Raw genomic sequence first — 115343 nt, 5'->3', positions numbered from 1 at the left:
CTGCCCAGTGCGGAGGCTCTTCGTCTATCCGGGGGAATTCGACCGGTATCCGGACCCTCTGGTGCCTCTATATACAACTGAGGCCCGGATTGCTCCGGGCCTCAGTGGTTTTCAGTGGATCAGAACGCCGCTTCATCCAGCTCCATGATGTCGTTGTCGAGGTTCGACAGCACGGTGCGGACCGAGGTCAGCTCCGGAAGGACATTGCGGGCGAAGAACTGCGCGGTGGCGACCTTGCCGGTGTAGAACGGCTCGGTGGAGCCGTTGTCGAGGGCCTTGATGGCGACCTCGGCCTGCACCAGCAGCTGCCAGCCGATGAGCAGGTCGCCGACGGCGAGCAGGAAGCGCACCGAGCCCAGGCCGACCTTGTAGAGCTCCTTCGGGTCCTGCTGGGCGCCCATCAGGTGGCCGGTCAGGGTGGCGGCCATGGCCTGCACATCCTCGAGGGCGGTGGCGAGCAGCTTGCGCTCGGCCTTGAGGCGACCGTTGCCGCCCTCGCGCTCGATGAAGGACTGCACCTGTCCGGCCACGTGGGCCAGCGCCACACCGCGGTCGCGGGCGATCTTGCGGAAGAAGAAGTCCTGCGCCTGGATGGCGGTGGTGCCCTCGTACAGCGAGTCGATCTTGGCGTCGCGGATGTACTGCTCGATCGGGTAGTCCTGCAGGAAGCCGGAGCCACCGAAGGTCTGCAGCGATTCGGTCAGGTACTGGTAGGCGCGCTCGGAGCCGACGCCCTTGACGATCGGCAGCAGCAGATCGTTCACGCGGAAGGCGACATCCTTGTCCCGCACCCGAGACGAGGTTCGCGATGTCCTCGTTCTGGTGCGCGGCGGTGTACAGGTAGATGGCGCGCAGGCCCTCGGCGTAGGCCTTCTGCATGGCCAGCGAGCGGCGCACGTCCGGGTGGTGGGTGATGGTCACGCGCGGCGCGGCCTTGTCGGTCATCTGGGTCAGGTCGGCGCCCTGCACGCGGGTCTTGGCGTACTCCAGCGCGTTCAGGTAACCGGTCGACAGGGTGGCGATGGCCTTGGTGCCCACCATCATTCGAGCGTTCTCGATGACGTCGAACATCTGCGCGATGCCGTTGTGGACCTCGCCGACCAGCCAGCCCTTGGCAGGCACGCCGTGGCCGCCGAAGGTGACCTCACAGGTGGCCGAGACCTTGATGCCCATCTTGTGCTCGACATTGGTGACGAATACGCCGTTGCGATCGCCCAGGGTCTGGGTGTCGAAGTCGAAGTGGAACTTCGGCACGTAGAACAGCGACAGGCCCTTGGTGCCCGGTCCGGCGCCCTCGGGGCGGGCCAGCACCAGGTGCATGATGTTCTCGAACAGGTCGTCGGAGTCGCCCGAGGTGATGAAGCGCTTGACGCCCTCGATGTGCCAGGAGCCGTCCTCCTGCTGAACCGCCTTGGTGCGGCCCGCGCCGACGTCCGAACCGGCGTCCGGCTCGGTCAGCACCATGGTGGCGCCCCAGTTGCGGTCGGCGATGATCTGAGCCCACTTCTTCTGCTCATCGGTGCCGTTGTTGTAGAAGACCTGCGCGAAACCGGCGCCCGCGGCGTACATCTGGGCCGGGGGGTTGGCGCCCAGGATCATCTCGCCCAGGGCCCAGCCGACGACGGAGAGAGCGCCGAGGCCGCCCAGCTCCTCGCGCACGGGCACCTTGGACCAACCGGCATCCTCGAGCGCCTTGTAGGACTTCTTGAAGGACTCGGGCAGGGTCACGGTGCGAGTAGCCGGGTCGAAGGTCGGCGGGTTGCGGTCGCCGTCGACGAAGGAGTCGGCCAGGGGGCCCTCGGCCAGGCGGCGGACCTCGTTCAGCATTTCCTTGACGGTGTAGGCGTCCAGGTCGCCGTAGGCGCCCGCGTCGCCGTAGGCGCCCGCGTCGAGCAGCTGCTGGATGCCGAGGACCTCGAAGAGGTTGAACTCGAGGTCGCGGACGTTTGCCTTGTAGTGACCCATGGTCGTACTCACTCTCCATTGAGATGGGTGCGGTTCGGTTGGTGCCGTTCCCGCCCGTTAGGTCTCCACCGGGTAGACACCGTAAAGCATCTCTACTGGCGGGTAACTTATGCGCCATGTTACCGACGGGTAAAACCGCCGCCAAGGTCAGCACGGGCGATTGTGACGGGAAGCACGCGCGTTGCTGGGCGCCGGGTTTGCCTTGAGCCCGAGGGGATCCCGGAATCGCAGGTGAGGCGAGTTCTCGCCGCCCCGCGCGCGCCGGTGTTAGGTCCTCGACAGGCCCGGTTACGGTGCGGTATGCGCATCGAGACGAGTGCCGGACCGGCGGAGGTGGAGATCGACCGGCCCGCGGGCGGGAAACCGGCGTTCCTGTTGCTGCTCACGCATGGTTCCGGGGGTGGGAACGATGCGAAAGACATTCTGGCCGTGCGGGATTCGGCGGTGGCGCAAGGCGGCGCGGTGGCCCTGGTGACACAGCCGTATCGGGTGGCGGGACGGCGTGCGCCGGGCAATGCCGAGGTGCAGGACGCGGCCTGGCTGGAGATCATCGCGGCGCTGCGCAAGAAGACGGTGCTGAAGACCAAGCTCGCCACCCTGCCCTTGATTCAGGGCGGGCGCAGCAATGGCGCGCGGGTGGCCTGCCGCACCGCGCGGGCGGCCGGGGCGCGCGGCGTGGTCGCGCTCTCCTTCCCACTGCATCCGCCGGGCAAACCGGAGAAGTCGCGGCGGGAGGAACTGCTGGCGCCCGGGGATATCGAGGTGGTCGTGGTCAACGGGGCGCGCGATCCGTTCGGGATACCGGACGCCGCCGATGCCGCCGAGGTGCGGGTGATTCCGGGCCAGGCCCATTCCTATCGCGCCGGATTCGAGGAGATCGCCGCGACCGTCGCGGTCTGGTTGGAGCGCTGGGCGCGTTAGCCCTCCAGCGCCGGGGGCGTCTCGGATTCCGTGGGCGGTTCGGGCACCGGTTTGGTGGCGACGATCAGGGCGTCGATGGCATCCCGATCCTCGGTGGGCCGGGCGATGCGGTCGGCGACGCGAATGCGGATATCGTCCCCGGCCGGATCCAGCTCGGCGACGATATCGTTCGGCGTGAACAGCCGATCGGGATCCTGTTCGCCGCCATAGCCTTCGGTGCGGTTGAGGGTGTCGTTGCCCAGGACGAGCAGCGTGCCCCCGGGGGACAGCATCGCCACCGCGCGCAGCAGCAGGGCGCGGCGATCGGCTCTCGGGAGTTGCAGGAAGGCCATGAGAACGAGCTCGTAGGGTCCGGTCAGATCGGTGCCGTCGAGCCGGGTGACATCGGCGCAGTGCCAGCTGATGCGGCCGCGGACCGAGCGGGACAGGCGCGAGGCGACGGTGCGGCCCTTGTCGATGCCGGTCTGGGAGAAGTCGACGGCGTCGACCTGACAGCCGTGCGTGGCCAGCCACAGCGTATTGCGGCCCTCACCGCAGCCGAGGTCCAGGACGCGGGGGTATTCGGGGCGGGGCTCGCCGACCGCGAAGGGGCCCGTCGGCAATCGGCGCTCCAGGCCGAAGACCTGCTCCACAACGGTGTCGTTGGGCGGTGCGCCCCAGACCAATTCGGTTCGGGCGTAATGCTCGTCCCATGCGGCGGCGTCCATGAGTCGAGTCTATGGGTTGGTCCACCATGCGAATCTCCCCCGAACACGTCTTGCGCGTTCGGGGGAGATCTCCTGAAACCGTTCGAATTCAGAGCGTGGTGCGCATGAGGATGACGTTGTACTGGCTGTGCACGGTGGTGAGGAAGTACAGGTCACGCCCGGTTTGATACGGGAAGATCGACGGCGCGTACGCGGAGGGCAGTTCGCGGGTGTCGATCAGCACCTCCGGACCGCCCCACGGACCTTCCGGATGCGGTGCGCGGTACATGACCACCGAATTCCACGGATCGGTGGTGAGCATGATGTATTCGCCGAGATAGTCGTTCCACATGACCGACATCTCGGAGACGCCGCCGATCACGGGCGCGGCCGCGTTCACATCGTCCTTCACCCATTTGTCGCCGTTCCAGTATTCGTAGGCGGGGAGATCGCCGATGGCGGCCTCCGGAACGCGCGCCACGAATGCCGGATTATTGCGGCCGGAGGCGGTGCCGTACTCGTAGACGAAGCCGTCGGACTTGAGGAAGGCGTTCATCTGGAAGTTGCTGTTGCCGCCGTCGTCCGGACGCCGGGTGGCGGGCAGTTCGACCCAGTTCTCGCCATTGTCGCCGGAGACGGCGAGGCCGGAGAAGTTGGTGGTCCACTCGCCGACGTCGTCCCAGGTCTTCACCGACATGAGGCTCATGTACTGGACGCCGCCCACCGAAATGCCCGCAGTGGGAATGCGGCTGATCTCCAGCCATGGAATCTTGGGGCTGGGGATGAGATCGCGCGCCTGGCCGAAGATATCGCGCACCACGCTGTCGAAGTAGATGCCGTTGGCCGGGTTCTGGGTGTGCGAGCGCACCAGGATATTGGAGCGCCAGGCCCAGGTGCTGCCGACCAGCAGATTGGGGAAGCCGAGACCGGCGGTGTCACCGAAGGCGGTGAGCATTTCGCCGTGCCCGTTGTCCCACATGATGCCCAGGTCGGTGCCGAGCACGTTGTAGTTCTGGGTGTTGTAGGGGCTGGCCATGCCGGTGGCCTGGAAGACGGCCTTGGTGCGCCCGGGCAGATTGGGCAGGCCGTTGGTGCCGTTGAGCACCGGGATCGGATTGATGGCATTGGGGTTGGCTGCGGCCGGGGTGGTCACGGAAAGGAGCAAGGCCGTGGCACCTGCTATGGCGGTCAGCAGCAGGGGGGCGGTCTTGGTCAATGCGGTGGATCCTCCGGTTCTGCCGAATTATTTGCGGACCACACGGTATGTGACGGGTCACACAAGAGGTTCGACTCGCTGGCAAAGTGTGAAAATGCTAACAGCGATACCCCGAGAGGTGGTGTTCCAAACCGGATTGTTTGCAGTGAGTTCGCTTACGTTTGCGAAATCGCGTCCTGCTCAGTGCGAATTCGATCCTCGGTTCAGGGCCTGCCGGACGATCAGCGGCAGCTGCGTCGCACGTTCGACCGACAGCGTACGGCGAACCGATGCGTTCCACGTGCGATCGAAAAGCTTCTTGGCGGCGGCCACCGCGGGCGCCGGGCGCGCGGCAATACGGTCGGCGAGCTTCTCGGCGGCGGCCAGCGGATCCGCGGAAACCTCGGTGACCAGGCCGATTCGCTCCGCATGGGCTGCATCCACGCAGTCCGCGGTCATGGTCAGCAGCAGCGCCTGATCGATGCCGATCAACCGCGACAGCGTCGCGGCGCCGGTCATATCCGGAATGAGACCGTGCTTGGCCTCCATGACCGAGAATTCCGAATCCGGTGTGACGAACCGGAAATCGGCGGCCAGCGCCAGCTGCAGGCCGCCGCCGTAGCAACGTCCGTGCACCACCGCGATGACCGGCTGCGGCAGTCGCCGCCACGCCCAGCACGCCTCCTGGAAGACATTGGTGCCGCGCCACGGCAGCGGCACGAAGGCGCGCAGCACATCGAGCGGATTGCCCATGGCCTTGGCGATATCCAGGCCGGAGGAGAAACTGGGCCCGTTGCCGGACAGGATGACCACGCGAATATCGCTGCGCCGCTCGATGACTCCGGCGACCCGCACCAGCTCGCGCAGCATGTCGACGGTCAGGCCGTTGTGCTTGTCCGGCCGGTCCAGGGCGACGTGGGCGCGATTGCCGTCGAAGGTGAGGGAGACATTGTTGCTCACGGTCGTTCCTTCAGGTCAGAGCTGGTCCAGCAGGAGCCGGGCGCAGCCGGGCGGGTCGTCGTAGAACGGCGTGTGACCGCTGCCGGGCAGCGTGACATGCCGTGCCTCGGGCAGCACCTCGCGGGCGCGCCGGGCCTGGGTGGCGTACGTGAGCAGAATGTCACGATTGCCCCAGGCAATGGTCACCGGGACAGCGGCGACGGCGCTGCGATCGGGCAATCGGAAATCGGTGAAAGAGGCCAGGGCGGGCGGGAAGCCCTCGCTGGCGAGCAGGGCGTCGATGGTGTCCGCGGCGACCTGCGGATCGACCGCCCACGGCTTGCCGAGCACCAGGCCCATGAGCGTCGTCCGCCCCGCGATATTTCCGGCCAGGCCCGGGACGGCCGGGTGCAGCACCTTGCTGAGATCCTTCGCCCGGCCCAGCGCCTGCTGGCACCAGATGCGACCGGCCCTGTCCCAGAACCCGATGGGCGAGTACGCGGTGACGGACCGGGCCAGCCCGCGCGCCGCCAGATCCAGGGCGATGCCGCCGCCCATGGAATTGCCGCCCAGATGCGGTCTTTCGATGCCTTCCGCGGCGAGGAATTCGACCAGAGCGTCGGCGAGCGTGGACACCGTGGTGGTCGGCAGCGGTCGGCTCCCGCCGAAACCCGGCAGATCGACGGCGATGACATCGAACGATTCGGCGAGCAGGCCGACAATGGGCTCCCAGACCTGCCAGCGGCTCCCGACGCCGTGCACGAGTACGAGCGGCTCCCCGCTGCCCGCGCGGAAATGGTTCAGCTTGGTCATCGTCGACTCCCCGGAATGGTCCCTGCGGATCGACCCTAACAGCGGCCCACCGGCCGCCAATCGAGATTTTCGGCCGGTAACGGCAAGCGTGGCAAGAGCCCTCCGGCGGTACGATAAAAGGTATGGCAACCCGGAAAGTGACCTTGTCGCTGGACGCGGCGGCCTGGTCGTATGCGGAACAGGCGGCGGCCCGCGCGGGCATGTCACCCTCGGCGTGGATATCGCGCGCGGCGCGGCGCGAAGCCGTGCGCACCGGTTGCCTGCCCGCACCCGACCCGGTCGATATGGCGGAGGCCGACGAGCGCGAACGCGCCGCGGCGGAGAAGGAGCTGCGTGCGCAGGGGTGAACTCTGGGTCTATCACCCACACGGCACCCGCAAGACACGCAACATCATTCTCATCAGCAGTGACGGCATCAACGAGTCACCGCGACCCTGGCTGATCGCCGCCGAGGTGGAGGCCGAGGATCCGCGCGACATTCTGGCCGTGCCCATTCCGGGTCACGGCTGGGTGCATGCCGGGAATCTGGGCCGCATCTATCGCGGCTGGCTGGCGCGGCGCATCGATGCCGTGGACGCCGAGACCGCGGATCGGATCGACACAGCGCTGCGCGCGGCCATGGATCTGTGAGATCGTCTCTGCGGCATATCCAGTTCCGTGAGAAACGAGGAACCAGTGCGTATTTCCCTGCTCGCCGCCGCGCTCGTCGCATTGCCGCTGCTGGCCGCATGCGGCAGTGACGACAAGGCTCCCGCCGTCACCCAGGCGGAGGTGTCCAAGGCGCTGCAGGACGGTGGCCTCAAGGATGCGGCGCTGGCCGACTGCGCCGCGCGCATCTATGTGGAACAGGGGATTTCGCAGGACGGGCTGCGGCTGATGATCAAGAACGATCAGAAGGCCGCCTCCGCCACCAATATGGAGGAGCTCGGCATGACCGGCGAGGACGCGAACAAGGCGCGCGAGGCCACCAACAAGATTGTCGGTGAATGCCTGAAGAAGTGAGCTGCCTGCGGTTTTAAGGCATTCCACCACCTGATCGCAAGCGGTCCGGCCCATTCTCTGGAGTGACGTGACGACCTGTCACCCAAGAGATCTGAGGACTGCGATGAAGAAATCCGTTGTCGTCGTGGCATTGCTGGCGCTGCCGGTGCTGGCCGCCTGCAGTAGCAAGGAGTCGACCCAGCCCGCGCCGCTCGCCGCGCCCACGACCTCCGCGGCCGTGGTGACCTCCGCCCCGGTCACCACGACCTCGGGCGCGCCGACCACGTCCTCGACCCTCACCACACCGGGCGGCACGACGACCACGTCGGGCGGGGCCGTCGCCTCCGGCGGGCTGACCACCGAGCAGATCTCGCAGTCCCTGCAGGACAAGGCGAAGCTGAACGAGCAGACCGCCGACTGCATTGCCAATATCTATGTCGCGGAAGGCATCTCGCAGAGCGGTATCGGGAAGATCATCGACGAGGGCTACAAGTCGGGTTCGATCACCATCAACCCCGCCACCCTGGGTTTGTCCAGCGACGACTTCCGCAAGCTCGGCAAGGGCAGCAGTCGCGTCGTCGCGGAATGCGGCTGAGCCGCCGTCAGTCTCGCCGCCACGGCAGCCGCACCGGTTCGCCCGGAACGTCCCCGGCCAGCAGCCGTTCCAGCAGTTCGGCCAGACCCAATGGGAAGACGTGATCGGACGTGCCGCGCAACTCCGGCAGCGCCCACCAGCGATGGCCGGACAGCGCAGTGCGTTCGATCTCCTCATGACCGGACACGTCCACCTCGAAGGCCGCCGCCCGCACGAAGAAGTAGGAATCGGTGGCGCCGTACACCGTGCCGTCGTCACTCTACCACTGCCCGGCACTGACCGCCACCACCGGGCTCAACTGCGCCCGATCGATGCGATATCCGGTCTCCTCGAACACTTCCCGGACCGCACCGTCCTCGAAACTCTCGCCGGGATCGAGCCCGCCACCCGGCGTGAGCCAGCCCGGATCGGGGTCGAAGGGCGGCGGCGGCCGGAAGCGGAAGAGCAGAACGCGATCGTCCGGATCGACCAGGATCACCCGAGCCGTAGCGCGCTGGATTCCCATGCGAACGATCTTATGGCGCACGCGATCCGCCCGCTGGCCAGATATTGACGAATATAGTCTTCCGGGCCACTCGAACGCGGCCGTTCCCACTGACACAGTCGTCCCATGGTGGAAAACCCTTGGCCTGTAGTCGAATTGCGGCAGTACACCCTGCGACCGGGCACGCGCGACATCATGATCGACCTGTTCGACCGCGAACTCGTGGAAACCCAGGAAGCGGTCGGCATGCGAATCGCCGGACAGTTCCGCGACGAGTCGAATCCGGACCGTTTCGTATGGATGCGAGCGTTCCCGGATATCCCCGCCCGCACGGCGTCCCTCACCGCGTTCTACATCGACGGCCCGGTCTGGCGCGAGCACGCCCCGGCCGCCCGAGCAACGATGGTGGACACCGACAACGCGTTGCTCCTGCGCCCTGCGACCGCTGACTCCGCCTTCGACCTGTCCGGGCAACGCCCACCGGCCAGAGCCGTCGAGTCGCCGCAATCCCGTGCTCTGGCGACGATCTACTATCCGGCGGGCGATCCGCGGGAGTTCGCCGAGTTCTTCGACGACCGGGTTCGCCCGGCCCTGGGCATGAGCCCGATCGGCTGCTATCGCACCGATCCGACGCCGAACGATTTCACCCGGCTGCCGGTGCGGACGGAGACGGTATTCGCCTGGTTCGCACTGTTTCCCGATGCGGACGCGCGCACCGCGGCGCTCGACGCGCTCGCAGCGTCACGGGACTGGACCGAGCGGGTCCTGCCGGAGCTGGGCGCCCGGTCGTGCGCCCCGGCCGAGCAACTACTCCTCGCGCCGACCTCGCGCTCACTGCTGCGCTGAGACCGTACCTATTCCGGTTCGGCGCCCGCCAGGATCACGGCATTGCCGCCCAGTCGTTTTGCCCGGTACATCGCCGAATCCGCCGCTCGCAGAAGCTGATCCGGGGTCGGGTGCGGCAGGGCGCCGTCGTCGACCGCGATGCCGATGCTGGCGGTGATGGCGGTGCGGGCGCCCGCGGCGGTCGCTATGGAGCGGCGGATGCGCTCGGCGGCGATGATGGCGGCGGCGCGGTCCAGGTGGGTGATGACCACGAATTCCTCACCGCCGCTGCGGGCTACGAGGGCGCCCGGGTCGACGGCAGCGCGCATGCAGCGAGCCGCGCGCACCAGGACCTCGTCACCGGCGGAGTGGCCGTAGGTGTCGTTGACGGCCTTGAATCGGTCCAGGTCGATGATCATCACGCCAATGGCGTCGTCCACGGCGGAATCGAACCATTGGGACAGGTAGTAATCCAGGCCGCGGCGGTTGAGCAGCATGGTGAGCGGGTCGGACAGGGCGTCGGTGCGCAGCAGCCAGTACAGGAATTGCAGGGCGGGCAGGACCAGGACGGTGGCCGCCGCCATGATCAGGATGATGGACAGGGCCAAGGCCAGGTCACCGGTATCGGTGATGACCATGAGCGTGCTGAGCGTGAGCACCGACAGCAGTGACCAGATGGTGTGCGCGGCCAGCACCCGCGGGCCGTGGAAGAAGGTCAGGTAGCCACCGGTCACCACCAGCAGGATGGCGCCGAGGGAGCCGTACACCCGATTGCGGTCCATCAGGCAGGCCGCCGTGACCAGCACATCGGCACCGCCCAGCAACAGCAGCGAGGTATTCGCGCTCGGCCAGGGCGCGATCCACCAGTACAGCGTCCACAGCCCCGCCCCGGCGGCCACGAACCCGAACACCACCTGACCCGTGAGACCGGACGGCCCGGCGGGCGACACCCAGGTCAGCAGGGCGATCACGAACATGACCGCGCCGCCCGCCGCTACCACGATCTTGAAGCTGCCCAGTGCGCCGCGGGCCTCGAGCCGATGCACCAGCCAGGTGTAGTCGACCGGATCTCGCCACCAGGTTCGCACCATGGCGCACCTGTCCGCCCGCGAGAGTCGCACCGCCGACAACATCAACCCCTTCCCCTGCTCCCGTCCCCCGGGCTACTCACATTTGACGACCGGTATCGGGTCGTATTTCACCGTGCGCGTGGTGCGGGACAGCTCCTTGCCCGTCTTAGCGTCCTTGATCACCCGGGTGTCGGACGTGGTGAAACCGGGCGCGCCCTCGGTGGCGATGCAGTCCTTCCCCTTGGGCAGGGTAATGGTCTGCGGCTCAGTCGGTTTGGTGCGGTCCCCCGTAATCGATTCGACCTCAACGAGTTTGGTGCTCCACAGCCGGACCGTTACCTCGGAATCGGTGGTGGCGGCCTCGATGAAGACACCGAAGGGGGTGTTGTTCTTGAACTTCAGATCGATGGCGCCGTCGAAGACGGTGGCCTCGCGGGCGGCCGGATAGCGCGAGATGTAATAGCTGTGCTCGGTGTGGCCAGCATCCTCCATACCCGCGAAATACGCGGCGTTGTAGAGGGTGGTGGCGAACTGGCTGATACCGCCGCCCACCGCGGTGCTGGGGCGGCCCTTGTCGATGATGCCGGATTCCACATAGCCCTGCTCGACCCCGCGCGGACCGGTGAAATCGTTGAGCGAGAAGGTGTCTCCGGGTTTCACCACGGCGCCGTTGACCTGGCGCGCGACCACCTTGATGTTCACGCCGGAGGGCCCGCTGAAGCCGCTGGTGGTGAAGGTGCCGATCATCTGCACCACGCCGAGCTTCTCGGCGTCCTCGGTGGCGAGCTTGGGCTTCACGTGCTCGTAGACGACGGTCCGGGACCGATCCCCCGCCGAAATCACCAGGGTGTCGAAGGATTCCAGCGTCTTGTCCCACTGGATGGTGTCGCCCACGACGGCGGGGATCACGATGGGGCGGCCGCCGCTGAGGTTGAACGTGGCGTCCTTGGGCTCCACCTCGGTGGGCTTCAACTGCGGCTCCAGCGCGGCGATCAGGGCCTCGGAGTTGTACGAAAGCTTCAGTCCGCCTTCGCCGTTCGGGTGGAAGGACAGCGCACCGGCGATCTGCGCGGGCGCCAGGACGGCATTGCCGCCCTTACCGGTGAAGGTGATGGGCGCGGCGACCGCGGGCGCGGCCTGCTCGCGCAGGGCGCGGTCCACCGCCTCGGCGCGGACCGTCGCGAGGGTTTCGACGGCGGGCAGCTCCAGCACCGGTCCGTCGGCCCAATGTTCCGCCAGCGCAACGCGGGCCGCGGGCGCGTCGAGCACTCGACCGGGCACCGGTTGCACCGGCACGGGTCTGGCGTCCTCGAAGACGACGCCGCCCTCGACCGGTTGCCGGTCGTGTGCCCGTAGCGTTTCCAGCTGCGTGGCCATGGCGGCATCGTCGACGGTGACGGCGGGCTCCACTTTTCGCGTGGTGAAGAAGGAAGTCAGGCGGGTGAAGGGGTTCATGGGCTGGCCGCCGATGCGGTCCCAGGTGCCGTCCCAGTCCACCGACAGACCGGCGTCGCGCGGCACCAATTCGGTTCGCACATCACCGATTTGCACCGTGAGCGGCTGCGCGGCGCGCTGATTCAGCACGTTCTCCAGCCGGGACTGCGCCAGCGACCGGTCCATACCGCCGATATCGATGCCCGCGACCTGCACGCCACGCGGCACCTCGCCGGACGATAGCGACCAATCCACTGCGAAGGCCAAACCGCCTGCCGCCATCAGCACACCCGCCGCGATTCCGGCGCGGCGTGCGGCCGCGGAGTTCAGGATCTGCCGTCCGGACGCCGAATCCTCGGCGGCGCTGCGCGCACGCGTATGCCGCCTGGGACTACCGCTGGTCACGAACTATCCTCCCAATGGTTGAATGCCGACTCACACAGCGCGAGTTCACCGCCCACCATAGTGGGCAACCCCGACAACGTGCAGCTCCACACCAAGCAGAGCAAACCAACAGCAAACCAATACTCGGGTGTGCGAAGGCGACAACTGATTTCGTGAGGCCCGGGTATCTCCCCGGGTACGCCCACAATCGGTGCGGATCCCAACCGCCGGCACGCGTGCTCGACGGTCCACGGCTCTCGGCCGTGCGCTGAATATCCGGGGAGACGGTACAGAGCTCCGTGCGGTTGCCGGGTCGGGGGTCTGGCAACAGCACGGAGCCACCCCGTCTATCGACTCCTGCTCGGGGGCGTTACACACGCGTTCGCGGCGACCGGAAAATTCGCGCGCCGGGCCACCCTGGGACAATCGGACAAGTAGCTAGAACCGGGCAGAGAAACCGACACGAGGAGATGAGTATGCAGCTCGGAATGATCGGGCTCGGCCGGATGGGCGCCAATATCGTGCGGCGCATCGTCGAGGACGGGCACACCGCGGTCGGCTACGAACGCCACCGCCCGCATATCGACGAACTCTCCGCCGAACTGGGTCACAGCTTCTCCGGTAGCACCGATCTGGCCAAGTTCGTGGCCATGCTCGAGACGCCCCGGGTGGTCTGGGTCATGATCCCGGCCGGTGCCACCGGTGCGGTCATCGACGAACTGTCCGGTCTCCTCGAACCCGGCGATATCATCATCGACGGCGGCAACAGCCGCTACCACGAGGACATCAAGCGCTCGAAGGCGCTGACTCCCAAGGGCATTCACTATGTCGACATCGGCACCTCCGGCGGCGTGTTCGGCCGCACCCGCGGCTACTGCCTGATGATCGGCGGCGAGGACGCCACCGTCGAATACCTCGAACCGCTGCTGAAATCCATCGCACCAGGGGTCGACGCCGCACCGCGCACCCCCGGCCGCACCGGTGCGCCCAGCCCGGCCGAACAGGGCTATCTGCACTGCGGCCCGGCGGGCGCGGGTCACTTCGTGAAGATGGTGCACAACGGCATCGAATACGGCGCCATGGCCGCCTACGCCGAGGGCATGAACATCCTGCACAACGCCAATGTGGGCAAGCAGCAGGACGCGGAGCACTCCGCCGAGGTGACGCCGCTGGAGAATCCGGAGTACTACCAGTACGACATCGATCTGCCCGAGGTCACCGAGGTGTGGCGGCGCGGTTCGGTGGTCGCCTCCTGGCTGCTCGACCTCACCGCGGCCGAGCTGTACGCCGATCCCAACCTGGATTCCTTCGGCGGGCGCGTCTCCGACTCCGGCGAGGGCCGGTGGACCGTGGACGCCGCCATCGACGAGGGCGTGCCCGCGCCCGTGTTGTCGGCGGCACTGTTCCAGCGGTTCTCCTCGCGCGGCAATGCCCTGTACGCCGACAAGGTGCTCTCCGCCATGCGCCAGGCATTCGGCGGACACCACGAGCTACCGAAGCAGTAGCGAAACCCGCGCGCCACAGCCCGATTCCACGGATCATCCGGCCCGTCGACCCGGTGTCGCCGTCGGCGGGCGGCGCACGGGCAGCTACCGTCGGGGGCATGCGCATCGTTCCGGGGATCGTCCTGGCAATGACCGCGGTCGTGCTGACCGCCTGTTCGGGCGGCGGCTCCGCCCCTTCCACCGAATCGGCGACCGGCAGTTCCGAATCCGGCAGCAGCACCGCGCCCACGACCACGCCCGGGCAGCAGGATTGTGCGGCCGGGTATCTCGCGCAGTTCACCGTGCGGCAGAAGCTGGCGCAGTTGCTCACCGTCGGCGTGACCGGGGCCGCGGATGCGGCGAACGTGGTCCGGACCGAGCAGGTGGGCGGCATCTTCGTGGGCGGCTGGACCGATAAGTCCATGCTCACCGACGGGCAGCTGGACCAGGTGCAGGCCGCCGCGCGCACCCCGCTCATGGTGACCATCGACGAGGAGGGCGGCCGGGTCTCGCGGGTCAAGGACCTGATCGGCCCGGCGCCGTCCGCGCGTGTCGTCGCGCAGACCATGTCGGCCGACGAGTTCTATCAGTTCAGCCTGGATCGCGGGCGCAAGCTGAAGGCACTCGGCATCACCGTCGATTTCGCGCCCGATGTGGATGTCAGCAGCCAGCCCGACGATTCGGTGATCGGCGATCGCTCCTTCTCCGACGATCCGGCGGTGGTGGTCGAGTACGCGAGCGCCTACATTCGCGCCATGACCGAGGCCGGGGTCGGCACGGTCATGAAGCATTTCCCGGGTCACGGCTCCGGCTCCGGCGATTCGCACACCGGCGCCGTGCGCACGCCGCCGCTGGCCCAGCTGCAGGACAAGGATCTGGTGCCCTATCGCGACCTCGTCGGCTCGGGCGCGGCCGTCATGGTCGGACATCTGGATGTGCCGGGCCTGACCGAGCCGAATATTCCGGCCAGCATCAGCCCCGAGGTGATGGCGCTGCTGCGGCAGGGCACGGGATACGGCGCGGCGCCCTTCGACGGTGTGATCTTCACCGATGACCTGAGCGGCATGGCCGCCATCACCGATCGCATGGGAATCGCCGATGCGGTGGAGGCCGCCCTGGTCGCGGGGGCCGACAATGCCCTGTGGATCACCACGGACGCGGTGTCGAGCGTGCTCGATCAGCTGGAACAGGCGGTCGCGGCGGGCCGTTTGCCGGGACACCGAGTGGATGCTTCGGTGCTGCGCATGGCAAAGTTCAAAGGCACCGCCCCGCAGTGCTGAGGGCTCAGTCGGCGAATCACCGGCAATTCACACTCACAGAACTTACCTTGGAGTAAGATAGGGGCTTCGACCACTCACTGAGTGGGCACGGTCTAGGAGAGTGAATGGCAGGCGGAACGAAACGGCTTCCTCGCGCGGTGCGCGAGCAGCAGATGCTCGATGCCGCCGTGGAGGTCTTCTCGCGCAAGGGGTATCACGACACCTCCATGGACGCGATCGCCGCCGAGGCGAAGATCTCCAAGCCCATGCTCTACCTGTACTACGGCTCCAAGGACGAACTCTTCCGGGCCTGTATCCACCGGGAGAGCATGCGCTTCATCGAGGCCGTCGCGGTCGCGGGCAATCCCAAACTCACCCCGCACGAACAACTCCGCGCCGGTCTCGAGGCATTCCTGTCCTATGTCGACGAGAACCGGCTGTCCTGGCAGGTGCTCTACCGCCAGGCCCTGGGCCAGCAGCCCTTCGCCTCCGAGATCCTCAACAGCCGCGACCGCATTATCGAACTGACCTCCAAACTGCTCAAGTCCAGCGCCAAATACGCCGAACCCGGCACCAACTTCGAAGTGGTGGCGGTCGCGGTCATCGGCGCGGGTGAAGCCATTGCCGACCGGGTCGCCGCCGGACAGGTCGATATGGCCGAGGCCGTGGACCTCATCGACAATCTCGCCTGGCGCGGCCTGGCGGGCAAGAAGAAGGACGTATAGCTTTCCCGACAGGACGGCCGGAACATTCGGCCGGGACTGGGATACGTTGTTCGGATTACTGCGGCCGTGCGCGCACCGCGCCACCGATTACGGCCTGGAGACCGCCACCTGGCAGACCCAGATGTGCGGGCTCTGCCTGGGTTTGCGAGACGGGCACGGCCAGTTGGCCCGCGCCGCGACCAATACCGATGCCATTGTGCTGGGCGTGCTCACCGAAGCACAGCAGGACCGGCCCGCGGACCGCACCACCTCGGGGCCTTGCCCATTGCGCGGTATGCGACGGGCCAGCGTCGTGCCCGCGGACTCACCCGGGATTCAACTCGCCGCGACCGCGTCACTGCTGTTGGGCGCGGCCAAGATCCGGGATCACATCGACGACGGGGATACCGGCCGCATGTCCGCGCGGCCGCTCACGCGGGTCTCCGACCACTGGCGCGCCCAGGCCCACGCGGCCGCGGCTCCGATCGGCCTCGATATCGGTCCGCTCATTGCCGCGATCGAATCCCAGGCCCAACTGGAGAACTCCGTCGGCAGCGCACTCGCCGAGTTGACCGCACCGACTCAACTGTGCGCCGCGGCGTTGTTCGCACACACCGCCGTTCTGGCCGGACGACCCGAGAACGCCGAGGCGCTACGCGAAGCCGGATGGCATTTCGGGCGTATCGCGCACCTCGCCGATGCCCTCGAGGATCAGGACGCGGACCGCGAACGCGGCCGGTTCAATCCCCTCACGGCCACCGGGACCAGCACCGAGGAAGCCAATGCGCTACTGCGCGAATCCGATTCATTGCTCCGGGCAGCCCTGACGCGAGCCGGACTGGAACGAACGGCCACCGTTCGCTGGATGCTGCTGGATCCGCTCAACGGCGTGCTCCGGAGACTGGGCCGGATCTCCGGTGTGGTGCACATGTGCGCGACCGCTCGCCGCGCCGACCCCTTCGAGAAGAAGCTCGCGCGTAAGGAAAAGAAGCGGCAGAAGAGGAAGCAGAAAAAGGACAAGCCCGGGGCCGCGGGCCACAAAAGCTCGAGCTCCTGGTGTGACGGTTGTGAGTGCTGCAACTGTTGCGAGTGCTGCGGCTGCGATTGCTGAAACGTCAGAGCCGCGCGCCGATTCGCGGTCCGGATGTCGAAACCCCTGCGTGGCGACATACGGTTGCGATTCGGAGCGCGACTCTTGTCCCGCCCTGAGGGGCCGACGAGGTCGGCTGCCCGACCCTACCCGGGGTGGACCGGTGGTGTCTGGGTTAGTCGACCACTCGTCCCTAGTCGGCCCCGGCTCTGGTGCGCGAGTGGCGCACTTGCGCCACTCGCGTCGCTGTGTAGTTGTTCGGCTCAGCGCATGGTGGCGGTGAGGTGCGGGTAGCCCTTCTTCGGGTGCTTGAGCGCGAGATCCCAGCCGTCGGCGACCTTGTCGGCATACACGTTGACCGTGGACGGCAGGAAGATCGGCTTACCGAATTTCACGGCGTAGGTGGCCTTTTCGGGAATCCGGCCCTCGAGGGAGCCGAGAATGGCCGCGGCCGACCACATGCCGTGCGCGATGGGCTTGGGGAAGCCGAGCGCCTTGGCGCCGAGCGCGGACATGTGGATCGGGTTGCGGTCACCGGAGGCGGCCGCGTAGCGGTGGATCATGCCCTGGTCGACGCGCAGCTGACGCAGCGGGCGCGGCGGCTCCTCGTCCGGCTTGGGTTCCGGCCGCGGACCACCCGACAGCGAGGTCTTCTGCTGGTGCAGGAAGGTGGTGACCTGCCGCCACACCAGTTCGCGGCCCACGCTGACCTCGCTGACGGCATCCACCAGCAGGCCCTTGGGGTGCTCGCGCAGGTTCTCGACGTGGGTCTTGATATCGAGCGGTTCGGAGACCGAGATCTCGCGGGTGCGTTCGATCAGGTTCTCCGCGTGCACCGCGCCGACCGCCACGAACGGGAAGTCGCGCTGCACCACCAGCGCCATGGCCAGCGGGAAGGTGAGCACGAACGGGTAGGTCAGCGGCAGCGAATCGCCGAAGCGCAGCCCGGTGGCGTGGCAGTAGGCGGCCAGATGATCCGGATCGACCCGGAAGCCCTCGAGGGTGAGCGACCGGTCCGGAATCTCCGGCTTGCGCTGGGACAGACCCGGTACGGGCAGCGCGCCCAGCGCCGCCTTCAGGTAGAGGCCGCCCGCCTTGGGCACCTCGGTGAGCGTGTGGTGCTGGCTCATCATGCTCCGATCAGGCTCTGCCCGCAGACGCGAACGATATTGCCGCTCACCGCGTTCGAGGCCGGGGAGGCGAAGTAGGCGATGGTCTCGGCGACGTCGATGGTCTGACCGCCCTGCAGCAGCGAGGACATGAGCCGCCCGGCCTCGCGGGTGGCGAGCGGAATGGCGGCGGTCATGGCCGTCTCGATGAAGCCCGGCGCGACGGCATTGATGGTGATGCCCTTCTCCGCCAGCTTGGGAGCCTCGGCATTGACCATGCCGATGACACCGGCCTTGGAGGCGCCGTAGTTGGTCTGCCCGCGGTTGCCCGCGATACCGGCGATGGAGGACACGTCGATGACGCGGCCACCGGCCTTCAGCGCGCCCGCGGCCACCAGGCCCTCGGTAATGCGGTGCGGCGCGGCCAGATTCACATTGATGACCGAGTTCCAGCGGCCCTCGTCCATGTTCGCGAGCAGCTTGTCGCGGGTGATGCCCGCATTGTGCACGACGATGTCGATGCCGCCGAAGCGCTCGGTGGCGAAGGCGGCCAGCTTCTCGGCGGCGTCGGCGGCGGTGACGTCGAGGGCGAGCGCGGTGGCGCCGACCTTGTTGGCGGTGGCCGAGAGCGCCTCACCGGCGGCCGGGATATCGGCCACGATGACGGTCGCACCGTCGCGGGCGAAGACCTCGGCAATGGTGGCGCCGATGCCGCGGGCGGCGCCGGTGACCACGGCGACCTTGCCCGCGAGGGGCTTGTCCCAGCTGGCCGGGGCGGTCGCGTCGTCCTTGCCGACCCGGAAGACCTGGCCGTCGACGAAGGCCGACTTGCCGGAAAGCAGGAAGCGCAGGGTGGATTCGAGGCCGGTGGCCGCGGCGGCGGCTTCGGGGTGCAGGTAGACCAGGTTGGCGGTGGCGCCCTTGAGCAGTTCCTTGGCGACCGAGCGGCTGAAGCCCTCGAGGGCGCGCTGGGCGATCTGCTCGTCCACGGATGCGGTCAGTTCGGGGGTGCTGCCGACGACGACGATGCGACCGGAGGCGGCAAGGCTGCGCATGGCGGGCTGGAAGAAGTCGAACAGCTGCTGCAGCTCCTCCACCGTGCGGATGCCGGTGGCGTCGAAGACCAGCCCGCCGACCTTCACGCCGGGGGTGACGGAGTCCACGAAGGTGTAGTCCGACAGCAGGTTTCGCACGGCGTCGGCGACGCGGCCCTTACCGCCCACCAGCACCGGACCCGGCAGTGCGGGCTGACCGGCGACATAGCGGCGCAGGTTCTCCGGCTGCGGCAGGCCCAGCTTGCTCGCCAGGAACGCGCCCGGAGCGGAGTGGATGAAGGATCCGTACAGGTTGGGAGCGCCCTTGCTCTTGCTGGCAGCCACTTTTCCTACCTTCTCTGTCTCGGTTTCGGGGTACCCGGTGTCGACAAATGAACTTACTCCAGAGTAAGTTCAATGTAAACCGACCGACGCCGGTCCCGCGGGATCGGCCGTGACGGACATCCCCGACGAGATCTTGAGACTCGAGTGACCACCAAAGCCCGTTCGGCGAAGACCGCGGCCAAGAACAGCAAGCAGGCCCGCCCCGTTGCGATCCTGGGCGGCAACCGGATTCCGTTCGCCCGCTCCGACGGCAAGTACGCGCACGCCTCCAACCAGGACATGTTCACCGCCGCGCTGAACGGTCTGGTCAGCCGCTTCGGCCTGCAGGGCGAGCGGCTGGGCATGGTCGTCGGCGGCGCCGTCCTCAAGCGCGTCGGTGAGCACGGCATGATCCGCGAGAGCGTCCTCGGCTCCACCATGTCCCCGTACACCCCCGCCCACGACCTGCAGCTGGCCTGCGGCACCGGCCTGCAGTCCATCGTGACCGTGGCCGACGGCATTGCCCTGGGCCGGGTGGAGAACGGCATCGGCGGCGGCACCGACACCACCTCGGACGCGCCGATCGGCGTCAGCGAGTCCATGCGCGAATGGATGCTGGACGCCAACCGCGCCAAGAACAACAAGGACTACGCCAAGCTGGTCGGCCGACTGCGCCCGTCCATGGTCGGCATCGAGATCCCGCGCAATGCCGAACCCCGCACCGGGCTGTCGATGGGCGAGCACGCCGCCATCACCGCCAAGGAATTCGGCATTGCCCGCGAGGCCCAGGACGAGCTGGCCTACCTGTCGCACAAGAACATGGCGGCCGCCTACGACCGCGGGTTCATGGACGACCTCATCACCCCGTTCCTGGGCCTGACCCGCGACGACAATCTGCGTCCCGGCTCCACCCTGGAGAAGCTGGCCACCCTCAAGCCGGTCTTCGGCACCAAGCTGGGCGATGCCACCATGACCGCGGGCAACTCCACCCCGCTCACCGACGGCGCCTCCGCGGTGCTGCTCGGCAGCGAGGAGTGGGCGGCCTCGCGCAATCTGTCGCCGCTGGCCTACCTGGTCGACTCCGAGGTCGCCGCCGTCGATTACATCCACGGCCCGGACGGCCTGCTCATGGCCCCGACCTACGCGGTGCCGCGCCTGCTGGCCCGCAATGGCCTGACCCTGCAGGACTTCGACTACTACGAGATCCACGAGGCCTTCGCCTCCGTGGTGCTGGCCCCCCTGCAGGGCTGGGAGTCCGACGAGTACTGCAAGGGCCGCCTGGGCCTGGACGGCGCCCTCGGCCCGATCGACCGCAGCAAGCTGAATGTGAACGGCTCCTCGCTCGCCGCGGGTCACCCGTTCGCCGCCACCGGCGGCCGCATCATCGCCCAGACCGCCAAGCAACTGGCCGAAAAGGGCGGCGGTCGCGCCCTGGTTTCCATTTGTGCCGCCGGCGGACAGGGTGTTGTCGCTATTGTTGAGCGCTGACGGACAAGCGCTTTCGCGTCGGTAGGTAGGCGCGGGGGATAGCGGGCGGCACCGGGTCCACGGACGACGAACCCGGTGCCGCCCGCACCGTCTTCGCACCGTCGCGGCCGTCAGCCGACCAGATCCAGTGTGCGGGTGGCGAGTTCGGAGATGCGACTGCCGTCGTATCCGGCCACGGCGCTGCGCAGCCGGTCGTGCAACGGGTCCGTCCAGTGCGCCGGGATGGCGGCGGCCCCGGTGAGGATGCCCGCGACCGATCCGGCGGTGGCGGTATTGGAGTCGGTATCCCAGCCGCCCTGCACGGTGCGCGCGATGGTCGTCGTGAAATCGCCCTCGCCCCAGAGCAGCCCGGCCGCGATGACACAGGCGTTGCCGATGGCGTGCACCCAGTTGTAGCGGGAGTGCCGGGCGCGGATCTGGGCGATCGCCTCCTCCCAGGTGCGGCCGTCACCGTGGTCGAGCACGACCTCGGTGAGCGCCATGCCGAGGCGGGACCGGGGTGGAATCACCGCGTGGGCGGCCAGCAGCGCCTGTTCGGGAGTGGCGGCGGTGAAGAAGGCGGCCGAGACGAGGGCCGCCGCCCACATGGCCGCCCACAGGCCATTGCCCACATGCGATACCGAGGCGTCACGGGCCGCGAGGGCCGCGGCGCGGGCGGGATTGCCCGGATTGGCGTAGCCGTGGATATCGGCGCGGATGAGGGCGCCGATCCACTCGCGGTAGGGATTTCGGTAGGTGGCGGTATCGGGCGGGGCGTAGCCGTCGATGAGATTGCGATAGGCGACGCGCTCGGCGGTGTAGGTCTGCAGGAACGGCAGGCGCTCCAGCCACAGGGCAGCGACCTGGTCGGCGGTGAAGTCCGGGCCGTGCTGTTCGAGCAGGTGCAGTCCGAGCACGGTGTAGTCGATATCGTCGTCGCGCGGGCAGCCGTCGATATTGCCCCGCGTGGATTCCGGCCAGGTCCAATGCAATTCGATGTCCGGCGGCATGGGGTCGCGCACCGGGACGTAATCGCGCAACGGGTAGGCCCCGACGGGCTCGAGATAGCCGCGAATGCGGCCCGGCGTCCAGACGAACCCGTTCTCCAGCGGCTTGCCCAGCGTGCAGCCCACGCAGCGCCCCAGCCAACCGCCCAGGATGCGATCCGGCAGCTGCTCCGAATGCCGTAGCGCGGCAGCGGGACTCGCCACCGGTCCGGTTCCGGAAGCGACGGGCGGGTCGAAGCCCTCGGGATCGCCCCACTCGGTGTACGGCCAGTCCCCCAGCCGCGGCGCCGACTCGATACGGTCCAGCAGCCGCCAGCAGGCCGCCTCCGGCGGCACGGCGGTATTGGTGAGCTCGCGCACCTCCTCCGCGAAATCGGCGACCGCATAACCGGATTCGTGGCGCTGGCACCATTCGTAATACAGCAGCGCCCGCGGATCGGCCTCGTGATGACCGAAGAACGCCGACTCCACCGTGTTCGACGTCGGGTCCACCCTGATCACAGCACCGCTCGAGCGGCGGCGACCACCTCGGACAGCAGGGGCAGGGATTCGTCGCGCTGGGGTGCGCGCGCCCACCACCTGCCCTCGTGGGTGTGCCGGCCGAAACCGGTGGGCAGGATGACATTGCTGCGATGTGGTCCGATGTCCACGCTGTTCCGCTCCAGTTGTTCGAGACATTCCTCCGAGGGGTATCCATCGAACACCGCGAGAAACGTTCGGCGCGGCGGTTTTTCCCGAACCAATACGGGGCCGGGCGTGCCACGTGCGACCAGTTCGTCGAGTATCAAGGCGCCCAACGGTTCCGGCGTATTGAGGGCCGCGATGGTGTCCGCCAGCGGCAGCACCACGAAACCGGGTGTAGTCACGTGCACATTGGGTAATCCGAACAGCGAGCGGTACACCCGCGCCCACTCCTGCGGTGTCGTCAGCTCGTCCAACCGCACAATCCACCCCTCGTTCGGGCCCTGCTCCAACGACGGCGATGTCGATCGTCGGCACGAGAAAGCCGACACATTCCAGTGAAAACCGGACCGAGCGCGCACACCACGTATTTGGGTGAATCGTTCGCAAACTGTCGAGAGAATGTGGTGCTTTCGTTCGGAGTCGCTACCAGTCCGGAGGTGACCTGCCGCGTGTCGCCAGGTCCGTACATCGCCACCTTTCCGGAGTAGGCTCGACACGGAGACATGCGTTCCCATCAGGAGGTTCGTCATGCCGTGCGATTTGATGCTCATCGCCTACGACGGGTCCGAGAATGCGCGCCGCGCCGTCGAGTACGCGGGTCGCTTCCTGTCCGCGAACAGAGCGGTCGTGCTCACGGCCTGGGAGCCGATGGTGCGCCAGGCCGCGCGACTGTCCGGGCTGTCCGGGGTGATGCAGCCGGAATGGGTGCCCGACGACGAGATCGAGGACGTCGCCTTCGTGGACGCCAAGAACATCAACTCCGAAGGGGTGCGGCTGGCCAAACTGGCCGGGCTGAACGCCGAGGCTCGGACCGTGGAGTGCACCACGACCATCTGGACCACCATTGTCGAGGTGGCCGACGAGCTGGATGTGGACATCATCGTGGCGGGCACCCGCGGGGCAACCGGAATCCGGGCGCTGTTGCACTCCAGCGTCGCCGACGCGGTGGTCAAGCACAGTCACCGGCCGGTGCTCATGGTGCCGCCCGGTAAGGAACCCGCGCCGAAACACTGATTCCCCCAACCGCACTGGGACACGGCGGCATGAGCTGTATCTCTCCGCGGTTTCACCGGCGCGCGATCGGACTATCGTCGAGAACATCATGGACGGATTCCTGCTCGCGACGCCCGACGGCGTGGTACGCACCAGCGGCGTCGGCACCGCGTTCGACAGCGCGGCGGCGGCCGCGGCGGCATTGCGTATCGGATCCGCGGATCTGATCGTCGGCGCGCTGCCCTTCGATCCGAGTCGTCCCGCCGCCCTCTGCGCGCCCGCCGAAGCCGCGCACACCGTGGGCCCGTGGCGGCCCGCCGCGCTGCCGGAGCTGCCGCCGGTGCGGGTGGTATCCGAAATGCCCAGTGCCGCAGAGCACGTGGCGCGCGTGACGAAGCTCGTCGAACAGCTCGGGGATCCGGGGCAGCCGCTGCGCAAAGTGGTCGCCGCCCGCTCCCTGCTCGCGGAGTCGGACGCCCCGCTGGAACCCGAGGTCATCGCGGCCCACCTGGTCACCCGGCATCCCCGCGCCAATGTGTACGCCGTGGACCTCACCCCTGCAGGACGGCCCGGCGAGACACTGCTCGGCGCGACGCCCGAGGTCCTGGTCGCCCGGCACGGCCGCACCGTCACCCTGCGCCCGCTGGCGGGCACGCTGCCCCGCCTGGCCGATCCCGCCGCGGACGCCGCCCAGGCCCGGGAACTGCTGGCCAGCACCAAGAATCGGGACGAGCACGCCTTCGTCGTGGCGTGGATCCGGGAGCAGCTCGCCCCGGTCTGCGTCGAGCTCACCGTTCCCGACGGACCCGAACTCCTGAGCACCCCCGAGGTCTGGCATCTGGCCACCCCCATTAGCGGCCGCCTGCGCGACCCGGAGATCACCGCCCTCGATCTGGCGGTCCTGCTGCACCCCACCCCGGCTGTCTGCGGCACCCCCACCGACCTGGCCCTGGACGCCATTCGCGACCTGGAGGGCGACCGCGGTTTCTACGGCGGTGCGGTGGGCTGGTGCGACGACCGCGGCGACGGCGAATGGGTCGTCGCCATCCGCTGCGCCGAGCTCGCCGCCGACGGCCGCTCGCTGCGCGCATTCGGCGGCGGCGGCATTGTCGCGGCCTCGGATCCCCAGGTCGAACTGGTGGAGACCACCGCGAAACTGCGCACCTTCCTCGGCGGCCTACGCTGCGCCGTCCCCGACTAAATGCCAGACGGTACGGACCTCGCTGCTTACCAGAGATCAACCTGCTAGGTTTGCTCGAGTTACGCATGCGTCGATGTATGGGAGTACCGCGATGAAGTTTGCCGTTCCTGGTGTAGCGAGCGCTGCCGGCGGAGCCCTCCTCGGCCTGGCCGCGGTGCTGGTCATCACGATGGCTGCGTCGCAGGACAAGCGTCCCGATGTCGACCGCAGTGGCGACGCGTCCTCGTCGCTGCTCAACAACGTTGAGTACGGCGCCCGCTGACAACCGGCTGACCTCCGTTCCACCCGCGCCGACCGGTCCGGCCGAGGACCGGTCGCCGTCTACCGCACCGCTGGGCCGCCGCTGGCTGCTCGGCACCGTTGTCGCCGCCTTCCTGCTGACCTTTCTGCAGGCGCCCGGCCGCACTGTCGCCGATACCAAATACGATCTGGCGCAGAATCCGCTCGGCTTCCTCGAGCGCGCCTCCCATCTGTGGAGCAGTCAGGCACCCATGGGCCAGGTGCAGAACCAGGCGTACGGGTACTTCTTTCCGCACGGGGCGTTCTTCTCCCTGGGTAACCTCCTCGGACTGCCCGCCTGGGTGACCCAGCGCATCTGGTGGGTATTGCTGCTGCTCGCCGGATTCTGGGGGATCGTCCGGCTGGCCGAGACACTGGGGATCGGCAGCCGCGGATCGCGGGTCATCGCCGCGGTCGCCTTCGCCCTGTCCCCCCGCGTGCTCACCACGCTCGGCTCCATCTCCTCCGAAACCCTGCCGATGATGCTCGCGCCGTGGGTGCTGCTCGCTCCCGCCGCGCTCGGAACGACGCTGCGGAAACGCCGTATGGGCGCCGCGACCCCGGCGGGCAGTGCGCTGGCGCTGGCGCTCATGGGATCGGTGAACGCGGTCGCGACTGCCGCCGCATTCCTGCCCGCCGCATTGTTCTGGATGTCCTATCGCCCGAATCGACGCTGGTGGCGATTCACCCGGGCCTGGATTCCGCTGCTGGTGCTGGCCACGTTCTGGTGGGTCGTGCCATTGCTGTTGCTGGGCAAGGTGAGTCCGCCGTTCCTGGATTTCATCGAATCGTCGGGGGTGACCACGCAGTGGGCCTCGCTCGGGGAGGTGCTGCGCGGCACCGACAGCTGGACACCGTTCGTCTCGCCGGAGCGGATCGCGGGCGCGGTGCTGGTGACCCAGCCCGCCGCCGTACTGGCTACCGGCATGCTGGCGGCGGCCGGTATGGCCGGGCTGGCCATGCGATCCATGCCGAGCCGGGGGCGGCTCACGCTGGTGCTGTGCGTCGGGCTGGTCGGGATCTGCGCCGGGTATGTCGGCGAACTGGGCGGACCGTTCGCGGAGCAGGTGCGGGTATTCCTCGACTCGGGGGGCGCACCGCTGCGGAATGTGCACAAGCTCGAGCCGCTCATCCGGTTGCCGCTGGTGCTGGGGCTGGCGCAGCTGCTCGGCCGGGTGCCGCTGCCAGCGTCGGTGTCGATGCCGGAGTGGCGCAGGGCGTTCGCGCATCCGGAGCGGGATCGCATGGTGGCGGTCGGCGCGCTGATTCTGACGGCGCTGGCGCTGTCCACCTCGCTGGCCTGGACCGGGAAGCTCGCGCCGCGCGGGGATTACGACAAGGTGCCCGACTACTGGCATCGGACCGCGCAATGGCTGGCGGACAACGCATCCGATACGCGCGCGCTGATCGTGCCGGGCGCGCCGTTCGGCAGTCAGGTGTGGGGATTGACGCGCGACGAGCCGATACAGGCGCTGGCCACGACGCCGTGGGCGGTGCGGGATGCGGTGCCGCTCAATCCGCCCGGGGCGATCCGGGCCATGGATTCGGTACAGCGGCTCATAGCCGACGGGCGGCCGTCGGCCGGGCTGGCGGCGACGCTGGCCGATCAGGGCATCGGAATCCTGGTGCTGCGCAATGATCTCGACCCGGAGACCTCGCGGTCCACGCGGCCCATGCTGGCGCATCGCGCCATCGAGGGCTCGCCCGGACTGACCAAGGTGACCGAATTCGGGGATCCGGTCGAGAGCGGGCGGGTCGAGGGGCTGACCGCCGACGAGGATCTGCGGCCCGCCTATCCGGCCATCGAGATCTACCGGGTGGATACCCGGACTCCCGGGATGCCCGCCGAAGTGCGCAGCGGAACCGGTGCGCCCGGCTCGTTCCCCGGGGCGTACACGGTGCCGCTCGACGGCGTGCCGGTGGTGCAGGGCGGTCCGGAAGTGCTGGAACGGCTGCGGCGCGATCCGGCGACGCCCGGTGGTCCCGCCCTGCTCGCCACCGATGCCGCGGCGACCGGACTGCCGATCGAGGGGCTCACGGTCACGGATACGCCCATGGATCGGGAATCCGACTTCGGGCGGGTGGACAACCACAGTTCGGCCCTGCGCGCTCCCGGGGAGGCGCGGCGCACCCACAATCTGGTGCCCGACTATCCGGTGCCCGGCGCACCGCTGGTCGAAGGCGAATGGTCGGGAGCCACGCTCAGCGTTTCCAGCGCCGCCGGGGACGCCACCCAGCTGGGCGGGGCCGCGCCGAGCAGTTCCACCGCCGCGGTCGTGGACGGCGATCCGGCCACGGCGTGGATCAGCAATGGCACCGAATACGCGGTGGGGCAATGGCTTCGGCTCGATCTCGACAAACCGGCGAGTTCCGCGGCGCTGCGGCTGACCACCAGCGCCGCCGCCATCGGCTCACCGGTGAAGTGGCTGGAGATCGAGACGGCCAAGGGGACCGTGGCCTCGCGGGTCACCGAACCCGTTGCGCCGGTGTCGATCTCGCTGCCGCCGGGCGCCACGGACTGGATCAAGATCACCGCCAAGCGCACCGAGAACGGCAGTCGCGGCGGGCAATTCGGCATCAGCGAATTGAGTCTGTTCGACTACGCCGACCGCGACAACCCAGTGCGGGTGGACATTCGCCATCGCACCGTGCTGCCGCCCACCCCGGCCGGAGCGCAGGTGAACGGCTGGGCGCTCGGACAGGAATTCCCCGGCCGCAGCGCCTGTTTCGACTCCCCGGACCGGGTGCGATGCAGTAAAGCCCTCGCACTCGCCGCCGAGGAGCCCGGGCTGTTCGAACGCACCCTCCAGGTGCCCCGGCCCATCACGGTCACACCGGATCTCCTCATGCGCGCCCGGCCCGGACCGGCGCTGGAACAGTTGCTCGCCGATCGGGACCGCCCCGTCGCCGTGGGACAGGCCGATGTGGCCGATCCGCGCGGCTCGGCGCTGGCCGCCACCGACGGCGATCCGCGCACCACCTGGACCGCACCCGAGACCACGGTTCGCAATCCGGCCGGGGCCAAACCCACCCTGACCATCGAACTGCCCGAACCGGCGCTGGTGACCGGCCTCGAACTCACGCCCTCGCTGGGTGACCTGCCCGCCCACCCGACGTCGTACTCGATCAATCTGGGCGACGGACCGCAGGTGCGCGAGGCCGATCCGGCCGCGGGCGTCGCGACCCGCATCGAACTGCACCCCCGCGTCACCGACCGCATCGAGCTCAGCATTCAGACCTGGGACGGCGTACTCGACCGCACCGCACTGGGTTTCGCCCAGGAACAGCCGCCCGGCATTGCCGAGGTCCAGGTCCTCGGCCCGGACTACCCCGCGCCCGCCCCCGCCGACCGGCTCATCACCATCGACTGCGCGAACGGACCCACCATCGCGGCGGCGGGAAAGATCCTGCACACCACGATCACCGCGACGGCAGCCGAATTGCGTTCCGGCGCACCGCTCCCCGCGCGGGTCTGCGCGGTGGACGATGCCACCGAGCCCACCGTGAACGGCGCGGGTACGACCGGCGACGAATCCAGCGCGAGTACGACCGGCGACGGTTCCGGTGCGATCGGCGACAGCCCGGGTACGACCGACGGCGGTGCCGCGGCTGTCGACCTGCCGACGGGTCGTGTCGACGTGACCGTCGCGCCCGGTGAGCTTTTCACCGTCGACGAGCTCCGGCTGAACGACGCAGCGGCCTCGTCGGCGGCTCCGGCGAATTCCGGGCCATCCGCCCCGGGCGTGCGCGCCGCCCCCGGCACGCAGTTGCTGGTGGTGCCGCTGAGCACCAATGTCGGGTGGGAAGCGCAGACCTCGGACGGCCGGACCCTCGAACCCGTGGTGATCGACGGCTGGCAGCAGGCGTGGGTCCTGCCGCCCGGTACCGAAGGTCCGGTCACGGTCTCGTTCCCGGCGGACCGCTGGTACCGGCTGGCCATCTTCGGCGGCTTGCTGCTGCTGATTCCCCTTGCGGTGCTGGCCTTCCGGGGTGCGCGCGCACCGGTGCGCGACGAGGGCCCCGCGCCGCGCACGTGGCATAGCCGAACGGCGGGCGCGGCCGGGCTGGCGGCCGCGGCCGGGTTGATCGCCGGTCCGGTCGGAATCGGGCTCACCGCACTGGGACTCGTCGCCGACCGATTCCGGCCGCGGGGCTGGTCACGCATCCTGGTCGGGATCGCCGGTGCGGGAACGGCGATGTCGATGGCCGCACTCTCCACCGGACCGTGGCGCTCACCCGAGGGGTATATGGGCGGTTCGCTCTGGGTGCAGGTCCCGGCGCTGGCGGCCATCGTCGCCGTAGGACTCGCGTCCCTGCCGTCGAAACGGGATTGATTCTCGTTCAGCCGAAGCGGCGACGGGTCCAGACCCGCACCGGCTCCTCGATGAGCGCGTAACTGGCGGCCGCCAGCGGCAGCGTGAAGATCACGGTCAGGACGTAGACCAGCACGAAATTGCCCCGGAACGGGATGATGCCGAAGACCGGGAACACGATGGACAGCACCGCCAGGTGCCAGATGAAGATGCCGTAGGACCACCGGCCGAGCGCCGCCATGACGCGGCTCTCCAGCCAGCGGTGCGAGACCCCCGGGCGCAGCACCAGCGGAGCCAGCAGGCCGAAACCGATGAGCACGCCGAGCGCCATCTTGCCGACGTACTGCCAGGGCTGCCCGTGCGTCAGCCCGGGCGGCCCGGCCAGATCGGTGGTGGCCAGCAACATGGCCGTCAACGCCAGGGGCCACATGATCCAGCGATTGCCCGCGATCCGCCGCCAGTGCGGTGCATCCTGATCCGCGAGTTCGGCCAGCAGCATGCCGCCCGCGAACCACGGCAGATAGCCGGGCAGCCAATTGTCGGCATTGGTGCCCTCCGGCGTCGGCACCGGCAGCAGGTTCCAGCCCAGGCACAGCAATCCCAGCGCCAGCACCGCGGGCACCCGCCAGCGCGCGCGGTCCCCGCGCAGCCACACCAGTCCGAAGGCCAGCAGCGGAAGCACCAGATAGAAGGGGACTTCCACCGACAGGCTCCACATCTGGGTGAGCCCATCGGTCAGCGTGTACGGCACGAACACCTGCAGCAGACCGAGATTCGCCAGCCACACCCGCAGCCCGGCCGTGTGCGCGGCATTCGGCAACAGAATCAGCACCGCGAACACCACCGCCCAGTAGGCGGGCAGGATGCGCGCCGCGCGATGCAGCAGATACCGCCCGGCCTTCGGCGCGGTCCCGAGTCCGCGCGCGGCCTTGGCGTGCGGCCGCCACAACAGGAAGCCCGACAGCGCGAAGAACACCGCGACCGCCATATCGAATCGCTCCCACACCCGGCCCAGCACCGGATGCGCGGTCGCGCCGGTCTGGAAGGCGACGTGGGTGAGCACGACACCGAGTGCGGCCAGCGCGCGCATGCCCTCCAACGCCGGGACGAAGCTGCCCAGGCGGCGCACCGGGGCCCGGGTGGGCACGGTCGCATCGGGGTGCGGCGTCGAAGTCATAGGGGTTCAGTTTGCCTTGTGGCCTCCGCTTGTGAGCACCCTGTGTTTGACTTAGGCGCGTTTCGCCAGGTTTTCCTGCCTCGGGGAGACGCATACCACGCCCGGGCTGTTAGTGTCGGGGCTCACGAGCGCTGCGCGGCGACCGCGGCGCTCACAAGAACGACCTGTTCGGATGACGAGGAGAAACTGCATGGCACTGAGTGCCGGCACCAGAAGGACGGTGGCCTGCCTGCTCGTGGGGCTGGGTGCGATGCTGCTCGTCGCCGCGATCATGATCCCCACCTATACGGTGAGCCGTCTCGCGAAGACCCCACTGGACCTGGAGATCACGACCGTCGCGACCAACGCCCCCGGGAGCGCCAGCGAAGTGCTGGACTCCAAGTCCCTGACTTCGGTGGAGGGTTCGGCGAAGGTGGACACCAATGTCCCCTTGGTCTCGCAGCGCTTCGTCACCGTCGAAGACCCGGCGAATGCTCAGGAGCTGACCATCCAGGCCGGTCAGACCCTGCGCCGCACCGATAAGCAGGGCGATACCGGCCTGCTCACCGCCACCATCGACCGCGTCACCGTGGACCGCAAGACCGGCGAGCCGGTCGACGAGGTCGACGGCGGCCCCAATGGCGCCATTGCCGTGACCGTGGACAAGCAGGGCCAGTCGGTCATGGATCCGGTCCAGCACGTCGGCCTGCAGTACCGCTTCCCCATCGGCACCGAGAAGAAGACCTACCCCTACTTCGATCTCAACGCCCGCAAGACCTTCGACATCAACTTCGTCGAAGAGACCGAGATCAACAGCATGAAGGTCTACCACTTCCAGCAGACCATCCCGGTCACCGATCTCTCCACCGTCGCCAACGCACCCACCAACAAGATCAGCGGCCTCACCGCCGCCAAGTGGGGCGTGGAAGGCGGGGACACCCCCATCACCATGACCCGGTTCTACACCAACACCCGCGACCTGTGGGTGGAGCCGGAGACCGGCACCGTGATCAAGGGCGGCGAGCAGCTGCACCTGTACTACGCCCGCAATGGTGAGAAGCCCGAGGTGACCGCGCTCAAGGGCACCATCGTCTTCGACGAGAACACCATCGAGTCGCAGATCGCCGTGGCCAAGGAGAACATCGACAAGCTGTCGCTCTACGGCCGCACCATGCCGATCGTGCTCGGCATTCTCGGCGCCATCGCGCTGATCGCCGGTGCCGTCCTGGGCTTCCTGGGCGGCTCCGGAAATGGACCGGCCCCGGTCCGTCGCGTGGCTCCCGCGGGCGGTCCCGCCCCGGCGCGCGGCAACTTCGCCGACGCACCCACCGAGCAGATCGACATCAGCAAGACCCAGCAGATCAATACGGACAAGAAACCCTGATCCGCTGACCTGACCGAGCGGCCCCGCACTCGACCGGTGCGGGGCCGTTCTTCGTTTCCGGACTTCTTTTCCGGAGGCGGCCCTTCTCGACGTCATGCCGCTACCAGGTGGGAGCATTGCACCGTGTCCGTTGTACGCCGTCTGCCCGTAGTCGCGGACCTGACCTTGGTGACGGCAGGCGCGATGACGGCGAATATCGCGGGCTACCTGCTGCAACTGCTGGCCAGCCGCTGGCTGGGCGTCACCGGATACAGCCCCTTCGCCAGCCTGCTGGCCGTCCAACTGCTGTGCGCGGTCCCCGCCCTGGCCCTCCAGAACGTCGTGGCGCGCGAGATAGTGCGCGGCGCGCCCATTGCCGCCGCCCGCGGCCTGGCGCTGCGCTGCGCCGGACTGGTCGCGATCCTCGCGCTGGTGCTGGTTCCGGTCGTGAGCGCGGTCCTGAACGTCGGTCTCGCCGCATCGGCCGCCGCACTCTGCGCCGCGCCGGTGCTGGTCCTGCTCTCGGGTGAACAAGGTGTCCTCCAGGGCCGCAGCCGCTTCCGCGAACTGGCCATGGTCCTCGGCGGGGCCGGGATCGCGCGCGTCACCCCCGCGCTGATCGTGCTGGCAGCGGGCGGTGGCACCGCTGCCGCGCTCTGGGCGGCGGCGGCCGGTATCGCGATCGCCGCCGCGGCCGCCCGCCGTGCGGCGGATACGACATCCGCGCGAGGCGATTCCCGCGCCGCCGGTACGGTTTCCGAGCCCCCACTCGATTCCACCAGCGCCGATCTCACCGGAACAGTGGGCGGCGTGCAACCGGATCCGCGAAGCGCGGACGAGAAATCCACGCCCACCCTGTCAGCCGAGGCAGCCGCGAATGTGAGCGTGCTGCCGGTATTCCGGGCGGCGCAGGTGCAGGCGGCATTGATGGCGCTGTCATCCGCGGATCTGCTGGTATCGCGCATCGTGCTGAGCGAGGACGAAGCCGGGCGATACGCGCTCGGGGCCATTGCGGCCAAGATCGCGTTCTGGCTGCCGCAGGCGGTCGGGGTGGTGCTCTATCCGAAGATGGCCCAGCCCCAGCACTCCGCGCGCGCCATGCGTTCAGCCCTGGCCGTACTGGTCGGCGTCGGAGCCCTCGGCGTCCTCGGCGCGGCCGTGGCGGCCCCGCTCGCACCACTTTTCGCCGACCAGGACTACGCCCCCGTGCAGGGCTACCTGTGGCTCTTCGCTCTGCAGGGCGCCCTGCTCGCAGTGCTCCAAGGAGCCCTCCTCTCCGCGATCGCCGCCGACCGCACCGCCCCCGCCGCCATCACCTGGATCGGCCTGGCCGTGGGCGTCACCGTCATGCTGACCTGCGCCCACTCCGTCCTGAGCCTCATCACCATCGCCACGGCCACCGCCGCCGTCACCACCCTCGTCATCTCGACCATCGCCCTGCGCACCGCCCGCCCCGGCACCACACCCGATTCGCCCGTCCCCGGCCTCGGCCCGAACGGCACGTAGGGTGCCCCTGTGAGCGACCAGCCCAAGCCGGTGCGAAGCCGCCTGCTGCCCACCGGAACCGGCTGGATACCGGCGGCCTACAGTCTGCTGCTCGCCCTCCTGGTGCTCGGCCCGCTCTTGGGCTCGGGCTACCTGCTGCTCCGCGATGCCGTGAGCACTCCGCGTTCCTACCTGACGGACTCGGCGCTCGGCCTGGGAGACGCCGCTCCGCGCGCTGTCCCGCAGGACGCCATGATCGCCGTCCTGTCCACGGTTGTCGATGGCGGCCTGATCGTGAAAGCGATCCTGCTGGCGGCCATCTGGCTGTCCGGCTGGGGTGCGGCCGTCCTGGCCCGCGAACTGCTGCACGCCACCCTGGCACCGCAACTGGTGGCCGCCACCGTCGCCATCTGGAACCCCTACGTCGCCGAACGTTTGCTCCAAGGCCACTGGAGCCTGCTCACCGGCTACGCCGCCCTACCGTGGATCGCCGTACTCGCGACGCGGCTTCGGGGCGCCACCCGCTCCGACCGGACGGAGAGCCGCACCCGCGCGACCCCTCCGGGTGGCGAGAGATCCTCGAGCAAGGGCAGATTCGCCTCCTCGACTACTGCTCCGCGGGCGCTGACCTGGGTGGCGCTCGGCGGCTGTCTGGCGGCGGCGGGGCTGACGCCGACCGGCTCCCTGCTGGCGGCCTGCGTGGCGCTGCTCCTGGTCGGTCGCCGGAATCTGATTGGCACGCTGGCGCTCTGGATTGTCGCGTCCGCGCCATGGCTGGTGGCGACGGCGCTCTCGGGGGGCGGGGCCGCACCCTCGGACCCGGCGGGTGTGGCAGCCTTCGCGGCGCGCGCCGAACCGTGGCTCGGCACCCTCGGCAGCCTGGCCGGATTGGGCGGCATCTGGAACAGCACGGCGGTACCCGATTCGCGCACAACGTTTTTCGCGTTCGTCGGCACCGTAGTCCTGCTTGGCCTGGTCGCCACCGGCGTGCGTGCCGTTGCCGGAAGCACGGGCGGCGCTGTCCGGCCGGGCGGCAATGGAATCGAGCGGTCGGCGCGGCGCAGGTTGTTGTCGCTCGCTGGGGTGACGATCGCGCTGCCCGCCCTCGGGGCAACGGAGTGGGGGCTGGCCATGGGCGAGTTCCTGGTGCAATCCGTGCCGGGGGCGGGGCTGCTGCGGGATACACAGAAGTTCGTGGCGTTGGCCGTGCCCGCGTATGCGTTGTGCGCGGCGGCGGGGTGTCTGGCGGTGGCGCAGTGGATCGCGGCGGCACGGGCACGCAATGCCGCGGCCGCGGAGGTGGATTCACCTGAGCACGGTGCTGGGTCGGGCGCTGCCGGATCTGGTCGGGCTCGAATTGGCGGGGTGGCGGCGGGTTTCATTGTGCTGGTGCTGGTTGCGCTGCCGGATATGGCGTGGGGCGTGGGTGGGGCGTTGCGGCCGGTGCATTATCCGGCGGGGTGGGAGCGGGTGGCGGGGAGGGTGGATGGGCCCGGGGATGTGGCGGTGTTGCCGGGTGGGATGTTCCGGAAGTTCTCGTGGGCGGGGGCCGCGCCGGTGTTGGATCCGGCGCCGCGGATGTTGCCGCGGGATGTATTGCAGACCGGGGAGTTGCCAGTGCGCGGGGCCACGGTGTCCGGGGAGGGGACGCGGGCGCGGGAGGTGGAGCGGGTGCTGCTGCGCGGTGGGTCCGGCGCGGAGCTCGGGGAACTCGGGGTGGGGTGGGTGCTGGTGGAGGGTGGTACGCCCGGGCCGATGGGGGAATCGAAAGCCACACTGGCGCAGTTGACTTCGGTGTATTCCGACCCGGATGTGCAGTTGTATCGGGTGCGGAGCGACTACTTCGCGGCGGACGGATTTCCGGGGGCACGCCGAATTTCCGGTGCGGCGCATCTGCTCTGGGCCGCGCTGCTGATCGCCGGAATGCTCGCGGCGGTGCGGTCAGTCTTCGGGGAAGCCGAGCCAGAATCCGATGGCGATCACGATGGCGCTCACCACGGCGATCACCGGAATGATCCACATGATTAGGGACTACGTAGCGTAGTAGGGCTCCGCCGCGTTTTCGGGCGGTTACGAAAGTTGTTCCGCCGGAACGCCGGTCACCAATCCCGCCACGCGGCCGCCGCGGGCGACGGCGGACAGCACCTGGTGCACGCCGTTTCCGGTTTGCTCCCAGGAGAATTCGCGGGCCCGCGAGCGCGCCTTCTCACCCAGCACGGTGCGGGCCTCGTAGTCGCCGAGGAGATCGCCCACGGCCGTGGCGAGTTGGTCGGCGTCGTCGACGAGCAGGCCCGTCACGCCGTCGACAATGGAATCGGTGAGGCCCCGCGAGCTGCGGTAGCCGACGGTGGGCACCCCGTGCTGCGCCGCCTCGATGACGGCCAGTCCCCAGCCCTCCTTGCGGGAGGGGAGCACGTGCACCCATGCGCGGGACAGCAATTCGTGCTTGCGGTCCTCGTCCACATGGCCGTGGAAGGTGACCGCGCCCGCGATGCCGAGATCGGCGGCGTGCGCGCGCAGGTTGTCGGCCCACCAGCCGTCGCCGATGACATCCAGGTGCAGGTCCGGAATGCGATCGCGCAGGCCCGCCACCGCCGCCATGGCGTCCTCGATCTGCTTGTGCGGCACCAGGCGCGAGAGCACCACGATGCTGGGGTGCGCGGTGCGGGTGGCGTCGTCACCGGCGGGCAGGTGCGCGGGCACGGGTTCCGCGCCATTGCGGACCACGGCAATGCGCGCGGCTTCGACGCCGAGCCCGGTCAGTTCCTCGGCAGAGGGCAGCGAGACCGTCAGATACTGATTGCCGCGATGCACCCGCGGCGACAGCGCGGATTCGATCCACCAGCCGATCCGGCCGATCAGCCGACCTGCGACCGGCCACTGTTCCCGATGCCCGTGATGCACCAGCACCACGGTGGGCGCGGGCGTCGCGGCCCGGGCGAAGAAGGGGATCCCGTTCTGGGTGTCGATCACCGCGTCCGGCCGGATTCCGGCCAGCGGCCCGACGCCGAGGCGGCCCAGGGCAATGGCGGCCAGCGCCCGCGGGTACACCGTGTACCGTCCGCCCCCGCGGCTGATGTCGATCCCGTCGACCCGTTCCCGCTTGGCGGCTCCGGGATACCGTGCGGTCCGCAGCGTGACCTTCACACCCCGCGCCGCCAGCTGCGCCCCCACCTGCTCCAGATACCGCTCACTGCCCCCGCCCTGCGGATGCCCGGTGTCGCGCCAGCACAGCAGCAGCACTTCACGCACGGGTTGATCTCCAGGGTCACTGACAGGAATTGCGGACAATGGGCTACACCCTATCGCCCGATGTCAATATCCGACCCCTCAGTGGTCAATTGACCTGTTGCGACCGGCCGAACCCGGGGCGGCCGGGAATCCGGGCGGGAGATGTCGCCGGGCGGTCGCTGTGCGAGACTGGCCGCCATGCTTCGCGCCGAAGACACCCGATCACACCGTGCGGTACGACGCCCGCGTTTCGCCCGCCGGGCGACGCTGCGCCGGTCGCTACGGTTGCTCGGCAGCTTCCGGTTCGAGCAGACCGATCCGGCCCTGTTCTACGGCGGCGTGGCGACCGATACCGCCGATCTGGTCGGCGACTTCTTCCGGGACCTGACCGGGCATTCGCTGCGCGGCACCATCGTGCTGGACGTGGGCGGCGGGCCCGGGTACTTCGCGGACGAATTCGGGAAGTCGGGGGCGCGGTATCTGCCGGTCGAACCGGATCCCTCGGAAATGCACGCGGCGGGGCTGCGGGTGGCGGGAGCCGTGCGCGGCTCGGGCATGGCGCTGCCGTTCCGCGACAATGCCGTGGATGTCTGCATTTCGTCGAATGTGGCCGAGCATGCGCCGCAGCCGTGGGTCATGGCCGAGGAAATGCTGCGGGTCACCAAACCGGGCGGGCTGATGGTGTTCTCGTACACCGTGTGGCTGGGCCCGTTCGGCGGGCACGAAACCGGGCCGTGGCATTACCTGGGCGGGGAGTACGCGGCGCGCCGCTATCGGCGCAAGCATGGCCGGGAACCGAAGAATCGCTTCGGGAAATCCTTGTTCGCGGTGCGGGCCGCCGAGGGTCTGCGCTGGGCGCGCGAAACCCCGGACGATATCGAGGTACTGGCGGTATTTCCGCGCTATCACCCGCACTGGGCGTGGTGGATGGTGCATGTGCCCGGATTGCGCGAGTTGCTGGTCAGCAATCTCGTGGTGGTCGCCACCAAGAAGGCGGCAGCAAACATCACGTCGAATGGGGTGAATCCGGTCGGGGGCGAACGGGATTCAGCGCTCCAGCCTTCCGCGGCGCCAGAATCGGCGTAGTCCGCCATCGCAATCGGGTTCGCCCCAGGGTGCCTCCTGGGTTGCGAGCCCGACGGTTTCCATGGCGGTGAGCCCGACCTGGATGGCCAGCGCGTTCACGGTGACAACCGCTTCGGCCGCTTGCAGTGCGGCGGTCGCCTGTTCGGTGGTGAGGGTTCGCCCCGGCAGAAATGACACCACCCAGCCGCCGGCGCCAACGCTTTTCGCCTGATGCGGGGTGAGATCACTGGTCATCAGCGACCGACCGACCACTTGCACCGCCATGACTCGGACTCCCTGTGCGGTAACGGTTCATGTATCGAGCGAGCTATCCACGGTAGCTATAAAGCATGCTCGCTACGGGTGCCGAATGCAATAGTGCGTTCAGCGAAAAGCGAACCAGCAGGTCGGGTTTCGTCCATTTTGCGATGCTCGGAGTTAACCACCGGATTGCGGAACTGCTTGTCCACCCGCGACTTCCAATGACGCTCACATATCCGGCACAACCAAGCGCAGTACCGGCTGACCGTTCCGCGGCAACCGCGGCGTGGCCTCGACGACCTCCACCCGCCAACCCGGCGGCAATACCTTCTGCAACTGGCTCGCAGCCCGGTGCATGGGCGTGCTGGCAGGTAGCGCGGCGGGACCGGTTAACTCCGGGAGAACGAAATCGTCGATGTTCACATCGGTCATGCCATTCGCCTACCTTTCGCGCATCAAACCAGCAGATATCAACAGCTAATTTGAAGCAACCGGCCAGAACGGCGGTAGAACCAGAATCACGCCGAGCATAAGTCACCAAAGGGCAAACCGAATTACGATCCGTGATTCGAGTACGCGTGTCCGCGTATCGCGGGTACAAACCGAGAAGTCCAATTTCATGACAATCCCAGTGAGCGGGACGGAATCAGAGCCGATGCGAGGACGGCGAAAAGGCCAAAACTGTAACGTGTTCTCATGGAGTACCAGAGTCTGTTCATCGGCGGCCGCTGGACCGCGCCCGCCAGCACCGAGACCCTCGCAGTCGTCTCACCGGCCACCCTCGAAACCGTCGGCAGCGTCCCCGTCGTGACCCGCGCGGACGTCGACGCCGCGGTCGCCGCCGCCCGGCAGGCTTTCGACCACGGACCCTGGCCGACCACCCCGCCCGAGGAGCGCGCCGAACTGCTGGCCCGGGTCTCCCAGCTGGTCGATCAGAAGGCCGGGAACCTCACCGCCGCCCTGTCCGCCGAGATGGGCGCGCCCGCCCTGGCCGCCACCACCCTCAACTACGTGCCCGCCAAGGCCACCCTCGACTTCTTCACCGGCCTCGGAAAGTCCTTCCCCTGGACCGAAACCCGCACCGGAATGTTCGGCACCACCCGCGTCTCCCGCGAACCGGTCGGCGTCGTGGCGGCGGTCATCGCCTGGAATGTCCCGATCTTCCTCGCCGTCAACAAGCTCGCCCCCGCCCTGCTCGCAGGCTGCACCGTGGTCCTCAAGCCCGCGCCGCTGACACCGCTGGCCGCCAACCTGCTGGCCGATATCTTCGCCGAAGCCGATCTCCCCGAAGGCGTGCTGTCGGTGCTGCCCGCCGATGCCGAGGTCTCCGAATACCTGGTCTCCCACCCGGCCGTCGACAAGGTCACCTTCACCGGCAGCACCGCCGTCGGCCGCAAGATCGCCGCCCTGGCCGGTAGCCAGCTGAAACGCTGTTCGCTCGAACTGGGCGGCAAATCGGCCGCGATCCTATTGCCCGATATGGACATTGCGGATATGCCGAAGCTCGCCTTCGCGGGCCTGATGAACAGCGGCCAGGCCTGCGTGGCCCAAACCCGCATCCTCGCCCCGCGTTCCCGCTACGACGAAATCCTCGAGGCCCTCACCGAATCCACCAAGGCCTTCCCCCTCGGCCTCCCCACCGATCCGGCCGCCCAGCTCGGCCCGCTCATCTCCGCCACCCAGCGCGAACGCGTCGAGGGCTATATCGCCAAGGGCAAATCCGAAGGGGCGCGCCTCGTCCAGGGCGGCAACCGCCCCGCAGACCTCCCCGGCTACTACGTCGAGCCCACGGTCTTCGCAGATGTCGCAAACACCATGACCATCGCCCGCGAGGAAATCTTCGGCCCGGTCCTCTCGGTACTCCCCTACGACACCGAAGCCGAGGCGATCTCGATCGCCAACGACAGCGACTACGGCCTCGCCGGCTCGGCCTGGACCACCGATATCGAGCACGGCGCCGAAGTCGCCGCCCGGATCCGCACCGGCACCTACGCCATCAACTGGTACGCCTTCGACCCCTGCGCACCCTTCGGCGGCTACAAGACCTCCGGCATCGGCCGCGAGAACGGCCCCGAGGGCCTGGACGCCTACTGCGAGCAGAAGTCCCTGCTCATGCCCTTGGGCTCCTGACGCGGCGGGAGATGGCGACGCCGATCAGGCAGACCGCTCCGCCGAGCAGCCCCAGGGCGGTGGGTATCTCGCCCAGCAGGATCCACGACAGCAGGATCGAGATCGCCGGCACCGCATAGGTGCTGGCGGTCAGCCGCCCGGCGTCGGTGCGGCGCAGGGCGTACGACCACGCCGTGAAACCCAGTGCGGTGGGGAACAATCCGAGGTAGACGCCGTCGGCGACGACCCGGGCGGGCGCCGCGCCGAGCTCGGTGATCAGCTGCGGCGCCCACGGCAGCAGCACCACCGTGCCGATCACACAGCCGAGCCAGATGGCGGTGAGCGGATCCACATGGCGCAGTGCGGGTTTCTGCACCAGCACCCCGGCCGCGTAGAGCACGGCCGCGACTATGCACAGCAGCACGCCCAGGCCATCGCGCTCCCCGCCGCCACCGGCCACGGCAATGATGCCGACGCCGGACAGCGAGACCGCCGCGCCGATCAGCAAGGCCCGGGTCAGCCGCTCCCCGAACAGCGTCGCCGCGCCGAAGGCGACCAGCAGCGGTGCGAGATTCACCAGCAGCGCCGCGGTTCCGGCATCGACATGCAGTTCGGTGGTATTTGAGCGCGACCGTGTACCCGGCGAGCCACAGGATCGCGTAGGTCGCCACCAGCGCCAGCACCCGCGGTGAGCGCGGAATGCGGCGCAGCATATTGCCGCTCGCCAGCACCGGAACGGTGAGCGCCACCGCGGCGACGGCGAGTCGCAGCAGGGCCATGGGCGCGGGCGCGATATGCGGTCCGGCATCGCGAATGGCGACGAAGGCCGAGGCCCACAGCACGACCGCGATGAGCGCGGCCACCGCGCTGCGGGTATCCGCCCTCGCGAGTAGCGAGGTGCGGCGCACCGGTTCGAGGCGAGCGGAATTCGGATCGGCTACCGGTTCGGGCGCCGCGGGTGCGGCCGTGGGGTCTGCATGCGTCACGCAGTTATCGTCAGCGCGATCAACGGACAGCACAAGCGAACAATCATGCACATCCGTTAAGCACAGCTGTACTATTCGGAGATGCTCGACCTCACCCGGCTCCAGCTGTTGCGCACCGTGATCGCCACCGGTTCCCTGCGGGCGAGCGCCTCCGCCCTCGGCTACACGCCCTCGGCGGCGAGTCAGCAATTGGCCGCCCTGCAACGCCAGACCGGCCTGCAATTGGTCGAACGGGCGGGCCGCGGCCTCACGCCCACCGCCGCGGGTCGCGCCCTCGCCGCCGAATCGGCCCGCCTCTTCGACGAACTGTGCCGCCTCGACGGCGTCGTCGCCGATCTGCGCGCGGGCCGGGTCGGCAGCCTGTCGATCGGCTATGTGGCCTCCGTCGGCGGCACCTGGCTACCGCCCATCGTGGAGGCCCTGCGCACCGAATTCCCGGATCTCCGACTGGAATTGCGCCTCACCGAGTTCGACACCGGACCGCACGACGTCGAGATCTTCATCGAGAACCGCGACTCCGCACCGCCGCCCGGCATCCGGACCCAGCGCCTGGCGGCCGATCCCTATGTGGCGGCCGTCCGATCCGACGATCCGCTCGCCGAACGCTCCGGCATTCGCGTCGCCGAGCTGGCCGACCGGGCCTGGATCGACAATGAACCGACCGACGGCCCGTGCCGCCGCATCCTGCTCGACGCCTGCACCCAGGCGGGCTTCACGCCCCGCTTCCAAGTCCAGACCCCGGACTACCGCACCGCGCTGCCCATGGTGGCCACCGGCATTGGAATCACGGTGGTACCCCGGCTCGCGGCGGTGGATCTGCCCGCCGGAGTCGTGACCCGTCCCCTCACCGATCCGACTCCCATCCGCTTCGTCGGCATCGCCGTCCGCGCGGCCCTGGCCCGCAATCCGGCCGCCCGCCGCACCGTCGAGCTGTTCACCGCCGTCGCCGCGCACCCCGAAGCCGAACCGCCGGAGGGTGATTGACAACGGCGAGGGCCGCCCACCCGCAGGTGGACGGCCCTCGCCCGTAGTGCCGCTGTGATCAGCCCAGACGCTGCTTGAGCGCCTCGAACTCGTCGCGGAGCCCGGAGGGCAGCTTGTCGCCGATGAACTCGAACCACTCCTCGATGGAGGGGATCTCGCGCTGCCATTCCTCGACATTGACCGCGAGCGCCTCGTCGACGTCGGCGGCGTTCACGTCCAGGCCCTCGAGGTCGAGGTCGGCGGCGTGCGGGACATGGCCGATCGGGGTGGCCTCGGCGTTCGCGGTGCCCTCGATGCGGTTCACGATCCACTCCAGCACGCGGGAGTTCTCGCCGAATCCGGGCCACAGGAAGCGGCCGTCGCCGCCGCGGCGGAACCAGTTGACGTAGAAGATCTTCGGCAGCGCCTGGGCGTCGGCGTTCTTGCCGAGGGTGATCCAGTGGTTCAGGTAGTCACCGACGTGGTAGCCCATGAACGGCAGCATGGCCATCGGGTCGCGGCGCACGGTGCCGACCTTGCCCTCGGCGGCGGCGGTCTGCTCGGAGCCGACGGTGGCGCCCATGAACACGCCGTGCTGCCAGTCGAAGGACTCGGTCACCAGCGGGATGGTGGTCTTGCGGCGGCCGCCGAAGAGGATGGCCGAGATCGGCACGCCCTGCGGGTCGTCCCATTCCGGAGCCAGGGTCGGGCACTGCGATATCGGCGTGCAGTAGCGCGAGTTCGGGTGCGCGGCGAGGGTTTCCGACTCGCGCTCGAACCAGTCGTTGCCCTTCCAGTCGATGAGGTGGTCGGGGGTGCCTTCCAGGCCCTCCCACCACACATCGTTGTCGTCGGTGAGCGCGACATTGGTGTAGACGGTGTTGCCGACCTCCATGGTGGCCATGGCATTCGGGTTCGAGCTGTGGTTGGTGCCCGGCGCGACGCCGAAGAAGCCGAATTCCGGGTTGACCGCGTACAGGCGGCCGTCGGCGCCGAAGCGCATCCACGCGATGTCGTCGCCGAGGGTCTCGGCGCGCCAGCCCGGAATGGTCGGCTGGATCATGGCGAGGTTGGTCTTACCGCAGGCCGACGGGAATGCGGCGGCGATGTAGTACCCCTTGTTCTCCGGCGAGATGAGCTTGAGGATGAGCATGTGCTCGGCCAGCCAGCCCTCGTCGTGGGCCATGGCCGAGGCGATGCGCAGCGAGTAGCACTTCTTGCCCAGCAGCGCGTTGCCGCCGTAACCCGAGCCGTAGGACCAGATCTCGCGGTCCTCGGGGAAGTGGGTGATGTATTTGGTGTCGTTGCACGGCCACGGCACGTCGGCCTGGCCCTCGGCCAGCGGCGCGCCCACGGAGTGCAGCGCCTTCACGAACGGCTTGTCGGTGCCCAGCTTCTCCAGCGCGGCCGCGCCCATGCGGGTCATGACGCGCATGGAGACGACGACGTACTCGGAGTCGGTGATCTCCACGCCGAGCTTGGGGTCGGCGGCGCCGAGCGGGCCCATGCAGAAGGGCACCACGTACATGGTGCGGCCCTTCATGGAGACGCGGTACAGCTCGGTCATGGTGGCGCGCATCTCGGTCGGATCGACCCAGTTGTTGGTCGGACCGGCGTCGGCCTCGGACTTGGAGCAGATGTAGGTGCGAGATTCGACGCGCGCGACGTCGGAGGGATCGGAGAGTGCCAGGTAGGAGTTGGGCTTCTTGGCCTCGTTCAGCTTCTTGAAGGTGCCCGCGGCGACCAGCTGCTCGGATAGGCGCTCGGCCTCCGCCTCGGACCCGTCCGCCCAGACCACGCGGTCGGGCTGGGTGAGTTCTGCGACCTCCTGTACCCAGGCAAGCAGTTCCTTGTGCTCGGTGGGCGCGGTGCCATCGTGAAGACCAGGAATGGTCGCTGAGGTCATGAAACAACTCTCCTGAGATGGGGGGCGCTCGGCGCTCGCGACACCGGGTGCCACCAAATGCGGCAAGGCACCCACCTGGCTTGCAGGATGCACGTCCTGGCTGGACGGCGTGTACAAGGACCAAGCGGACGCCCAGGTTCCTGCCATAGAGGTTAACGCCATATATCCCGTCGGATGGAATCGGGTTGTCCAGTCGGTACCTGGTCGAAACCTCGGACCTGCAACTATCCGAATTCGAGCGCGGCAAGGTCACGTTCGCATGCCGAGGTGAGGCCCGGTCTCCGGTGCGCCGCCTGCCGCAATTGCGCCTCCAATTCCCCGACCCGCAAGTCCGTTTCGACCATATGCGCGGTGGCCGCCCCGACCACCTGCTCGGTCAGCCGCTCCTCCGCCGCGACCAGCGCCGCGGTCACCCGCTGCTCCAGCTGCGCCTTCACGTTCACCAGCCCCTCGGAGACCCATTGCTGCAGGTGAGCGCGTTCCGCGAGCTGCCGCCGCGCCCGCACCACCCACCCCGCGACCGTGACACCGAAGATCAAACTGACCGGGATGATCGCGTAGTCCAGCGCCTCCCACCACGTCAGCGGCGCCACCACGAACCGCCCGAAACCGAATCCGGCCGAGGCCCCGAACGCAATGAGCAGATGGTCCTCGACACCCCGCCAGCGCGGCTGCGGATCGGGCCCGATACGCGGTGTCGGCGGCTGTTCCCCGCCCCCGATTTCCCACTCCGAATCACCCAGCGCCTGCTCGATTTGCCGCGCCAATTCCTGGATTCTCCGGCGAATCAGGCGGTCGATCTCATATGTGAGTTTTTCCACTGTTTGCTGCGCGCGCCGCGGGAAACTCTTATGCCCCCCGCGCGCCAACCGCTCGACCTCACTCCGCAGCCCCGCATTGGCCGCCCGTATTCGCGCACCCACCTCGTGCACCAAATCCACCCGCGCCAAATGCGACCGATTCCGCACCATGGCCAGCGCGGTCCCCCGCCCGCCATCCCCCACCGCCAGCATCCGCGCCCGCTCCTCCCGCAGCGCCGCCACATCCCCGCCAGCATGCAACTTCTCCAACTGCTGCTCGATCCGCCGCCGCGTCTCCGCGACCACCCGCGCCCGCACGATGGCCGCCTGATCCGCCACGGCCCCCGCCCCCGCAGCGGCCACCAGTCGCGCATGCAACAACCCCACCCCCGACCGATCCAGCAGCGCCCCATCACCATTGGCCCGCGCGACGCCCGCCAGGCGCGCCGACACCGGGATCACCTCGACCTCGCCGATCGACTCGAACTCCGCCCCCAGCAGCGCGATATCCCGCGCCCGCACCGCCTCCCATTCAGCGTGTGCGTGAATCCCGTCCAGCGCGAACACGATCCGCGTGCCATCCGCCCGCAGCCCCCGCACTACCCGCAGCAGGTCCGCGCCGACCGGGGTTCCCCCGTCGAGCACGATCAGCGCGACCGGCGCCAGCTCCGCAATCGCCGTGATCGGCAGGATCGGCAGGATCGGCTCAGCCATCTGGTCCGGCGGCGCGCCGAGATCGCTCTCGGCAACCACGTGGACCGCGACCCGCGGCGTGAACCGCGCCAGTTCCGTGCGCAGCAGTAGCGCGTTGACATCGTCCCCGCCGATCAGCCCAACCGATCCGGCGGTACCCGTCCGACCGGAACACAGCGCCCGCAGCAACGCGAGCCCATGCGGATTCCAACGCGCCACCACCACCTCGGCCCGCGGGTCGAGGCCCGCCGCCCGCAATGTCGCCGACTCCGCACCCCGCCTCGGCCGCACGGCTTCCCGTTCATCCGAGCTCGCACCCGCCTCCGGGGCGGGCACAGCGCCGCCCGAATCAGTAGGCCGTCCATCACTTTCCGGCCGCGGCGAGGCGGCCTCCGGCGGAATCGACTCGACCGGCGGCAACGACAGCGAGGCGAACGACGGCGATACCGCGGACCGGGACGCCTCGACCGCGGACACGGACCGCTCGGGCACCGGAAGCGACAACCCGGCCGGAAATCGTTCCCCCGCATCCGAATGACAGTCCGGCTCAGCCGCCCTCCCCCGCACTGAATCACCGGGCACCACAGTCGGCCCGGGCAATGCCGTGGGCTCGGGCGGATGCGTGTGGTGGGCTGATGCCGGGTCGAGGTCCAACACCGGTAATTCGTTCCAGCCCCGGAAACGGCTTGCCCGCACGGCAGCCTGATCCGGTCACTCGACAAGCGGCGAAGCGATTCGCGCAAGGGGAATTTCGGGAGCGTGGGGTATCGATATCGGCTCGTAGCGGCGGTGGAGTTCCTCGTGGACGGGGTCTATTCCGCTGGCGCAGTGCAGAACGTGCAGGAGGGTGCGCGGGGGCAGGGTCGGGTCGTGACGGAGGGCCGTGAGGGCGCAGGCGACGCCGTAGAGCTCCCAGCGGGTCAGGAGGAGTTGCCGGTTGGCGGTGTCGATGCCGAGGTCCGGCGCGTTGAAGAGGCCCGGGGCGAGGGTGAAGGCCGGGTCGGTGCGGGTGCGGTGACGGTGCAGGGTTTGCATATCGGCGGTGGTGAGAGTGCCCGCGCGGGTGTGGGCGGCCAGGGTGGCGACCACCGGGAAGACGGGCAGGCCGAGGGTGGCGCTGTGGGATTCGGCGGCGGTCGCGGCGTCGGACCAGCGGGTGCCGATGGTGTCGGCCTTGTTGAGGATGACAAGGACGCGGTCGCGGGGGATGGCGGTGAGGGCGCGACGGTCGGCGGGCTGGAGTGATCCGGCGAGGATGTAGAGGATCAGGTCGGCGTCGAGAGTCGGATCCGGTTGCCCGGGTTCGTCGATCGGGGTCGTTTCCTCGGCGGAGCGCAGCGACAAGGCATTACATACTGTAGTCTTTCCGGCGCGGGCACGGCCGGTGACCTGGATGCGCGGGAGTCGCCCGGGCGGCACGCGGGCAGCCTAGTTCAGCGGGGTTGCGCGCGTGGGAGGTTCGGCCAGGTCGGTGCGGGATTGTCCGCTCACCGGGACACGTCCCGGCGTGTGAATCGGGTCTACCTGTGCGGCAGCACAATTCGGTGCGACGGCTCTTCACAGACACCCCCGCGTCACCTAATGTTGCCCTTTCGTCGGCTGTTACGCAGATCACGGCTTCGGCGATATTCCTCTCGCGTCCGGCAGCCGGGACACGAGGAGGAGGTTGCGATGACGCTCACCGCCGAGGCGGTCGGGGGGACCGATAACGCCGATAGACCCGCGGCTGGTCGGCCGCTGCCGCCCAGCCGCGATCCCTTCTTCCGAGCGCCCAGGGGCTTCAATCTGCAAGCCCCGGGCACGATCCTGCGCAGCAGGCCGGTGGAGCTGGCGCTGCTCGGCGTGGTTCCGCAGCAGGTGACGGCATGGCAGCTGCTCTACCGCAGCAGCGACCTGCACGGCCGCCCCGAGGTCGCGGTCACCACCGTGCTGCTGCCCAAAGGCGCTGCACCGGATGCGGATCGGCCGCTGCTGGCCTTCCAGTCGGCCCAGGATGCCGTCACCGATCGGTGCGCGCCCTCCTATGCCTTGCAACTCGGGGCGCTCGCGCCCGGCTCCATCACCCAGCTGGAATGGATGCTGGTCGCCGGTGCGCTGCGCCGCGGCTGGGCGGTGAGCATTGCCGATCACGAGGGCCCGGACGGTAATTTCGGCGCGGCCCGCGAGCCCGGTTACCGCGCGCTCGACGGTGTGCGCGCCGCCTTGCGGTTCGCGCCGCTGGGCCTGCGGCCGGAGACCAAGATCGCGGTCTGGGGCTATTCGGGCGGCGGCATGGCCAGTTCCTGGGCGATCGAAATGGCCCCGGAGTACGCGCCCGAACTGAATATTGTGGGCGCGGTGCTGGGCGCGCCGGTCGGCGATCCCCGGAATGTGTTCCTGCGATTGAACGGCAGCATGTACGCCGGATTCCCGGCCATTGTCATTGCCGCCTTGCACCGGGTGTATCCGGCGCTGGCCGAGGTGGTGGCCAAGGATTTCACGCCGGAGGGCCGCCGGATTCTGGAGCGCGCGCAGAGCCTGGGCCCGATCGCGGCTCTGCCGCTGCTCATCGGCCGCCGCATGGACGACTACCTGCACCGTCCTCTCGACGAGGTGCTCCCGGACCTGGAGCCCATGTTCGACGACATGCGCCTGGGCAATACCGCGCCCGCCTGCCCGGTGCTGGTGGTGCAACCCATGAACGACCAGATCATTCAAGTGACCGGAATCGACGGTCAGGTACAGCGCTACCGCGAGGGCGGTGCGGCGGTCTGGTACGTGCGCGACCGTCTCAGTGAGCATTTCTCGCTGCTGCCGCTGTCGACGCCCCTGAGCTTGGACTGGCTGGCCGATCGCATTGCGGACGTGCCGCTGCAAGCCCCCACGACAAGAACCGTCTGGTCAGTTGCCCTGGCCCCGTCCCGCTGGCGCGGCATGCTGGAAATGGCCACTACCTCAATGCGTGTCACGTTCGGCCTGGCCCTGACCCGGGAACCGGCGCCGTCCACCGCCGAGGTGTCGGGCCTGGCAGCCTGCTTGAGGGCACATGCCCGAACTCGTGGTCGATTGCTGCGCTAATTAGCCAACACTGGACAATGGGGCCCGTGAACGACGCCGCGAACCATACTGCCGAGTCAGTCCCCGGGCCGCGGTCCGCCGAGCAGGCCGGTGATGCCGATCACCCCAAGGGCAATCGGCTCTACCCCCGGGTCACCAGTTTCCGCGCCCGCCGCGGCGCGATCTCGCCGTCGCAGGAAGCGGCCTGGGAGCGCATGTGGCCGGTGATCGGCCGGGACGTCTCCGATGATCCGCTCGACGCCGACGCCTGGTTCGGCCGCAGCGCACCGCTCATCATCGAGATCGGCTGCGGCACCGGCACGGCCACCTCGGCCATGGCGCAGGCCGAACCGGAGTTCAATCTGATCGGCATCGAGGTGTACCGGCCGGGCCTGGCGCAGCTGGTGCAGCGGGTGGAACGCGAAAACATCGGCAATATCCGGTTGTTGCGCGGAGATGCGGTCGACGTTCTGGAACACATGATTGCTCCGGAGTCGCTGACGGGCGTTCGGGTGTTCTTCCCGGACCCGTGGCCCAAGGCGCGCCATCACAAGCGACGGCTGCTCCAGCCCGAGACCGTGACACTCATCGCGAATCGCCTGCGCCCCGGCGGCGTGTTGCATGTCGCCACGGACCACGCCGATTACGCAGAGTGGATTGCCGCGGTCGGAGCGGGAGAATCCCAGCTCATCGGCATGAATGAGACCACCGGTGGGGATCCGGAGGCGTATCGTGAAAAGGCACCAATCGGTTTTGAACGCCCGATTACCAAGTTCGAAAGCAAAGGACTCCGCGCGGGTAGCGCCATCAGCGAGTTCATCTGGGGGAAGATCGAATCATGAGCGTCAGTGAGATGGCCCCGGAGGTCGCGGATGTTGCCGAAATAATGCACGGCACTGCCTCGGGGGAGCTAACGGGCGGCCCGGCCATTCCGGGCGGCCCCGCGGATGTGCGCCGCGTGCTGCTCGTCTGGGACGCACCGAACCTCGATATGGGTCTCGGCGCGATTCTCGGCGGCCGCCCGACAGCCGCCTATCGCCCCCGCTTCGATGCGCTCGGCCGCTGGCTGCTGGCGCGCACCGCGGAACTATCCGTGGGCAGCGTGACCCGCGTCGAACCCGAGGCGACGGTCTTCACCAATATCGCCCCCGGCACCGCCGATGTGGTGCGGCCGTGGGTGGAGGCGCTGCGCAATGTCGGCTATGCCGTCTTCGCCAAGCCCAAGATCGACGAAGATTCCGATGTCGACTCCGACATGCTGGCCCATATCGAACTACGCCGTCGCGGTGCGGGTTTGGCCGATATCATGGTGGCCTCCGCCGATGGCCAGGCCTTCCGCGCACCGCTCGAGGAGATCGCCGCCACCGGCGTGCCGGTTCAGGTGCTGGGATTCCGCGAGCACGCGAGTTGGGCGGTCACGTCGGATATTCTCGAGTTCATCGATCTCGAGGACATCCCGGGCGTGTTCCGTGAACCGCTGCCCCGGGTCAGCCTCGATTCGCTGCCCGACGAGGGAGCCTGGCTGCAGCCGTTCCGGCCGCTGTCGGCGCTGCTCACCTCCCGTCCCGCACGAGGAGTCGCTTAGTGTTCACCCGCTGGGGCGACCTGGTCTACAAGCTGCGCTTCACCGTTCTGGGCGTAGCCGTCGCCGGATTCCTCGCGCTCGGCGTGTTCGGGCTCGGACTCGGAGACCATCTCAGCTCCAGCGGGTGGTTCGATCCGCATTCTCAGTCGGTCAAGGCCGCTGAGCTGAAGGACGAGGTCTACGGGCGCGATCACAGCGCCGACATCCTGCTGCTGTTCACCGCGCCCGACGGCGAGAACATCGACAGCGAGGACTTCAGCAAGAAGGTCGTCGACAAGCTCAACAGCCTGCCCCAGGAATACCCGCTGATCACGAAGGTCAACGGCGCCTACTGGAAAACCGATACCGGCGAGTGGATTCCGAACGTCGCGGGCAGCAAGGACAAGAAGTACGCCTTCGCGTCCCTGGCCCTCGAGGGCAATAACGACACCGAGATGCTGCGGAACTACAACAAGGTGAAGGACGCCTTCGCGATTCCCGGCATCAAGGTCGAGGTCGCGGGTCTGCAGCCGATCGCCTTCACGCTCAACGACACCATTGCCAGCGATGTGAAACGCATGGAGCTGCTGGCGCTTCCGGCCGTCGCGGTGCTGCTGTTCTTCATCTTCGGCGGTGTGGTGGCCGCGGCGCTGCCGCTCATCATCGGCGGCCTGACCATTCTGGCCTCCAATGGCATCATCATGGCGCTGACCAAGTTCACCGAGGTGAACTCGTTCGTCTCCGCCGTGGTGTCCATGATCGGCCTGGGCCTGGCCATCGACTACGGCCTGTTCATCGTGAGCCGGTTCCGCGAGGAACTGGCCGAGGGTTATGACACCAAGGCGGCGGTGCGGCGTTCGGTCATGACGGCCGGACGCACCGTCACGTCCTCGGCGACCATGATCATCGCCGCCAGCGCGGGCATGCTGCTGTTCCCGCAGGGCTTCCTCAAGTCCGTCGCCTACGGCACCATCGCCGCGGTGCTGCTGGCCATGGTCTCCGCGCTGACCGTGCTGCCCGCGCTGCTGAGCGTTCTCGGCCCGCGCGTGGACATGCTGGGACTCAAGTGGATTCGCAAGACCAAGACCGCCGACGAGGTGGAGAACAGCTTCTGGGGATGGCAGACCGCGTGGGTCATGAAGCACCCGCTCAAGGTGGCCATCCCGCTGACCATCGTGCTGCTGCTGCTCATCATCCCGGTGAAGAACCTGCAGTTCGGCGGCATCTCGGAAACCTATCTGCCGCCGGACAATCCGACGCGTCTGGAGCAGGAGCACTTCGACGAGGTCTTTCCGCTGCGCAAGTCCGATCCGGTGCAGCTGATCATCGTCACCGACGATTCGCGCAATATCGGGTCGATTCTCACCCAGGCCAACCAAGCGCCCGGACTGGTGAAGAACTCCCAGTTCCAGGCCCCGAAGAAGCCGCCGAACGATTCGAACGTGTGGGTCACCGAGGCCACGGTCGTGGACAGTGCCCATCCGGAAGAGACCGTCGACTTCCTGCGCGCCATGGAAATCCCCGAGGGCGCGCAGGTCATGGTCACCGGTCAGCCGGTCATGATGATGGACTCCATCAACTCGCTGCTCGATCTCATGCCGTTGATGATCGCGCTGGTGCTGCTGGTCACCACCATCCTCATGTTCCTCACCTTCGGCTCGCTGGTGCTGCCGCTCAAGGCGGCGCTCATGAGCGCGCTCGGCCTCGGCTCCACGCTGGGCATCCTGACCTGGATCTTCATCGACGGTCACGGCGCGAGCCTGCTCAACTTCACGCCGCAGCCGATCATGTCGCCGGTGCTGGTGCTGATCATCGCCATCATCTACGGCCTATCCGTGGACTACGAGGTATTCCTCCTGTCCCGCATGGTCGAAGCGCGCACCCAGGGCGCGAGCACCACCGAGGCGGTCCGCATCGGCACCGCGCAGACCGGCCGCATCATTACCGCGGCGGCACTAATTCTGCTGGTGGTGACGGGCGCGTTCGCCTTCTCCGAACTGGTCATGATGCAGTACATCGCCTACGGCATGGTGGCGGCGCTGTTCATCGACGCCACCGTACTGCGCATGCTGCTGGTGCCCGCAACCATGAAGCTGCTCGGCGACGACTGCTGGTGGGCCCCGGCCTGGATGAAGAAGATCCAGCAGAAGATCGGCCTGGGCGAGCCCATTCTCGACGATGAGCGCCCCGGCGGCGGCGAGGTCATCGACCTGGTCAAGACCACCCCGGTCACCGACCCGGTCACCATGCAGATGCCCGCCCTCACCCCGAGCGGCGCCATGCCCCGCATCGGCCGCTTCAAGCCGAAGCCCCGCACCGTGGACGTCGACAGCGAAGCGCCCACCCAGAAACTGGGCGACGCCGCCCCGACCACCCCCGTCGCCAAACAGCCCCCCGCCCAAGGCATTCCACCCAAGTCCGGCAGCGGTATAACCGAGCGGTCCGGCAACGGCGCCCAACCCGGCGGCAACGCTCAGCCCGGCAACGGCCCGCAGTTCAACGGCGGCGCGCAGCGCGATGGCGGTGCGCCGACCGGCATCGACCCCATGTCGGGCGGCGCCCGTCGACCCGACCGCGATCCGGATGTCGCCTTCACACTGCCCGGTTCCGGTGTGCCCACGGCGGATCCCGGTTCCCCGGGGGTCCCCAGGCTCGCCGCTGACCAGCCAGCTTCGCGCGGCCAGGACGGTTCCTTCGCCCAGCAGCCCGGCGCACAGTCCCCGGCTCCCCAGCCGGTCATGCCGTCGATCTCGCAGCCGACTCCGCCCGCACCGCAGCCGATTCAGCCCGCCCCGCAACCGATTCAGCCTGTCCGCCAGCCGGAATCGCCGTCGGCGGAGCCGACCGCCGGAGCGGATCGGGTACTGCCGCCCCCCGGCGTGCCGAAGCTGCCCCCGCATCCGGCCACGCGCGCCCAGCTGTACCAGCCGCACGAGCCCGAGACGGCGCAGCCCGCGGATTCGGCTGCCGAACAGCATCATCCGACCCACCACGCGGCCGAGGATCAGCCCCAGGCGGGCGGCGGTCGCAGCAGCATCGAGCAGTGGATGTCGGACCTGCGCTCCGCTAAGCGCCGTCCCGCCAAGGACGAAGACGAAGGCAAGCATCGCGGCGGCGAAGGCCGCACGGTGAGCGTCAACGAACTGCTCCGCCGCCAGAACCGCGACTGATCACAATCGAAACGCCCGGCCGGACAACAAGTCCGGCCGGGCGTTTCGTATTGGCGCCTAGTGCGAGGGCGCTCCGTTGTTCCCCGCTTCGGCGAAGGCCCGTGCGTATCGGGTGCCCGCCAGCAGGAACAGGACGCCGACCACCAGGAAGGCCGCAGCCCGGACCAGGCCGTCCAGTGTGGCCAGATCGAACAGGAACAGCTTGGCCAAGGCCGCCGCCGTGACCAGCAGACCCGCTCCCAGTGCGACTTTCGCCTGTTGCGGCGTCCGGGCCAGACGGCGCAGCCCGAACAGCAGCGCTCCGGTCGCGGCGGCCATCCAGACGACGGTGGCAATGCCGTGACCGGCAAGGAAACCGTCGGGGCTGCCGGTGGCGACGCCGAGCGAGACCGCCGAGGCGGTGACGGCGTACAAGCCCGCGACGCCGCCGACCACCGCGAGCGCCGTACCCTCGGATTCATTGGCCGCCACGCCGAGTCGGCGGACGCACCAGAATCCGGCGGCCAGGACGGCCAGTGCCGCCACGGCGGTCAGCGCCGTGGAAAAGCCCAGGTGGTCAATGGCATTGCGCTGCTCGGCGAGCGTCTCCGGGGTGGCGTAGGAGAGGAACTTCAGGGTGCCGAGCACCGCGAAGACCGCACCGATCCCCGCCGCCACCCGGGAGCGCTGCTGCCCGGCGACCGCCAGGAAGCCGAGCGCGACCAGGTACTGGGAGATCGCGAACGTGCGCTCACCCGTCGCACTGAGGCACGCCTCCAGCACGGCGCAGGCGCCGGTCACCGCGGCGACCGCTGCCAGGTGACCGGGGATCCGCACCCGGTCGGCGATCTTCGGCAACCACGGCAGCACCGCGACCAGCAGCAGCACCGCCGCGAACACCGCGGAAACGAGTATGGCGGTGCGCCGTTCGAACATGGTGGGCGCGGCCAGCAGCGGCACCGTGGCCGCGGCGAAGGTCAGGCTCGCGGCGATATCCCCGGCGCGACGGCGCACCACCAGCACCGAACCTGCCAGCCCCACCGCCGCGATGACGACAGCGGCGGCGAGCACCTGGTAGCGGTGCCCGCGCGATTCGTCGCCGAGACCCGCCATGGCGACGGTGGTCAGGGTCGCCAGCACGGCGGACATGATGCGCACGATGTGCAAGAACGGCCAGTCCCGCACCAATTGCACAGGCAGAGCCGCGATTTGCAGCACGATGAGGAAGGCGAGCAGCGCCAGTTCGGTGGTCACCGCCGGGGACAGCAGCGCCGCGCCCAGCACCACGAGCACCGCCAGCGCCTGCGAGTTCCATCGCAGCGCGAGCGCCACGCCGCCCGCCGCGATACCCAGTGCGACCGCGTATCCGACGACCGGGTGCACCCACCCGTACATGGCGGTCACCGCCACGACATCCAGATATCCCCCGGCGATACCCGTAGCCGCCATCGCAATGGCACCCACCTGCCCCCGGCCCGCCCGTACACCCGCATCCCGACCGCCACCAGCGCAGCCGAGAACGCCGCCCCCGCAACGACTCTCGGCACCGGCCCGAAGAACCCGGCCTGCGCCGCCAGCACCAGCAGCATCACCACGCCGATCAGCGTGACCCCCACACCCGCCACCGCGAGCACCCGGCTGATCACCCCCTCCCGCTGCCACCACGGCGTCCGCGGCTCCCGCGCGGGTAGTCGCCGCGGCGGCTGCGCGGGCGGATATGCCTGATACATCCCGCCACCCATCCAGCCCCCGCGCACCCCACCGGGCACAGCACCCACCTGCGGGCCGGGCATAGGCTGACCGCCCCGGGCCATAGCCCCCGCCGTATACGACGTCGGCACAGGTTGAACCGGCGCGCCGGGAACCGGGCTCGGGGCGGCATACGGGTTCGGCGGCCGACCGGGTGTGGGGGGTGCGAGAGGGCGGCTCGGGGTTTCCGGATCGCCCGTCGGTGCCGACCGCATCCACTCGCCGGGCTCATGCCCGGGGCCGACGGGCATGGCGCCGCCCGCTGTCTGTGTGGCAGCGGGCGGTGCGATGGTTTCCTTGCCGGAATCGGTGGTCTGGCGCTCGTGTTCGGCGATGACCTGGCGGTGCAGTGCCTCGAGGTCGCGGCCGAGCACTCCCATATGGGTGCTGAGCGAGGTGAATTCGGTCGACAACCGGGCGATCAGGCGCGGATCGATGGCGGTGTTCATGCCAGCAATGCTGTCGACCAGGGCGTTTGCACGCATGAGTAGAAACACCCGGCGGCGCGGCGATTACTACCCGATCACCTGGGAGTTGGGTTACGCCGATTGCGAGGCGGCCTTCGCGCGGGCTGTGGTGGCGCGGATCTCGGCGGTGACGGCGTCCGGATCCTCGAGCATGGGGACGTGGCCGACGCCGGGCAGGGCGCGCACGGTGAGGGTCGGGGTGTCGGCGAGGGGCGCGTAGACATGCGGGGGCAGGACGCGGTCGTGTTCGGGCAGCAGGACGGTGGTGGGGGTGTCGAGGGTGTCCAAGCCGGTGAAACCTAAAGGCAGAGCGGGGTCTTCGGCCAGATCCGTGAGGATGGAACAGTTGGCGGGGGCGGCGGCCATGGCCTTGGCGAGCCGGTTGGGGACGGCGGCGGGGCGGTGGGCCAGTAGCGGAACGAGGAGGCTGCGGATCATCGACGGCATGGCGGGGGGCCGGTCGGTGTCGAGGCCGATGAGCGGACCGAGGGCGCGATACCGACGCAGCAGCGAGGCCGCGGCGTCGGGACCGGCCCAGAGTCCGGCCGGTGCGATGGCGGTGACCGAGCGGGCGCGGCCACGCGCGGCCAGTTCGAGGGCCAGCCAGCCGCCCACCGAGTTGCCCGCGATATGGGTGGTGGCCCAGCCCGCCTCGTCGAGCAGGAGTTCCATGGCGTCGGCGAGACCGGAGAAGGTGGCGGGGCGGGCGGGGGCGGGGCCGCCCCAGTGGCCGGGCAGGGTGGGAGCCAGGATGTCGTAACCGGCACGACCGGCGGAACCGGCGAGGTCGTCGATGACCGGAGTCCAGGACTGCCAGGTGAGGACCAGCCCGTGCAGCAGGAGCAGGGGTTCGCCGCGGCCGATGCGGATGAAGGGTTCCGGAACCGAGTCTGTCACGCCGCCTTCCACCATGTGCGTGACGATACCCGCCGTAAATTGTTGCCGCCCGGTCTGTTTCGCTGGATGGATTACCCCGCCGTGAAGAAGCGCTTCCACTGGGCGGCGAACGGATGCTTGGCGGTGACCGAGCCGAGCCGGAGCCTGCCGTGCACCACCAGGTGCAGCGGACCCATGGGCGGACCGGTACGCACCTTGTTGTTGATGCTGCCGCCGATGATGTCGAGACCGTTCAGATCGACGGTGGCCTCGGACGGGACGATCAGCTCGATGGAGGTCATGACGTCGTCCACCTGGATCTCCACCACCTGGGTGGACATGACCGCCTGGGTGAAGTCGAGGGTCACGCTGCCCATGAAGTCGTTGAGCACCAGCACCGGCGGGACCTGCCAGGTCCCCTTGCGGGTCAGCCCGGTCAGCCGGGCGCGGATCACATGCCCGGTGGCGGATTGTTGCGTCCCGCCGGGCAGCGCGCCGAAACGCTGCTGGACGTGCGCGAATCGCTGCTGTGCGTGCGCCATCCGGGCCTGGGCGTGTGCGAAGCGCGCCTGGGCGGGACCGAAGGGCGGGCGGCCGGACGGATAGGGCTGGGCCGCGGGCGCGGGTTGCCCGGCCAGCCGGATACCGGGCAGATCGACCAGCACGGCATTCAGCTCGCCGCGCGTCTTGGCGGCCAGGGCCGTATCCATGCGCTCGGTGAATTCCCCCAGCGAGAGCATGCCGAGCCCGACCGCGCGCTGCAGCAGTCGCTCGACATGTTCGCGTTCGACATCCGATACCCGCAGATCCCGGTCGCCGACCGCGGTGGCGTCGGCGCCGGAAACAGATTCAGGACCACCCATGCTTCGAGGCTAGCGATCCGGCGACCGGCCGCGCATCAGGGCAATCCCTGAATCCGCCCTACTCGAGGCCCTGTTCGATGGCGTAGCGGGTGAGCTCGACCCGATTGCCCAACTGCAGTTTGCGCAGCGTGGATTGCACATGGTTCTCCACCGTGCGATGGCTGAGGCTGAGCCGCGTGGCGATCTGCTTGGCGGACAGTCCCTTGGCGACCATGCGCAGCACCTCGGTCTCCCGATCGGTGAGGGCGGGCCGGTGCGGTTCGTCGCGATCGGGCGGGGTATTGGCAATGCGCCGGTATTCGCCGAGCACCAGCCCGGCCAGGCCGGGGGTGAAGACGGCCTGCCCGGCGGCGGTGGCGCGCACGGCGTCCTCGAGTTCAGTGGCGGAGGCGCTCTTCACCAGGTAGCCGATGGCCCCGGCCTTGATGGCGTCGAGGACGTCGTCGCGTTCGGCCGAGGCCGACAGCACCAGCACCCGGGTGCGCGGCGAGACGCGCAGCACCTCGGCGGTGGCGTCGGCGCCATTGCCGTCGGGGAGTTGCATATCCATGAGGACCACGTCGGGGGTGACCGCCGCCGCGCGCCGACCGGCGGCGCCGACGCCGTCCGCGGTGGCGACCACCTCGAATCCGGCCTCGGCGAGGTCGCGGGCGACCCCGTCCCGCCAGATCGGGTGGTCGTCGACCACCATGACCGAGATCCGCTGTCCGGTCGCATCCGGTGCCATGTCCGCCTCCCGATTTTCATCCTGCCCTGGGTACCCGGAATTCCCACTCCGCTCCATCGTCCTCGCCCGCGGCTTCGAAGAGCAGTTGCGCCGTCCCGCCGATGGCGGCGATCCGGCCGATGATCGATCGCGAAACACCCATGCGCCCTTGCCCTTCGGCCTCGGCGAGGCGGCCGGACGGAATGCCGGGCCCGTCGTCGCGCACGCTCACGATGAGTTCGCCGCCGGTATCCTCCAGCAGCACATAGGCTTTCGCGCCCGCACCGGCGTGCTGGACGACATTGGCGAGCGCGGCGGCCACGGCGGCGGCGATCTCGCGGGCCTCCCAGCGGCCGATCGGGACCGGATCGCCGGGGGTGGACACGAAGACCGACGGCGTGGCCTGGGCGGTCAGCAGCGGGCGCAGATCCTCCTCGGCGGATCCGGCATCGGCGCGTTCGCCCTGTTCGGAGATGAGCACCCGCAGCGCCACCTCCTGCTCGCCCGCGCGCTGCGCCAGATCCGCGGTGGGACCGCCGATTTCGGCGCCGCGCCGCTTGATGTAGCTGAGCACCTGCAGCACCCCGTCGTGCACCTCGCGGGCCAGTCGATCGCGTTCCTGCGCGGCCGCGGTGAGCCGCACGGCGCGCTGCAGCTGCTGCTGGGCCCGGCGCGCGGTATTGGCGGCCAGCCCGATGGCCAGGCCCACCGAGACCAGCACCGGCAGCGTCGCATCGCGCCAGACATCCAGTTCCCATTGGGATCTGGCGGTAATGATGGCCCCCGAGATGAGCAGGCCGGAGCCGACGCCACCGAGCGGTCCCCACAGAATGGCCGAGGACATGACGGCATTGGCCGTCCACAGCGTGGTGGGCAGGGTCTAGTGGTTGTGATACCAGTCGTAGTCGGCCACGAACCGGGTGGCGAAGATGAGCGCGATAATCACCAGGTGGTCGCCGATGACGACCGCGGTCCTGGACCGCTTCAGATTCCGGAAGTGTGTCTGCGACAACAACACCGCCGAAACCCCGGACCAGACCGCCATGGCGGCGATGAGCACCCAGCTCAGGCGCTGATTGGTGTAATGCGGTACCGAGGCGATCTGCTGGCCCACCGCGTAGAGCAGGGTGACCAGCCGGAAGGCCTGCGCCGCCCGCCACAGCGGACCGGTGGCGGCGTCATTGGGATCGGGTTCAGTCCTTGCCGTCACCGCTGGAACTCTCGGCGGGCGGGTCCGCATCGGACTTGCCGTCGGTGGCGGGCACCGGCAGCTTGTAGCGGTTCGGATCCGGCTTGTCCGGTTCGGCGGCGTACATGCGCTGATGCGGATCGGCGGTCGTCAGCTCCTGGTACAGCTCCTCCGGCGAATCCGCCAGCAGTGACCGGATGGCGGTATTGAGAAGCGCCACCAGCGGCACCGCGAGCAGACCTCCCGCGATACCGGCCAGCACCACGCCCGCGGCAATGGCGAGCACCACGGCCAGCGGGTGGATACGCACCGCGCGGCCCATCAGCAATGGTTGCAGCACATGGCCTTCCAGCTGCATGACCGCGATGGTGATGCCCAGCACGATCAGCGCGGTGACCAGGCCCTTGGTCATGAGCGCGATGAACACGGCCACCGCACCGGCCATGAAGGAACCGATGATCGGGATGAACGCGCCGATGAACACCAGCGAGGCCAGCGGCAGCGCCAGCGGCACGCTCAGAATGGCCAGCCCGGCACCGATGCCGATGGCGTCGACCAGCGCCACCAGCACGGTGGCCCGCACGAACCCGGTCAGCGTCCCGAATCCGAGCCGCCCCGCGGTGCGCACCCGCTCCCGGTTCCGCTTGGGAATGACCCGCGTGCAGAACTCCCAGATCTGATCCCCGCCGTAGAGGAAGAAGATGAGGATGAACAGCGTCAGGAACGTCCCGGTGAACAGATGCCCGATCACCGTCGCCGTGGTCAGCGCCCCGCTGGTCAGCGTGTCCTGATTGGATTCGATCGTATTCACGATGGTGTTGCCCGCATTGCGAATCTGATCGTCGCTCATGTGCAGCGGACCGTTGATGAGCCAGTCCTGAATCTGTTTGACGCTGTTCTTGAACTCGTCCGACAGCTGCGGCACACCGGTGACGAACTGTTCGATGACGAAGGTCATGATCCCGGCCAGCAGCCCGAGCGCCCCCACCAGCACCACGAACACACCCACCGACCGCGGCACCCCGTACCGCTGCATCATGTCCACCAGCGGCGACATGAGCGCCGCCGCCAGCAGCGCGATGGCCAGCGGAATCGTCACCGTCGACAAGCGCTGCGCGATCCACGCCACGGTCAGCACGGCGGTGAAGATGAGCAGCAGCCGCCACGACCATTCCGCGGCCTGCCGCACGATGGGATGGACGGCCTCGGCGTCCCGGCGACGGGCCGATTTCGATTTGCCGGAATCCTGGCCGGAATCCAGGGACCCTGCCTGTGCCTCGCTCACGTCAGCGAGCCTATAGGCCGTAACCGTCCACAGGCATGCGCACATGATCGGTGGCGCTAGATTGGTTCCCGTGTCAGCGCCCTTGGAAGCGGTCAAACAGACCATGCGAACCCGCTGGCCGCTGTACCTCACGTCGATGCTCGCGGCCAATGCGTTCGGTGCTGTCCTGGTGTGGGCGTTCATTCAGTACGGGTTGCCGGTGCCGGAGGGCGGGACGAGTGCGACCCGGGAGACCGGGCTGCTGATTCCGGGGCTGATCTTCGTGATCGGCGGGATGCTGAGCTTGACGGCGTCGGCGCTCATGTTGCGGCCGGTCATGCGGTGGCAGATGCGCGGCGGGCCGCCGAGCCGCCAGGAGCAGATGGCCACGCTGCACGCGCCGTTGCGGCAGTCCATCCTGCACCTGGTGCTGTGGCTGATCGGCGGCGCGATCATGGCCTCCTTGATCATCGTGCGCGCACCGGAGCTGGCCGCGGCGGTGATCGTGACCGAATGTATGGCCGCCACCATTGTTTTCGGCTTCACCTACATGCTGGGCGAGCGGATTCTGCGGCCGGTGGCGTCCGAGGCGCTGACGGTGGGCGCGTTCGATCACACGCTGACCCCGGGTGTCGGCACCCGGATGGCCATGACCTGGGGCATGGGCACCTTCGCGCCGGTGATCGCCATCGTGCTGCTGTGCATCACGCAGATTTCTTCTCGCGTTCAGTTTTCCGCGCAGTCGCTGGCGGTCTCCATTCTGTTGCTGTGCGGTGTGGTGATCATGCAGGCGCTGGCGCTTTCCATGCTCACCGCGTCGAGTATTTCCGATCCGATCCGGCAGCTCAGCCAGGCAATTGATCGCGTACAAGAAGGTGCGCGGGATGTGCAGGTGGAAGTTTTCGACGGTTCGGAAATCGGGCTGCTGCAAGTTGGCTTCAACCGAATGATGGATGAAGCGGCCAAACGCCGCGAACTTCAGGAATTGTTCGGTCAGCACGTCGGCGAGGATGTGGCGCGGCGCGCCCTCGAGTACGGCACCGAACTCGGCGGCGAAACCCGATTCGTGGCGGTGCTGTTCGTGGATATGGTCGGTTCCACCGCGACGGCCGCCGAACGCCCGCCCACCGAAGTGGTCAGCCTGCTCAACGAGTTCTTCCGCATCGTGGTCGATGTGATCGACCGCCATCACGGCTTGATCAACAAATTCGTCGGCGATGCGGCCCTGGCCGCCGCCCGTGAGCTGCGCGAAGCACTGCGCGAGGTGCCCGGATTGGATATCGGAATCGGCGTCTCGGCGGGCCTGGCGGTGGCCGGGAATATCGGCGCGGCAAATCGATTCGAGTACACGGTGATCGGCGATCCGGTCAATGAAGCGGCCCGGCTCACCGAACTGGCGAAGGAACGCCCGGAACGAGTCCTGACCTCACGCAGCGCACTCTATTTCGCGAAGGAGAACGAACAGCGGCTGTGGCATACCGGGGAGGAGGTGCAGCTGCGCGGACGCCGCCGGAAAACCCGGCTGGCCTGGCCCGCGGAAAGCGGCGACCAGGCGGATGCAGACGTGGCCGCGGCCCGTTCGTTAGGCTGACGACGTGACGGCCCATGGTGACTTGGCCGGCGAACCAGCGCCGCCCGCGGAGAACTCACGCCGCGGCAGGTTCTGGTGGGCCAAATGGATTGTCGGGGCCGGACTGCTCGCGCTGCTGATTTCCGAAGGCGTTTATCTATATCCCCGCCTGACCGATTCCTGGAAGAACCTCACCGAAATCCATTGGGGCTGGGTCGCGCTCTGTATCTGGATGCAGGCGATTTCCATGGCCGGTTACGGGCGCATCCAGAAACAGCTCCTGCACGCGGGCGGCGTGGAGGTGAGCCAGCGGAAATCGGTGTCGGTGGTGTACGGCTCCACCGGTATGGCCCTGACGCTGCCCGCCGGGCAGGTGTTCTCCACGGCCTTCACCTATCGGCAGACCCGGCGCTGGGGGGCCAGCCCGATCGTGGCGTCCTGGCAGCTGGTGATCTCCGGCGTGGTGGCGGCCGCGGGACTGACGCTGCTGGGCGTGTTCGGCGCGCTGCTGGTCGGCAATCGGATCGGCCCGGGCAAGGTGATCCTGTCCCTCGGCGCGGTGGCGCTGCTGGTGTGGGGGTTCAACCACGTCTCCGCGCATCCCGGCACACTGGAATCTTCGCTGCGCCGAATCCTGCACCTGGTCAACCGGATTCGACGCAAGCCCGCCGACGAGGGCATGGACAAGGTCGGCGAGATCCTGGACCAGCTGGAGCTGGTCGACCTCGGCAAGCGCGACGGCGCGCTGGTGACGTTCTGGGCTATCGTGCACCGGCTCGCGGATGTGGCCTGCCTGGGCGCGGCCTGCTACGCGGTCGGTGCGGACCCCCGACTGGTGGGGCTGCTACTGGCCTTCGCGGCCGGAAAGGCCGTCGGCACCATTCCGTTCGCGCCCGGCGGCATCGTCTACGTGGACGCCACCCTCATCTACTCGCTCACCGTGGCCGCGAGCCTGCCCGCCTCCCAGGCGGTGGCCGCGGCCTTCCTGTATCGCCTGATCAGCTTCATCCTGGTGGCGATCGTCGGCTGGATCGTCTTCCTGTTCCTGTTCCGCAAGCCGCAGGCCGGGGATGCCGAGTACGAGCAGGAGTTCGAGCATCACCGCGCGGGCGGGCCGCTGGTCGCCGACCGCCGCCGCCCCAACCCGCCGCCCGCCCAGGAGAATCCGAGCGCCTGAGTGGCCCGGCCCGTACCGGAGTGTGTCCCTGCAAAGCCCGCCCGGCGCCGCCCGTTAACCTGTGGCCCGTGAAGAAACTGGTGCCCTTCGCCGTCGATGCAGTGCTCGTCCTCGTGTTCTGCGCGCTCGGCCGCAGCAGTCACGACGAGGCGGTGCTCACCGGCCTGCCGCGCACCGCCTGGCCCTTCCTGACCGGCCTATTACTCGGCTGGGTCATGCCGTCGCGGTGGCCTCCGGACGCGAAGGCGCGAGCGCCGCAAAGCGTTTCGACGGCGGCGCGGTGTGGCCGACCGGCGTCATCGTCTGGCTCAGCACCCTCATCGGCGGCATGCTGCTGCGCGCCGTCAGCGGTCAGGGCACCGCCTTCAGCTTCATCCTGGTCGCGACGACCGCGCTCGCGCTGTTCCTGCTGGGCTGGCGTGCGGCCATGAAGGCGTTGCGCTAGTCGTCCGGATTCGCGAGGGCTTGGAGCAGTCGGGCCGCCATGCGGGCGGGGGCGTCGCCGCTGTCCACATCGTCGATGTGGATGGCGAAGGCCAGGTCGCCCATGGTGGCGATGAGCCAGCCGCCGGATCCCGCTGTGGCGCTGATGGCCTGGACCCCGGCGTAGCGGCCCAGACTCACGTTCTCCGGGGCGCCGGTGCCCTCGTTCAGCATGGCGCGCACGCGATCGGTGACAGCGGCGGGCAGGGGCTGGATATCGGCTTCGGTGGCGGCCGGGCTGCCGATGGCGATCATGGGCCGCGGCAGCTGGCCATTGGCGATGGCGGCCGCCGCGATGGCCATGCCCCAGGGGCTGGCCAGCAGGGAATCGGCGGCGCCGCCGCGGCTCACGGTCTCCGCGCCCTTGCCGGTGGGTAGCCGCCCGGTGGTCTCGTCCAGGCCGGGCACCTGGAAGTCCAGGCCGACGCCGAGCATTGTGGCGGCCTCGGCCGCATCGCTCACCGAGACGTCCTGCGGCGCTTTGTTCTTGGCCACCGCGGCCACATTCTTGAAGACCTCGATCAGCCCGCCGACCGGGTACAGGCCGGTGAACGCCACCGAACCGTGCGCGCTGGCGTAACTGTTCTGGGCCGCCGCGACCACCGCCCCGGAGGACCGCTGGATGGCCACGATGGAGGCGGGCGTGCCCGCGCTCACCACGGCGTCCTCGGTGGCGCGCTGCAGGCGCTGATCCATGGTGGCCGGGATATCCGGCAACGGCGGGCCGGGCGCACCGGCCAGCTTGGTGACGAAGGCGCCGTCCGGTTCGAACAGCTGCACGCCCCAGCCCGCGGTCCGGTCGCGCTCGTCCTGCCAAACCTTGCGCAGCGAGTCCAGCAGCGGCGACCACACGCGCCGGTCCTCGGAGATGAGTTTGGGCTGCTTCTCCAGCACCACACCGGGAATCACGGCCATGCGCGGTTCCAGAATGGCGAAGTCGCCGTCGCGCAGGTTCACCGCCACAATGGGCTTGCCCTGCGAGGCGGCCAGCTGTTGCATCAGGCTGTCGCCGGTAATGAGCGGCGCCACCGGTTCGATGGCGGCGGCCAGCGCATTGGAGGTGCCGAGCGGATCGCCGGTCCTGGCCGGATCGATCTTCACCACATTGATGGTCTGCTCGCTCATGAGCGGCGCGCCGACGATATCGTTCACCCGCGGTGCGGGCACGGCGTAGGTGCTGACCAGTTTGACGGTCCGCTTGCTGTCCAGCTGCGGCATGATGAGCGCCGGATCCCACGAGATGCGCCAGCCGACACTGAGTTTGCGGACCTGACCCTGTAGGTCGTAGTTCCAGTCCTTGTGCTCGCCGAAGTTCCAGGCGCCGGTCATGGAGAACATGCCGGTATTGCCGTCCAGGCCGATGTACTGGGTGAGTTCGTAGTCGGGCTTACCCGGTTCCAGGCCGCTGAAGACCTGTTTCAGGGTGGTGGACGCGCCATTGGGGTAGGATGTCAGCCGTGCCGCGCCCTCGTAGTCCTTCTCGTCGAGCAGGGTGGCGAACCGTTCGACGACGGCCTCCGGGCCCATTGCCCGTTGTTCCCGAAAAGCACATGACCCCATCGCAATCGCGAGGGCAGCCACCCCCGCGAGCGCGATTGCGCCCCGTATACGGAAGCGGCGGGATCCCCACACATCCATATCGCCCACTCTTCACTCTTGCCACATCAGCAACAGGACCACGGTACCTCGAACTCTGTGTTCGAAGTTCCACCTTTCCACCAGGCGTACACCTACTACGGACCACCATAGTGCCGTTTTCGGTCGGGAGGGACCAGATACATGATCACCGGTCGGTTACAGACCCTGGCGTAATGGAGACGTCGCGGACCGCGCGGTTCGCACAGGTGACACGCGGTTCCCGATCTTCGGCGACCCTCCTCCGAACCCCGTTCTCCCAGAGCGCAATCCATGGTCCGGGAAAGCACGTAATGTTGTAATCAGCATTACAACTCCATCCAGTAAGTGAGTGTGACCGCCATGAGACACGGACATCGCGGACGCGAATTCGGCCGTCCCGGGGGCTGGCAGCAGGCCGACCTCCCCGACGCCGCCGACGCCGAAGACTGGTTCGCTGGAAGATTGCCAGCCGACTGGTTCGCCGGTCCGGTGACCCTTGAAATCGACCGCGACGAGATCGTCGTGATCGGTGAACTCCCCCTCCCCGCACCCGAGAACAATGCGGCCCAGGACGCGCCCGCCGCGGACGCCCCGGTCGACGTTTCCAAGCCCGAGGCTCCGGCCGCCGTCGCCAAGGCGACGATCGAGGGCCTGATCTCCCGCTTCCGGGAGTCCACCCGCCCCGCCCGCATGCAGATCGCGCAGGAAGCCCAGCACCGCTACCACCGCAGCGTGGCCTCGGGCATTACGGTCGGCGGCGAGCGAATCATGTTCACCCACCTGTCCGTTCCGGTCATGACCCGGCTGCGCCAGCCCGAACGCAAGGTCCTCGACACCCTCGTCGACACCGGTGTCGCCCGCTCCCGCTCCGACGCCCTGGCCTGGACGGTGAAACTGGCGGGCAAGCACGCCGAGCAGTGGCTCGAGGAACTCCGCACCGCCATGCGGCAGGTCGACGACCTGCGCGCGGAGGGTCCGCAGGGCCTCTAATAGAGTCGGTCGCATGGCTGACTCCGGTCCGATCCTCGTGCTCAACGGTCCGAACCTGAATATGCTCGGCACCCGCCAGCCCGAGGTGTACGGCGCCGACACCCTCGACGACGTGGTCGAACTGTGCCGCCGCACCGCGGCACGGTTCCAGCGGGAGATCGTCGCCTTCCAGTCCAATCACGAAGGCGCGCTGATCGACCGCATCCACGCGGCGCGCGGCGTGGAATCCGCCATCGTCATCAACCCCGGCGGCCTCACCCACACCTCGGTCGCCCTCCGCGACGCCCTGGTGATCCCGGAGGTCCCCATCGTCGAGGTGCACATCAGCAATGTGCATGCCCGCGAGCAGTTCCGGCACCACTCCTACGTGTCCCCCATCGCCACGGCCGTCGTGGCGGGCATGGGCATCCAGGGCTATGCCGCGGCCGTCGAGTTCCTCTGCACGCGCTGACGCGGACAAAAGCAAAAGCAAGAAGCCCCGCGACCTAACGGTCGCGGGGCTGTTTTTATAGCTTGTGATCGTTGAAATGTAGTATGTATGCTACATATCATCCGGTACTCACTACGGAGGGGTGGACGGCCATGACCGTCGGCGAAGGCGTCGTGATCGACGTCAGAGAACTACGAATGCGATACGGCGCTCGGGATGTGTTGCAGGACGTCACATTTCAGGCGCGCAGAGGCGAGGTTCTGGTCCTGCTGGGACCGAACGGCGCGGGTAAGACGACAACTATCGAGATCCTCGAGGGCTTCCGGATGCGTTCTGCGGGCCGGGTCGAGGTGATGGGCATCGATCCCGCACATGGCGACGAAGCCTGGCGGGCGCGGCTCGGCGTGGTGCTCCAGTCCTGGCGCGATCACGGCAAGTGGCGGGTGCGGGAACTGCTCGACTACCTGGGCATGTTCTACGGCCCCTACTCCACCGGCGACATCGTAAAGCCCTGGGACACCGAGGAACTCATTGCCGCCGTCGGCCTCACCGAACGCGCCGACGCGAAGATCCTGACCCTCTCCGGCGGCCAGCGCCGCCGCCTGGACGTGGCCATCGGCATTGTGGGCCGCCCGGAACTGCTGTTCCTGGACGAGCCGACCGCGGGTTTCGATCCGCAGGCCCGGCGCGAATTCCACGACCTGGTGCACCGGCTGGCCGATGACGAGAACACCACCATCCTGCTCACCACCCACGACCTCGACGAGGCGGAGAAGCTGGCCGACCGGATTCTCATTCTGGCCGGGGGCCGCATCATCGCCGACGGCTCGGCCGATCAGCTCTCCCGCCGCATTGCCGGTGAGGCCGAGGTGAAGTGGACCCGCGACGGTCAGCGCTTCGTGCACACCACCACCGAGTCCACCAAGTTCGTCTACGAGCTGTTCCAGCAGTACGGCGAGGACATCGGCGAGTTGGAGGTGCGGCGCGCCTCGCTGGAGGACACGTACATGACCCTGGTGCAGCGATTCGAGTCCGGACAGGGCGAGACCGATCTGCACAGCCTGGAGGAGGTGCACCGATGAACCCGATGACGGTGGCCGTCAAGGCCGGATTCCGCCGCGGCGCTATCGAACTGCGGCAGTCGTTCAGCAATGGCATGGAGCTGTTCACCCAGTTCTTCTGGCCGCTGCTGACCCTGGTGGCCCTGTTCTTCATGCGCAACGGCACATTCGAGGCCAGCGGCCTGAACCTGGGCGCGCTGGCCCTGCCTGGCGTGCTCGGCATGCTGGTCGCGTTCACCGGCATGTTCGGCATCGCGCAGTATCTGACGCTGGATCGCGAGGATGGCACGCTGTTGCGCGCCAAGGCGACGCCCAATAGCATGGTCGGCTATCTGCTCGGCAAGATCGTGACCACCTCCGGGCTGGCGCTGTCCCAGGTGGTGATCGTGCTGACGTTCGGCATGATCGTGGTCGGCGGGGTGGAGCTGAACAGCCTCGGCCGCTGGCTCACCCTGATCTGGGTGCTGGCGCTGGGCCTGCTGGCCACGCTGCCGCTGGGCGCGATCATCGGCTCGGTGTTCGAGAGCCCGCGCGCGATGGGTTTCGTCTCGTTCCCGATCATGGGTCTCGTGGCGATCTCCGGTGTCTTCTATCCGATCACCTCCCTGCCCGGCTGGCTGCAGGGCGTGGGTCAGGTGTTCCCCATCTACTGGCTCAGGCTGGGCATGCGCTCGGCCATGCTGCCCGGTGACGCGGTGGCGGTGGAGCTCGGCGGCTCGTGGCGGCATCTGGAGACGGCGGGGGTGCTGGGCGCCTGGGCGGTGGCCGGTCTGCTGATCGCGCCGATCGTGTTGCGCCGCATGGCGCGCCGGGAGTCCGGCGCGAACTTGGCGGTCCGCCGCGAGAAGGCTTTGCAGCGTGCCTACTGAGGTCATCTACAACCGGATCGCCATGTTGCGCGCCGAGCGCGGTATCTCGCGCCGGGAGCTGGCCGAGGCGCTCGGCGTGCACTATCAGACGATCGGGTATCTGGAGCGCGGCGAGTACAGCCCCAGTCTGCATCTGGCCCTGCAGATCTCGCAGTATTTCGAGGTGCCGGTGGAGGTGGTCTTCTCGACCACCCCCTTCCCGCGACTCGGCTCCGAAACCGCCTGACCCGCAGGGGATCAGCCGCTGACGGGCGCGCCCCGCAGGATGGCGTAGGTCGAAGCCCGCTGATCCCCTTGCTCATTGGCGCGCAGCGCCTTGCTCCCGAAGACCCGGGCCGCGTGCACCAGGGTGGCGTCGACGCCCAGGGCTTCGCTGGTCTCCACCACGTGCCGGGCGCCCGCGTCCATCATGCGCAGGTGCGCCGGATCGGTGAAGCCCCCGGCGGCGGCCAGGGCCGCGACCCCGGCGTAGAACGGGGCCGTATCGCCCATGGCGCGCTGGGCGAAGGGCACGAACCGGTCGATCGGCTCACCGGCGCGATCGGTCATGGCCAGCGCCTGCTCGTAGGCCAGCAGATTGGGCAGGAACATGGTGTAGACCGCCTGGTAGTACAGCTGCGCGAGACCGTCTTCCGCACCGAGGTATTCGGCCGCGGACAGCCGGGCGAGCGTGTCCGCGTATGCGTCGAAGACCTGTTGCGGGCCGCTGTAGAAGATGAACGCGGACGGCTGTCCGAGGCCGTCGGGCTGCGACATGACGCCACCGGTCAGGAACTGCCCGCCATGGGCGCGAACCCACTTCGCGCCCCGGCGAGTGTTGTCCGGCGTGTCCGAGGACAGGTTCACGATCACCCGTCCGGACAGGCGGTGCGGAGCCTGGCCCAGGACGTCGTACATCGCCCCGTACTGGGTCAGGCTCAGCACCACCAGTTCATTGGCGTCCAGCGCCGCGGCCACGGTATCGGCCCGCCGGGCCCCGAGTTCGACCATCTCCTCGGCCTTGTCGGGACTGCGGTTCCAGACCGTCACCTCGAGTCCGGCCGCCAGGAACCGGCGCACCATGGCCTGTCCCATCAGGCCCAGCCCGATCACGGTGACGGCCCCGCGGGATGCACTGCGCTCGAACGACATCAGACGGTCTCGCCGCGCAGGATGCGGAAGACGGGCACGGCGTGCCCGGCCGCCTCGGAGATCTCGATCGCCCTGCGCCACAGCCCTTGCGAGACATGGGAGATGGTGGCGTCGACGCCGACCTCCTCGCTGGCGTCGATGATGTGCTGGGCCCCGGCGTCCATCATCCGGTAGGCCGACAGGTCACCCCAGCCGCCCTGCTGGGCGGTACCGGCGTATTCCTCCATGAAGAAGGGGTAGGCCCCGGCCGCGCGGACCGCGTACGGCAGGAACTTGGCGATGTCGTGGCCGGAGCGGTCGATCATGGCCAGCGCCTGATCGTAGGCAAGCATCCAGGGATGGAAGACGGTCAGCAGGGCCTGGTAGAAGACCTGGGCCAGACCGTCATCGGTGTCCAGGTACTCCTGCGGGCTCAGCGGCAGCAGCAGCTCGGAGACCTTGTCGAAGGTTTCGCGCGGACCGCTGTAGAAGATGTACGAGGCCGGATGCTCGATATTGTCACCGGCCGACATGACGCCGCCGGAGACGAATTCCGCACCGTGCGAACGAACCCAGGCCGCGCCCTTCCGCGCCTTCTCCGGGGAATCCGAGGACAGGTTGGCGATCACCTTGCCGGGCAAGTGATCCACGGCCTGGCCGAGCACATCGTACATGGCGGCGTAGTGGGTGAGGCTGAGCACCGACACCGCATTGGCGTCGAGCGCCTCGGCGACGGTGGCGGCGCGCTTGGCGCCGAGTTCGACCATGGCCTCGACCTTCTCGGGGCTACGGTTCCAGACGGTGACGTCGACGCCCGCCTTCAGGAGGGCCTTGACCATCGCCTGGCCCATCGGGCCAAGGCCGATGACGGAGATGGAGTGGGGCTGGTCAGACATGGTGTGTCCTGTTCGTATTTCGCGGTGATCGTGTCGGCGCCGGAATCGATACTGCGCGGAATCGGTAACCTCGGGAAGACCGCACGTTCGAGTGGGGTTGCTTACCTGAAGGTTCGAAATACGGTCAGGAGTAGCGCGGTGAGCCAATACGGTGACGCGGATCACGGTGTGTGCGGTATGTCCCTCGCCATCGATGTGGTCGGCGGAAAGTGGAAGCTGCACCTGATGTGGGTGCTCGGGGAGGGGCCGCAGCGGTTCGGGCAGATTCGCCGCATGCTGACGGGCGTGAGCGAGAAGGTGCTCGCGGAGAACCTGCGGCAGCTGGAGACCGGGGGCGTGGTGCACCGCGAGATCTACCCGGAAATCCCGCCGCGCGTGGAGTATTCGCTGACGCCGCTGGGCGAGGAGCTGAATATCGCGCTGAAGCCCCTGGAGCAGTGGGGCGATCGTAATCGCGACCGCATCCTCCAGGAGCTCGGCACCGCCGTCTAGTTCCGGCGCGCGGGCGGCGTCAGCGCGCCAGCCGCTCGCCGATCCGTTCCAGCAGGGCGGCCGCGTCGGCCATGGATCGGGCCGGATCGGGTTCCAGGTCCGAGAGTGCGTACGCGGCGCTGAATCCGGCGGATCGCACCTGGTCCGGGGTGAGCTGGACGCGGCCCGCCACGGCGATCACCGGGATACCGGCGTGCAGTGCCGCACCGGCGACGCCGATGGGCGCCTTACCGTGCAGGCTCTGGGCGTCCAGGGAGCCCTCACCGGTCACGACCAGATCGGCTCCGGCGAGCTGGGTGTCGAAGTCCACCAGGCCGAGCACCACGTCGATGCCCGGCCGTGCGACCGCGCCGAGCATCGCGATGGCCCCGAATCCGGTGCCGCCCGCCGCGCCCGCGCCCGGCTTGCCCGCGTAGTCGGTGCCGATCAGTTCGGCCCAATGCGTCAGCGCCACTTCCAGTACCGCGACCTCATCGGGTCCGGCGCCCTTCTGCGGTCCGTAGACCGCGGCCGCGCCGGTGGGGCCGAGCAGCGGATTGTCCACATCGCTGGCGAGCACGATGTGCGCCCCGGCCAGTCCGGGATGCAGCCCGGTCCGATCCACCCGCACGGCCTGGGCGAGTTTCGCGCCGCCGCAGGCCAATTCGCGACCGTCGGCGGTGAGGATGCGCAAGCCGAGGGCTTGGAGCATGCCCGCCCCGCCGTCGGTGGAGGCGCTGCCGCCGAGGCCGAGCACGATCTCGCGGGCCCCGCGCTCCAGGGCGTGCGCCATGACCACGCCCAGGCCGTAGGTGCTGACGTACAGGGGATCGAGGTGTCCGCCCGGCAGTTTCGACAGTCCGGTGACGGCGGCCAGTTCGATCACGGCCGTATCGCCGCGCATGGCGTACGCGGTGGTGAGGGGTTTCAGGGTGGGGCCGGGCGCCTCCAGCGTCACCCGCTCCCATCCGGCCGCGAGAAAGGCGTCGACGGTGCCGTCCCCGCCGTCGGCGACCGGTAACTGCCTGATCTGGGTCTGCGGTGCGCCGCGTTTGAGGCCCGTGGCGAGCGCGGCGGCCACCTGGGCCGCGGTCAGCGAGCCCTTGAACTTGTCCGGGGCGAGGATCACCCGGCGCGAGTGCGTGTCGGTCACTTCCACAGTGTGCGCAATATTCGGGATAACGACACGCCAGTCACATCCGTCTCGTAATACGGACAAATTGCAGCAAGCAAACGTTAGCGTCGTCGCTATGTCGAGTGAGTCGGACGCATCGATCGAGGTTCGCAAGAACACCGGGCTGGATCGCTTCGAGCTGTACGTCGACGGAAACCTCGCCGGTGTCACCGCCAACCAGGACACCGTCAACGAGCGCGCGTTCGTGCACACCGAGATCTATCCCCAGTACGAGGGCCAGGGCTTCGGGCGGAAGCTGGTGCAGGGCGCGCTCGACCGAACCCGCGACGAGGCCTACGGGATCCTGCCGCTGTGCCCGATGGTGCACCACTTCGTGGAATCGCGCCCCGAGTACCTGGCCCTGGTCCCGCAGTGGTCCAGACAGCGGCTCGGGCTCCCCCAGGGGTAGACAACTCTCGTAACTCTCAGGGGCAAGCACCTGAAACCCCGGATGCGCGAGGGGCGGCATTCGAGGCGTTAGTACGCCTTGACCGCGCCGTCGAGCGCGGTCTGCAATTCGTCGCGCACCACCCGCGTGATCTCGGCTGGTTTGGTCGGCAATTCCGCGACCGGCGTCCCGAAATAGAAGCTGGCCGACTTGGCCTCCTCCTTGGTGGGCTCCACCGCGGGATCGACGCGTGGCCCGTAACTGAGTCCCAGGCTCACCAGCACCGGATTCGCGCCGAGCTTCCTGGCCCGGAATGCGATGTGGCCGATGCCCGTTCCGACCGCCTGCACCTGGGTGTGGTCGACATCGTTGCAGGTGCCCTCCGGGAACACCGCCACTCCGTCCCCGCGCGCCATGCGCTCGGCGCAGACATCGATCATGCGCTGCCCGGCCGCATTGACCGCGCGAATACCGTGATCCTTCCCGCGGAAGACCGGAATGCCGCCCATCATGTCGATGCGGCCGCGCTGCTTGTCCTCCAGGAAGAGCTCGTCCTTGGCCAGCACCCGGGTGTGCCCGATGGCGGGCCGCAATGCGCTGCGCCAGGCCGCGGCGGCCACCGTGTAGGGATCCAGCTGGGAGAGGTGGTTGATGGAGATGAGCAGCGGCGGTCCCTGGAAGATGAACGCGGACAACTGTTCCCGCGCGCCCGGCGCATAGCTGATGCGCGGGTGGTAGCGCCGCCCGAGCAGCCAGTACGCGGCCTTCGCCTTCAGAAGATTCTGCTGGTGATCCCGATAGAAGTCGTACACCGCGTCACTGTTCTCGAGGACCACCTCGGGACGTTCCATGCCGCCACCCTAGCGAGCAACCGCCGCCCGCGCCCCCCGGAGATTCGGGGCATTACAGCCGCTTCGGGATCGTCTCCGGGAGCGTCGTGGTGCGGCGTAATCGGGCACTCGAGAATTAAGGGCCGCAATTGCGCTGTGCCGGTGCAATGATGGCGTTGTGGCACGCGCAGAGGAACACGGTGATCGTTCTCGACGCGAATTCCGGCATGAGGACCAGGTCGTCAGGCCCGGGACCCTGCTGGTGTCCGCAACCGACCTGGTGGAGCCGGCCTTCCGGCGCACGGTCGTGTACATCATCGAGCACAATGACGCCGGCAGCCTGGGTGTGGTGCTGAACCGGCCCAGTGAAACCGCCGTCCGGGACGTCCTACCGAATTGGGCCGAACACGCGGCGGGCCCGCAAGCCCTGTTCCTGGGCGGCCCGGTCAAACGCGATGCCGCCCTATGCCTGGCCACCGTGAAAGTGGGCGCCTCCTTCGCCGGTATTCCGGGCCTGCGCCGGGTGGACGGCCGGGTGGCGCTGGTGGATCTGGATGCCGATCCGGACACCATCGGACCGCTGGTCGAGGGCATCCGCGTATTCGCGGGCTATGCCGGGTGGACCTTCGGTCAGCTGGAGGGCGAACTGGATCGCGGCGACTGGATCGTGCTGTCCGCCCTGCCCACCGACCCGATCGCGGGCCGGGTCGATCTCTGGGCGCAGGTGCTGCGCCGCCAGCCGCTACCGCTGTCCCTGCTGGCGACGCACCCCATCGAGCTGGAACGCAATTGAACTGAATCCACCGGCTGTGTCGTGAACGGGTGCGGAGGTGACCGATGCCCGACGATCAAGCGGCTCTGCTGCGCGCGCTCTACGAGGAGCATGCGGCGGCACTGTGGCGCTATACGTTCGGGCTGGTCGGGGATCCGGGCCGGGCCGAGGACATCGTGCAGGAGACCCTGCTGCGCGCCTGGCAACGACCGGCGGTGCTCGATCAGTCCACGTCCTCGGCGCGCGTGGCTGTTCACGGTGGCCCGTAACCTGGCGGTGGACGAGCATCGCAGCGCCCGCAGCCGCCGCGAGTTCCACACCGATCATCCGCCGGAGCAACCGGTGGCCGATCAATCGGATCGGGCGCTGGACGGCTGGCTGGTCGCCGACGCGCTGGCGCGGTTGACCGTCGACCATCGCGATGTCATAGTCCGCGCCTACTACCGGGGCCTGTCCACCAATCAGATCGCCTCGGAGCTGGAAATTCCGGAAGGGACGGTGAAATCCCGCATGCACTACGGCATGCGGGCGCTGCGCCTGGTGTTGCAGGAGATGGGGGTGACGAGATGACCGAGGGCAATGAGCTCTGCGATGGCTACACCACCTGGGACGGCGCCTACGTGCTCGGCGCTCTCGCCCGGGACGAACGCCGCGAATACGAGGATCATCTCGCCGGTTGCGAGTACTGCCGGGCGGCGGTCGGGAAGCTGGCCGGGCTGCCCGGGCTGCTGGCGCTGGTGGACGAGGAGACCGCGGTCTCCATTGCGGCGCAGGAGGATCCGCCCGATTCCGTACCGCCGCCGCCGGAGCGCATGCTGCTCGAGTTGTCGGCGCGGGCCGAGCGGCAGCGCAAACTCACGCGGCTGCGGACCGTCGGCACGGCGGTGGCGGCCGCCGCGGCGGCGGTGCTGGTCGCGGTGCCGGTGACCGCGGAGATCGCGGGGCGGGATCGCCCGGCCGCGCAGCAGGTGATCGCCGAGGGCGAGCTGCGGCCGCAGGTGGAGACGTCGATCATCGCGACCTTCAAGGTGCTGCTGGTGGACGGGCAGACCCGGGTGGATATGACCTGCAGCTATCCGCCGTCGAATCACATCTATGCCTGGCAGCTGTCGCTGTGGGTGGTGCGGCAGGACGGGACGCAGTCGAAACTGTCGGAGTGGACGGCCAAACCGGGCGAGGTGTACACCCCGGACGGGACCACCTCCGTCGAGCCCGGCCAATTGCAGACCGTCCAGGTCCGCAATGCCGCGGGCGACGTACTGCTCGCCGCGGCCCTGTAGGACGCGGACGAAGACGGCGCACCCCTCATCGGATGCGCCGCCTTCGCTCCCGCGCCATTGCGGGGCCGGTTGGTTCCGGTGGATCAGGCGTTGGTCTTCTTCTTGAAGGTCGAAGCCGCCCAGATGTATCCGCCCACGCCCAGGACCGTGATCCAGCCCAGCGCCAGCCAGCCGTTATTGCCGATCTCGGTGCCCATGAGCAGGCCGCGAATGGTCTCCGCGATGGGGCTGAAGGGCTGGTATTCGGCGAACTGCTTCACACCGGCGGGCATGGTGTCGGTGGGCACCAGGCCACTGCCCAAGGAAGGGCAGCATGATGATCGGCATGGGCAGATTGGAGGCGCTCTCCGGGTTCTGGGCGATCAGGCCGAAGGCCACGCCCAGCCAGTCGAGGGCGAGGATGGTCAGGCCGACCAGACCGAAGGCGGCCAGCCATTCCAGCACATTGGCGTCGTGCGAGCGGAAGCCGATGAGCACGGCGACCAGCGTCATGACCGAGACGCCGAGCATGCCCTGGATCCAGGTGCCCGCGACCTGACCGGTCAGCATGGAGGTCTGCGAGATGTGCATGGTGCGGAATCGGTTGACCAGGCCCTGGGTCATATCCATGGCCACCGACACCGAGATGCCCGCGACGAGGTACGCCGGAATCATGAGCATCATGCCGGGGGCGAGGTAGTTGATGTACTTGTCGCCGCCGGTGGAGGATTCGAGCGCACCGCCGAAGATGTAGTTGAACAGCAGCAGCAGGAACACCGGCATGATGATCAAGCTGATGGTCATGGACGGATACCGCTTGGCGCGCAGCAGATTGCGGCGCAGCATTGTCGCCGAATCGGCAATGGCAGTGGACATTACGCGTTCTCCTTCGCGTAGCCGCCGGTGAGGGCGAGGAAGACGTCGTCGAGATCGGGGGTGTGCACGGACAGGCCTTCGGCCTCGACGCGGATCTCGTCGAGCCGGTCCAGGACCGCGCGCACCGACTTCACCGCGCCGTCGCTGGGGATGGCCAGGGTCAGATCGCCATTGGCCTGGGTGGCGTCGCCGAATGCCCGTGCGGCGGCTTCGAGTTGGTCGCGGTCGGCGAAGTCGAGCTTGATGTAGCCGCCGGGGACCAGCCGCTTGAGCTGATCGGCGGTGCCCTGGGCGACGATGCGGCCCTGGTACAGCACGGCGATCTGATCGGCCAGCTGATCGGCCTCTTCCAGGTACTGGGTGGTGAGGAAGATGGTGACGCCGCCCGCGACCAGATCGCGGATGATGTCCCACATGACGCGGCGGCTGCGCGGGTCCAGGCCCACGGTCGGCTCGTCCAGGAAGATGATGCGCGGATCGCCGACCAGGGTCATGGCCAGATCCAGACGACGGGTCATACCGCCGGAGAAGGTATTGGCCAGTTTGTCGGCGGCCTCCACCAGATCGAAGCGTTCCAGTAGTTCGTCGGCGATGCGCACGCTCTCGTTGCGCGGCAGATGGTGCAGATCGCCCATGAGGATGAGGTCCTCGCGGGCGGTGAGCAGTTCGTCGACCGCGGAGAACTGCCCGGTCACGCCGATGGCCGAGCGCACGCCCGCCGGTTGGGTGGCGAGATCGTAACCGCCGACGGCGATTTCGCCGCCGTCGGCGTGCAGCAGCGTGGACAGGATCTGCACCGTGGTGGTCTTACCGGCGCCGTTCGGGCCGAGCAGCGCGAAGATGCTGCCCTCCGCGACCTTGAAATCGATGCAGTCGAGCACGATGTGCTCACCGAAGGATTTGCACAGGCCCGCGACGGAAATGGCCGCCGGTTGCTCGTTGTACAACATGAGTCCCTATCATAAATTGATATGCATGAATGCATGCGTCATCTAAACCGTGCCCGCGAGGCGTCGGACAAAAGCGTCTTACCTCTTCAGTTGTGTAACAGTTGTTTTCGAATCAGATGCCGGGGCTCGGATCAGATGTCGAGATCCTCGACGCGGGGATGATTAGCGGCATCGGTGACCCGGATGTACAGCTGGTCCGGGATCTTGCCCTTCAGGTCTTCGATCTTGTCGAAGACCTCGAGTTCGAAGTCGCCCCAATCCTGTTCGCCGACGCCGAGCATGCGGCGCCAGTTCTTGATGTCCTTCAGGAAGCCGTCGGTGGGGAATTCGTCCCACCGCGAGATGTGGCTGTGCACCGCGTACGCGCCTTTGCGTGTGCGGTACACCCGTATGTCTTCGCTCGCCGCGTCGCCCATATGGTGCCACTCGGCCAGTAGAGTGGCGGCGAAGCGAACTTGCCGCACGCCGTCCTTACCGACCTTCAGGATTACCTCGTCGTAACCCTCCAGGCGGCCTTCCTCGAGCTCGATGAAACGCCGCAGCGCCGTTACGATCGCGCCCGAAAGGTTGCCGCCGACCAGCTCTTGGGCCCGCTGGAACAGCTTCGTGTCCTCATCGGAAACGTAAATCGTCTTGTTCGGCATGATCCCACTATACGTAGACGTATACATACATGGCAAGCCCCTGTCCGGAATCCCCTCCCAACCGGCTGATTGAACCGTCAGCTATCGGCGTTCGTATCCCGAGTACGAGACTCGGGCATCCGGTGCCAGCCACCGAAGGGAGCGCCGATGCATAGCGGAACACGGGTCGTGGACCACCTCGTAAAGGCCATCTACGGACTGGGCGTGCGGCACGTCTTCGGCGTGGACGGCGCCAATATCGAGGATCTCCACGATACCGCGTTCGACCATCGGGACCTGATCACGGCGGTGGTGGCCAAGCTCGAGTTCTCGGCGGCGACCATGGCCGACGGCTATGCGCGATCCACCTCCGGATTCGGGGTGGTGGCCGCCACCTCGGGCGGGGGCGCCATGAATCTGGTGGCCGGGCTGGCCGAATCCTTCACCTCGCGCGTGCCGGTGCTGGCTTTGGTCGGGCAGCCGCCGACGGTCCTGGAAGGCAAGGGCGCCTTCCAGGATTCGAGCGGGCGGGCGGGCGCGTTCGACGCGGTGCGGCTGTTCACGCCGATCGCGCGGTACTGCGCCCGCGTCGCCGCGCCCGCCGACCTGCCCGCGCACCTGATCCGGGCCGTGACCGCCGCACGCCGGGGCGGGCCCGCGGTCCTGTTGCTGCCCAATGACGTTCAGCAGGCCGATCTGGTCGCACCCCCGTTCACGCCGCCCGCCCGCGGCTACCGCCGGTTGTGGCGGGTCGTGCACGCGGTGCGGGCGGCGCGGGCCACCGGGAAGGTGGTGATCATCGCCGGGGATCAGATCGCCCGCGACGACGCCCGGGCACAGCTGGCCCGGGTGGCGGCGCTGCTGGACGCGGCGGTGGGCGTGGCCCCGGAGGCCAAGGACGTGTACCACCACGGTGATCCGGGATTCTGCGGCGTCGCGGGCAGCATGGGGCATCCCGAACTGGCGGACGCGCTGCACAATGCGGCGCTGTGCCTGCTGATCGGCACCCGCATGCCGGTCACCGCGCGGGCCGGACTGGACGAGGTGCTCGCGGGCGTAGCCCTGGCCAGCGTCGAAGCCGATCCGCCGTTCCTGCCGTCGGCGCATGTGCGCAGCAGCGATCTGGCGCTCACGCTCGATGAGCTGGGCACCGAATTGTCCCGTCCGGCAACGACATCCGAGACGAGTACGCGGTGGGCTCCGCTCACGGCGGCGGATTCGCGGCGCGGCCGGATGCTCACGCCCATCACGGTGCCGCCCTCGGACGGACCCGGACTGCGGTACCGGGAGGTGGTGGAGACCGTCAACGCGGCGCTGCCCGACGGGGCCGATGTCTTCGCCGACGCCGGGAATACGGGGGCCGCCGTGGTGCATCATCTGCGGCTGCCGCGCGGCGGGCGGTTCACCGTCGCGCTGGGCATGGGCGGGATGGGGTACGCGTTCGGCGCGGGCATCGGATCGGCCTTCGCCCGCGGGCGGCGCGGCGACGGGAGCATCCGGCGCACCTTCGTGATCGCCGGGGACGGCTCGTTCTTCATGCACGGCATGGAGATCCACACCGCCGTCGAGTATCGGCTGCCCATCACCTTCGTGGTGCTCAACAACAACGCACACGCCATGTGCATTACGCGCGAACAGCTGTACTATGGAGACCGCTACAGCTTCAACAGGTTCCGACCGGCGTATCCTGGCGCCGGTATGGCCGCCATGTTCCCGGATCTGTGCACGCACGCACCCACCACCCCGGCCGGACTCGCCGCAGGGCTGCGGCACTGCCGCGGCCGCTCCGGACCGTCCTTCATCGCCGTCGACTGCGATCCCGACGAAATCCCGCCCTTCACGCCGTTCCTGACGGCACCCAGGAGAAAACCGTGACCACCAGCGCCCTGCCCGCACTCAGCGACATACCCGAAGTCATTCCCGGCGTGCTGCGCATCGAGAATTCCGACCGCGAGGCCACCACCCCGATCATTCTCGACATGCTGCGATCGGTGTATCCGCACGAGCAGATATTCGGCGAATACTGCACGGTGCAGGGCTATATCGACGCGCCGCCACGGGAGCTGTACGACTATCTGAGCGATACCCGGTGCCTGGAGGAATGGACCTACAGCCTGCGCGGATTCACCGAAACCGAGGAGCCGGGGCTGTGGATATCGTATGACCGGCTGGGCGACAGCACCCGCATCTACACCCGCACCGTCACCAATCCACAGGCCATGACGGTGGATTATCACTGCGCCTGGGATCAGGGCGAGCACCTGTGGATGATCTACCTGCTGCGGGTGGTGGACGCGCAGGTGGTGTTCGACAAGCCCGGGTCGGTGGTGCTGTGGACCAACTGCCATCACCCGTTCTACGACCGGAATCCCTACGCGGACACCGCACCCGAGAAACGCAAGGTGTGGGTCGGGGATTTCTGGGAGATGTTCTCCGCCGGACATCAACTGGAGTTGGACAATCTCAAGGCGATCGCCGAGTACCGGGTGGCGCACGGCCTGCCCATCACCCCCGCCTGGATGAAATGAGCGGTGTGCCATGGACTTCACCGATCCCGCCCTGCGGACGCCGCCTGTCAGCCTGGTCGATGTCACCGGTTACCTCCCCGGAGAACCGGTCGGCACCGAGTACTTCACCCAGTTCTCCCGCTCCGGGCGGATGGCCAAGAATGTCATGTTCCGCGCGCCGAAGGCGCGGCACCATGTCGCGCGGGGTGAGACGGCCGTGGACATGGTGGAGCGGGCCGTCGCTCCGCTGATCGAACGCCATGGGTCGGCAATGATCTCGAATATCGATGTGCTGCTGACGCATACGCAGCTACCGGACAATCCGGCGCTGGGGCCGGGCCCGGAGGTGGCGCGACGGCTCGGTATGCGGCCGGGCTGGGTATTCGATGTGCACAATGGCGGGTGCGCGGCCTTCGTGCACATGATGTGGCTGGCGCGGACCATTCTGCAGACCACCGGTGCGCGCACCGCTCTCATTGCCGCCACCCAGAATTGCGCCGGCACCGTGTTCACCCAGCCCGATATCCGCAAGCTGGCGCAGGCCCCGGTGCCCGGGGACGGCTGCGGCGTCGGTCTGCTGGTGAAGGACAACAGCGCGCCCATTCTCGATATCGAATGCCGCACCTATCCGGAGTTCGCCGGGGATATGGACTTCAGCACCGGCTCGGAGCGCAGGTATTGGGAGCCGGGCGAGGGCCAGGGGTGCGTCACCTTCACCGAGTCCAAGGTCGCCAAGGTGTTCACCCGGGGTAATCGCCTGGTGCCGGAGGTGGCCCTGGCGGTGTGCGAGCGCATCGGGGTGAAGGGGCGCGATATCGACACCTTCGTCACCAATCAGCCCAATCGGCTGTTCCTGCGCAATTGGAACGACGCCCTGGAACTGCCCGCCGAACGGCATCCCGACACCTTCGACCGGTGCGGAAACCTGTTCGCCGCGGGCATTCCCGTCACCCTGGACGCCGAGAACTCGGCGGGGCGGCTGCGCAATGGTTCGGTGGTGCTCATGGCGGCCTTCGCGCACGCCGGGGATTTCGCGGGCGCCGCGGCGGTGCGCTGGGGAGCGGCGCGATGAGCGAGCCGTGGGTGGATACGGTCTCCTATGACCTGAGTCTGAGCGAGAATCCGTTTCCGCCACTGCCTTCCGTGCGCGCCGCGCTGGAGGACTGCATGCTGCGGGCGAACCGGTATCCGGAGTTCCTGCCCACGCTGCTGCCGCGGCTGATCGCCGATCATGTCGGGGTACGGGCCGCGCAGGTGGTGGTCGGATCCGGGGCGACCGGGGTGGCCATGCAGATCATGCAGACGCTGGCCGCGCCCGGATCCCCGTTCGTCTATGCCGCACCGACTTTCGACGGATATCCGATCATGGCCGGAATGATCGGGTTGACGCCCGTGCCGGTGCCGCTCGATACGCGCGGGCGCCAGGATCTGTGGGCCATGGCGGCGGCGGTGGACGAGCGCACCGGGCTGGTGGCGGTGTGCCGCCCGCACAATCCGACCGGAACCGTCATCCCGGCCAGTGAACTCAAGGCGTTCCTGTGCGCCGTACCGGCGTCCGTGCCGGTGATCCTGGACGAGGCCTACGTCGAATTCCTCAGTGCTGCGGCCACTCTCGACGTGCTGGAGCTGGTGGACAGGCATCCGAACGTGGTGGTGCTGCGCACCTTCTCCAAGGCGTACGGCCTGGCCGGATTGCGCATCGGCTACGCCTTCGGCGCGGCGGCGATCGCGGCGCGGGTACAGCGGCTGCAACTGCCCTTCGGGGTGCCCAGCAGCGCCGTGACCGCGGTGGCCGCCTCGTACGCGGCGCAGGCCGAGCTGGGCGAGCGCATCCTGCGCATCACCACCGAACGGGAGCTGCTGCGAACGGCCCTGCGCCGCAGTGGTATCCGAGTGCCGCGCAGCAGCGGCAACTTCCTGTACCTGCCCGGTCGCGATATCGCACCGGCGCTGGCCCGCGCCGGGATCCTGGCCAAGCGCTATCCGGACGGCAGCGCCCGCATCGCGGTCGGCGATCCGGCGGCCGGACGGGCGGTGCTGCGGGCCCTGGGCGCGCGGCCGACGCCGAATGTGCATCCGCTGCGCCGCGACGACAGCCGCGACTCGGCGCTCACGGTGCGGTCCGAGCCCAGCGTTGTGCGAGCGCCGCACAGGTGATCAGCTGAATCTGATGGAAGATCATGAGCGGCAGCACGATCAGGCCGACCGGGGAGGCGGCGAACAACACCGTGGCCATGGGCAGACCGGTGGCCAGGCTCTTCTTGGAACCACAGAACACCACCACGATCCGATCGCCGCGGTCGAAACCGGCCAGCCGCCCGGCCAGCGCGGTGGCGGTGAGCACCAGCGCCAGTAGCGCGGCGCACACCGCGGCCAGCAGCAGAATCCGCCAGGGCGACAACGTATGCCAGATGCCCTCGACCATGCCCGCGCTGAAGGCGCTGTAGACCGCCAGCAGGATCGAGCCGCGGTCCACCAGTTTCGTCGGCTCGGCGTACTTCGCCAGCAACCCTTCGACCTTGGGGCGGATCAACTGGCCGAGGAAGAACGGCACCAGCAGTTGCAGCACGATATCGACGATCGCGGACGGGTCGACCTTCGCCTGTCCGGTGGTGTTCATCAACAGGATCACCAGCGCCGGGGTGAGGAACACGCCCAGCAGGTTGGACAGTGTGGCGCTGACGATCGCGCCCACCACATTGCCTTTGGCGATCGAGGTGAAGGCGATGGAGGACTGCACCGTGGAGGGCACCAGGCACAGAAAAAGCAGGCCGGTATAGAGATCCTCGGTCAGCACCGCGGGCGCCAGCACATGCGCGGCCAACCCGAGCAGCGGGAAGAGCACGAAGGTACAGGCCAGCACCACCACGTGCAGCCGCCAATGCTTCAAACCGGCGAGCGCCTCCTGTGGATGCAGGCGCGCGCCGTACAGCAGGAACAGCAAAGCGATAGCGATCTTCGTCAGCCAGTCCACAACCGTCGCGGCGTCGCCGCGCGCCGGAAAGACGCTGGCCACGGCCACGGTGGCGAGAATCGACAGGATGAATCCGTCGATATAGAACTTGCGGAGCAATCGCACCGACCCAGGCTAGCCATCTGGAAAATTCCCTTGTTCACACCCATCCCCACGCGCGCGATACTCGAGGTGATCGACTTTCCAGACGACTCCCGAGGGGGGAATCGCCTATGGTCACCTGGACCTCCCCGGCCGCGGCCGCACTCCTTGCCGCCGACACCTGGGGAATTCCGAGCGAAGCGTTCCTCTGGGCCTACATCCTGACCGGGGTCGCCGCGGTCACCTACGGACTGCTCCAGCGCGCCAGGATCATTCGCGAGAGCGGCGGCCCGGATCGGCCGGACCATCCGCTGTATCCGGTCGAGACGGCCATGCTGGTCGACGACCGCCGTCCGGTCCTGGTCGGTCTCGCACAACTGCGCGAGCATCGGCTCATCGGCCCCTCCGGCGGTCCGATCGGACCGCGCGCCGTGGACGAACGAGCACTGGACCAGCTCTCCCGGCAGCTGTACGAGCGGCTCTACACCTCCGACGACCGGAAGGTGCCCGCCCTGTCCACGGCCGTGAAAGGTCCGGTGGACGCGCTGCGGATCGTACTGAGCGAGCGCGGCTACCTGTTCGGACGGCAAGAGCGAAAAGCCCTGTACCTCGCGGCGATTCCGGTGGTCGCACTGCTGCTCGGCGGCCTGCGGGTCTATGCGGGCCTGGAGAACAACCAGCCGATCATCTGGCTGATCCTCGCCATGTTCGCGCTGCTCATCTGTTTGCGCCTGGTGACCTATTCACCGCGCCTGACACCGCGCGGCCGCGCCACCCTCGAGGAATCCCGCCAGCGCTACGGCTACCTCGAACCCCGCAACTCCCCCGCCTACGGCGCCTACGGCCCCGGCACCGTGCCCCTGGCCGTCGCGCTCTTCGGCGCACAGGTGCTGTGGGCGGTCGATCCCGAACTCGCCGACGCCACCAATACCGTGGCCACCAGTGACGGCGGCTCGGGCGGCAGCAGCTGCTCCACCGGCGGCAGCGACGGCGGAGGCGGCGGCAGCTGCGGCGGCGGGTGCGGCGGCGGGTGCGGCGGATGACCGGGCCGGTTTCCGGACCGGATCCGGCAGCACGGTCGAGACCGGCGAATGATGCCGGGCCGCTGCCGGATTCGGCCTTGGGTGTGGGGTGGCGGCGGGAGATCTGCGGGATCATCGCGGCGCTGGAGGGGATCGGGTTCTGCGAGGTGATCGCGGAATCGCTGGCCGTGGCGGCACCGCGTAAGAGACGGCGCGCCGGGGTCGGACGCCTGATCGGAAACAGCGGTCGACGGGCAGTCGACTCGCCGCCCAACCGTGACGTGCTGGTTCCGGAGGAACTTTCGGCTCTGATCGAGCGGGGTATACGTGTTGTACCGCACGGTATTTCGCTGTCTCTCGGCGGCGCGGAGCCGGTGGCCGACGAGCGGGTCGCGCACCTGGCCGAGTGTGCGCGGGCGCTGGATGCGCCGCTGGTGAGCGAGCACATCGCATTCGTGCGGGCGGGCGGGCTGGAGGCGGGGCATCTGCTGCCGGTGCCGCGTACCCGGCAGGCGCTCGACGCCTTGGCCCGCAATATCTCTCGCACCCAGCGGGACCTCGAGGTTCCGCTGGCGGTGGAGAACATCGCGGCGCTGTTCGAGTGGCCCGATGCCGAGTTCACCGACGCGGAGTTCCTACAAGAGCTGGTGGAGCGGACGGGTGTGTATCTGCTCATCGATATCGCCAACGTTTATGCCAATGCCCGCAACAGATCTCGTGATCCGCTCACCGAATTGCGGCGACTGCCCGCCGAGCGCATCGCCTACTGCCATGTGGCGGGCGGGCAGGAAGCGGGCGGCCGCTACCACGACACCCACGTCCATCCGGTCCCGCCGGAGGTGCTCGCGCTGGTCCGCGAGTTCACCGCCGACCATGCGGTGCCGCTCATGCTGGAGCGGGACGGGAACTATCCCCTCGCCACCGAGCTGCTCGCCGAATTGAACGCCATTGCGGGCGAATCCAACCGCCCGTCGATCACCCTGCGCGCCGGAGTACTGTCGCCGTGACCGAGTCCGCCGCGAAATCCCTCGCCCAGCAACAGGAAGAGCTGGTGCGCGCCCTAGTCGCCGGAGCCGAACCGCCGCCCGGTTTCGACCACGCCGACCTCTCCGCGGCGGCCCACGCGCTCCTGCACAAGCGGGCCGAGGAGGTGGCGCGCCGCTACCCCTTGCTCGCCCACCGCTGCGGCGGCGAGTTCACCGCGCTGTTCGTCGCCTGGGCGCGTGCCCGCCCGAAGTTGAGCACCCCCGCCGACGCCGCCGCCTTCGCCGCGCAGCACGACCTGCCCGATCCGCGGCCGTCCGAAAGCAGGTGGACCGCGCTGCGCGCACGCATCCGCCGCACCGATGCGTGAGTGCTAATGTCGGCATGAGTTAGCTGGACAGTCCTGCCCATCCCGGAAAGGAAGCTCCATGACCACCGCTCATGCCGCTCACACCGATCACGACCATGTGCACGGTGCCGATTGCGGCCACGTTGCCGTCCCACACGGCGACCATGTCGACTACGTCCACGACGGCCACCTGCACAAGGCCCACGACGGCCACTTCGACAAATGCGAACCCACCGTTCACGTGGCCCACGACAGCCACGACCACAAGCACGGCGAAGGCTGCGGCCACGTCGCCGTCCCGCACGGCGACCACGTCGACTACATCCACGACGGCCACCGCTACGCCGCCCACGACGGGCACTACGACGAGCACTGAGCTCGCCTCCGGCCGCTACGCGCCGACGCCCGTGCGCGAGGATGCCGAATATGGCGCTCTTCCACCGCGATCCGCGTAACGGCTTCCGCCCGAATCCGCCCCCGGCGATCGGTACGGCCAGCCGCGAACTGGCCCGCTTCACCCTTCTCGGCCGCGAAGTCGTCCTGCGGCAGACCCTAATCGCCCCGGGCGGCCGCACGGGCTGGCACTTTCACGACGGAACGCTGCTGGTGCTGGTCACCGGCAGCGCCCTCGATCACCCGGGCCTGGACTGCGCCCCCGTCACCAAACGCCCATGGCGCGTCTTCCGCGAACCCAGCGGCCGCGCCAATGCGCACCTGGCCCGCAACAGCGGCCCGAACCCCTTGCGCCTGACCGTCCTCTACATCAATCCCCCCCCCCGGCAGCCCCCTCTCCCGCAACGTTCCCCCACCACCCTGCGCCGCCGAGCCCTGAGGCATGCTGACCTCATGATCGAGGTTGTCACCGTCTCCACCGAACAGGACCTAGCCGACGCCTACGCCATCCGCGTCGAAGTCTTCGTCACCGAACAAGGCGTGCCTCGGGAACTGGAACTCGACGAACTCGATGCCACCGCCGACCACTTCCTCGCCCGCTTCGACGGCGAACCGGTGGGCGCCGGTCGCCTGCTCGTCCGCGAAAACATCGGCGTCCTCGGCCGTTTGGCCGTCCTGAAGCAAACTCGCGGCACCGGCCTGGGCGTCGCCCTGGTCCGAGCCATCGAAGACCGCGCCCGCCAGCGCGGCCTGACCGCGGTCGAACTCCACTCCCAAACCCAGGCCCAGGGCTTCTACGAACGCCTCGGCTACACCGCCTACGGGGATATCGACGACGACGCGGGCATCCCCCACATCTGGATGCGCAAGACGCTCAACTGATTCAAGCCACCGGTTCGAGATCGAATCGGCCCAGGCGGTGTGGAGCAATCCGCCATCGAACTTGAATTCGGGATTTAGCAGCAGGTTTCGCTGCGTTACGCAAGCGGGCTTGACAAGCGGGTCCTCTTCGGTGACGATCGGTACAGCGCTATAGATGTGCCTTCACCCCAGTTCCCGGGGCAATCCACCACACGCACCAGTCGAGCGCCCTGGGGTGGTCGAGATTCGGGGCATAACTGCATCTCCCGCAAAGGCGCACTTTCAATGGATTTCGCTCGGTCCGCGACCGACCGGCTGATCGCACGCCCTCGAGACAATCCCTGATTCGGGTTCATCTTCGAGTTCAAGACAGTTAGTCACATTCGGTGGGCTTGGGTCGCATCGGGCTGGAATCCGCACCCTTCGATCCCGAGCTGCGCGCAGCTCGGGATTTTTCGTACCCACACCCGAAAGCGTGCGAACCATGCTCGAAATTTGCAGTCCTGCAACCACCTGCCGCAGCGGCAATACCGCGCCATCGTCAGTCACACGTCGGATTCCTGCCGCCCGTTGCCATGGGGAGTCATGATGACGATCACTCCTCTCGCAGCGTCGGACTCTGCGGCATGGATTGCGAGGCAGGCCCCGTCCTGGGACCGGATGGTCCCGGCTCGCGCAGACGTGAATTCTGCTGGCAGCAACAACAATTCCGACACTGTTGTCCGAGTGCACAACTTCTCGGTGCGTTCGCCCGAGGAAGCTGTCGCGAAGTATGCGCGGATTCTGAACGCCAACGATTTGATGGCTGGTGCTTCGGCAGGTCCGGTGCAGGTGTCGCCCGTAGGCCGGCCTGTGTCGCCCACGGACTTGTACAGTCCTGAGCCTCCACCGGGCGCGACCGTAGGTCCACCTCCCGCGTCGTTGGAGGACATGGTTCGCGATCAGGTGAACCGGGCGCCTTCGGGGCAGGACCAGCCGCCGTCGGTGCAACAGCAACCGGTGACGCCTCCGGCGGCGTCGAATCCATCCGCGCCCAATCCCGCGAACCCGGCACCCGGTGGCGGGAAGCCTAGTGCCTTCGAGCAGATGTACTCCCCTGAGAGCAACGCGGGTGTGCCTGGCGCGGAGATGGCGCCGTTCATGCCCACTGTGGAGGTAGCGCCGGAACCCGAAGCCCCGGTCGTCAATCCGGATGTGCTGGCGTTTCCCGATATCGGTGACCACACGGTCGGTGAGAGCTGGGATCAAGAGTTGGGTGATGGGGTCACGCTGCATTACACGATCCCTGAAGGGAACGGTCTGAACACCGTCGATGTCACCATCGAGGCCAATGGCGTGGTGGTCGGGACCGCGCGGGTGGCGCGCGCTGAGACCGGGCCCGGGTATCGGTGGTGGAACACCGGTGTCGGTGGTCATTCGTCGTACTTCGAGACAGGTGACCCGGCTCAGGGCGGATACGGCCAGACCTTCCTCACCGGCGCCTCGACCGCCGGCGCGCCGAGCAGCCAGTTCACAGTCGGCCCGAACTGGTCGTGGGTGGCGACCCCGTCCTACGACACCAACGGCAACCCGATCGGCGTCGATATCGGTGTCCGCAACGGGCAGGGCCTCTACGACAACGAACACCAAGACCTGCACGGCTTCACGACCCTGACACAGACCGGCCGAGACGCCCACGGCGGTCTCACCTCCGTGTTCGCCGGCCAACTCGACAACACCGGCCGCGGCTGGATTCTCGACGCCAACGGCCGCCCCGCCGAACACTTCCTCGACGGCAACAACAACCCGGTCATCATCTCCACCGACCCGATCACCGGCAAGAAGATCGTCGAGTTCGCCGGCGGGCGAAACACCTTCGACTCCGACGACAACTGGATTGGGCACGTCAAGTTCGGCGTCAACGGGGAAGTCATCTCCGGTTGGGAAAAGGACGCCTGGTATTCGACCCAGCTCACCGAATACCGGCGCGACTGGTTGAGCCGCCTTCGCGAGGAGATCATCGACCCCATCACCGGCCTCCGAGGTGAGGTCCGCCGCCTCGGCGACCGCACCAAAATCACCTACACCGACGGTACTGAGATCCTCCTCGACCGCCACGGCAACCCGATCAACACCCGCAGCCTCGCTGAGAAGGCCACTGCGGCCGTGCTCAATTTCGGTAGAGGCGGACTGCGCAATGCCGCGGGCATGCTCGAAGGTCTTACCGCCATCGCCGGGCTCAACGACGCCATCAACATCGGCGGCGGCCTGCTCGGCTTCAAACCGAACTTGATCACCCAAGGGGAAGCACAGGAAGGGCTGCTCCTCGGTATCGGCGGCATGCTTCTCGCCGACACCACCGCGGCCGTGGGCACCCTGTGGGGCGGATACAAATCCCTGACCGGCCAACAAAGCTGGGGCAAGACCTGGAGCGACGCGTGGCACGCCGCACTCAACAGCTACAACGAAAGGTCCAAATTCTTCCTCGGCACCGACTGGACAGGATTCGCAGACCACCCCGCCGAAACCCTCGGCTCCGCCACCGTAGGTGTCGGAGCCTTCTTCATCCCCATCAAAGGCCCCCGCATCCGCGGAAAGGGAACACCGGGAGCCCCCGGCACCTCCAAACCCGCACCCACCAAACCAACACCGAAAACCCAAGGTCCCGCGGCCAACACGAAACCTTCCCTCGCGACTGCGAAACCAAATCTGGCACGACAAGCCAAGGCGGCCAACAGCATCGTCGATCAAGCACCATCAATCCCCCGCGAGGCCTATCAGCGCCCTGAGTTCGGCGCGCCACTGCGCGAGATCCTGCGCACCGAAGCAGACATCAACCAATCAGCAGCTAACGCCATCATCGAACTCGAACAACAACTGCAGTTCGAAGCCCGAGTGCCACGAACGGAGCGATCGCGTGTCAACGCACATGCAAGTGCGCATGGTTCAACGCCTGCACGAAGGTCGCCCTCAGGACACCAGTCACCAAGTGGCGGTACGTCAGGCAGTGCTAGAAACTCCTCCAGTGGTGCTGTTCCTCCTGCCGGACCAAGATCCGGCCCCAACCCGACCGGGACAGGCACACCTGGTGGCGGTGGCGGAACTCGTGGCGGGAATCCCAATCCAGGGCTATCCCGTCACCAGCAGTTGAAAGATAAGTCGCTGAACAAGAAGGAAAACGTCGAACCACCAACCCCTGTGCCTACTAGAAACGCTCAAGGCCACTATGAGGTTCAGATGGCAAGGGTAGACCATTGGGCCAAGAACAGCTTCCGACGCAAAGCCGTAATTATGGAGCGCGCATCAAGCAAGAATCCGCTCACGCGCAAACCAGATTCGGTGCAAGCCAGAAGCGGAGCTGCGCAAAGATCGATTCGAAGAGAATACAAGCGCCTGATTAGAAGAGAATATCGAGCAAAGATCGATGAGCTAAATCGACTACTAGCACGGAAGGTTATCAACCAGACCCAGTACGATTGGCTACGAGCCAAGGCAGATTACATCAGGCGCAGACGCCTCGATCGCCTTAGAACCAGAGAGATGGACCATCTCGTCGAGCTGCAGCTGGAAGGGCTGGATGCCCGCGTCAACCTTGCAGCGTTGGAGGATATCACCAATCATGGAATTGGCCAGCAGATCAGGAACCAGCTCATCCATATTCCGGATGGTGCTCCAGTCATCATCAAGGTGGTGAAATGGTAGATCTCTTGCTAATCTTGAATGCAAGTAGGCGATCTCTTAATGGAGGATGAAATGGTGAGCGCGGAAGAATACCAGCGCGCATGGGAGTCATGGGGAGGAAGCCTTTCGATTCCTATCGATGCATGGAAATCCATTTTTGAAGCTCCAGAGGACTCGTACCCAAGTGTTGATTCGCTTCCCGTGAGTTTATCCTTCCTTTACCGAGCGTTCTCGGAAAGAATAGATATGTATAGCAGGGTGGATCTTAGATATCATCCCGAAGATGAAGATGGAATAATTCCCACGGTGTTACTGGGAACCGTCCCCGACGAGGACGACATCCTGTACCTATTCGATACCCGTTCCGGATCAGTCATTCAAATAGATCTTCAAGATGGCATACCGGAAACCATAAATTCAAGCCTTCGGGCATTCGTCGAGTTCCTTTATCACTTTGCGATCTTCGCGTACGCCGACCAGGGTGCAGAGGGCCGTTCCGACCGGGCGCGCGAGCTCCGTTCGGTGCTGACGCGTATCGACCCTTCAGCGTTTCTTGAAGCAGATTCATGGTGGTCGACGACTTTCCGCGGTTTAGAGTCCGCCTGATTCTCTGCGGCTACCCGCCGTGAGGCTGTTGGTTAGAACTGTGAGTATTGCCCTGTCCCAGGGGGTTGCCTCGGCGCCGGCGAGGATGGCGTCGAGGAGTGGGGCGGTGGCGAGGGTGCCGGCGCCGTGGTGGCCGGTGGCGCGGGCGCTGGCTATGACGGCCTGGATGAAGATCGCGTAGGCCTCCGGGCGGGAGGTGACGATCGTGCTGTCTGAGGATTCGAGTTGCTGGAGCAGCGCCTCGACTGCGTCGATCACGTCGCACAGGACGTTGATCTCGATGTCACGTGTGGCGGTCGCGGGGTGGTCGAACATCGTTGGAACCTCCCGGGATTCGGGGAATCGGGGTGTGGGAACAGCACACCACCGGCGGCGCGGATCAGCGCGTGTCGTACTGCAATTCTCAGAATCTGGCCCAAACCCCCAGGTAGGCGGTCAAACTGAAAGTGAATCGCTGCCGGACTGAAAGGTCGAGGGTGGGGATATGGCTATTGAGGCAGGACATCCGTCATTGCCGAGGCGGCAGCTTGGTGGGTACATCCGTCGCGCACGTGAGGCGGCGAACCTTGGTCAGCGGGAAGTTGCCGAGTTGATGCAGTGGAGCGTCAGTACTCAATCACGGTTGGAGCGTGGCGAACTCGGCAAGCTCAGGGATCGGGATCTGCAACTGCTGGGTGAAGTGCTCGGGTTCAAGGACGGTGAGACCGCAGCGATGATCGGGCTGCTGCGGCAGACGGCGGAGAAGAGTTGGTGGCACAGCTTCGGTGACGTCATCCTCGAGAGCTTCGGGGTGTATGTGGGGTTGGAGACCGACGCCCGCTCCCTGGACATCTATCGTCCCGACATCGTGCCCGGCCTCTTTCAAACCGCCGAGTACGCCGCCACGTTGAACCGGATCTTCTTTCCCAAGGACTCCGAGGATGAGCAGCAGCGGCGAATCCAGCTCGGTCGGCAACGACAGATGATCCTGACCCGCAAGGCCAAGCCGGCGACTGTCAACCTCGTACTCCAGGAGGCGGTACTGCGTACCGTGGTCGGTGGGTCGTCGGTCATGGCGGCGCAGCTGCGGCACTTCGCCGATATGAGTGTGCGGCCGAATATCACCGTCCGGGTGCTGCCGTTCACGGCTGGATTCCCGCTCGGGATCACTCTCGGCCCGTTCGTGATCCTCGACTTCGCCGCAGACCCCAAAGGGGTTGCGGCGCCGACTGTTATCTATGTCGAGAACTACACCGGCGACATGTACCTTGAGGTAGAGACGGACGTGCGGCAGTACCGCCGGGCGTCGGCGATCATCCAGCACGCGGCGCTCGACGCCGTGACGAGCAGAAATTTGCTACGGCAGGTAGCGAAGGAGTACCAGCGTGAACATTGATCTGACCGGAGCGACGTGGTTCAAGAGCAGCCGCAGCGGTGGCGGCAAGGAATGCGTCGAAGTCGCATTCCTGTCCAGCGGCCACGTCGGCGTCCGCGATTCCAAGAACCCGGACGGGCCCGCGCTGGCCTTCACCGCTAGCGAGTGGAACGCCTTCACCGCCAGTGTGGACAGCGGTGAATTCAGCGATTCCGTCTAGCAGCGAAATCACCCTGCGCGAGTTCGGACAGGGTTAGCCGCTGCCCGTGCTGCCGGTGCCGCTGCCGGAGAAGGGGAGGTTGGCGAAGGTGGCGAAATCGCCTTGGGCGCCGCTGTATATGTTGATGTCGGTGCCGCCCGCGATGCCGGGGACGTCGCCGGAGTCGGTGTACTGCCAGAAGGTCCAGGTGGGCCAGCCGCCGGGGACCTCGGGGTGTTCGTTGCCGCGGTAGTCGGCGATCCAGAGGGGGTAGCGGGTGAACTGGGTGGAGTTGGCCAGGGCCGACTTCCAGAAGTTAGGGTAGGTGTAGATGACGGGGACACGGCCGGTGAGGGTTTGGACCGTGTTCAGATAGCGGTGGGTCCAGTCGATGAGGGCATCGGGTGGGAGGCCGCCGGAATCCTCCAGGTCCAGGACGGGCGGGAGGTCCAGGAGGCCGTTCTGGCCGAGCACGATCGTGGCGTAGAGGGCGGCTTGCGGTTCGGGCGGGAGTGCGGGGCGGGCATAGTGGTAGGTGCCGCGGGCCACTCCTGCGGCGCGCATGAGCAGGCTGTCCTGGACGAAGTACGGGTTGATGTAGTTCAGGCCCTCGGTGGCCTTGACCATGGCGAATTGGTGCCCGGCGCCGCGGACGGCGAACCAGTTGATCATGCGGCCGTCGATGTGCTGCCAGGACGAGACGTCAGGGCCGTTCTCGGCCTGCACGGGCGCGGCGCAGATTACCGTGAGAATGCTCGCTGCCGCAAAACTGACTGTGATCAGGCGGTTTCGTCGCACCATGCAAACGCACGGTATGTGGGATTACCCGCTTTGGCCACGCGACTCGGCGGCGTGTTGTCTGAGTGTTAGCTAGAACGCGTCGTCAGCCCAGCCAGTCCAAAACCGATGCGGCCGTCCAGGACTGCTGCATGCTGCCCAGCGGCGCACCGGTATACGGCTCGTAATACTCGGCGAAACTGCCGTCGCTGGCCTGGCGCACGCCCTCGGCGCGCAGCATGAAGGACCTCTCGGCCCAGCTGCGGCGGGCGAAGACCCAGGAGAACAGCCAGCTCATGACCGGCCAGACCGGGCCGCGCCAGTATTCGCGGGAGCGGAAGTCCTTGGAGACCGGGGAGGTGGAGGGCGGGAGGGCGTAGCGCAGGTCGGGGTGGCCGCACCAGCGCGGGCCTTCGAACAGGCGCAGCAGGCGGCGTTCGGCATCGCGGGGGAGACCGCCGGAGAGCAGCGGCGCGAAGATCGCCAGGGTTTCGGTGTCGATCCAGCGGTCGGCGCGAATATCGAAGTCGCGGGCCGCGCCGGTGCGGGCATCGGTGGTCGCGATGACGCCCGCCCGGAAGTAGTCCGACCATTCGTAGAGCTCGCGCACGTCGGCGTGCGGCTGCTTGTAGTCCTCGCCGATATTGGCGAGCACATCGCAGGCCAGGGCGAAGATGGCCGTCACGAAGACGTCCTCGACGGCGAAGCTCATGGTCGAGGCCAGTTGATAGTCGTCGTAGCCCGAGCGCCGCATCTGCTCGACCAGCCACATGTAGCGGTCGTATTCGCGATCGCTGGGCCGTTGCGTGGGATCGCCGACCACGTGCAGGTCCTCGCGCTGGTACGGCGGCAGGTCCGGGCCCACGATCACGTTCTCGTAGGCGCGGTCCCAGCGCGGGGAATTGTCTATTCCGGATTCCCAGCCGTGATACAGCGTGATGCGGCCGTGCTGCTTGGGGTCGCGGGCGTAGGCCAGCCAGCGATGCCAGCGCATGAGATCCGGCCAGCGCCGCTGCAGGAACTCCTCCGCCACCGCCCGCGTGCTGCGCCCGTGCCTACGGGAGTGATCCAGAATCCGTTGCACCGCAATGGCATGCACCGGCGGCTGGGTTATGCCGGAGGTGTCGGGACCGTCCGGCGCGTCGGCGGCCAGGCGGCGGCATTCCCAGCGGGACGGGCCAGGGAAGTATCCGTCCACGCCATTGGCGAACACGATGTGCGGAATCATGCCGTTGCGCCATTGCGCCGACAGCAGCGTGTCGAGTTCCAGGGCGGCCCGCTCCACGCTCAGCGGGGCCAGGCCGACCGCCACGAAGGCGGCGTCCCAGCTCCACATGTGCGGGTACAGCCTGGGAGCGGCGCTGGTCATGGTTCCCAGGTCGTTGCCGCGCAGCAGGTAGGCGGCGCGGGCCGCGAGCTGAGTCGGTGTGAAACCCGGTTGCGTCATCGCCCTATTCTGCGACGGAACCCGCAGGTATGCGCGCCGGGTATCCGACGCGGGGTGGCGGGGGGACGGCTCCTGATCGCCAGATTGCACTCTGTTCGCCTTTTCGTGAATCCGCTGCTTCGATTCCACACGTGCACCGCCGCCGCATCGATCCGGGCGCGCCGCGACTGCCACGCCCGGAGCATCGTCACCGCCGCGCCCCCGGTTACCGTGATCGCATGGCGAATTTCCTCGAGCACGGCAGTACTCGGCCGACCGCGCTGATCACCGGCGCCAGCCGAGGGCTGGGCGCCGCCATCGCGCGGGAACTCGCGCCGACGCACTCGCTGTTGCTGGGCGCGCGCAAGGCGGAGTCGTTGGAACCGATCCTGAGCGAATTGCCCGATTCCACCGCTTGGCCGGTCGAACTGACCGACTATCCGGCGGTCGCCCGCGCGGCGGAGCCGATCGAACGGCTGGAGGTTTTGGTGCACAATGCCGGGATCGCCGACTTGGGAACCATAGCCGATTCGTCCGTTGCGCAGTGGCGGAATACGTTGGAATCCAACCTGATCGCCGTCGCCGAGCTGACCAGGCTGCTGCTGCCCGCACTGCGCGCCGGGAACGGGCATGTGGTGCTGATCAATTCGGGTGCGGGCCTGCGCGCCAATGCGGGCTGGGGCTCGTACGCGGCCAGCAAGTTCGGGCTGCGCGCCTTCGGCGACGCACTGCGGCTGGAGGAACCGGGCCTGCGCGTCACCTCGATTCATCCGGGCCGCATCGACACCGATATGCAGCGCGCCCTGGTGGCCGGTGAGAACCGCGACTACGAGCCGCGGGAATTCCTCACCCCCGAAACGGTGGCGCGGGCGGTGCGCAATGCCGTCGAGACCCCGCGCGACGCGCACCCGACCGAGATCGTGCTCCGCCCCATCGCCCGCTAGCGTGCGGAGACCCCTGGCGCGCTAGTCGCGGTCCCGCTCTGTGGGATTCCCGCCCGATTCGGGAGGAATTCCGGGAAAACGTTGCGGAATAAGAGGTATCGCCTATGCCGGAGAGCAAGGTCATCGCTATCCTCAGTGGCGGGTCGGGCCAAGAACAGGAGATTCATTCAATGGGCCATCGTTTCGCACTGGGCGTCGGTGTGGCGTCCGTACTGCTCACCGCAACCGTCGGGCTCACCGCGCCGGCGGCGGGCGCCTTCCCGATCGGTGGCGGCGGCGGGATGACCCCGGGCCTGAAGTGCTCGGGCATCACCTGCACCAACAACACCGATCGCGTCTACCTCGTCAGCGGCACCGTGACCTGCCAGGACGAGTTCGGCACCAACTTCGGCACCGTGAGCGCGCGCATCGAGCCCCGCACCACGGTGGACCTGCAGTACGTCTGCGCCGCCGCGAGCGTTCCGGTGGGCGACCCCAATGTGATCGGCACCTTCGAGGGCTGACACCCGCTGCACTGCTCGGGCCGGTACGAATCGCGTACCGGCCCGAAAGCGCTTGCGGCCCCGATGGCTAGGCGATGGCCACGGCCAGCTTGCCCAGGGTGCCCGCGGCGAAATCCGCGACCGCGGCGGGCGCGTCGGACAGGGCATAGGTCCGGGCCACCGGTAGCCGCAGCTCGCCATCGACGAGGGCGGCGGCGAGCCGGTTCAGGGTCTCGGCGCTGGGATCGGCCATGATCGTCGTCGCCTTGACGTCGCGGCCGGAGTCCGTCGGCGCGAAGTGCAGCGTGGAGGCGAATCGTCCACCGGGCCGCACCAATTCGGCGACCGCGGCCCCGTCACCGGCCAGATGCAGGGCCGCGTGCACACCCTCGGGCGCCCGGGCCCGCACCTGATCGGACAGCGCGGCGGTATGGTCGACCACCTCGGTGGCGCCGAGCCCGGTCACGAATTCCGTTTCGGCGCCGGGACGAGCGGTCGCGATGACGGTGGCGCCGCGCGCGGCGGCGAGTTGGATCGCCAGGGCTCCGACACCGTAAGCCGCTGGTACGGAGACATATTCGGACCAGCCGCCCTGCCCCAGGGTGGGTCGCATGATCACGCCGAAGACGGCGTCACCGACCGCGAAGCCGGTCACCCCCGCGCCGAGGACCGCCACCGTACCGGCGAAATCCTTGCCCGGCACCACCGGAAACTCGTACTCGTATACGCCTTTCAGATAGCCGCCGAGCACGCCCAGATCGAAGCCGTTGATCGAGGAATGCTCGATACGGACCAGCACTTCGCCCGGACCGGGCTCGGGGACGGGCAGCTCGGTGAGGGCCGGAGCTACGCCGAAGTCGCCGAAGGCGATTGCGCGCATGATGTGATTCGCTTTCTCTCGGTGCGGATGTCAGTTGCTGGTGGCCTGCCGCCAGGAGGCGTGCAGGACGGCGGTGGCGACCGCGAGTTCGGTCTCGTCGCGCGGGGCGTAGAGCATGACGATGGTGGCGGGCCACTCCGGCCGCAGGGTGATCGGGTGCGGCTCCACCCAATTCGCTTCCCGCAGTGGCTCGATGAGCTCGGCCGGAATGGTGAGGTGCAGGAATCCGCTGTGGTGGATGTGGCCGAATTCGTCGCGGCTGGGATGCAGGAACGCCTCCCACGGACCGGTGGGCGCGTGCAGGCGCAAAGCCAGTGACGCCGGTTCGGAGACCTGGCTGGGGCCGGTGAAGACCCCGGGCAGCGACCGCGCGTAGGCGACCAGGGATGCGCGAATCTCCGGTGGCGAGAACTGGTCCAGTTGGTCGTGCGGGATTTCCCGATTGGTAGTGGTGGGTCGCGGGCCGCGGCGGCGCGGCGGGGCCGCGAGGTCGAGGGGAGTGTCGACGGACATGTCACCGCACTTTCTGTTCGTTACTTACTTCTTGTGCGTGACTTGAATCCTGCCGACAATGGGGCGATGACGGAAGAAGGCACTTCAACCCGCGTACCGAACATGAATGTGCGTGCCGTGGAGGAGATTTCCGCGCCCATCGGCGCCGAGGCGGCGATCTGCCAGCTGCGCGATGTGCTGGATCGGGTCGGCGACAAATGGAGTGTGCTGGTGATGGCGCTGCTCGGTGACGGCCCGCGCCGGTATTCGCAGTTGCAGCGGTCCATCGACGGCATCTCGCAACGGATGCTGACCCTCACGCTGCGCAGCCTCGAACGCGACGGTCTGGTGACCAGGGCGGTGACGCCGACATCGCCGCCGCGCGTGGACTATCGGTTGACCGCGGTCGGGGAAACCCTGTCCACACAGGTGAATTCGCTCATCGACTGGGCGGATTCCCATCGCGAGTATGTCGCGCGGTCACGGCAGCGCTATGACGCGGATCGGGCCGCCGAGGCCGTGTCCGGCGAATAGCCCGTACGGACGAGAACAGCCCCGCCGAAAGGATCGGCGGGGCTGTTGATAAACCTCGGCGAAATCGTCAGGCGACGATGTTCACCAGGCGGCCGGGGACCACGATGATCTTGCGGGGATCCTTGCCGCCCAGCAGTTCCGCGATCTTCTCGTCCGCCAGGGCAGCGGCCTGGACCGCGGCCTGATCAGCATCGGCCGGGACGCTGATCCGGCTGCGGACCTTGCCGTTGACCTGGATCGGGTACTCGACCGAATCCGCGACCAGCAGCACCGGATCCGCGATCGGGAAGGGGCCGTGGGCCAGGGATACGGTGTGGCCCAGGCGTTCCCACAGTTCCTCGGCGATATGCGGGGACATTGGGGCCAGCATGAGCACCAGCGACTCCGCCACCGAGCGCGGCACGCCGTTCGGGTAGGTCTTGGTCAGGTGGTTGGTCAGCTCGATCAGCTTGGCGCCCGCGGTATTGTCGCGCAGGTTGGCCAGATCGTCGTCGACACCGGCAATGGTCTTGTGCAGCAGGCGCAGGGTTTCCGGCGACGGGTCGGCGTTGGTGGCCTTGACCGCGCCGGTCTCCTCGTCCACCACCAGGCGCCAGACGCGCTGTAGGAAGCGGTGTGCGCCGACGACATCCTTGGTGGCCCAGGGACGCGAGGTGTCCAGCGGGCCCATCGACATCTCGTAGAAGCGGAAGGTGTCCGCGCCGTACAGGTCGCACATCTCGTCCGGGGAGATGGCGTTCTTCAGCGATTTGCCGATCTTGCCGTACTCCTGGAAGACCTCGATTTCCGCAGCGGAGTCGGATGCGGTTCCATTGGCCGACTCCGTCGGCGGGGTCCAGAAGAACTTTCCGTCCCGCTCCACGACCTCGGCGGCCGGGATGTACGCACCGCGCTCGTCGGTGTAGGCGAAGGCCTGGATATAGCCCTGGTTGAACAGGCGGCGGTACGGCTCGTAGCCGGTGACGTCGCCCAGATCGAACAGGACCTTCTGCCAGAAGCGCGCGTACAGCAGGTGCAGCACGGCGTGCTCGACACCGCCGACGTACAGATCGACGCCGCCCGGATCCTTGGGGCCGTGAATGGCGGGCTTGGGGCCCAGCCAGTACTCCTCGTTCTCCTTGGCGCAGAACGCTTCCGTATTCGTCGGATCGGCGTAGCGCAGCTGGTACCAGGAGCTGCCCGCCCAGTTGGGCATGACATTGGTGTCGCGGCGGTACTTCTTGGGGCCGTCGCCCAGATCCAGTTCGACGTGCACCCAATCGGTGGCCTTGGCCAGCGGCGGGGACGGTTCGGAGTTGGCGTCGTCCGGATCGAAGGTGACCGGGGCGAAGTCCTCCATCTCCGGCAGCGTCACCGGCAGCATGGATTCCGGCAGTGCGTGCGGGGCGCCGTCCTCGTCGTAGACGATGGGGAAGGGCTCGCCCCAGTAGCGCTGGCGGGCGAACAGCCAGTCGCGCAGCTTGTACTGGATCTTGCCGTGCCCGTGGCCGCTGGCCTCCAGTTCGGCGATTACCTTGGCCTTGGCGGCCTCGATCTCCAGGCCGTCCAGGTAGCCGGAGTTCACCAGGGCGCCCTCGCCGGTGTAGGCGGCTTCGGAAACATCGCCGCCCGCAACGACTTCCAGGATGGGCAGGCCGAAGGCGGTGGCGAAATCCCAGTCGCGGGCATCGTGACCGGGGACGGCCATGATGGCGCCGGTGCCGTAGCCGCTCAGCACGTAATCGGCGATGAAGATCGGCATGCGGGCGCCGTTGACCGGGTTGGTGGCGTAGGAGCCCAGGAAGACGCCGGTCTTCTCCTTGTTCTCCTGGCGCTCCAGATCCGACTTGGCCGCGATCGACTTGCGGTAGGCGGCAACGGCTTCGGCCGGGGTGTCGGCATTGCCGAAGGTCCAGCGGGCGTCGGTGCCGGACGGCCAGGCGGCCTCGGTCAGGCGGTCCACCAGCTCGTGCTCGGGGGCCAGCACCACATAGGTCGCGCCGAACAGGGTGTCGGGGCGGGTAGTGAAGACCTCGATCAGTTCCGAACCGGCCTCGAACTTCACCTGCGCGCCGCGCGAACGCCCGATCCAGTTGCGCTGCATGGACTTCACGTTCTCCGGCCAGTCCAGCTCGTCCAGGTCGTCGACCAGGCGATCGGAGTAGGCGGTGATGCGCATCATCCACTGCCGCAGGCGCTTACGGAACACCGGGAAGTTGCCGCGCTCGGAGCGGCCGTCCGCGGTGACCTCCTCGTTGGACAGCACGGTGCCCAGGCCCGGGCACCAGTTGACCATCGAATCGGTCTGGTAGACCAGGCGGTACGAGTCGATCAGGGCATTACGCTCGGCCTGGCCCATCTCCGCCCAGGAGCGGCCGTTGTCGGAGCGCTTACCGCTGTCGAACTCCTCGATCAGCTCGCTGATCGGGCGGGCCTTGCCCTGGCCCTCGTCGTACCAGGCGTTGTAGATGCGCAGGAAGATCCACTGCGTCCACTTGTAGTACTCGGGATCAGTGGTCGCGAACGAGCGGCGGCGATCGTGGCCCAGGCCCAGGCGATCCAGCTGCCACTGCATGGTGGCGATATTCGATTCGGTGGTCACCCGGGGATGCGCGCCGGTCTGCACGGCGTACTGCTCGGCGGGCAGGCCGAAGGCGTCGTAGCCCAGCGCGTGCAGCACATTGCGGCCGTGCATGCGGTGGTACCGCGCGAACACATCGGTGGCGATATATCCCAGCGGATGCCCGACGTGCAGGCCCGCGCCCGAGGGGTACGGGAACATGTCCTGGATGAACAGCTTGTCGGCGGGAGTCTCACCGGCCAGCGGGCCGACCGGATTGGGCGCGTAGAACGTCCCCCGCTCCTGCCAGTTCTGCTGCCACTTCTTCTCCACCTGCCCCGCGAGGTCGGCGTTGTAACGGTGTGCAGGAACGTCGCTGGTCCCCGCCGCGCCCGCGGTGGGTGTATCGGTCACACGAGAGTCCTGCACGGTCCTGCCTTCTTGTTCCTAGCCGATCCCCGGATAAGGTCGCTCACCAGGGTAAAGCGTGCGCGTCCGCCACCCAAAAAGGGGTCCGACCGGTCGGTCGTGTGTCAACTCACCCCAGGCCACCCGTCTCTCCGGAACCGGCCGCCGGTAAATTGAACCCCGTGTTCGTGGTGGCGCTAATCCTCTTCGCTCTGTCGGCGGTGGCCGTTGTCACCGGACTCCTCGGCCTGACCGGGACCCTTCCCGGCAACCGCTACTTCGGAGTCCACTCCGAAGCCGCGCTGAAAACCGAGGAGAACTTCAAACTGGCCAACCGCGTGGCCGCCCCCACTACCATCATGTCCGGCGTCCTGCTCGCCGCCAGCGGCGGCGTACTCCTGGTCGGCTCCGGCCTCGCGGGCATCCTCATCCCGGCCGTCGCCGTCGCGATCGCCGTCTTCACCCTCGGCGCAGGCGCGGCCGCCGCCGAGAAGGCCATGGCCGCCAACGCCCCGGCGGAAGAAATCGGCGGCTGCGGCAACTCCTGCGGCGCCTGCTCCCTACGCGACGCCTGCCAGCCCGCGAACTAACCCCGTCACACCGGCCTACTGCTCCAGGACCTCGTCCAAGCACTCGGCCGTCAGTACCCGCGCAGTCCAAACTCGCAACCGCTCCGGCTCCGCTGCACGAACAACAGCAGCGATATCGGCGTCCAAAGGCCCGAACTTCAACGACAGCTGCTCGATCAAGGTCTCGGCCCGACCTTCGGCCCGACCCTCGGCTCGGCCCTCAGCCCGAAGTCGTTCAGCGGTCGTCATGATGACCTCCTTGGCGTGGGGACCGAGTTGATCGATGACAGGTCCCAGGTGGGCAAATGGGTGACCGCGCTCCCTGATGTCCCGGATGCGCACCCTGAACTTTCCCTGATACGAGCTGCGCGCAGGCCTTTTCGAGGTGTTGGCTGCCTACCATCGGGACTTGATACGTCTCAGGGGAGGAGTTCGCTGTGCGGCGGTTCTTGACGGTCTCGGTGGTCTTGGTGGGGGCGGCGCTGTTGTTGTGTTCGGTGGGGATGCCTCGGGCGGTCGCGGATACCGGGAGCTCGGAGGCGCGGATCGGCAGGCTGCAGGCGTTGCTGGATCGGCTGGTTCGCGAGTCCGATATACCCGGTGCGCAGCTGGTGATCACCGAGTCGGGGCACGATATCCGGATCAGCAGCGGTGTCGGGGATCTCGCTACCGGCGCACCGTTTCCGCCGACCGCGCAGGTTCGTATTGCCAGCGTCACCAAATCGTTTGTCGCGGCGACGGTCCTGCGACTGGCTGCCGACAACGACGTGGAGCTCGACGCGCCGGTTGAGCGCTACCTGCCCGGCGTGGTGCACGGCCCTGGCGGCGACGGGAATCTGATCACCGTGCGGAACCTGTTGCAGCACACCAGCGGTATCCCCGACTATCTCGACAAACTGGACATCTCCACGGAGGCGGCGCTGCGCAACCCGCGCCCGGCGGCGGAGTTGATCCGGCTCGGACTCGACCAAGCCTCGCACTTCACACCCGGCACCGAATACGGCTACTCCAACACCAACTATCTGCTGGCGGGCAAGCTGATCGAGCAAGTGACAGGCCGGTCGCTGCGCGAGGTGGTGACCGACCGGGTGATCGCACCGCTCGGCCTGGCCGACACCTACTGGCCGGACTTCCCGCACGAGCAGGTGATCCGCGGCCCGCATCCGCACGGTTACGCGATCCTCGAGGGCGAACTCGTCGACCTCGACGATTTCGACCCGTCCTGGGGTCTGGCCGACGGCGGCATGGTCGCCGCCCCCGCCGACCTCAACCGCTACTTCATGAGCCTGCTCGCCGGACGAGTCCTCCCGCCTGCCCAGCTTGCCGACATGCAGCGCACCTTCCCCAGCTCCGATCCCGCCCAACCCGACCGCGCCGGTCTAGGACTTTTCCGCCTGGAGAACAGTTGTGGACTCGACACCTGGGGCCACGACGGCGCGTTCCCCGGCTACGGCGTCGTAAGCATGGCAACCAAGGATCTGGCAGTAACCCTGACCCTCAACCAACTCCCGGAAAAGCTCGTCACCGAGGGGGACACCCCACTGGTATCCGTACTCACCGACACCGCAATTTGCGGGCAGTGACTACACCGGCCGTCCGCAAGTCACGCCGTCCATGACCTCGGGGGTCATGGACGGGTGAGATGGATGGCGGCACTGTGGGATCGAGTCCAGTTGTCGCAGAACCGGAGGATCCCATGGTGCAGTCTGCCCTCGCGAGCGAGTTCGGCGTTGTCGAAGGGACGCTCGAGCATGGAATGCCGTATCTGGCCGTGGGGGCGGGGCGGCCGCTGGTGTTCTTGCGGTGGTTCACGCCGGAATTCGCCAATCCCACGGGGTGGATGCGGGAGTCGGAGATCAAGACCTTGAAGCCGCTCGCGGAGCGGTTCCGGGTGTATGCGGTGAATCGGTCGCCCGGAACACCGGCGGGCGTCACCATGGCCGAGATCGCGGCGCAGCATGCCGAGGCGTTGCGGGCCGAGTTCGGGGAGCCGGTGGATGTGGTGGGGGTCAGTTCCGGCGGGTCGATCGCGCTGCAGTTGGCGGCCGATCATCCGGAGGTGGTGCGGCGGCTGGTAACCGTGGCGTCGGGGTATCGGCTCGAGCCGCGGACCCGTGCCGTGCAGTCGAAGTACATGGCCGCGGTCGCGGCGAATCGGCGCGGGTTGCATCACGGTGCGGCGATCATTCACAAGTCCGCGGTCAAGGCTCGCGCCACCGCCGCGCTCATGTGGCTGGCCGATCCGTTCGTGCGGCCCGCGGACCCGGCCGCCATGCTGAACTTTCTGCGGGCCGAGGACCGCTTCGATCTCAGTGGTCGGTTGGGTGAGATCAGCGCTCCGACACTGGTTCTCGGCGGTGACGAGGATGCCTGCTATTCGGTGGAGAACTTCCGCCACACCGCTGCCGGAATCCCGGACGGGCGCGCGATCGTGTATCCCGGTGCGACCCATATGGGTGCGATCAAGGATCCCCGATTGCTCTCCGACCTGCTGGAATTCCTCACCACCGACTGAAAAGTCGCGTGTCAGTGGTCATGTCAGCACGGTGACGGCTCCGTGACAGCGGCCCGGGCGATTGTTTCTCCAGCGATCGAGTACAGCAGATTCGAAGGAGCACATCGCCATGACCGTCCAGAACGAGAACACCGTCGCCGCGCAGAATCGGCCGGAACTGCAGCAGGTCATTCAGGAAATGATCGACGCGGGATTCACCGGGGTGACACTGCGCGTGCAGGATGCGCGGGGCGAGTGGACCGGTAGCGCCGGAGTGGCCGTCCTGGGCGAGACGGAGCTACCGCCCATCGACGGCCACATCCGGATCGGCAGCAATACCAAGACCTTCACCGCGACCGTGGTGCTGCAATTGGTCGCCGAGGGGAAGATCGAGCTGGATGCGCCGATCGCCGGGTATCTGCCCGAGTTCGGCTTCGACGAGCGCATCACGGTGCGAATGGTGTTGCAGCACACCAGCGGAATCTTCAACTTCACCGGCGAGTACTTCGAGGACGGAACGGTGGTGCCGGGCATCATCGCCACCACGGCCGGTAAGCCCTGGGTGGACAACCGATTCCACGACTACACGGCCGAGGAACTGGTGCGGCTGGCGCTGTCCAAGCAGGCACGGTTCGAGCCGGGCACGGACTGGAGCTACTCCAACACCAACTACGCGGTGGCCAAGCTGCTGATCGAGAAGGTCACCGGCCGTTCGTTCGCCGCGGAGCTGCGGCGACTGATCGTGGAGCCGCTCGGCCTGACCGGCACCGTGGAGCCGGGCTCCTCGACCGAGATCGCCGAGCCACACGCCCACGCCTACTACCGCTACGAGGAGGACGGCCAGGCGCAGATCGTCGACGTCACCAGCCAGAACCCGTCCTGGATCTCCAATGGCGGTGACATGATCTCGACCACCGCGGATCTGCGCACCTTCATCGGCGCGCTGCTGGGCGGCACGCTACTGCCCGCCGAACTGCTGGCCGAGATGCTCACCCCGGAGGCCAAGGTCGGCTACGGCCTGGGCGTGTTCGTGCAGCCGACCGCGGACGGCGGCACCCTCATCACCCACAATGGCGGCGCCGCGGGTCACGGTGCACTCATGTTCAGCACCCCCGACGGCGGCACCATCATGACCGCCGGGCTGAACTACATCGACGATGCGGACCTGTCCCTGGCCCCGGCCTTCCAGGCCGCGACCCAGCAGCTCATCGACACGGTGTTCGGCGGCAAGCAGAACTGATCCCGACCATGACGAGGGGTGGACCGGCTCCCGCCGGTCCACCCCTCGTCATGCGTTGTCCCCCACGGAACTACACGCCGATCTCGCCACCCTTCTTCCACACCGCGACCACCGACGGGCGGGGCTGGGAGGCGCCGCCGTCGGGCCAGTGCGATGCGGGCTTGTCGGCGGACGCGCCGTCGACCTCACCCGGGTGTTGGACGCAGACCAGAACGCGGTCCTTGGTGATGATCGGGCCGCAGGTCTCCGCGCCGATCGGCACGGTCAGGAACTGCTTGGTCTCACCGCGCTTGTCGCCGTCGAGGGCGACCGAGAACAGGCCGTCATTGGACTTCAAGGCATTGCCGTCGGTGGAGATCCACAGGTTGCCGTGCGGGTCGAAGGCCAGGTTGTCCGGGCAGGAGATCGGGCTGACCTTGGTCTTGTCGAAACCGGCGAAGTAGGTGTCGGCCTCCTTCGGGTCGCCGCAGACCAGCAGCAGCGACCAAGTGAAGGCGGTGCCCTTGTGGTCGTCGACGAGTTCGAGGACCTGGCCGTTCTTGTTCTGCTTGCGCGGGTTGGCCTCGTCCACACCGGCCTTGCCCTCGTCGCCGCGGTTCTTGTTGTTGGTCAGCGCGACGTAGACCTTGCCGGTCGTGGGGTTGGCCTCGAAATCCTCGGGGCGGTCCATCTTGGTGGCGCCCACCTTGTCGCCGGCGAGGCGGGTGAAGACCGCGACCTCTTCGGCGGTCATGCCGTCGAACAGGGACTTGCCCTTGCCGTCCGCGCCGGTCTCCAGCAGCGGAATCCACTGACCCTTACCGGTGAAGCCCTTGTCCGAGGGGACCTTTCCGGTGCCGTCGATCTGATCCGGGTGGTCGCCGGTCAGCTTGGCGACGTACAGGGTGCCCTGGTCGAGGATGGTCATGTTCGCCTTGCGGGCGGCGGCGGTATCACCCTTCTCGATCTTCTTCGAGGAGACGAACTTGTACATGTAGTCGAAGCGCTCGTCGTCGCCGGAGTAGGCGACCACGGTGCCGTCCTCGGTGACGTAGATATTGGCGGCTTCGTGCTTGAAGCGCCCCATGGCGGTGTGCTTGATCGGAGTGGAAGAGGGATCCCACGGATCCACCTCGACCACATAGCCGAAGCGGTTGGACTCGTTGGGCTCCTGCGCCACGTCGAAGCGCTTGTCGAAAGTCTCCCAGCGACGCGGCATCTCGCCCTGCCCCGCGCCCGGATGGCCGAGGCCGTAGCGCTTGCCGCGGGCCTGCGCGGTCGGGTCGGCGAGCACACCGGCGAAGTACTGGTTGAAGTTCTCTTCACCGGAAAGCACGGTGCCCCAGGGGGTAACGCCGCCGGAGCAGTTGTTGAGGGTGCCGAGCACCTTGGTGCCGGACGGGTCGGCGGAGGTCTTGAGGAACTCGCTGCCCGCGGCCGGGCCGGTGAGCTTGAATTCGGTGGTGCCGGTAATGCGGCGGTTGTACTCGCCGATGACCGGGGCGAGCTTGCCCGAACCGGACTCGCCCTTGACGCCGACCACCGAAAGCCCGTGCGCGGCAAGCGCGATCTCGAACTGCTCGCGGGTGGGCGCGTCGGCGTTGTACCCGGCGAACATGAACGGTTCGGTGGTGTATTCGTGGTTCACCACCAGCAGGAATTCATTGTCCCTGCCCGGGACCGGCAGCAGCGCGGCGAAGTCGTTGTTGAAGCCGAACTGCTTGGCCTGCGCAGCGGCGGTCTGGTTGGCGAAGTCGAAGTTCGGCGCGTCCTTCAGCACCGGGTCTCCCCAGCGAATCACGACGCCCTGCTCGTAGCCCTCGGGGATGACGACCGCGTCCTCCTTGTTGGGGGCGACGGCGGTGAAGCCGGTACCGGTGCCGGTGCCGGTCTCGGAGGCGGTATTGGTGGTGGCGTCGTCGCCACAGGCGGCCAGTACGCTGCCCGCGCCGACGGCGAGCACCACGGCCGCGCCGCCCTGCAGGACGCGGCGGCGCGACATGGCGGCGACGATATCGCCGAAGTACTCGTTCTTCGAGTCGTTGGGGACCTCGTGGAAGCACGCGTTGCCACACTTGTACTGGCAGGTGACAGACGCACGCGAGGACGCGCCATCGTGTTTCACGAAGAGGGCGAGGGGTTTCAGACTCACTGCATGCTCCCAAAGTCGGTCGTTCGGGCGCACGGTAACCACAGGAGAAGAGCCGGAGGAGACGCACAGGTGAACAACTGACCAATTAGGTTGCCCTTAGTTAGCCAGAGGGATGCGGCGGCCATACCACACCCCCTCCCGCGGATCAGAGCACCTGGGACAGGAACTGCCGCAGACGCGGCGTCTGCGCATTGTCGAACAATGCGTCCGGCGTACCGGTTTCCACTACCCGACCATGATCCATGAAGACGACCTGATCGGAAACCGAACGGGCGAAACCCATTTCGTGCGTCACCACGACCATGGACATACCGCCCTTCGCCAGATCGGCCATCAGCGCGAGCACGCCCTTGACCAGCTCCGGGTCCAGCGCCGAGGTGGCCTCGTCGAAGAACATGAGCTGCGGCTTCATGGCCAGAGCCCGCGCGATGGCAACACGTTGTTGCTGACCGCCCGAGAGGTTGGCGGGCCGCACATCGGCCTTGCCCGCCAGCCCGACCGCCTCCAGCTGCTCCAGCGCCAGCGTGCGCGCCTGCTCCTTGGACAGCCCGTGCAGTTTGCGCGGCCCCAGGGCGATGTTCTCCGCGACCGTCATGTGCGGGAACAGATTGAAATGCTGGAACACCATGCCGATACGACGGCGCAGCTCGTCCGGGTTCTCCTTCAGCACGGACTTCCCGTCCAGCAGGATGTCGCCCTTGCTCGGCTCGTACAGCCGGTTGAGCACCCGCAGCAGCGTCGACTTACCCGATCCGGACGGCCCGATGACCGTGGTCGTCTTACCCGCGTCGACATGAATGTCCACACCGCGTAGCACCTCGTTGCTGCCCAGCGTCACATGCAAACCGGTACCGGTGAGGGAGGCACTCATGCGCCCATATCCTTTCGAGCATGAGCGGAGCGCTCCGTGGTTACGCTCCGCTGCCTCCTCCGCGCTTGACCGCTCATGCTCCACGCCCTTCCGTGATCACGGCCTGCTCGACCGGGTCGATGGCTTTGTCGTCGCGGCCCGTGCGCATCCGGTTGTCGATGTAGTTGACCAGATGCGTGAGCCGAATCGTCAGCACCAGATACACCAGGCCCGCCGCCACCAGCGGCGACAGATTTCCGGTCTGCGCATTGAGATCCCGGCCCACCGCGAACAGTTCGCGCTGGGTCGCCAGCAGACCCAGGAAGTAGATGAGCGAGGAATCCTTGATGAGCGCGATGAACTGGTTCATCAGCGCGGGCAGCACCCGGCGCACGCCCTGCGGGATCACCACCAGGGTCATGGCCTGCCGGTATCCGAAGCCGATGGCGCGCGCGGCCTCCAACTGCCCCGCCTCCACCGACTGGATGCCCGAACGGAAGATCTCGCCGATATAGGCCGAGGCCAGCAGGCCCAGCGCCACCGCGCCCAGCCAGTACGGGTTGTTGCCGGTGATGTTCTTGACCACCGGGCCCACGCCCAGGCCGATGAGCAGGATGATGACCACCGCGGGCAGCCCGCGGAAGATATCGGTGTATACCCGGGCGGGCCAGCGCAGCCAGCGCGTGCGCGAGATGCCCGCGACCGCCAGCAGCATGCCGAGCACGGTGCCGATCACGCCCGAAACCACCGCCAGGATCAGGGTATTCGGCAGACCGGTCTTGAACAGGTCCGGGAATGCCTTCTTGTACAGCTCCCAGTCGAAGAACGTGTCCTTCAACTGCGCGAGCGTCGACTTCGGCTGCACCGCGGAATTGTCCGGCCTGCCGTCGGCATTCTGGGCCGCGATGGCGGCGAAGTCCGGAAGCTGCGGCGCGGGAGCGGCTTTCGAGCCCGGCTTCCAGCCCGGCGGCAGTTCGCGCGGCACCCAGTCCTCGTAGAGCCTGCTGTAGGTGCCGTCCGCGATGACCGCGTTGAGACCGGCATTGAGCGCGTCGATGAGCGGCTGATTGTCCTTGCGCACCGCATAGCCGACGAAGTTGTTGAGGCTGAAGGTGTTCTGCACGATCGAGGTGGGATCACCCGGTTTGATCGCGCCCACCGCCTGTGCCGACGGCGCCACCCAGGCATCGATCTGCCCGGTCTTCAGATTCGCGTACGCGGTGTTGTAGTCCGGGAACTTCACCGGATCCAGGTGCAGCTCGTTCACCACGTACTCGTCCTGCACGGTGCCCTGCACCACGCCGATGCGGGTGCCGCCGTTCAGGTCCGAGAAGCCCTTGATCGCACTGCCATTGGGCACCACGAGGGAGAAGTATCCGAAGTCGTAGCCATTGGTGAAGCCGACCAGATTCCGGCGCGCGTCGGTGGTGGTGATATTCGACGAGCCGACATCGAAGCGGCCGTTGGCCACCTGCGCCAGCAGGCCCGCGAACTCGGTGCCGGTGAACTCCACCTGCAGGCCGAGCTTCTCGCCGATGGCGCGCAGCAGCTCATTGTCGAAGCCGGTGAACGTGCCCTTGGAGTTCACGCAGATGCTCGGCGGCGCGTCCGACAGCGTGCCGACGCTGAGCTTGCCCGGCGTGATGAGGCCGAGCTTGCTCACATCCACGCGGTTCAGCGGTTCGGTGCTCGCCGTCGTGTACTTGTCCGAGGACGGCGTCTGCGGACCGGTCGCCAGATTGGTGGGCGCCGCGCTGGCGGCGGCCAATCCGGGTGGCGAACAGAGGTCGGTGTTCTGGGCCACAGCGGGCCCCGCACCGATCGTCGCCAGCCCGAGAGTGACCAGCAACACTCCCGCGACCGCCAGTACGCGAGGTCGCCGACCCATATGCCGGGACCTGGACGTGCGCAAGCAAACCATGAAAAGCCACCCTAGTGGGGGTGGTGGACATGTCCAGAGTTGCGGTCAGTCAGAGTTCTGGTCGCGCCAGCGAATGGCTTCCTCGACCCCGGTCAGGTCGTACTTGGGCCCGCTGGAACCGATCGTGAACAGCGACACGCCCTGTGCCACGTACGCCGCGGCCCGCTCCGGACCCGGCCAGCTCACCGACTTCTCGATGGAGCCCGCATCCGTGACGACCTGGGCGCAATGCTCGGCCAGAATGCCGGTCTTGCGCCGCAGCACTTCCAGATCCGCGAAGCTGTGCCAGATATCGGCGTACTGGGCGACCAGGCGCAGCGTCTTCCGCTCGCCGCCACCGCCGATGAGGATGGGGATATCACGCACCGGCTGCGGATTCAGCTTGGCCAGGCGGTCGGTAATGCGCTCCAGGTAATCCTTCAGCAGCGCCAATCGCGTTCCGGGCGTGCCGAAGTCGTAGCCGTACTGGTCGTAGTCCTTCTGGAACCAGCCCGCGCCGATGCCGAGAATCAGGCGGCCGCCGCTGATGTGGTCGACCGTGCGCGCCATATCGGCGAGCAGATCCGGATTGCGGTAGCCGCCGCCGGTGACCAGCGCGCCCAGCTCGACCCGCTCGGTCTGTTCGGCAATGGCGCCCAACATGGTCCAGCACTCGAAGTGCGCGCCCTCGGGATCACCGGTCAGCGGATAGAAGTGGTCCCAGTTGAAGACGATGTCGACACCGGCGTCCTCGGCCCGGCGCACCGCATCGCGAATCAGCCCGTAGTCCGGGGCGTGCTGCGGCTGCAATTGAACTCCGATACGAACCGGTCGGCTCATGGACATCCTCTTTTCCGGGATTCGGTATCGCGAGACCACTCGAGGCTACTGCGTTCGTTTCCGGTCCGCCCGTCCAGTTCGCCGAGCGCGAACTACCATCGAGCGCGGAATCGGCATGCCGCCGGATCCATCCCTCTACTCGGATCGTCCGGCACGTTCCTGCCGGTGAAGGGTTGCACCACCATGGCTACAGTGACTTTCGACCAGGCCACCCGGCTGTACCCGGGCTCGGCCAAACCCGCCGTCGACGCCTTGAACCTGGAGATCGCCGACGGCGAATTCCTCGTTCTGGTCGGCCCTTCCGGTTGCGGCAAATCCACCTCGCTGCGCATGCTCGCGGGCCTCGAGGAGGTGAGCGAGGGCCGGATTCTCATCGGCGACAAGGACGTCACGCACGCCGAGCCCAAGGAACGCGATATCGCCATGGTGTTCCAGAACTACGCGCTCTACCCGCACATGAGCGTCGCCGAGAATATGGGCTTCGCCCTCAAGATGGCCAAGGTCTCCAAGGCCGAACGCGATCAGCGCGTCCGCGAGGCCGCCAAACTCCTCGACCTCGAGCAGTACCTGGAGCGCAAGCCGAAAGCCCTTTCCGGCGGTCAGCGCCAGCGCGTCGCCATGGGCCGCGCCATCGTGCGCCAGCCCCAGGTCTTCCTCATGGACGAGCCGCTGTCCAACCTGGACGCCAAACTGCGCGTGCAGACCCGCACCCAGATCGCCCAGTTGCAGCGCCGCCTCAGCACCACCACCGTCTACGTCACCCACGACCAGGTCGAGGCCATGACCATGGGCGACCGCGTGGCCGTGCTCAAGGACGGCCTGCTGCAACAGTGCGCCTCCCCCCGCGACCTGTACCGCAATCCCGCCAACCTGTTCGTCGCCGGTTTCATGGGCTCCCCCGCCATGAACCTGTTCACCCTCCAGATCGAACAGGGCGTCCTCATGCTCGGCGGCTGCCCCCTGCCGCTCCCCCGCTCGGTCGCGGACGCCACCAACGGCACCGTGGTCGTCGGCATCCGCCCCGAACACCTCGAGCCCACCGGCAATGGCACCGGCATCGCCATGGAGGTCGACGTGGTCGAGGAACTCGGCTCCGACGCCTACATCTACGGCCGCACCCTGGGCGCGGTCGGCGGTGACGAATCCATTGTGGCGCGCGCGGATTGGCGCAACCCGCCCGCCAAGGGCACCCGCCTCAACCTCTCCGCGGGCGCGGAGCACATCTACTTCTTCGACCCCGCCGACGGCCGCCGCCTCAACTGATGTTCCGAACCGACCGGCGTCGCCCCTCACTTCCGGGGGCGGCGCCAGTTCTCGTTGACGCGGACACGCAGATTCTCCAGGGGCACTTCATGTCCCGAGGAGCTGCGCAGTTCGGCGCGCACCGGCTCACCGGTCGAATCCTCGAGCCGCTCCAGCGGCGGCGTGCCGTCCTGTAGATATTCGTCGCCCCATTGCCACAGTGCGACAACGGCGGGCAGCAGATCCAAACCCATTCGGGTGAGCACGTATTCGTGCCGGGTGCGCTTGCCTTCCTCCTGATAGGGCCGCTTCTCCAGCAGCCCCGCCTCGGTCAGCTTGCGCAACGCACTCGACGCGGCGGCGTCGGTGATCCCGACCCGGCTCGCGAAACCGTCGAACCTGCTCGTGCCGTAGTACGCCTCCCGCAGGATGAGCATGGCCGACCGGGTCCCCACAATGTCCAGCGCCTTGGCGATGGAGCACGAATCGGGCTTCCACGCGCTCAGGTCTTTGAGCGGTCCTTCGAGTACCAGCGGCATGGTGCACATCATACCCAGCTGACTTGCATCTGGTATTGCCAGCTCCTACTCTGGCTTTAGAGCAACGAAGCCAGGCACTCCGAGAAGGACAAGCCAATGAGAGACGCAGTCATCGTCGAAGCGGTTCGCACTCCGATCGGCAAGGGCAAAGCCAATGGCGCCCTGCACGGCGTACACCCGTCCGACCTGTTCGCACACAGCCTCCGCGAACTGGTCAAGCGCAGCGAGATCGATCCGGCCCTCATCGACGACGTGATCGGCGGCGTAGTGACCGCCGTAGGCGAACAGGGTTCCAACCTCACCCGCCGCGCCGCCCTGGCCGCCGGTTACCCCGAATCCGTACCCGCCACCACCGTCGACCGCCAATGCGGCAGCAGCCAGCAGGCCATCCACTTCGCCGCCCAGGGCGTCATCGCCGGGGCCTACGACATCGTGGTCGCCGGCGGCGTGGAATCCATGAGCCGAGTCCCCATGGGCGCCAACCTCATCGGCGCCGAGGACATAGCCGGTGTCGACTTCGCCGAACGCTATCCGGAGGGCCTCGTCCCCCAGGGCATCAGCGCCGAACTCATTGCCGCCAAATGGGGCCTGACCCGCACCCAACTGGACGAGTTCGCCCTGTCCAGCCACGAAAAAGCCGCCGCCGCAACCAAGAACGGCTCCTTCGAATCGCAACTGCTCCCCCTCGCGGGCCTCACCACCGATGAGGGCATCCGCCTCGGCAGCACCCTCGAAACCCTCGCCAACCTCCGCCCCGCCTACTACAGCGAGGACATGGCCGCCCGCTTCCCGCAAATCGGCTGGAACATCACCGCCGCCAACGCCAGCCAGATCAACGACGGCAGCTCCGCAGTCCTCATCATGACCAGCGAGCGCGCCGCCCAACTGGGCTTCCGCCCCCTGGCCCGCCTGCACAGCTTCGCCGTAGCCGGTGACGACCCCCTGCTCATGCTCACCGCCGTCATCCCCGCCACCCGAAAGGTCCTGCGCCGCAGCGGCCTGACCCTCTCCGACATCGACCTGTTCGAGGTGAACGAAGCCTTCTCCTCGGTAGTCCTGGCCTGGGCCAAGGAAACCGGCGCCGACATGTCCAAGGTCAACGTCAACGGCGGCGCCATCGCCCTCGGCCACCCCCTCGGCGCCTCCGGCTCCCGCCTGGCCACCACCCTCGTCCACGCCATGCACGAACACAACGCCCGCTACGCCCTCCAAACCATGTGCGAAGCAGGCGGCCTGGCCAACGCCACCATCTACGAACGCCTCTAACCCCTCACACCGAAACCGCAACAATCGCGGCCAACAAACCGAGAACCCACGACCCGGCCAGCAGCGGGAAGGCCACCAACGCGGTGGTCCAAGCCCGCTGCCCCAGCCGAACAGCCCGCAACATCCACACAGGCACACCCATCACCGTCACAACAATCCCGACCCACGCAATCACATAAGCAATCGGCAAATACCGCTCCTCCCCCGCCTCCCGCACCAGCCCTTGGTACTCAGGCACGAACGCAGCCAAAACCCACGCAGCAGCACAAGCCCCGAGATAAATCACCCCCGCAACAACAAGATCCACCCAACCCCAGACCCCCCGCCACCAAGCCATACCCCAGCATCCCCCGCCAAGCATGTAATGGTGCAAGACATTCCAGACAAATAACCGCCCCACAACATGCACCGCGAGTTATGTCAGGTGCTGCTCGAGCTTTTGCTCGTTTGTCTTGGTTCTAGAACGCAACCACAGCCATCCAGCCAGGCTGGTACGTAAGGTGCGGCTCCCAACCGGGGAGCCAAAGCCGGGTACGGCAGGCGACGCGCCCAGCACTGCCGTTCTTGTCTTGCCCTCTCCCGAACCCCGCTGGAACCCAAGGTCTTCCCCCCGGCCCTGCTACGTAGGCCCCGGGAGTACATCCGCGTCTACAGTGGGTCGCCCACCTCAGCCGACGGCACTCCCCACCAGGAAATACCCAGCCACGCCACACACCACAATGACCGGAAGCGCGATAGCAGGCCAGAGCATGGCCCGCCGCCCGGTCATAGCCGCAACCGCCGTGACCACGAGCGCGCTCATCAGGGCCAGAGACATTCCCCCGCCCGCGATGAGCAGACCCAGCAATGCCGAACTCGGCGGCTTCTGAACGACGCAATCGACCGAGAAATCCCGCGCGACAACGGTGCACTTGTTGTGCACCAGGTCGAAGACCTTGCCGAAGAGCGCATAGGACAATCCGGCGACCGCCGCGACGTCGACCAGGAACAGCACCGCGGCCAGCAGCACATCTTTGCACTGCAGGGGTCGGGACACAGCAGTCGGCGCAGCGGATTCCACGACGGAATCTCCTGCGCCGCTTTTGTTCAGAGCGATCGGCGCACGCTGGGTAGGGCCATCGGCATCGAAGGGC

At 67.7% G+C, this 115343-nt stretch carries 106 protein-coding genes and 4 pseudogenes; 60 read left to right on the top strand and 50 right to left on the bottom strand.

The features are described 5' to 3' along the window. Positions 1–119: 119 nt before the first annotated feature. Positions 120–1965, bottom strand: a pseudogene (locus NC4_RS05560) (acyl-CoA dehydrogenase). A gap of 300 nt (positions 1966–2265) precedes the next feature. On the opposite strand from NC4_RS05560, the gene NC4_RS05555 reads away from it, so the two are divergent. Then, entirely contained in the window at positions 2266–2886 is a 621-nt protein-coding gene (locus tag NC4_RS05555; RefSeq protein ID WP_067533182.1) for an alpha/beta hydrolase family protein, read from the top strand. Here the strand turns inward: NC4_RS05555 and NC4_RS05550 are convergent. The 4 genes from NC4_RS05550 to NC4_RS05535 form a co-directional block, all read right to left on the bottom strand. Next, positions 2883–3593, bottom strand: coding sequence for a class I SAM-dependent methyltransferase (locus NC4_RS05550; RefSeq protein WP_067533179.1), 711 nt, complete (start codon positions 3591–3593; stop codon positions 2883–2885). The genes NC4_RS05555 and NC4_RS05550 overlap by 4 nt on opposite strands. A gap of 88 nt (positions 3594–3681) precedes the next feature. Further along, positions 3682–4788 (bottom strand): glycoside hydrolase family 183 protein, encoded by a 1107-nt coding sequence (locus tag NC4_RS05545; RefSeq protein ID WP_067533176.1) that lies wholly within the window; start codon positions 4786–4788, stop codon positions 3682–3684. A 180-nt stretch (positions 4789–4968) separates the two neighbouring features. After that, positions 4969–5727, bottom strand: coding sequence for a crotonase/enoyl-CoA hydratase family protein (locus tag NC4_RS05540; RefSeq protein ID WP_067533173.1), 759 nt, complete (start codon positions 5725–5727; stop codon positions 4969–4971). A 15-nt stretch (positions 5728–5742) separates the two neighbouring features. Next, the gene (locus NC4_RS05535; protein WP_067533170.1) at positions 5743–6519 is read right to left on the bottom strand and encodes an alpha/beta fold hydrolase; all 777 of its coding nucleotides are present in this window, start codon (positions 6517–6519) and stop codon (positions 5743–5745) included. Positions 6520–6641: 122 nt separating this feature from the next. Between NC4_RS05535 and NC4_RS05530 the strand changes: the two genes are divergently transcribed. The 4 genes from NC4_RS05530 (at position 6642) to NC4_RS05515 (ending at position 8095) form a co-directional block, all read left to right on the top strand. After that, on the top strand, positions 6642–6866 hold the full coding sequence (locus tag NC4_RS05530) for a hypothetical protein (RefSeq protein ID WP_067533168.1): 225 nt from the start codon (positions 6642–6644) through the stop codon (positions 6864–6866). Further along, entirely contained in the window at positions 6853–7149 is a 297-nt protein-coding gene (locus NC4_RS05525) for a hypothetical protein (protein WP_067533165.1), read from the top strand. Before NC4_RS05530 ends, NC4_RS05525 begins: the two co-directional genes overlap by 14 nt. Positions 7150–7194: 45 nt before the next feature. Further along, the gene (locus tag NC4_RS05520; RefSeq protein WP_067533160.1) at positions 7195–7521 is read left to right on the top strand and encodes a hypothetical protein; all 327 of its coding nucleotides are present in this window, start codon (positions 7195–7197) and stop codon (positions 7519–7521) included. A 103-nt stretch (positions 7522–7624) separates the two neighbouring features. Then, positions 7625–8095 (top strand): hypothetical protein, encoded by a 471-nt coding sequence (locus NC4_RS05515; RefSeq protein ID WP_067533157.1) that lies wholly within the window; start codon positions 7625–7627, stop codon positions 8093–8095. A gap of 7 nt (positions 8096–8102) precedes the next feature. On the opposite strand, the gene NC4_RS38705 is transcribed toward NC4_RS05515, so the two are convergent. Beyond that, complete coding sequence (locus tag NC4_RS38705) at positions 8103–8339, bottom strand: NUDIX hydrolase (protein WP_084528537.1); 237 nt, start codon at positions 8337–8339, stop codon at positions 8103–8105. A gap of 15 nt (positions 8340–8354) precedes the next feature. Next, positions 8355–8600, bottom strand: a complete 246-nt coding sequence (locus NC4_RS38700; protein WP_084528535.1) for an NUDIX domain-containing protein — start codon at positions 8598–8600, stop codon at positions 8355–8357. A gap of 105 nt (positions 8601–8705) precedes the next feature. On the opposite strand from NC4_RS38700, the gene NC4_RS05505 reads away from it, so the two are divergent. Next, complete coding sequence (locus NC4_RS05505) at positions 8706–9425, top strand: NIPSNAP family protein (RefSeq protein ID WP_067533153.1); 720 nt, start codon at positions 8706–8708, stop codon at positions 9423–9425. 8 nt (positions 9426–9433) lie between these two features. On the opposite strand, the gene NC4_RS05500 is transcribed toward NC4_RS05505, so the two are convergent. Beyond that, positions 9434–10495, bottom strand: a complete 1062-nt coding sequence (locus NC4_RS05500; RefSeq protein ID WP_067533150.1) for a GGDEF domain-containing protein — start codon at positions 10493–10495, stop codon at positions 9434–9436. 72 nt (positions 10496–10567) lie between these two features. Next, positions 10568–12313 carry a VanW family protein gene (locus NC4_RS05495; RefSeq protein ID WP_067533147.1) on the bottom strand — a complete coding sequence of 582 codons (1746 nt, stop codon included), beginning with the start codon at positions 12311–12313 and terminating at the stop codon, positions 10568–10570. A gap of 455 nt (positions 12314–12768) precedes the next feature. Between NC4_RS05495 and gnd the strand changes: the two genes are divergently transcribed. The 4 genes from gnd to NC4_RS05475 all read left to right on the top strand — a co-directional run bounded on the left by gnd (position 12769) and on the right by NC4_RS05475 (position 16850). Next, the gene (gene gnd / locus NC4_RS05490; protein WP_067533144.1) at positions 12769–13797 is read left to right on the top strand and encodes a phosphogluconate dehydrogenase (NAD(+)-dependent, decarboxylating); all 1029 of its coding nucleotides are present in this window, start codon (positions 12769–12771) and stop codon (positions 13795–13797) included. Between the two features lie 98 nt (positions 13798–13895). Beyond that, positions 13896–15056 carry a glycoside hydrolase family 3 N-terminal domain-containing protein gene (locus NC4_RS05485; RefSeq protein WP_067533141.1) on the top strand — a complete coding sequence of 387 codons (1161 nt, stop codon included), beginning with the start codon at positions 13896–13898 and terminating at the stop codon, positions 15054–15056. 104 nt (positions 15057–15160) lie between these two features. After that, on the top strand, positions 15161–15760 hold the full coding sequence (locus NC4_RS05480; RefSeq protein WP_067533138.1) for a TetR/AcrR family transcriptional regulator: 600 nt from the start codon (positions 15161–15163) through the stop codon (positions 15758–15760). Between the two features lie 46 nt (positions 15761–15806). Next, entirely contained in the window at positions 15807–16850 is a 1044-nt protein-coding gene (locus NC4_RS05475) for a DUF5685 family protein (protein ID WP_067533135.1), read from the top strand. A gap of 242 nt (positions 16851–17092) precedes the next feature. Here the strand turns inward: NC4_RS05475 and NC4_RS05470 are convergent, their stop codons facing one another. Next, the gene (locus NC4_RS05470; protein WP_067533132.1) at positions 17093–17962 is read right to left on the bottom strand and encodes a MaoC family dehydratase; all 870 of its coding nucleotides are present in this window, start codon (positions 17960–17962) and stop codon (positions 17093–17095) included. Next, entirely contained in the window at positions 17959–19317 is a 1359-nt protein-coding gene (locus NC4_RS05465) for a 3-oxoacyl-ACP reductase (RefSeq protein ID WP_067533129.1), read from the bottom strand. Before NC4_RS05465 ends, NC4_RS05470 begins: the two co-directional genes overlap by 4 nt. A 144-nt stretch (positions 19318–19461) precedes the next feature. Here NC4_RS05465 and NC4_RS05460 point away from each other — a divergent pair, with 144 nt between their 5' ends. Next, positions 19462–20784 (top strand): acetyl-CoA C-acetyltransferase, encoded by a 1323-nt coding sequence (locus NC4_RS05460; RefSeq protein ID WP_067533126.1) that lies wholly within the window; start codon positions 19462–19464, stop codon positions 20782–20784. A 110-nt stretch (positions 20785–20894) separates the two neighbouring features. Here the strand turns inward: NC4_RS05460 and NC4_RS05455 are convergent, their stop codons facing one another. Both NC4_RS05455 and NC4_RS41455 read right to left on the bottom strand, forming a co-directional pair. Further along, complete coding sequence (locus tag NC4_RS05455; RefSeq protein WP_218020918.1) at positions 20895–22262, bottom strand: ADP-ribosylglycohydrolase family protein; 1368 nt, start codon at positions 22260–22262, stop codon at positions 20895–20897. A 5-nt stretch (positions 22263–22267) separates the two neighbouring features. Then, positions 22268–22708: a hypothetical protein gene (locus tag NC4_RS41455; protein ID WP_218020916.1), complete on the bottom strand. Its 441-nt coding sequence runs from the start codon at positions 22706–22708 to the stop codon at positions 22268–22270. A gap of 274 nt (positions 22709–22982) precedes the next feature. On the opposite strand from NC4_RS41455, the gene NC4_RS05445 reads away from it, so the two are divergent. The 4 genes from NC4_RS05445 to NC4_RS05435 all read left to right on the top strand — a co-directional run bounded on the left by NC4_RS05445 (position 22983) and on the right by NC4_RS05435 (position 29261). Further along, complete coding sequence (locus NC4_RS05445) at positions 22983–23468, top strand: universal stress protein (RefSeq protein ID WP_067533120.1); 486 nt, start codon at positions 22983–22985, stop codon at positions 23466–23468. Positions 23469–23556: 88 nt separating this feature from the next. Continuing rightward, complete coding sequence (locus tag NC4_RS05440) at positions 23557–24648, top strand: isochorismate synthase (RefSeq protein WP_067533117.1); 1092 nt, start codon at positions 23557–23559, stop codon at positions 24646–24648. Between the two features lie 91 nt (positions 24649–24739). After that, positions 24740–24910 carry a DUF2613 domain-containing protein gene (locus NC4_RS38695; RefSeq protein ID WP_084528554.1) on the top strand — a complete coding sequence of 57 codons (171 nt, stop codon included), beginning with the start codon at positions 24740–24742 and terminating at the stop codon, positions 24908–24910. Then, positions 24891–29261, top strand: a complete 4371-nt coding sequence (locus NC4_RS05435) for an alpha-(1->3)-arabinofuranosyltransferase (protein WP_439957484.1) — start codon at positions 24891–24893, stop codon at positions 29259–29261. The genes NC4_RS38695 and NC4_RS05435 overlap by 20 nt, the downstream gene beginning before the upstream one ends. A 7-nt stretch (positions 29262–29268) precedes the next feature. Here the strand turns inward: NC4_RS05435 and NC4_RS05430 are convergent, their stop codons facing one another. After that, on the bottom strand, positions 29269–30417 hold the full coding sequence (locus NC4_RS05430) for an acyltransferase family protein (protein WP_067533114.1): 1149 nt from the start codon (positions 30415–30417) through the stop codon (positions 29269–29271). Positions 30418–30607: 190 nt separating this feature from the next. Here NC4_RS05430 and pgfA point away from each other — a divergent pair, with 190 nt between their 5' ends. The 3 genes from pgfA (at position 30608) to NC4_RS05415 (ending at position 35272) form a co-directional block, all read left to right on the top strand. Further along, positions 30608–31780, top strand: coding sequence for a cell envelope lipid trafficking protein PgfA (gene pgfA, locus NC4_RS05425; protein ID WP_067533111.1), 1173 nt, complete (start codon positions 30608–30610; stop codon positions 31778–31780). Positions 31781–31903: 123 nt separating this feature from the next. Further along, on the top strand, positions 31904–33265 hold the full coding sequence (locus tag NC4_RS05420) for a polysaccharide biosynthesis protein (protein ID WP_245721502.1): 1362 nt from the start codon (positions 31904–31906) through the stop codon (positions 33263–33265). A gap of 9 nt (positions 33266–33274) precedes the next feature. Continuing rightward, positions 33275–35272, top strand: coding sequence for an MmpA family trehalose lipid delivery protein (locus tag NC4_RS05415; RefSeq protein WP_439957483.1), 1998 nt, complete (start codon positions 33275–33277; stop codon positions 35270–35272). Positions 35273–35314: 42 nt separating this feature from the next. Here NC4_RS05415 and NC4_RS05410 read toward each other — a convergent pair whose 3' ends face one another. Then, positions 35315–36496 (bottom strand): glycosyltransferase family 4 protein, encoded by a 1182-nt coding sequence (locus NC4_RS05410; RefSeq protein WP_067533105.1) that lies wholly within the window; start codon positions 36494–36496, stop codon positions 35315–35317. Between the two features lie 177 nt (positions 36497–36673). Between NC4_RS05410 and NC4_RS05405 the strand changes: the two genes are divergently transcribed. Beyond that, positions 36674–37561, top strand: a complete 888-nt coding sequence (locus NC4_RS05405) for a class I SAM-dependent methyltransferase (protein WP_084528521.1) — start codon at positions 36674–36676, stop codon at positions 37559–37561. Here the strand turns inward: NC4_RS05405 and NC4_RS05400 are convergent. Further along, complete coding sequence (locus tag NC4_RS05400; RefSeq protein WP_067533102.1) at positions 37523–37825, bottom strand: hypothetical protein; 303 nt, start codon at positions 37823–37825, stop codon at positions 37523–37525. The genes NC4_RS05405 and NC4_RS05400 overlap by 39 nt on opposite strands. Before the next feature lie 204 nt (positions 37826–38029). Further along, a complete protein-coding gene (locus tag NC4_RS05395; RefSeq protein ID WP_067533099.1) occupies positions 38030–38233 on the bottom strand; it encodes a hypothetical protein in 204 nt (67 codons plus the stop codon). A gap of 264 nt (positions 38234–38497) precedes the next feature. On the opposite strand from NC4_RS05395, the gene NC4_RS05390 reads away from it, so the two are divergent. Continuing rightward, entirely contained in the window at positions 38498–39931 is a 1434-nt protein-coding gene (locus NC4_RS05390; protein WP_067533096.1) for an aldehyde dehydrogenase, read from the top strand. Here NC4_RS05390 and NC4_RS42190 read toward each other — a convergent pair. Further along, the gene (locus NC4_RS42190) at positions 39912–40487 is read right to left on the bottom strand and encodes a DMT family transporter (RefSeq protein ID WP_245721501.1); all 576 of its coding nucleotides are present in this window, start codon (positions 40485–40487) and stop codon (positions 39912–39914) included. The two genes, NC4_RS05390 and NC4_RS42190, sit on opposite strands and share 20 nt — an antisense overlap. Positions 40488–40977: 490 nt before the next feature. On the opposite strand from NC4_RS42190, the gene NC4_RS05380 reads away from it, so the two are divergent. Continuing rightward, positions 40978–41880, top strand: a complete 903-nt coding sequence (locus NC4_RS05380; protein WP_067533093.1) for a LysR family transcriptional regulator — start codon at positions 40978–40980, stop codon at positions 41878–41880. A gap of 58 nt (positions 41881–41938) precedes the next feature. On the opposite strand, the gene NC4_RS05375 is transcribed toward NC4_RS05380, so the two are convergent. The 3 genes from NC4_RS05375 to NC4_RS05365 form a co-directional block, all read right to left on the bottom strand. Next, positions 41939–43765: a phosphoenolpyruvate carboxykinase (GTP) gene (locus tag NC4_RS05375; RefSeq protein ID WP_067533090.1), complete on the bottom strand. Its 1827-nt coding sequence runs from the start codon at positions 43763–43765 to the stop codon at positions 41939–41941. A 224-nt stretch (positions 43766–43989) separates the two neighbouring features. Beyond that, positions 43990–45750 (bottom strand): amino acid adenylation domain-containing protein, encoded by a 1761-nt coding sequence (locus tag NC4_RS05370; protein WP_157554302.1) that lies wholly within the window; start codon positions 45748–45750, stop codon positions 43990–43992. A gap of 219 nt (positions 45751–45969) precedes the next feature. Then, entirely contained in the window at positions 45970–46602 is a 633-nt protein-coding gene (locus tag NC4_RS05365; RefSeq protein ID WP_067533087.1) for a hypothetical protein, read from the bottom strand. A 327-nt stretch (positions 46603–46929) separates the two neighbouring features. On the opposite strand from NC4_RS05365, the gene NC4_RS05360 reads away from it, so the two are divergent. Genes NC4_RS05360 through NC4_RS05345 form a run of 4 tightly spaced genes read left to right on the top strand, consistent with a single transcriptional unit; the run spans position 46930 to position 53028 of the window. Next, on the top strand, positions 46930–48315 hold the full coding sequence (locus NC4_RS05360; RefSeq protein WP_067533084.1) for a lipase family protein: 1386 nt from the start codon (positions 46930–46932) through the stop codon (positions 48313–48315). 17 nt (positions 48316–48332) lie between these two features. Beyond that, positions 48333–49136, top strand: coding sequence for a tRNA (guanosine(46)-N7)-methyltransferase TrmB (gene trmB / locus NC4_RS05355; protein WP_067533081.1), 804 nt, complete (start codon positions 48333–48335; stop codon positions 49134–49136). Continuing rightward, complete coding sequence (locus tag NC4_RS05350) at positions 49133–49879, top strand: NYN domain-containing protein (protein WP_084528519.1); 747 nt, start codon at positions 49133–49135, stop codon at positions 49877–49879. The genes trmB and NC4_RS05350 overlap by 4 nt, the downstream gene beginning before the upstream one ends. Further along, the gene (locus NC4_RS05345) at positions 49879–53028 is read left to right on the top strand and encodes an MMPL family transporter (RefSeq protein WP_067533078.1); all 3150 of its coding nucleotides are present in this window, start codon (positions 49879–49881) and stop codon (positions 53026–53028) included. The genes NC4_RS05350 and NC4_RS05345 overlap by 1 nt, the downstream gene beginning before the upstream one ends. 57 nt (positions 53029–53085) lie before the next feature. On the opposite strand, the gene NC4_RS05340 is transcribed toward NC4_RS05345, so the two are convergent. The 7 genes and pseudogenes from NC4_RS05340 to NC4_RS05315 all read right to left on the bottom strand — a co-directional run bounded on the left by NC4_RS05340 (position 53086) and on the right by NC4_RS05315 (position 60118). Then, on the bottom strand, positions 53086–54456 hold the full coding sequence (locus tag NC4_RS05340) for a DUF2339 domain-containing protein (protein WP_245721500.1): 1371 nt from the start codon (positions 54454–54456) through the stop codon (positions 53086–53088). Then, the gene (locus NC4_RS42185; RefSeq protein WP_245721508.1) at positions 54408–55241 is read right to left on the bottom strand and encodes a hypothetical protein; all 834 of its coding nucleotides are present in this window, start codon (positions 55239–55241) and stop codon (positions 54408–54410) included. Before NC4_RS42185 ends, NC4_RS05340 begins: the two co-directional genes overlap by 49 nt. Before the next feature lie 54 nt (positions 55242–55295). Beyond that, complete coding sequence (locus NC4_RS05335; RefSeq protein WP_169814725.1) at positions 55296–56120, bottom strand: alpha/beta fold hydrolase; 825 nt, start codon at positions 56118–56120, stop codon at positions 55296–55298. Positions 56121–56191: 71 nt separating this feature from the next. Continuing rightward, on the bottom strand, positions 56192–56962 hold the full coding sequence (locus tag NC4_RS05330; RefSeq protein ID WP_067533072.1) for a DUF1707 SHOCT-like domain-containing protein: 771 nt from the start codon (positions 56960–56962) through the stop codon (positions 56192–56194). Positions 56963–57020: 58 nt separating this feature from the next. After that, entirely contained in the window at positions 57021–57689 is a 669-nt protein-coding gene (locus tag NC4_RS05325) for a response regulator (RefSeq protein WP_067533070.1), read from the bottom strand. Positions 57690–57705: 16 nt separating this feature from the next. Further along, positions 57706–58908: pseudogene (gene macS / locus NC4_RS05320) on the bottom strand (MacS family sensor histidine kinase). Then, positions 58862–60118, bottom strand: a complete 1257-nt coding sequence (locus tag NC4_RS05315) for an AI-2E family transporter (protein WP_067533275.1) — start codon at positions 60116–60118, stop codon at positions 58862–58864. The pseudogene macS and the gene NC4_RS05315 overlap by 47 nt, the downstream one beginning before the upstream one ends. A gap of 127 nt (positions 60119–60245) precedes the next feature. Here NC4_RS05315 and NC4_RS05310 point away from each other — a divergent pair, with 127 nt between their 5' ends. The 3 genes and pseudogenes from NC4_RS05310 to NC4_RS05300 all read left to right on the top strand — a co-directional run bounded on the left by NC4_RS05310 (position 60246) and on the right by NC4_RS05300 (position 63313). Beyond that, positions 60246–61712, top strand: coding sequence for an adenylate/guanylate cyclase domain-containing protein (locus tag NC4_RS05310; protein WP_067533272.1), 1467 nt, complete (start codon positions 60246–60248; stop codon positions 61710–61712). A 4-nt stretch (positions 61713–61716) separates the two neighbouring features. Further along, a complete protein-coding gene (locus tag NC4_RS05305) occupies positions 61717–62868 on the top strand; it encodes a lysylphosphatidylglycerol synthase transmembrane domain-containing protein (protein ID WP_067533067.1) in 1152 nt (383 codons plus the stop codon). 68 nt (positions 62869–62936) lie between these two features. After that, a pseudogene (locus NC4_RS05300) lies at positions 62937–63313 on the top strand (DUF3054 domain-containing protein). Here NC4_RS05300 and NC4_RS05295 read toward each other — a convergent pair. Further along, a complete protein-coding gene (locus NC4_RS05295; protein ID WP_245721499.1) occupies positions 63310–64878 on the bottom strand; it encodes an NTF2-like N-terminal transpeptidase domain-containing protein in 1569 nt (522 codons plus the stop codon). The pseudogene NC4_RS05300 and the gene NC4_RS05295 sit on opposite strands and share 4 nt — an antisense overlap. 450 nt (positions 64879–65328) lie before the next feature. Between NC4_RS05295 and abmR the strand changes: the two genes are divergently transcribed. The 5 genes from abmR (at position 65329) to NC4_RS05270 (ending at position 68544) form a co-directional block, all read left to right on the top strand. Beyond that, the gene (gene abmR, locus NC4_RS05290) at positions 65329–65958 is read left to right on the top strand and encodes an ATP-binding transcription factor AbmR (protein WP_067533269.1); all 630 of its coding nucleotides are present in this window, start codon (positions 65329–65331) and stop codon (positions 65956–65958) included. 13 nt (positions 65959–65971) lie between these two features. Continuing rightward, positions 65972–66409: a type II 3-dehydroquinate dehydratase gene (aroQ, locus tag NC4_RS05285; protein ID WP_067533061.1), complete on the top strand. Its 438-nt coding sequence runs from the start codon at positions 65972–65974 to the stop codon at positions 66407–66409. 131 nt (positions 66410–66540) lie between these two features. After that, positions 66541–67470, top strand: a complete 930-nt coding sequence (locus NC4_RS05280) for an ABC transporter ATP-binding protein (RefSeq protein WP_067533058.1) — start codon at positions 66541–66543, stop codon at positions 67468–67470. Next, on the top strand, positions 67467–68318 hold the full coding sequence (locus NC4_RS05275) for an ABC transporter permease (RefSeq protein WP_067533055.1): 852 nt from the start codon (positions 67467–67469) through the stop codon (positions 68316–68318). Before NC4_RS05280 ends, NC4_RS05275 begins: the two co-directional genes overlap by 4 nt. Next, positions 68308–68544, top strand: a complete 237-nt coding sequence (locus tag NC4_RS05270; RefSeq protein WP_084528515.1) for a helix-turn-helix transcriptional regulator — start codon at positions 68308–68310, stop codon at positions 68542–68544. Before NC4_RS05275 ends, NC4_RS05270 begins: the two co-directional genes overlap by 11 nt. Before the next feature lie 11 nt (positions 68545–68555). Here the strand turns inward: NC4_RS05270 and NC4_RS05265 are convergent, their stop codons facing one another. After that, positions 68556–69530 carry an NAD(P)-dependent oxidoreductase gene (locus tag NC4_RS05265; protein ID WP_084528514.1) on the bottom strand — a complete coding sequence of 325 codons (975 nt, stop codon included), beginning with the start codon at positions 69528–69530 and terminating at the stop codon, positions 68556–68558. After that, the gene (locus tag NC4_RS05260; protein WP_067533046.1) at positions 69449–70324 is read right to left on the bottom strand and encodes an NAD(P)-dependent oxidoreductase; all 876 of its coding nucleotides are present in this window, start codon (positions 70322–70324) and stop codon (positions 69449–69451) included. The genes NC4_RS05265 and NC4_RS05260 overlap by 82 nt, the downstream gene beginning before the upstream one ends. A gap of 177 nt (positions 70325–70501) precedes the next feature. Here NC4_RS05260 and NC4_RS05255 point away from each other — a divergent pair, with 177 nt between their 5' ends. After that, on the top strand, positions 70502–70816 hold the full coding sequence (locus tag NC4_RS05255) for a winged helix-turn-helix transcriptional regulator (protein WP_067533266.1): 315 nt from the start codon (positions 70502–70504) through the stop codon (positions 70814–70816). A gap of 19 nt (positions 70817–70835) precedes the next feature. On the opposite strand, the gene NC4_RS05250 is transcribed toward NC4_RS05255, so the two are convergent. Further along, positions 70836–71948 carry a glycerate kinase gene (locus NC4_RS05250; protein WP_067533043.1) on the bottom strand — a complete coding sequence of 371 codons (1113 nt, stop codon included), beginning with the start codon at positions 71946–71948 and terminating at the stop codon, positions 70836–70838. A gap of 97 nt (positions 71949–72045) precedes the next feature. On the opposite strand from NC4_RS05250, the gene NC4_RS05245 reads away from it, so the two are divergent. Next, positions 72046–72378: a GNAT family N-acetyltransferase gene (locus NC4_RS05245; protein WP_067533040.1), complete on the top strand. Its 333-nt coding sequence runs from the start codon at positions 72046–72048 to the stop codon at positions 72376–72378. 68 nt (positions 72379–72446) lie between these two features. On the opposite strand, the gene NC4_RS05240 is transcribed toward NC4_RS05245, so the two are convergent. Further along, a complete protein-coding gene (locus NC4_RS05240) occupies positions 72447–73208 on the bottom strand; it encodes a lysophospholipid acyltransferase family protein (protein WP_067533037.1) in 762 nt (253 codons plus the stop codon). A gap of 157 nt (positions 73209–73365) precedes the next feature. Between NC4_RS05240 and NC4_RS05235 the strand changes: the two genes are divergently transcribed. The 3 genes and pseudogenes from NC4_RS05235 to NC4_RS05225 all read left to right on the top strand — a co-directional run bounded on the left by NC4_RS05235 (position 73366) and on the right by NC4_RS05225 (position 75239). Beyond that, entirely contained in the window at positions 73366–73980 is a 615-nt protein-coding gene (locus NC4_RS05235) for a YqgE/AlgH family protein (protein ID WP_067533033.1), read from the top strand. A gap of 44 nt (positions 73981–74024) precedes the next feature. After that, positions 74025–74529: pseudogene (locus NC4_RS05230) on the top strand (sigma-70 family RNA polymerase sigma factor). Then, a complete protein-coding gene (locus tag NC4_RS05225; RefSeq protein WP_067533030.1) occupies positions 74526–75239 on the top strand; it encodes an anti-sigma factor family protein in 714 nt (237 codons plus the stop codon). The pseudogene NC4_RS05230 and the gene NC4_RS05225 overlap by 4 nt, the downstream one beginning before the upstream one ends. 174 nt (positions 75240–75413) lie before the next feature. Here the strand turns inward: NC4_RS05225 and NC4_RS05220 are convergent, their stop codons facing one another. The 3 genes from NC4_RS05220 to NC4_RS05210 all read right to left on the bottom strand — a co-directional run bounded on the left by NC4_RS05220 (position 75414) and on the right by NC4_RS05210 (position 77688). Beyond that, positions 75414–76094: an ABC transporter permease gene (locus NC4_RS05220; protein ID WP_369690677.1), complete on the bottom strand. Its 681-nt coding sequence runs from the start codon at positions 76092–76094 to the stop codon at positions 75414–75416. Continuing rightward, positions 76094–77044, bottom strand: a complete 951-nt coding sequence (locus NC4_RS05215; RefSeq protein WP_067533027.1) for an ATP-binding cassette domain-containing protein — start codon at positions 77042–77044, stop codon at positions 76094–76096. Before NC4_RS05215 ends, NC4_RS05220 begins: the two co-directional genes overlap by 1 nt. A gap of 131 nt (positions 77045–77175) precedes the next feature. Beyond that, on the bottom strand, positions 77176–77688 hold the full coding sequence (locus tag NC4_RS05210) for an EXLDI protein (RefSeq protein WP_067533024.1): 513 nt from the start codon (positions 77686–77688) through the stop codon (positions 77176–77178). 147 nt (positions 77689–77835) lie between these two features. Between NC4_RS05210 and NC4_RS05205 the strand changes: the two genes are divergently transcribed. From NC4_RS05205 to NC4_RS05190, 4 genes are read left to right on the top strand one after another with little or no spacing between them, the layout of a single operon-like run. Further along, the gene (locus NC4_RS05205) at positions 77836–79542 is read left to right on the top strand and encodes a thiamine pyrophosphate-binding protein (protein WP_067533020.1); all 1707 of its coding nucleotides are present in this window, start codon (positions 77836–77838) and stop codon (positions 79540–79542) included. Then, positions 79539–80195, top strand: a complete 657-nt coding sequence (locus NC4_RS05200; protein WP_067533017.1) for a DUF8713 domain-containing protein — start codon at positions 79539–79541, stop codon at positions 80193–80195. Before NC4_RS05205 ends, NC4_RS05200 begins: the two co-directional genes overlap by 4 nt. Before the next feature lie 10 nt (positions 80196–80205). After that, entirely contained in the window at positions 80206–81246 is a 1041-nt protein-coding gene (locus tag NC4_RS05195) for a 3-oxoacyl-ACP synthase III family protein (protein WP_067533013.1), read from the top strand. Continuing rightward, positions 81243–82331, top strand: coding sequence for an aminotransferase class I/II-fold pyridoxal phosphate-dependent enzyme (locus NC4_RS05190; RefSeq protein ID WP_067533010.1), 1089 nt, complete (start codon positions 81243–81245; stop codon positions 82329–82331). Before NC4_RS05195 ends, NC4_RS05190 begins: the two co-directional genes overlap by 4 nt. On the opposite strand, the gene NC4_RS05185 is transcribed toward NC4_RS05190, so the two are convergent. Beyond that, positions 82285–83253, bottom strand: a complete 969-nt coding sequence (locus NC4_RS05185) for a bile acid:sodium symporter family protein (protein WP_067533007.1) — start codon at positions 83251–83253, stop codon at positions 82285–82287. The genes NC4_RS05190 and NC4_RS05185 overlap by 47 nt on opposite strands. Before the next feature lie 107 nt (positions 83254–83360). Between NC4_RS05185 and NC4_RS05180 the strand changes: the two genes are divergently transcribed. The 7 genes from NC4_RS05180 (at position 83361) to NC4_RS38690 (ending at position 91104) form a co-directional block, all read left to right on the top strand. Continuing rightward, a complete protein-coding gene (locus NC4_RS05180) occupies positions 83361–84272 on the top strand; it encodes a TIGR04222 domain-containing membrane protein (RefSeq protein WP_067533004.1) in 912 nt (303 codons plus the stop codon). Beyond that, the gene (locus NC4_RS05175) at positions 84269–85258 is read left to right on the top strand and encodes an MbnB/TglH/ChrH family RiPP precursor modification enzyme (protein WP_084528549.1); all 990 of its coding nucleotides are present in this window, start codon (positions 84269–84271) and stop codon (positions 85256–85258) included. Before NC4_RS05180 ends, NC4_RS05175 begins: the two co-directional genes overlap by 4 nt. Beyond that, positions 85255–85605 carry an SCO6045 C-terminal-like domain-containing protein gene (locus NC4_RS05170; RefSeq protein WP_067533001.1) on the top strand — a complete coding sequence of 117 codons (351 nt, stop codon included), beginning with the start codon at positions 85255–85257 and terminating at the stop codon, positions 85603–85605. The genes NC4_RS05175 and NC4_RS05170 overlap by 4 nt, the downstream gene beginning before the upstream one ends. 58 nt (positions 85606–85663) lie before the next feature. After that, positions 85664–85960: a hypothetical protein gene (locus NC4_RS05165; RefSeq protein ID WP_067532998.1), complete on the top strand. Its 297-nt coding sequence runs from the start codon at positions 85664–85666 to the stop codon at positions 85958–85960. A gap of 50 nt (positions 85961–86010) precedes the next feature. Then, positions 86011–86859 carry a GNAT family N-acetyltransferase gene (locus tag NC4_RS42180; RefSeq protein ID WP_245721498.1) on the top strand — a complete coding sequence of 283 codons (849 nt, stop codon included), beginning with the start codon at positions 86011–86013 and terminating at the stop codon, positions 86857–86859. A 909-nt stretch (positions 86860–87768) separates the two neighbouring features. Next, on the top strand, positions 87769–90519 hold the full coding sequence (locus NC4_RS05155) for a hypothetical protein (RefSeq protein ID WP_157554300.1): 2751 nt from the start codon (positions 87769–87771) through the stop codon (positions 90517–90519). A gap of 39 nt (positions 90520–90558) precedes the next feature. Next, positions 90559–91104 carry an SUKH-4 family immunity protein gene (locus NC4_RS38690; protein ID WP_169814724.1) on the top strand — a complete coding sequence of 182 codons (546 nt, stop codon included), beginning with the start codon at positions 90559–90561 and terminating at the stop codon, positions 91102–91104. On the opposite strand, the gene NC4_RS05150 is transcribed toward NC4_RS38690, so the two are convergent. Continuing rightward, a complete protein-coding gene (locus tag NC4_RS05150) occupies positions 91090–91419 on the bottom strand; it encodes a hypothetical protein (protein ID WP_067532991.1) in 330 nt (109 codons plus the stop codon). The two genes, NC4_RS38690 and NC4_RS05150, sit on opposite strands and share 15 nt — an antisense overlap. A gap of 169 nt (positions 91420–91588) precedes the next feature. On the opposite strand from NC4_RS05150, the gene NC4_RS05145 reads away from it, so the two are divergent. Both NC4_RS05145 and NC4_RS05140 read left to right on the top strand, forming a co-directional pair. Further along, on the top strand, positions 91589–92479 hold the full coding sequence (locus NC4_RS05145; RefSeq protein WP_067532988.1) for a helix-turn-helix domain-containing protein: 891 nt from the start codon (positions 91589–91591) through the stop codon (positions 92477–92479). Continuing rightward, the gene (locus tag NC4_RS05140; RefSeq protein ID WP_067532985.1) at positions 92469–92678 is read left to right on the top strand and encodes a DUF397 domain-containing protein; all 210 of its coding nucleotides are present in this window, start codon (positions 92469–92471) and stop codon (positions 92676–92678) included. Before NC4_RS05145 ends, NC4_RS05140 begins: the two co-directional genes overlap by 11 nt. A gap of 33 nt (positions 92679–92711) precedes the next feature. Here NC4_RS05140 and NC4_RS05135 read toward each other — a convergent pair whose 3' ends face one another. Next, positions 92712–93458: a glycoside hydrolase family 25 protein gene (locus NC4_RS05135; RefSeq protein ID WP_067532982.1), complete on the bottom strand. Its 747-nt coding sequence runs from the start codon at positions 93456–93458 to the stop codon at positions 92712–92714. A gap of 82 nt (positions 93459–93540) precedes the next feature. Beyond that, positions 93541–94881, bottom strand: coding sequence for a glucosylglycerate hydrolase (gene ggh / locus NC4_RS05130; RefSeq protein ID WP_067532979.1), 1341 nt, complete (start codon positions 94879–94881; stop codon positions 93541–93543). Between the two features lie 218 nt (positions 94882–95099). Between ggh and NC4_RS05125 the strand changes: the two genes are divergently transcribed. Both NC4_RS05125 and NC4_RS05120 read left to right on the top strand, forming a co-directional pair. Beyond that, positions 95100–95804, top strand: coding sequence for an SDR family oxidoreductase (locus tag NC4_RS05125; RefSeq protein ID WP_067533257.1), 705 nt, complete (start codon positions 95100–95102; stop codon positions 95802–95804). 170 nt (positions 95805–95974) lie between these two features. Further along, on the top strand, positions 95975–96307 hold the full coding sequence (locus tag NC4_RS05120; protein ID WP_157554298.1) for a hypothetical protein: 333 nt from the start codon (positions 95975–95977) through the stop codon (positions 96305–96307). A 67-nt stretch (positions 96308–96374) separates the two neighbouring features. Here the strand turns inward: NC4_RS05120 and NC4_RS05115 are convergent, their stop codons facing one another. Then, the gene (locus NC4_RS05115; RefSeq protein WP_067532973.1) at positions 96375–97166 is read right to left on the bottom strand and encodes an NADP-dependent oxidoreductase; all 792 of its coding nucleotides are present in this window, start codon (positions 97164–97166) and stop codon (positions 96375–96377) included. 30 nt (positions 97167–97196) lie between these two features. Then, the gene (locus NC4_RS05110; protein WP_067532970.1) at positions 97197–97679 is read right to left on the bottom strand and encodes a luciferase domain-containing protein; all 483 of its coding nucleotides are present in this window, start codon (positions 97677–97679) and stop codon (positions 97197–97199) included. Between the two features lie 66 nt (positions 97680–97745). Here NC4_RS05110 and NC4_RS05105 point away from each other — a divergent pair, with 66 nt between their 5' ends. Beyond that, positions 97746–98192: a winged helix-turn-helix transcriptional regulator gene (locus NC4_RS05105; RefSeq protein WP_245721497.1), complete on the top strand. Its 447-nt coding sequence runs from the start codon at positions 97746–97748 to the stop codon at positions 98190–98192. A gap of 67 nt (positions 98193–98259) precedes the next feature. Here the strand turns inward: NC4_RS05105 and leuS are convergent, their stop codons facing one another. After that, positions 98260–101160 (bottom strand): leucine--tRNA ligase, encoded by a 2901-nt coding sequence (leuS, locus tag NC4_RS05100; RefSeq protein ID WP_084528511.1) that lies wholly within the window; start codon positions 101158–101160, stop codon positions 98260–98262. A gap of 161 nt (positions 101161–101321) precedes the next feature. Between leuS and NC4_RS05095 the strand changes: the two genes are divergently transcribed. From NC4_RS05095 to NC4_RS05075, 4 genes are all read left to right on the top strand, one after another. Then, the gene (locus NC4_RS05095) at positions 101322–101729 is read left to right on the top strand and encodes an SdpI family protein (RefSeq protein ID WP_067532964.1); all 408 of its coding nucleotides are present in this window, start codon (positions 101322–101324) and stop codon (positions 101727–101729) included. Positions 101730–102145: 416 nt separating this feature from the next. Beyond that, a complete protein-coding gene (locus tag NC4_RS05085; protein WP_067532961.1) occupies positions 102146–103291 on the top strand; it encodes a serine hydrolase domain-containing protein in 1146 nt (381 codons plus the stop codon). A 113-nt stretch (positions 103292–103404) separates the two neighbouring features. Next, on the top strand, positions 103405–104223 hold the full coding sequence (locus tag NC4_RS05080; RefSeq protein ID WP_067532959.1) for an alpha/beta fold hydrolase: 819 nt from the start codon (positions 103405–103407) through the stop codon (positions 104221–104223). Positions 104224–104332: 109 nt separating this feature from the next. Then, a complete protein-coding gene (locus NC4_RS05075; protein ID WP_067532957.1) occupies positions 104333–105442 on the top strand; it encodes a serine hydrolase domain-containing protein in 1110 nt (369 codons plus the stop codon). Positions 105443–105512: 70 nt separating this feature from the next. Here NC4_RS05075 and NC4_RS05070 read toward each other — a convergent pair whose 3' ends face one another. From NC4_RS05070 to NC4_RS05055, 4 genes are all read right to left on the bottom strand, one after another. After that, a complete protein-coding gene (locus NC4_RS05070) occupies positions 105513–107573 on the bottom strand; it encodes a PhoX family protein (RefSeq protein ID WP_157554296.1) in 2061 nt (686 codons plus the stop codon). A 145-nt stretch (positions 107574–107718) separates the two neighbouring features. Continuing rightward, a complete protein-coding gene (locus NC4_RS05065; RefSeq protein WP_067532953.1) occupies positions 107719–108444 on the bottom strand; it encodes an amino acid ABC transporter ATP-binding protein in 726 nt (241 codons plus the stop codon). Between the two features lie 73 nt (positions 108445–108517). Further along, positions 108518–110311: an ABC transporter substrate-binding protein/permease gene (locus tag NC4_RS05060; RefSeq protein ID WP_157554294.1), complete on the bottom strand. Its 1794-nt coding sequence runs from the start codon at positions 110309–110311 to the stop codon at positions 108518–108520. Positions 110312–110389: 78 nt separating this feature from the next. Continuing rightward, complete coding sequence (locus NC4_RS05055) at positions 110390–111163, bottom strand: LLM class F420-dependent oxidoreductase (protein WP_067533246.1); 774 nt, start codon at positions 111161–111163, stop codon at positions 110390–110392. Positions 111164–111346: 183 nt separating this feature from the next. Here NC4_RS05055 and NC4_RS05050 point away from each other — a divergent pair, with 183 nt between their 5' ends. Then, complete coding sequence (locus tag NC4_RS05050; RefSeq protein WP_067533243.1) at positions 111347–112426, top strand: ABC transporter ATP-binding protein; 1080 nt, start codon at positions 111347–111349, stop codon at positions 112424–112426. A gap of 26 nt (positions 112427–112452) precedes the next feature. Here the strand turns inward: NC4_RS05050 and NC4_RS05045 are convergent, their stop codons facing one another. Next, complete coding sequence (locus tag NC4_RS05045) at positions 112453–112944, bottom strand: winged helix-turn-helix transcriptional regulator (RefSeq protein WP_067533241.1); 492 nt, start codon at positions 112942–112944, stop codon at positions 112453–112455. Between the two features lie 96 nt (positions 112945–113040). Here NC4_RS05045 and NC4_RS05040 point away from each other — a divergent pair, with 96 nt between their 5' ends. Then, positions 113041–114210 (top strand): thiolase family protein, encoded by a 1170-nt coding sequence (locus NC4_RS05040; RefSeq protein WP_067532946.1) that lies wholly within the window; start codon positions 113041–113043, stop codon positions 114208–114210. A 4-nt stretch (positions 114211–114214) separates the two neighbouring features. Here the strand turns inward: NC4_RS05040 and NC4_RS05035 are convergent, their stop codons facing one another. Both NC4_RS05035 and NC4_RS05030 read right to left on the bottom strand, forming a co-directional pair. Next, the gene (locus NC4_RS05035; RefSeq protein WP_157554292.1) at positions 114215–114517 is read right to left on the bottom strand and encodes a hypothetical protein; all 303 of its coding nucleotides are present in this window, start codon (positions 114515–114517) and stop codon (positions 114215–114217) included. Between the two features lie 360 nt (positions 114518–114877). Next, positions 114878–115246 carry a hypothetical protein gene (locus NC4_RS05030; RefSeq protein ID WP_157554290.1) on the bottom strand — a complete coding sequence of 123 codons (369 nt, stop codon included), beginning with the start codon at positions 115244–115246 and terminating at the stop codon, positions 114878–114880. Positions 115247–115343 lie beyond the last annotated feature (97 nt).

Origin of the sequence: Nocardia crassostreae (assembly GCF_001613405.1) — a bacterium.
GTDB classification, from domain to species: domain Bacteria; phylum Actinomycetota; class Actinomycetes; order Mycobacteriales; family Mycobacteriaceae; genus Nocardia; species Nocardia crassostreae.
This window is presented reverse-complemented; position numbering and strand designations above follow the sequence as displayed.

Bases quoted from the DNA above. Each gene is read 5' to 3' on its own strand.
- abmR (WP_067533269.1), top strand. From the start codon at position 65,329: ATGAGACACGGACATCGCGGACGCGAATTCGGCCGTCCCGGGGGCTGG.
- NC4_RS05395 (WP_067533099.1), bottom strand. From the start codon at position 38,233: ATGACCGATGTGAACATCGACGATTTCGTTCTCCCGGAGTTAACCGGT.
- NC4_RS05195 (WP_067533013.1), top strand. From the start codon at position 80,206: ATGGACTTCACCGATCCCGCCCTGCGGACGCCGCCTGTCAGCCTGGTC.
- NC4_RS05325 (WP_067533070.1), bottom strand. From the start codon at position 57,689: ATGGCACCGGATGCGACCGGACAGCGGATCTCGGTCATGGTGGTCGAC.
- NC4_RS05115 (WP_067532973.1), bottom strand. From the start codon at position 97,166: ATGCGCGCAATCGCCTTCGGCGACTTCGGCGTAGCTCCGGCCCTCACC.
- NC4_RS05055 (WP_067533246.1), bottom strand. From the start codon at position 111,163: ATGAGCCGACCGGTTCGTATCGGAGTTCAATTGCAGCCGCAGCACGCC.
- ggh (WP_067532979.1), bottom strand. From the start codon at position 94,881: ATGACGCAACCGGGTTTCACACCGACTCAGCTCGCGGCCCGCGCCGCC.
- NC4_RS05500 (WP_067533150.1), bottom strand. From the start codon at position 10,495: ATGGTGCGAACCTGGTGGCGAGATCCGGTCGACTACACCTGGCTGGTG.
- NC4_RS05165 (WP_067532998.1), top strand. From the start codon at position 85,664: ATGACCACCGCTCATGCCGCTCACACCGATCACGACCATGTGCACGGT.
- NC4_RS05045 (WP_067533241.1), bottom strand. From the start codon at position 112,944: ATGCCGCTGGTACTCGAAGGACCGCTCAAAGACCTGAGCGCGTGGAAG.
- NC4_RS05155 (WP_157554300.1), top strand. From the start codon at position 87,769: ATGGTTCGCGATCAGGTGAACCGGGCGCCTTCGGGGCAGGACCAGCCG.
- NC4_RS05110 (WP_067532970.1), bottom strand. From the start codon at position 97,679: ATGTCCGTCGACACTCCCCTCGACCTCGCGGCCCCGCCGCGCCGCCGC.
- aroQ (WP_067533061.1), top strand. From the start codon at position 65,972: ATGGCTGACTCCGGTCCGATCCTCGTGCTCAACGGTCCGAACCTGAAT.
- NC4_RS05280 (WP_067533058.1), top strand. From the start codon at position 66,541: ATGACCGTCGGCGAAGGCGTCGTGATCGACGTCAGAGAACTACGAATG.
- NC4_RS05145 (WP_067532988.1), top strand. From the start codon at position 91,589: ATGGCTATTGAGGCAGGACATCCGTCATTGCCGAGGCGGCAGCTTGGT.
- NC4_RS05350 (WP_084528519.1), top strand. From the start codon at position 49,133: ATGAGCGTCAGTGAGATGGCCCCGGAGGTCGCGGATGTTGCCGAAATA.
- NC4_RS05135 (WP_067532982.1), bottom strand. From the start codon at position 93,458: ATGGTGCGACGAAACCGCCTGATCACAGTCAGTTTTGCGGCAGCGAGC.
- NC4_RS05210 (WP_067533024.1), bottom strand. From the start codon at position 77,688: ATGCCGAACAAGACGATTTACGTTTCCGATGAGGACACGAAGCTGTTC.
- NC4_RS05550 (WP_067533179.1), bottom strand. From the start codon at position 3,593: ATGGACGCCGCCGCATGGGACGAGCATTACGCCCGAACCGAATTGGTC.
- NC4_RS05060 (WP_157554294.1), bottom strand. From the start codon at position 110,311: ATGGGTCGGCGACCTCGCGTACTGGCGGTCGCGGGAGTGTTGCTGGTC.
- NC4_RS05470 (WP_067533132.1), bottom strand. From the start codon at position 17,962: ATGATGAGCCAGCACCACACGCTCACCGAGGTGCCCAAGGCGGGCGGC.
- NC4_RS05375 (WP_067533090.1), bottom strand. From the start codon at position 43,765: ATGACCTCAGCGACCATTCCTGGTCTTCACGATGGCACCGCGCCCACC.
- NC4_RS05240 (WP_067533037.1), bottom strand. From the start codon at position 73,208: ATGGAACGTCCCGAGGTGGTCCTCGAGAACAGTGACGCGGTGTACGAC.
- NC4_RS05065 (WP_067532953.1), bottom strand. From the start codon at position 108,444: ATGAGTGCCTCCCTCACCGGTACCGGTTTGCATGTGACGCTGGGCAGC.
- NC4_RS05430 (WP_067533114.1), bottom strand. From the start codon at position 30,417: ATGACTTCGACGCCGCACCCCGATGCGACCGTGCCCACCCGGGCCCCG.
- NC4_RS05255 (WP_067533266.1), top strand. From the start codon at position 70,502: ATGTCCCTCGCCATCGATGTGGTCGGCGGAAAGTGGAAGCTGCACCTG.
- NC4_RS05215 (WP_067533027.1), bottom strand. From the start codon at position 77,044: ATGTTGTACAACGAGCAACCGGCGGCCATTTCCGTCGCGGGCCTGTGC.
- NC4_RS38695 (WP_084528554.1), top strand. From the start codon at position 24,740: ATGAAGTTTGCCGTTCCTGGTGTAGCGAGCGCTGCCGGCGGAGCCCTC.
- NC4_RS05445 (WP_067533120.1), top strand. From the start codon at position 22,983: ATGCCGTGCGATTTGATGCTCATCGCCTACGACGGGTCCGAGAATGCG.
- NC4_RS05480 (WP_067533138.1), top strand. From the start codon at position 15,161: ATGGCAGGCGGAACGAAACGGCTTCCTCGCGCGGTGCGCGAGCAGCAG.
- trmB (WP_067533081.1), top strand. From the start codon at position 48,333: ATGGGGCCCGTGAACGACGCCGCGAACCATACTGCCGAGTCAGTCCCC.
- NC4_RS42180 (WP_245721498.1), top strand. From the start codon at position 86,011: ATGGCGCTCTTCCACCGCGATCCGCGTAACGGCTTCCGCCCGAATCCG.
- NC4_RS05040 (WP_067532946.1), top strand. From the start codon at position 113,041: ATGAGAGACGCAGTCATCGTCGAAGCGGTTCGCACTCCGATCGGCAAG.
- NC4_RS05175 (WP_084528549.1), top strand. From the start codon at position 84,269: ATGACCGGGCCGGTTTCCGGACCGGATCCGGCAGCACGGTCGAGACCG.
- NC4_RS05485 (WP_067533141.1), top strand. From the start codon at position 13,896: ATGCGCATCGTTCCGGGGATCGTCCTGGCAATGACCGCGGTCGTGCTG.
- NC4_RS05505 (WP_067533153.1), top strand. From the start codon at position 8,706: ATGGTGGAAAACCCTTGGCCTGTAGTCGAATTGCGGCAGTACACCCTG.
- NC4_RS05390 (WP_067533096.1), top strand. From the start codon at position 38,498: ATGGAGTACCAGAGTCTGTTCATCGGCGGCCGCTGGACCGCGCCCGCC.
- NC4_RS05180 (WP_067533004.1), top strand. From the start codon at position 83,361: ATGGTCACCTGGACCTCCCCGGCCGCGGCCGCACTCCTTGCCGCCGAC.
- NC4_RS05530 (WP_067533168.1), top strand. From the start codon at position 6,642: ATGGCAACCCGGAAAGTGACCTTGTCGCTGGACGCGGCGGCCTGGTCG.
- NC4_RS05125 (WP_067533257.1), top strand. From the start codon at position 95,100: ATGGCGAATTTCCTCGAGCACGGCAGTACTCGGCCGACCGCGCTGATC.
- NC4_RS05225 (WP_067533030.1), top strand. From the start codon at position 74,526: ATGACCGAGGGCAATGAGCTCTGCGATGGCTACACCACCTGGGACGGC.
- NC4_RS05150 (WP_067532991.1), bottom strand. From the start codon at position 91,419: ATGTTCGACCACCCCGCGACCGCCACACGTGACATCGAGATCAACGTC.
- NC4_RS05105 (WP_245721497.1), top strand. From the start codon at position 97,746: ATGACGGAAGAAGGCACTTCAACCCGCGTACCGAACATGAATGTGCGT.
- gnd (WP_067533144.1), top strand. From the start codon at position 12,769: ATGCAGCTCGGAATGATCGGGCTCGGCCGGATGGGCGCCAATATCGTG.
- NC4_RS05400 (WP_067533102.1), bottom strand. From the start codon at position 37,825: ATGGCGGTGCAAGTGGTCGGTCGGTCGCTGATGACCAGTGATCTCACC.
- NC4_RS05275 (WP_067533055.1), top strand. From the start codon at position 67,467: ATGAACCCGATGACGGTGGCCGTCAAGGCCGGATTCCGCCGCGGCGCT.
- NC4_RS05380 (WP_067533093.1), top strand. From the start codon at position 40,978: ATGCTCGACCTCACCCGGCTCCAGCTGTTGCGCACCGTGATCGCCACC.
- NC4_RS05050 (WP_067533243.1), top strand. From the start codon at position 111,347: ATGGCTACAGTGACTTTCGACCAGGCCACCCGGCTGTACCCGGGCTCG.
- NC4_RS05220 (WP_369690677.1), bottom strand. From the start codon at position 76,094: ATGTCCACTGCCATTGCCGATTCGGCGACAATGCTGCGCCGCAATCTG.
- NC4_RS42185 (WP_245721508.1), bottom strand. From the start codon at position 55,241: ATGCGTGCAAACGCCCTGGTCGACAGCATTGCTGGCATGAACACCGCC.
- NC4_RS05405 (WP_084528521.1), top strand. From the start codon at position 36,674: ATGCTTCGCGCCGAAGACACCCGATCACACCGTGCGGTACGACGCCCG.
- NC4_RS05515 (WP_067533157.1), top strand. From the start codon at position 7,625: ATGAAGAAATCCGTTGTCGTCGTGGCATTGCTGGCGCTGCCGGTGCTG.
- NC4_RS05360 (WP_067533084.1), top strand. From the start codon at position 46,930: ATGACGCTCACCGCCGAGGCGGTCGGGGGGACCGATAACGCCGATAGA.
- NC4_RS05205 (WP_067533020.1), top strand. From the start codon at position 77,836: ATGCATAGCGGAACACGGGTCGTGGACCACCTCGTAAAGGCCATCTAC.
- NC4_RS05080 (WP_067532959.1), top strand. From the start codon at position 103,405: ATGGTGCAGTCTGCCCTCGCGAGCGAGTTCGGCGTTGTCGAAGGGACG.
- NC4_RS05330 (WP_067533072.1), bottom strand. From the start codon at position 56,962: ATGGGTGGTCCTGAATCTGTTTCCGGCGCCGACGCCACCGCGGTCGGC.
- NC4_RS05260 (WP_067533046.1), bottom strand. From the start codon at position 70,324: ATGTCTGACCAGCCCCACTCCATCTCCGTCATCGGCCTTGGCCCGATG.
- NC4_RS05340 (WP_245721500.1), bottom strand. From the start codon at position 54,456: ATGGCGGCTACGGGTATCGCCGGGGGATATCTGGATGTCGTGGCGGTG.
- pgfA (WP_067533111.1), top strand. From the start codon at position 30,608: ATGGCACTGAGTGCCGGCACCAGAAGGACGGTGGCCTGCCTGCTCGTG.
- NC4_RS05535 (WP_067533170.1), bottom strand. From the start codon at position 6,519: ATGACCAAGCTGAACCATTTCCGCGCGGGCAGCGGGGAGCCGCTCGTA.
- NC4_RS05245 (WP_067533040.1), top strand. From the start codon at position 72,046: ATGTCGAGTGAGTCGGACGCATCGATCGAGGTTCGCAAGAACACCGGG.
- NC4_RS05120 (WP_157554298.1), top strand. From the start codon at position 95,975: ATGGGCCATCGTTTCGCACTGGGCGTCGGTGTGGCGTCCGTACTGCTC.
- NC4_RS05310 (WP_067533272.1), top strand. From the start codon at position 60,246: ATGCGAACCCGCTGGCCGCTGTACCTCACGTCGATGCTCGCGGCCAAT.
- NC4_RS05295 (WP_245721499.1), bottom strand. From the start codon at position 64,878: ATGGGCCCGGAGGCCGTCGTCGAACGGTTCGCCACCCTGCTCGACGAG.
- NC4_RS05555 (WP_067533182.1), top strand. From the start codon at position 2,266: ATGCGCATCGAGACGAGTGCCGGACCGGCGGAGGTGGAGATCGACCGG.
- NC4_RS38700 (WP_084528535.1), bottom strand. From the start codon at position 8,600: ATGGGAATCCAGCGCGCTACGGCTCGGGTGATCCTGGTCGATCCGGAC.
- NC4_RS05440 (WP_067533117.1), top strand. From the start codon at position 23,557: ATGGACGGATTCCTGCTCGCGACGCCCGACGGCGTGGTACGCACCAGC.
- NC4_RS05190 (WP_067533010.1), top strand. From the start codon at position 81,243: ATGAGCGAGCCGTGGGTGGATACGGTCTCCTATGACCTGAGTCTGAGC.
- NC4_RS05075 (WP_067532957.1), top strand. From the start codon at position 104,333: ATGACCGTCCAGAACGAGAACACCGTCGCCGCGCAGAATCGGCCGGAA.
- NC4_RS38690 (WP_169814724.1), top strand. From the start codon at position 90,559: ATGGAGGATGAAATGGTGAGCGCGGAAGAATACCAGCGCGCATGGGAG.